The organism is Ruegeria atlantica (genome assembly GCF_013032505.1).
Classification (GTDB): Bacteria; Pseudomonadota; Alphaproteobacteria; order Rhodobacterales; family Rhodobacteraceae; genus Ruegeria; species Ruegeria atlantica_F.
This window is the reverse complement of sequence record NZ_WQCG01000001.1, coordinates 737254-852596: the sequence shown is the minus strand read 5'-3', so window position 1 is coordinate 852596 and position 115343 is coordinate 737254. Positions and strand designations below refer to the sequence as shown.

Annotated in this window: 100 protein-coding genes, 2 tRNA genes and 2 pseudogenes (2 of these 104 only partly in view); 62 read left to right on the top strand and 42 right to left on the bottom strand. The window is 55.1% G+C overall.

Going from position 1 to position 115343, the window contains the following annotated elements; translation table 11 throughout:
• The 9 genes in view from GOW92_RS04175 to GOW92_RS04135 are tightly spaced (at most 16 nt apart) and all read left to right on the top strand, a layout consistent with a single transcriptional unit that may run on beyond the window.
• Positions 1-250, top strand: partial view of a carbohydrate ABC transporter permease gene (locus GOW92_RS04175; RefSeq protein ID WP_170496900.1) — the end only. The gene continues 644 nt to the left of window position 1, outside the view; only the last 250 of its 894 coding nucleotides appear in the window; its start codon lies off the left edge, out of view; it ends in the stop codon at positions 248-250.
• Positions 250-1131 (top strand): carbohydrate ABC transporter permease, encoded by an 882-nt coding sequence (locus GOW92_RS04170; protein WP_170511645.1) that lies wholly within the window; start codon positions 250-252, stop codon positions 1129-1131. The genes GOW92_RS04175 and GOW92_RS04170 overlap by 1 nt, the downstream gene beginning before the upstream one ends.
• Before the next feature lie 6 nt (positions 1132-1137).
• Positions 1138-2250, top strand: a complete 1113-nt coding sequence (locus GOW92_RS04165) for an ABC transporter ATP-binding protein (RefSeq protein WP_170558265.1) — start codon at positions 1138-1140, stop codon at positions 2248-2250.
• Positions 2247-3737: a GMC oxidoreductase gene (locus GOW92_RS04160; RefSeq protein WP_170558263.1), complete on the top strand. Its 1491-nt coding sequence runs from the start codon at positions 2247-2249 to the stop codon at positions 3735-3737. Before GOW92_RS04165 ends, GOW92_RS04160 begins: the two co-directional genes overlap by 4 nt.
• Entirely contained in the window at positions 3734-4492 is a 759-nt protein-coding gene (locus GOW92_RS04155; protein WP_170558261.1) for a 3-ketoacyl-ACP reductase, read from the top strand. Before GOW92_RS04160 ends, GOW92_RS04155 begins: the two co-directional genes overlap by 4 nt.
• A gap of 16 nt (positions 4493-4508) precedes the next feature.
• Positions 4509-6095 (top strand): GMC family oxidoreductase, encoded by a 1587-nt coding sequence (locus GOW92_RS04150; protein WP_170558259.1) that lies wholly within the window; start codon positions 4509-4511, stop codon positions 6093-6095.
• A gap of 2 nt (positions 6096-6097) precedes the next feature.
• Positions 6098-6406 (top strand): Dabb family protein, encoded by a 309-nt coding sequence (locus GOW92_RS04145; protein WP_170558257.1) that lies wholly within the window; start codon positions 6098-6100, stop codon positions 6404-6406.
• A 4-nt stretch (positions 6407-6410) separates the two neighbouring features.
• On the top strand, positions 6411-7580 hold the full coding sequence (locus GOW92_RS04140; protein WP_170558255.1) for a dihydrodipicolinate synthase family protein: 1170 nt from the start codon (positions 6411-6413) through the stop codon (positions 7578-7580).
• Positions 7581-7585: 5 nt separating this feature from the next.
• Complete coding sequence (locus tag GOW92_RS04135) at positions 7586-8593, top strand: LacI family DNA-binding transcriptional regulator (RefSeq protein WP_170558253.1); 1008 nt, start codon at positions 7586-7588, stop codon at positions 8591-8593.
• 307 nt (positions 8594-8900) lie between these two features.
• Here the strand turns inward: GOW92_RS04135 and GOW92_RS04130 are convergent, their stop codons facing one another.
• Both GOW92_RS04130 and GOW92_RS04125 read right to left on the bottom strand, forming a co-directional pair.
• Complete coding sequence (locus GOW92_RS04130) at positions 8901-10016, bottom strand: hypothetical protein (protein WP_217356496.1); 1116 nt, start codon at positions 10014-10016, stop codon at positions 8901-8903.
• 236 nt (positions 10017-10252) lie between these two features.
• Positions 10253-10801: a hypothetical protein gene (locus GOW92_RS04125; RefSeq protein ID WP_170558250.1), complete on the bottom strand. Its 549-nt coding sequence runs from the start codon at positions 10799-10801 to the stop codon at positions 10253-10255.
• A 195-nt stretch (positions 10802-10996) separates the two neighbouring features.
• Between GOW92_RS04125 and GOW92_RS04120 the strand changes: the two genes are divergently transcribed.
• Positions 10997-12670 carry an acetolactate synthase large subunit gene (locus GOW92_RS04120; protein ID WP_170558249.1) on the top strand — a complete coding sequence of 558 codons (1674 nt, stop codon included), beginning with the start codon at positions 10997-10999 and terminating at the stop codon, positions 12668-12670.
• Between the two features lie 93 nt (positions 12671-12763).
• Here GOW92_RS04120 and GOW92_RS04115 read toward each other — a convergent pair whose 3' ends face one another.
• A complete protein-coding gene (locus GOW92_RS04115; protein ID WP_170558248.1) occupies positions 12764-13519 on the bottom strand; it encodes an N-acyl homoserine lactonase family protein in 756 nt (251 codons plus the stop codon).
• 219 nt (positions 13520-13738) lie between these two features.
• Here GOW92_RS04115 and GOW92_RS04110 point away from each other — a divergent pair, with 219 nt between their 5' ends.
• Positions 13739-14614, top strand: a complete 876-nt coding sequence (locus GOW92_RS04110; RefSeq protein ID WP_170558247.1) for a 1-acyl-sn-glycerol-3-phosphate acyltransferase — start codon at positions 13739-13741, stop codon at positions 14612-14614.
• 330 nt (positions 14615-14944) lie between these two features.
• Here GOW92_RS04110 and GOW92_RS04105 read toward each other — a convergent pair whose 3' ends face one another.
• The 9 genes from GOW92_RS04105 to GOW92_RS04065 all read right to left on the bottom strand — a co-directional run bounded on the left by GOW92_RS04105 (position 14945) and on the right by GOW92_RS04065 (position 24551).
• Complete coding sequence (locus GOW92_RS04105) at positions 14945-16060, bottom strand: Gfo/Idh/MocA family protein (protein WP_170558246.1); 1116 nt, start codon at positions 16058-16060, stop codon at positions 14945-14947.
• Positions 16057-17133: a Gfo/Idh/MocA family protein gene (locus tag GOW92_RS04100; protein WP_170558245.1), complete on the bottom strand. Its 1077-nt coding sequence runs from the start codon at positions 17131-17133 to the stop codon at positions 16057-16059. The genes GOW92_RS04105 and GOW92_RS04100 overlap by 4 nt, the downstream gene beginning before the upstream one ends.
• 11 nt (positions 17134-17144) lie before the next feature.
• The gene (locus GOW92_RS04095; RefSeq protein ID WP_170558244.1) at positions 17145-18152 is read right to left on the bottom strand and encodes an ABC transporter permease; all 1008 of its coding nucleotides are present in this window, start codon (positions 18150-18152) and stop codon (positions 17145-17147) included.
• Complete coding sequence (locus GOW92_RS04090) at positions 18149-19090, bottom strand: ABC transporter permease (protein ID WP_170558242.1); 942 nt, start codon at positions 19088-19090, stop codon at positions 18149-18151. The genes GOW92_RS04095 and GOW92_RS04090 overlap by 4 nt, the downstream gene beginning before the upstream one ends.
• Positions 19087-20571 carry a sugar ABC transporter ATP-binding protein gene (locus GOW92_RS04085; protein WP_170558240.1) on the bottom strand — a complete coding sequence of 495 codons (1485 nt, stop codon included), beginning with the start codon at positions 20569-20571 and terminating at the stop codon, positions 19087-19089. Before GOW92_RS04085 ends, GOW92_RS04090 begins: the two co-directional genes overlap by 4 nt.
• Positions 20572-20644: 73 nt before the next feature.
• Positions 20645-21682, bottom strand: coding sequence for an ABC transporter substrate-binding protein (locus GOW92_RS04080; RefSeq protein ID WP_170558238.1), 1038 nt, complete (start codon positions 21680-21682; stop codon positions 20645-20647).
• A gap of 45 nt (positions 21683-21727) precedes the next feature.
• Positions 21728-22642 (bottom strand): sugar phosphate isomerase/epimerase family protein, encoded by a 915-nt coding sequence (locus GOW92_RS04075; protein WP_170558235.1) that lies wholly within the window; start codon positions 22640-22642, stop codon positions 21728-21730.
• A gap of 10 nt (positions 22643-22652) precedes the next feature.
• Positions 22653-23807 (bottom strand): Gfo/Idh/MocA family protein, encoded by a 1155-nt coding sequence (locus GOW92_RS04070; RefSeq protein ID WP_170558233.1) that lies wholly within the window; start codon positions 23805-23807, stop codon positions 22653-22655.
• Positions 23808-23819: 12 nt separating this feature from the next.
• Entirely contained in the window at positions 23820-24551 is a 732-nt protein-coding gene (locus tag GOW92_RS04065; protein WP_254452888.1) for an SDR family NAD(P)-dependent oxidoreductase, read from the bottom strand.
• Between the two features lie 173 nt (positions 24552-24724).
• Between GOW92_RS04065 and GOW92_RS04060 the strand changes: the two genes are divergently transcribed.
• The 5 genes from GOW92_RS04060 (at position 24725) to GOW92_RS04040 (ending at position 29091) form a co-directional block, all read left to right on the top strand.
• On the top strand, positions 24725-25753 hold the full coding sequence (locus GOW92_RS04060) for a LacI family DNA-binding transcriptional regulator (RefSeq protein ID WP_170558231.1): 1029 nt from the start codon (positions 24725-24727) through the stop codon (positions 25751-25753).
• Between the two features lie 77 nt (positions 25754-25830).
• Entirely contained in the window at positions 25831-26991 is a 1161-nt protein-coding gene (locus GOW92_RS04055) for a fatty acid desaturase family protein (protein WP_170558229.1), read from the top strand.
• Positions 26991-27299 carry a MocE family 2Fe-2S type ferredoxin gene (locus GOW92_RS04050; protein ID WP_170558227.1) on the top strand — a complete coding sequence of 103 codons (309 nt, stop codon included), beginning with the start codon at positions 26991-26993 and terminating at the stop codon, positions 27297-27299. Before GOW92_RS04055 ends, GOW92_RS04050 begins: the two co-directional genes overlap by 1 nt.
• Positions 27300-27462: 163 nt before the next feature.
• On the top strand, positions 27463-28374 hold the full coding sequence (locus GOW92_RS04045) for a hypothetical protein (RefSeq protein ID WP_170558226.1): 912 nt from the start codon (positions 27463-27465) through the stop codon (positions 28372-28374).
• Positions 28375-28533: 159 nt separating this feature from the next.
• Positions 28534-29091 carry a GNAT family N-acetyltransferase gene (locus GOW92_RS04040; RefSeq protein ID WP_170558225.1) on the top strand — a complete coding sequence of 186 codons (558 nt, stop codon included), beginning with the start codon at positions 28534-28536 and terminating at the stop codon, positions 29089-29091.
• A 150-nt stretch (positions 29092-29241) separates the two neighbouring features.
• On the opposite strand, the gene GOW92_RS04035 is transcribed toward GOW92_RS04040, so the two are convergent.
• Together GOW92_RS04035 and GOW92_RS04030 are read right to left on the bottom strand one after the other, a co-directional pair.
• Positions 29242-30507 (bottom strand): flavin monoamine oxidase family protein, encoded by a 1266-nt coding sequence (locus tag GOW92_RS04035; protein ID WP_170558223.1) that lies wholly within the window; start codon positions 30505-30507, stop codon positions 29242-29244.
• Positions 30508-30897: 390 nt separating this feature from the next.
• A complete protein-coding gene (locus GOW92_RS04030) occupies positions 30898-32169 on the bottom strand; it encodes an aromatic ring-hydroxylating oxygenase subunit alpha (RefSeq protein ID WP_254452887.1) in 1272 nt (423 codons plus the stop codon).
• Positions 32170-32577: 408 nt separating this feature from the next.
• Between GOW92_RS04030 and GOW92_RS04025 the strand changes: the two genes are divergently transcribed.
• The 5 genes from GOW92_RS04025 to GOW92_RS04005 all read left to right on the top strand — a co-directional run bounded on the left by GOW92_RS04025 (position 32578) and on the right by GOW92_RS04005 (position 37353).
• Positions 32578-33687: an extracellular solute-binding protein gene (locus GOW92_RS04025; RefSeq protein WP_170558221.1), complete on the top strand. Its 1110-nt coding sequence runs from the start codon at positions 32578-32580 to the stop codon at positions 33685-33687.
• 87 nt (positions 33688-33774) lie between these two features.
• Positions 33775-34917, top strand: coding sequence for an ABC transporter ATP-binding protein (locus tag GOW92_RS04020; RefSeq protein WP_170558219.1), 1143 nt, complete (start codon positions 33775-33777; stop codon positions 34915-34917).
• A gap of 65 nt (positions 34918-34982) precedes the next feature.
• Positions 34983-35876: an ABC transporter permease subunit gene (locus GOW92_RS04015; RefSeq protein ID WP_217356507.1), complete on the top strand. Its 894-nt coding sequence runs from the start codon at positions 34983-34985 to the stop codon at positions 35874-35876.
• Positions 35877-36719 (top strand): ABC transporter permease subunit, encoded by an 843-nt coding sequence (locus tag GOW92_RS04010; protein WP_058280802.1) that lies wholly within the window; start codon positions 35877-35879, stop codon positions 36717-36719.
• Between the two features lies 1 nt (position 36720).
• Positions 36721-37353, top strand: a complete 633-nt coding sequence (locus tag GOW92_RS04005) for a TetR/AcrR family transcriptional regulator (protein WP_170558214.1) — start codon at positions 36721-36723, stop codon at positions 37351-37353.
• Between the two features lie 24 nt (positions 37354-37377).
• Here the strand turns inward: GOW92_RS04005 and GOW92_RS04000 are convergent, their stop codons facing one another.
• Positions 37378-39837, bottom strand: a complete 2460-nt coding sequence (locus GOW92_RS04000) for a GcvT family protein (RefSeq protein ID WP_170558212.1) — start codon at positions 39835-39837, stop codon at positions 37378-37380.
• A gap of 187 nt (positions 39838-40024) precedes the next feature.
• Between GOW92_RS04000 and GOW92_RS03995 the strand changes: the two genes are divergently transcribed.
• A complete protein-coding gene (locus GOW92_RS03995; protein ID WP_170558209.1) occupies positions 40025-40804 on the top strand; it encodes a class I SAM-dependent methyltransferase in 780 nt (259 codons plus the stop codon).
• Between the two features lie 33 nt (positions 40805-40837).
• Here the strand turns inward: GOW92_RS03995 and GOW92_RS03990 are convergent, their stop codons facing one another.
• From GOW92_RS03990 to GOW92_RS03975, 4 genes are read right to left on the bottom strand one after another with little or no spacing between them, the layout of a single operon-like run.
• Positions 40838-42217 (bottom strand): aminotransferase, encoded by a 1380-nt coding sequence (locus tag GOW92_RS03990; RefSeq protein ID WP_170558207.1) that lies wholly within the window; start codon positions 42215-42217, stop codon positions 40838-40840.
• Between the two features lie 13 nt (positions 42218-42230).
• The gene (locus GOW92_RS03985; protein ID WP_170558205.1) at positions 42231-43406 is read right to left on the bottom strand and encodes an aminomethyltransferase family protein; all 1176 of its coding nucleotides are present in this window, start codon (positions 43404-43406) and stop codon (positions 42231-42233) included.
• The gene (locus GOW92_RS03980) at positions 43403-44935 is read right to left on the bottom strand and encodes a phytoene desaturase family protein (RefSeq protein ID WP_170558203.1); all 1533 of its coding nucleotides are present in this window, start codon (positions 44933-44935) and stop codon (positions 43403-43405) included. The genes GOW92_RS03985 and GOW92_RS03980 overlap by 4 nt, the downstream gene beginning before the upstream one ends.
• On the bottom strand, positions 44932-46569 hold the full coding sequence (locus GOW92_RS03975; protein WP_170558201.1) for a phytoene desaturase family protein: 1638 nt from the start codon (positions 46567-46569) through the stop codon (positions 44932-44934). The genes GOW92_RS03980 and GOW92_RS03975 overlap by 4 nt, the downstream gene beginning before the upstream one ends.
• Before the next feature lie 139 nt (positions 46570-46708).
• On the opposite strand from GOW92_RS03975, the gene GOW92_RS03970 reads away from it, so the two are divergent.
• Entirely contained in the window at positions 46709-47347 is a 639-nt protein-coding gene (locus GOW92_RS03970; protein WP_170558199.1) for a TetR family transcriptional regulator C-terminal domain-containing protein, read from the top strand.
• A gap of 78 nt (positions 47348-47425) precedes the next feature.
• Positions 47426-48727: an MATE family efflux transporter gene (locus GOW92_RS03965; protein ID WP_254452886.1), complete on the top strand. Its 1302-nt coding sequence runs from the start codon at positions 47426-47428 to the stop codon at positions 48725-48727.
• Positions 48728-48748: 21 nt separating this feature from the next.
• Here GOW92_RS03965 and GOW92_RS03960 read toward each other — a convergent pair whose 3' ends face one another.
• On the bottom strand, positions 48749-50041 hold the full coding sequence (locus GOW92_RS03960; RefSeq protein ID WP_170558195.1) for an NAD(P)/FAD-dependent oxidoreductase: 1293 nt from the start codon (positions 50039-50041) through the stop codon (positions 48749-48751).
• A 78-nt stretch (positions 50042-50119) separates the two neighbouring features.
• On the opposite strand from GOW92_RS03960, the gene GOW92_RS03955 reads away from it, so the two are divergent.
• From GOW92_RS03955 to GOW92_RS03865, 20 genes and pseudogenes are all read left to right on the top strand, one after another.
• The gene (locus GOW92_RS03955) at positions 50120-50449 is read left to right on the top strand and encodes a DUF6614 family protein (RefSeq protein WP_217356495.1); all 330 of its coding nucleotides are present in this window, start codon (positions 50120-50122) and stop codon (positions 50447-50449) included.
• 157 nt (positions 50450-50606) lie between these two features.
• Positions 50607-51290, top strand: a complete 684-nt coding sequence (locus tag GOW92_RS03950; RefSeq protein WP_170558191.1) for a TetR/AcrR family transcriptional regulator — start codon at positions 50607-50609, stop codon at positions 51288-51290.
• 75 nt (positions 51291-51365) lie between these two features.
• The gene (locus tag GOW92_RS03945) at positions 51366-53420 is read left to right on the top strand and encodes an FAD-dependent oxidoreductase (protein ID WP_170558188.1); all 2055 of its coding nucleotides are present in this window, start codon (positions 51366-51368) and stop codon (positions 53418-53420) included.
• A gap of 67 nt (positions 53421-53487) precedes the next feature.
• Entirely contained in the window at positions 53488-53940 is a 453-nt protein-coding gene (locus tag GOW92_RS03940; RefSeq protein ID WP_170558186.1) for a GNAT family N-acetyltransferase, read from the top strand.
• A gap of 64 nt (positions 53941-54004) precedes the next feature.
• Positions 54005-54088 (top strand): annotated as a pseudogene (locus tag GOW92_RS25455) (IS6 family transposase); the annotation flags it as partial.
• Positions 54089-54728: 640 nt separating this feature from the next.
• Complete coding sequence (locus tag GOW92_RS03935) at positions 54729-56075, top strand: substrate-binding protein (RefSeq protein WP_170558184.1); 1347 nt, start codon at positions 54729-54731, stop codon at positions 56073-56075.
• A gap of 113 nt (positions 56076-56188) precedes the next feature.
• A complete protein-coding gene (locus GOW92_RS03930; RefSeq protein WP_170558182.1) occupies positions 56189-57220 on the top strand; it encodes a branched-chain amino acid ABC transporter permease in 1032 nt (343 codons plus the stop codon).
• Between the two features lie 3 nt (positions 57221-57223).
• A complete protein-coding gene (locus GOW92_RS03925; protein ID WP_170558180.1) occupies positions 57224-58429 on the top strand; it encodes a branched-chain amino acid ABC transporter permease in 1206 nt (401 codons plus the stop codon).
• 10 nt (positions 58430-58439) lie between these two features.
• The gene (locus tag GOW92_RS03920; protein WP_170409175.1) at positions 58440-59198 is read left to right on the top strand and encodes an ABC transporter ATP-binding protein; all 759 of its coding nucleotides are present in this window, start codon (positions 58440-58442) and stop codon (positions 59196-59198) included.
• A 9-nt stretch (positions 59199-59207) separates the two neighbouring features.
• Positions 59208-59963, top strand: a complete 756-nt coding sequence (locus GOW92_RS03915) for an ABC transporter ATP-binding protein (protein ID WP_170558178.1) — start codon at positions 59208-59210, stop codon at positions 59961-59963.
• Between the two features lie 109 nt (positions 59964-60072).
• The gene (locus GOW92_RS03910) at positions 60073-60381 is read left to right on the top strand and encodes a Dabb family protein (RefSeq protein ID WP_170558176.1); all 309 of its coding nucleotides are present in this window, start codon (positions 60073-60075) and stop codon (positions 60379-60381) included.
• A 338-nt stretch (positions 60382-60719) separates the two neighbouring features.
• Entirely contained in the window at positions 60720-62888 is a 2169-nt protein-coding gene (locus GOW92_RS03905; protein WP_170558175.1) for a hypothetical protein, read from the top strand.
• A 76-nt stretch (positions 62889-62964) separates the two neighbouring features.
• A complete protein-coding gene (locus GOW92_RS03900; RefSeq protein WP_170558173.1) occupies positions 62965-63285 on the top strand; it encodes a hypothetical protein in 321 nt (106 codons plus the stop codon).
• Positions 63286-63290: 5 nt separating this feature from the next.
• Positions 63291-64373, top strand: a complete 1083-nt coding sequence (locus tag GOW92_RS03895) for a glycosyltransferase (protein WP_170558171.1) — start codon at positions 63291-63293, stop codon at positions 64371-64373.
• Entirely contained in the window at positions 64370-66442 is a 2073-nt protein-coding gene (locus GOW92_RS03890; RefSeq protein WP_170558169.1) for a glycosyltransferase, read from the top strand. Before GOW92_RS03895 ends, GOW92_RS03890 begins: the two co-directional genes overlap by 4 nt.
• Positions 66432-66866: a hypothetical protein gene (locus tag GOW92_RS03885; RefSeq protein ID WP_170558167.1), complete on the top strand. Its 435-nt coding sequence runs from the start codon at positions 66432-66434 to the stop codon at positions 66864-66866. The genes GOW92_RS03890 and GOW92_RS03885 overlap by 11 nt, the downstream gene beginning before the upstream one ends.
• 31 nt (positions 66867-66897) lie before the next feature.
• Complete coding sequence (locus GOW92_RS03880) at positions 66898-67362, top strand: putative molybdenum carrier protein (RefSeq protein ID WP_170558165.1); 465 nt, start codon at positions 66898-66900, stop codon at positions 67360-67362.
• Between the two features lie 102 nt (positions 67363-67464).
• Positions 67465-68142, top strand: coding sequence for a response regulator (locus tag GOW92_RS03875; protein WP_170558163.1), 678 nt, complete (start codon positions 67465-67467; stop codon positions 68140-68142).
• A 50-nt stretch (positions 68143-68192) separates the two neighbouring features.
• A complete protein-coding gene (locus GOW92_RS03870; protein WP_170558161.1) occupies positions 68193-69362 on the top strand; it encodes an FIST N-terminal domain-containing protein in 1170 nt (389 codons plus the stop codon).
• A 3-nt stretch (positions 69363-69365) separates the two neighbouring features.
• Positions 69366-71570, top strand: coding sequence for a hybrid sensor histidine kinase/response regulator (locus tag GOW92_RS03865; RefSeq protein ID WP_170558159.1), 2205 nt, complete (start codon positions 69366-69368; stop codon positions 71568-71570).
• 4 nt (positions 71571-71574) lie between these two features.
• Here GOW92_RS03865 and GOW92_RS03860 read toward each other — a convergent pair whose 3' ends face one another.
• The 4 genes from GOW92_RS03860 to GOW92_RS03845 are packed head-to-tail and all read right to left on the bottom strand — an operon-like array spanning position 71575 to position 75540.
• Positions 71575-72354 (bottom strand): SDR family NAD(P)-dependent oxidoreductase, encoded by a 780-nt coding sequence (locus GOW92_RS03860; protein WP_170558157.1) that lies wholly within the window; start codon positions 72352-72354, stop codon positions 71575-71577.
• Positions 72351-73289 carry an SDR family oxidoreductase gene (locus GOW92_RS03855; RefSeq protein WP_170558155.1) on the bottom strand — a complete coding sequence of 313 codons (939 nt, stop codon included), beginning with the start codon at positions 73287-73289 and terminating at the stop codon, positions 72351-72353. The genes GOW92_RS03860 and GOW92_RS03855 overlap by 4 nt, the downstream gene beginning before the upstream one ends.
• Positions 73274-74188, bottom strand: a complete 915-nt coding sequence (locus GOW92_RS03850) for a bile acid:sodium symporter family protein (RefSeq protein WP_170558153.1) — start codon at positions 74186-74188, stop codon at positions 73274-73276. The genes GOW92_RS03855 and GOW92_RS03850 overlap by 16 nt, the downstream gene beginning before the upstream one ends.
• On the bottom strand, positions 74185-75540 hold the full coding sequence (locus GOW92_RS03845) for a flavin-containing monooxygenase (protein WP_170558151.1): 1356 nt from the start codon (positions 75538-75540) through the stop codon (positions 74185-74187). The genes GOW92_RS03850 and GOW92_RS03845 overlap by 4 nt, the downstream gene beginning before the upstream one ends.
• 68 nt (positions 75541-75608) lie before the next feature.
• Between GOW92_RS03845 and GOW92_RS03840 the strand changes: the two genes are divergently transcribed.
• From GOW92_RS03840 to GOW92_RS03830, 3 genes are all read left to right on the top strand, one after another.
• On the top strand, positions 75609-76277 hold the full coding sequence (locus tag GOW92_RS03840) for a TetR/AcrR family transcriptional regulator (RefSeq protein WP_170558149.1): 669 nt from the start codon (positions 75609-75611) through the stop codon (positions 76275-76277).
• Between the two features lie 132 nt (positions 76278-76409).
• A complete protein-coding gene (locus tag GOW92_RS03835) occupies positions 76410-77690 on the top strand; it encodes a hypothetical protein (protein WP_170558147.1) in 1281 nt (426 codons plus the stop codon).
• Positions 77690-78469, top strand: coding sequence for a hypothetical protein (locus GOW92_RS03830; protein WP_170558145.1), 780 nt, complete (start codon positions 77690-77692; stop codon positions 78467-78469). The genes GOW92_RS03835 and GOW92_RS03830 overlap by 1 nt, the downstream gene beginning before the upstream one ends.
• 29 nt (positions 78470-78498) lie before the next feature.
• On the opposite strand, the gene GOW92_RS03825 is transcribed toward GOW92_RS03830, so the two are convergent.
• A complete protein-coding gene (locus tag GOW92_RS03825; protein ID WP_217356494.1) occupies positions 78499-79836 on the bottom strand; it encodes a serine hydrolase domain-containing protein in 1338 nt (445 codons plus the stop codon).
• Between the two features lie 292 nt (positions 79837-80128).
• On the opposite strand from GOW92_RS03825, the gene GOW92_RS03820 reads away from it, so the two are divergent.
• Positions 80129-83233, top strand: coding sequence for an ATP-binding protein (locus GOW92_RS03820; protein WP_170558143.1), 3105 nt, complete (start codon positions 80129-80131; stop codon positions 83231-83233).
• A gap of 12 nt (positions 83234-83245) precedes the next feature.
• Here GOW92_RS03820 and GOW92_RS03815 read toward each other — a convergent pair whose 3' ends face one another.
• From GOW92_RS03815 to GOW92_RS03795, 5 genes are all read right to left on the bottom strand, one after another.
• Entirely contained in the window at positions 83246-84247 is a 1002-nt protein-coding gene (locus GOW92_RS03815) for a HupE/UreJ family protein (RefSeq protein WP_170558141.1), read from the bottom strand.
• Positions 84244-85074, bottom strand: a complete 831-nt coding sequence (locus tag GOW92_RS03810) for a peptidyl-prolyl cis-trans isomerase (RefSeq protein ID WP_170558139.1) — start codon at positions 85072-85074, stop codon at positions 84244-84246. Before GOW92_RS03810 ends, GOW92_RS03815 begins: the two co-directional genes overlap by 4 nt.
• 77 nt (positions 85075-85151) lie before the next feature.
• Entirely contained in the window at positions 85152-87074 is a 1923-nt protein-coding gene (locus tag GOW92_RS03805) for a DUF3604 domain-containing protein (RefSeq protein ID WP_170558137.1), read from the bottom strand.
• Between the two features lie 174 nt (positions 87075-87248).
• A complete protein-coding gene (locus tag GOW92_RS03800) occupies positions 87249-87680 on the bottom strand; it encodes a hypothetical protein (protein WP_170558135.1) in 432 nt (143 codons plus the stop codon).
• Entirely contained in the window at positions 87677-89089 is a 1413-nt protein-coding gene (locus GOW92_RS03795) for a GMC oxidoreductase (protein ID WP_170558133.1), read from the bottom strand. The genes GOW92_RS03800 and GOW92_RS03795 overlap by 4 nt, the downstream gene beginning before the upstream one ends.
• 265 nt (positions 89090-89354) lie before the next feature.
• On the opposite strand from GOW92_RS03795, the gene GOW92_RS03790 reads away from it, so the two are divergent.
• From GOW92_RS03790 to GOW92_RS03755, 8 genes are all read left to right on the top strand, one after another.
• Positions 89355-90758, top strand: a complete 1404-nt coding sequence (locus GOW92_RS03790; protein ID WP_170558131.1) for an MATE family efflux transporter — start codon at positions 89355-89357, stop codon at positions 90756-90758.
• A gap of 190 nt (positions 90759-90948) precedes the next feature.
• Positions 90949-92310, top strand: coding sequence for a V-type ATP synthase subunit B (locus GOW92_RS03785; RefSeq protein ID WP_170558129.1), 1362 nt, complete (start codon positions 90949-90951; stop codon positions 92308-92310).
• Positions 92288-92893, top strand: a complete 606-nt coding sequence (locus GOW92_RS03780; RefSeq protein ID WP_170558127.1) for a V-type ATP synthase subunit D — start codon at positions 92288-92290, stop codon at positions 92891-92893. Before GOW92_RS03785 ends, GOW92_RS03780 begins: the two co-directional genes overlap by 23 nt.
• Positions 92890-94686 carry a V-type ATP synthase subunit I gene (locus GOW92_RS03775; RefSeq protein WP_170558125.1) on the top strand — a complete coding sequence of 599 codons (1797 nt, stop codon included), beginning with the start codon at positions 92890-92892 and terminating at the stop codon, positions 94684-94686. Before GOW92_RS03780 ends, GOW92_RS03775 begins: the two co-directional genes overlap by 4 nt.
• Positions 94683-95126 carry an ATP synthase subunit C gene (locus tag GOW92_RS03770; protein WP_050602715.1) on the top strand — a complete coding sequence of 148 codons (444 nt, stop codon included), beginning with the start codon at positions 94683-94685 and terminating at the stop codon, positions 95124-95126. The genes GOW92_RS03775 and GOW92_RS03770 overlap by 4 nt, the downstream gene beginning before the upstream one ends.
• Positions 95126-95803, top strand: a complete 678-nt coding sequence (locus GOW92_RS03765; protein WP_170558123.1) for a hypothetical protein — start codon at positions 95126-95128, stop codon at positions 95801-95803. The genes GOW92_RS03770 and GOW92_RS03765 overlap by 1 nt, the downstream gene beginning before the upstream one ends.
• A gap of 1 nt (position 95804) precedes the next feature.
• Positions 95805-96497 carry a hypothetical protein gene (locus GOW92_RS03760; RefSeq protein WP_170558121.1) on the top strand — a complete coding sequence of 231 codons (693 nt, stop codon included), beginning with the start codon at positions 95805-95807 and terminating at the stop codon, positions 96495-96497.
• The gene (locus GOW92_RS03755; protein WP_170558119.1) at positions 96494-98335 is read left to right on the top strand and encodes a V-type ATP synthase subunit A; all 1842 of its coding nucleotides are present in this window, start codon (positions 96494-96496) and stop codon (positions 98333-98335) included. The genes GOW92_RS03760 and GOW92_RS03755 overlap by 4 nt, the downstream gene beginning before the upstream one ends.
• A 10-nt stretch (positions 98336-98345) precedes the next feature.
• Here the strand turns inward: GOW92_RS03755 and GOW92_RS03750 are convergent.
• The 6 genes from GOW92_RS03750 to GOW92_RS03725 all read right to left on the bottom strand — a co-directional run bounded on the left by GOW92_RS03750 (position 98346) and on the right by GOW92_RS03725 (position 103165).
• Positions 98346-98420 (bottom strand) — tRNA-Glu (locus tag GOW92_RS03750).
• Positions 98421-98444: 24 nt separating this feature from the next.
• Positions 98445-98519: transfer RNA gene (locus GOW92_RS03745), tRNA-Glu, on the bottom strand.
• Between the two features lie 97 nt (positions 98520-98616).
• Complete coding sequence (recJ, locus tag GOW92_RS03740) at positions 98617-100359, bottom strand: single-stranded-DNA-specific exonuclease RecJ (protein ID WP_170558117.1); 1743 nt, start codon at positions 100357-100359, stop codon at positions 98617-98619.
• 89 nt (positions 100360-100448) lie between these two features.
• Complete coding sequence (gene glpX / locus GOW92_RS03735; RefSeq protein ID WP_170558116.1) at positions 100449-101432, bottom strand: class II fructose-bisphosphatase; 984 nt, start codon at positions 101430-101432, stop codon at positions 100449-100451.
• A 70-nt stretch (positions 101433-101502) separates the two neighbouring features.
• The gene (locus GOW92_RS03730; RefSeq protein WP_170558114.1) at positions 101503-102789 is read right to left on the bottom strand and encodes a homoserine dehydrogenase; all 1287 of its coding nucleotides are present in this window, start codon (positions 102787-102789) and stop codon (positions 101503-101505) included.
• 127 nt (positions 102790-102916) lie between these two features.
• Positions 102917-103165, bottom strand: a complete 249-nt coding sequence (locus GOW92_RS03725) for a hypothetical protein (protein WP_170558112.1) — start codon at positions 103163-103165, stop codon at positions 102917-102919.
• Positions 103166-103264: 99 nt separating this feature from the next.
• Between GOW92_RS03725 and GOW92_RS03720 the strand changes: the two genes are divergently transcribed.
• Positions 103265-103852, top strand: coding sequence for a TetR/AcrR family transcriptional regulator (locus GOW92_RS03720; RefSeq protein ID WP_170558110.1), 588 nt, complete (start codon positions 103265-103267; stop codon positions 103850-103852).
• A 14-nt stretch (positions 103853-103866) separates the two neighbouring features.
• Here GOW92_RS03720 and GOW92_RS03715 read toward each other — a convergent pair whose 3' ends face one another.
• Complete coding sequence (locus tag GOW92_RS03715) at positions 103867-104778, bottom strand: pirin family protein (protein WP_170558108.1); 912 nt, start codon at positions 104776-104778, stop codon at positions 103867-103869.
• A gap of 158 nt (positions 104779-104936) precedes the next feature.
• Here GOW92_RS03715 and GOW92_RS03710 point away from each other — a divergent pair, with 158 nt between their 5' ends.
• Positions 104937-105431 (top strand): hypothetical protein, encoded by a 495-nt coding sequence (locus GOW92_RS03710; RefSeq protein ID WP_170558106.1) that lies wholly within the window; start codon positions 104937-104939, stop codon positions 105429-105431.
• Here the strand turns inward: GOW92_RS03710 and GOW92_RS03705 are convergent.
• The 4 genes and pseudogenes from GOW92_RS03705 to GOW92_RS25290 all read right to left on the bottom strand — a co-directional run.
• Positions 105400-105999, bottom strand: coding sequence for a TadE/TadG family type IV pilus assembly protein (locus GOW92_RS03705; protein ID WP_170558104.1), 600 nt, complete (start codon positions 105997-105999; stop codon positions 105400-105402). The genes GOW92_RS03710 and GOW92_RS03705 overlap by 32 nt on opposite strands.
• Position 106000: 1 nt before the next feature.
• Positions 106001-106534, bottom strand: a complete 534-nt coding sequence (locus GOW92_RS03700; protein ID WP_170558102.1) for a TadE/TadG family type IV pilus assembly protein — start codon at positions 106532-106534, stop codon at positions 106001-106003.
• On the bottom strand, positions 106531-107853 hold the full coding sequence (locus tag GOW92_RS03695; protein ID WP_254452883.1) for a hypothetical protein: 1323 nt from the start codon (positions 107851-107853) through the stop codon (positions 106531-106533). The genes GOW92_RS03700 and GOW92_RS03695 overlap by 4 nt, the downstream gene beginning before the upstream one ends.
• Before the next feature lie 252 nt (positions 107854-108105).
• Positions 108106-108315: pseudogene (locus tag GOW92_RS25290) on the bottom strand (TadE/TadG family type IV pilus assembly protein); the annotation flags it as partial.
• Positions 108316-108646: 331 nt separating this feature from the next.
• Between GOW92_RS25290 and GOW92_RS03690 the strand changes: the two are divergent.
• The 4 genes from GOW92_RS03690 (at position 108647) to rpoD (ending at position 114660) form a co-directional block, all read left to right on the top strand.
• A complete protein-coding gene (locus GOW92_RS03690) occupies positions 108647-110077 on the top strand; it encodes a Glu/Leu/Phe/Val family dehydrogenase (RefSeq protein ID WP_170558098.1) in 1431 nt (476 codons plus the stop codon).
• Between the two features lie 154 nt (positions 110078-110231).
• On the top strand, positions 110232-110528 hold the full coding sequence (locus tag GOW92_RS03685) for a hypothetical protein (RefSeq protein ID WP_170558096.1): 297 nt from the start codon (positions 110232-110234) through the stop codon (positions 110526-110528).
• A gap of 80 nt (positions 110529-110608) precedes the next feature.
• A complete protein-coding gene (gene dnaG / locus GOW92_RS03680; RefSeq protein WP_170558094.1) occupies positions 110609-112558 on the top strand; it encodes a DNA primase in 1950 nt (649 codons plus the stop codon).
• A 113-nt stretch (positions 112559-112671) separates the two neighbouring features.
• On the top strand, positions 112672-114660 hold the full coding sequence (rpoD, locus tag GOW92_RS03675; protein WP_170558092.1) for an RNA polymerase sigma factor RpoD: 1989 nt from the start codon (positions 112672-112674) through the stop codon (positions 114658-114660).
• Positions 114661-114853: 193 nt separating this feature from the next.
• Here rpoD and GOW92_RS03670 read toward each other — a convergent pair whose 3' ends face one another.
• Positions 114854-115343: the end of a helix-turn-helix domain-containing protein gene (locus tag GOW92_RS03670; protein ID WP_170558090.1), read on the bottom strand. It continues 518 nt past the right edge of the window; 490 of the gene's 1008 nt are visible here — the last part of the coding sequence; the start codon falls outside the window, past its right edge — the gene reads right to left on this strand; its stop codon occupies positions 114854-114856.

The window sequence follows — 115343 nt, the reverse complement described above, 5'->3', positions numbered from 1 at the left end:
ACTGCGCCCCGCATTCCTGTCGGCCTTCGTGATCCTCAGCCACCTTGCGATCAAGACCTTTGACCTTGTGATCGCCCTGACCGGGGGTGGGCCCGGGCGTGCTACCGAACTGCCCGCAACCTTCATGTATTCCTATACGTTTACACGGAACCAGATGGGCATCGGTGCGGCCTCGGCCACGATCATGCTAATGACCATCGCGGCGATCATGATCCCGTATCTTTATGCCGAATTGCGGGAGAAACGCTGATGTCCCAAGCAACTCAGGATACCGCAATCCGCACCGGCCGCGTCACGCGTACGCTGATTTATCTGGTGCTGTTACTCTTCGGTCTTTTCTACCTGCTGCCGCTCTACGTGATGCTGGTGAATTCGGTGAAACCGCTTGAGGAAATCACCGGCGGTGGCATGATGAACCTGCCGCAGATGTTCACGATTGAGCCCTGGCTAAAGGCGTGGTCGTCGGCGCAGATCGGCGTCGACCCTACAGGGTTGAAACCCTACTTCTGGAATTCGATCAAGATGGTGGTGCCGGCGGTTATCGTCTCGACCATCCTCGGCGCGCTGAACGGCTATGTGCTGACCAAATGGCGCTTCAAGTATGACACCATTCTATTCGGCTTGATGCTGTTCGCCTGCTTCATCCCGTTCCAGATCGTGCTGATCCCGATGGCGCGGATGCTGGGCATCATTGGGCTGGCGGGCACGACTTGGGGTCTTGCGCTGGTGCACGTGGTCTATGGGATCGGCTTCACGACGCTGTACTTTCGCAACTACTATGCCGTGTTCCCGACCGAGCTGATCCGTGCCGCCCAGATCGATGGGGCCGGGTTCTTCCAGATCTTCTGGCGTATCCTTCTACCCAGTTCCGGGCCCATCGCTGTGGTGTCGATCATCTGGCAGTTCACCAACATCTGGAATGACTTCCTGTTCGGCGCGTCCTTTGCTGACGCCAACAGCCAGCCGATGACAGTGGCGCTGAACAACCTCGTGCAGTCGTCAACAGGTGTGAAGGAATACAACGTTCATTTCGCAGGCGCCATTCTGGCTGCCATGCCAACTTTGCTCGTCTACATCGTGGCCGGACGTTACTTTGTCCGCGGCCTGATGGCGGGTTCCGTGAAAGGATAAGACCTTATGGGTTTTCTGGACATAGACAACGCGACCAAATCCTACGGGGCGGTCGAGGTTCTGCACAAGGTCGATATCTCGGTGCAAGAGGGCGAGTTCCTGGTGCTGGTTGGGCCGTCGGGCTGTGGCAAGTCGACCCTGCTGAACATGATCGCAGGGCTGGAAGAAATCACCAGCGGCGAAATCCGTATCAAAGATCAAGTTATGAACGGGGTGCACCCGTCGAACCGCAACATCGCCATGGTTTTCCAAAGCTATGCGCTTTACCCCAACATGACCGTGGGGCAGAACATCACATTCGGGCTTGAGATGCACGGGGTGCCCAAGCCTGAACGCGAAAAAGCGATGCAGGAAGTCGCCAAGCTGTTGCAGATCGAGCAATTGCTGGATCGTAAGCCCGGGCAGTTGTCGGGTGGTCAGCGTCAGCGGGTTGCGATGGGCCGCGCACTGGTACGAAATCCTGATGTCTTCCTGTTCGATGAACCGCTCTCGAACCTCGATGCCAAACTTCGGGTCGACATGCGAACCGAGATCAAAAAGCTGCATCAGAACCTCGGGACCACCATCGTCTACGTGACCCACGACCAGATAGAGGCGATGACGCTCTCCAGCCGCATCGCAGTGATGAACGGTGGATATGTGCAGCAACTGGGTACACCGCAGGAAATCTATGACACGCCTGCGAATATCTTCGTCGCAACGTTTATGGGCTCGCCCGCAATGAATGTGGTGCCGGCAACGATTAGTGTTTTGAATGGCCGCCCGCATGCAGAGGTCGCCGTTCATGATGGATCAATGGCGCAACTTCCATTCAGTCAGGACAACCTGGCCGCATGGGATGGGCGCGACATTCTGTTGGGCATCCGCCCTGAGACCATCACTGACATGGATGGTGCGGACCGAAAGTCTTCGAACATCGCGCAAATGACCAACCGTATCGTGGTGACGGAGCCTGCCGGATCGGACACCTTCGTCTCGATGCAATTGGGCGGACGAGATGTGATCGCGCGTATGCGCTCGGATGCCGAGGTCGTACCAGGTCAGGATTTCGCGTTTTCAGTGAACATGGAAAAGGCCGTGGCCTTTGATCCCGAAAGCGAGATGCGGATCCTTCCATGACACGGCCTGACGTCATTATCATTGGGTCGGGTATCGGGGGGGCAACGCTGGCTGCTGCGCTGGCCCCGTCCGGTCGCCGCATTCTGATCCTTGAAAGAGGAGAGCGGTTGCAGCCCTCACCGCAGGATCGAGACCCAAGGGCGATCTTTGCCAATGGGCACTTTCGCCCCGATGAAACATGGCTGGACGGTGCCGGAAATCCCTTCAATCCCGGAAACTACTACTGTGTAGGTGGCAATTCCAAGTTCTACGGAGCCGCTTTGATCCGCTATCGGAAAGAGGATTTTGAGCCGCGCCAACATATGGGTGGCCTCTCTCCTGGCTGGCCGATGCCCTACGAAGAGTTGGAGCCAGACTACACAACGGCTGAAGAGCTTTATGACGCGCGTGGGACCGCCGAAGAAGACCCCACCGAACCGTGGCACAGCAAGGGCTACCCGCACCCACCGGTGCCAGATGAGGTGGACATTGCCGACCTGAGAAATCGGCTAAGCCAAGCAGGTCTGACGCCGTCCTCGATGCCGTTGGGCGTGAATATCGATACCTGGCTGGAGGCTGGGCAAACGACTTGGGATGCGTTTCCCAATACATGCAAAGGAAAAATGGATGCCGAAACCTGTGCGCTCGCCAAGGCATTGGAGCATAGGAATGTCGAGCTGTTGACTGGTGCGCGTGTTCGAAAACTAACAGCTGGTGACAATGGTCGCGTTACGAGTGTCGAGGTTGACGGCCACGGTACCCTGTGCGCGCCGGTCATCGCGCTTGCCGCAGGCGCGGTTCAGTCGTCGGTCCTGTTGCTGCAGTCCGCGAACGACAATTGCCCCACTGGTCTTGCCAACCGATCCGATCAGGTTGGGCGGAACTTCATGAATCATAATTGCTCGGCGGTGTTGGCCCTTCACCCATTGCGTCTAAACAAGGCGGTCTATCAGAAGACGTTGATGTTCAACGACTACTACAACAGCGACGGGCAAAGTGGCTTGCCCTTGGGCAACATCCAGATGCTGGGAAAGATCACCGGACCGATCCTTGCGTCGCAATCCCATCTACCGGGGCCAATCGCAACGCTAATCGCCAATCGCAGCTTTGATTTCTATGCCATGTCTGAAGACCTGCCGAACCCAGACAGCCGGGTGACGGTCGAAGGTGACCAGATCACGCTGGACTGGAAACGCTCGAATTGGGAAGCGCACGAGGCCCTGGTCGCACGGCTAAAGGCGCATCTGAAACAGGCTGGGTTTCCTGTGGTACTGTCGCGACCATTTGATCGACGCACCCCGTCGCATCAATGCGGCACTGCCCGGATGGGCAACGATCCGGCCAGCAGCGTTGTCGACACGTATTGCCGCAGCCATGACCACAAGAACTTATTCATTGTCGATGCATCGGTCCTTCCGACGTCTGCTGCGGTTAACCCGGCCCTTACGATAGCCGCACTGGCGCTCAGGGCAGGTCGTCACATCATTGAAACGGAGTTTTCCGCATGACCGGAACAGCATTGGTGACCGGAGGACAGCAGGGTATTGGCTTTGGCGTGGCGCGCGCGCTGATCGCAGCGGGGTACAAGGTCGCACTAGCCTCTCGCTCGGCGCTCGACAAACCGGTCGTTAAGGCGGCTTTGGCCGAGCTTGGCCCAAACGCGATTTATGTGCAGCACGACGTGTCCGACATTGATCATGTGCCGGCACTGCTGGATCAGATCGAAGCTGATTTGGGCCCAATCACCGCTTTGATAAACAACGCTGGAGTGGGTGCGCCGGTGCGTGGCGACATGCTGGATTTGAAACCCGAGAATTGGGATTTCGTGCAGAACATCAACCTGCGTGGCCCGTTTTTTCTGGCGCAAGAGGTTGCAAGGCGCATGTTGAAGCAGCCGCAAGAAACCTATCGGTCAATCACCTTTGTAACCTCGGTCAGTGCGACCATGGTGTCGATCGAACGGGCTGAATACTGCGTGTCCAAGGCGGCCGCGGCGATGATGGCTCAATTGTTCGCTGTACGTATGGCCCCTCATGGGATCGGAGTTTTTGAGCTGCGACCGGGCATCATCGCGACTGAGATGACTGCGGGCGTACGCGACAAATACACCGACCGTATCGAAGGCGGCCTTGTTCCCGCCGCCCGATGGGGTGAGCCCGAGGACATCGGGTCCGTTGTCGTCCCGCTGGTGCAGGGACAGATGCATTTTGCGACCGGAGCCGCGATCCCTGTGGATGGCGGTCTGTCGATCTCACGTCTTTAACGCAGGGCACATCAGGATGTCTGAAGGATTTGATTTCATTGTCATCGGAGGCGGCTCGGCAGGCTCGGTGATTGCTGCGCGTCTTTCCGAAGAACCGTCGGCGAGTGTGCTGTTGTTGGAAGCCGGTTCAAGCGACCGCCACCCGTTCTTTCACTTGCCGGCCGGATTCGCAAAGATGACAAAGGGTATTGGCAGTTGGGGCTGGTCCACGGTTCCGCAAAAGCACATGCAGAACAAGGTCTTCAACTACACGCAGGCCAAGGTGATCGGCGGGGGGTCGGCGATCAACGCACAGATCTATACCCGTGGCGCGGCGCAGGATTACGACGACTGGCGGCAGATGGGTTGCGAGGGGTGGAGCTATGCCGATGTGCTGCCCTATTTCAAAAAGTCCGAGGACAACGATACTTATGAAGACGAATTCCACGGCAAGGGCGGGCCCATGGGGGTTTCCATGCCCGCAGCGCCTTTGCCAATCTGCGATGCCTATATCAAGGCTGCCGGGCAGGTGGGCATTCCCGAAACGCGCGATGTGAATGGCGCGAAACAGGACGGCGCGGGGTATTATCAACTGACCCAGCGCAACGCGCGGCGCTCATCTGCTGCGATGGCGTTTGTTGCGCCCAATCGCAGCCGCCCGAACCTGACGGTCCGCACAGGCGCACAGGTCCGCCGCATCATGGTGGACAAGGGTAGGGCGACCGGCATCGAGATGATGAATGGAGTCAAGATAACCGCCGCGAAAGAGGTCATTCTCTCCTCGGGAGCCATCGGCTCACCGCGCCTGTTACAACTGTCGGGCATCGGTCCGGCGGATCATTTGGGTGGGCTTGGAATCGATGCGGTCTATCACCAGCCGCAGGTCGGCGCGAACCTGCAAGACCATCTGGATCTGTACTCGATCTGCGAAGTGACCGGGCCGCACACCTATGACCGTTTCGCCAAGCTGCACCTCTCGGCCCTCGCCGCGCTGCAATACGCATTCACCCGCAAAGGGCCGGTTGCGTCCAGCCTGTTTGAAACAGGTGGGTTTTGGTACGCCGACCCGGAGGCGCGTTCGCCCGACATTCAGATGCATCTGGGGCTAGGAACCGGCATCGAGGCAGGGGTCGAGGCGATGCCCAACGGTGGTGTCACCCTGAACGCCTGTTTCCTCCGCCCAAGGTCACGTGGGACCGTCCGGTTACAAAACTCAGACCCTGCGGTCATGCCGCTGATCGATCCCAACTATCTGGCGGACCCTTATGATCGCGAGATGTCCATTCGCGGATTGAAACTGGTGCAGAACATCCTCTCACAAGATGCGCTGAAACCGTACATCCTCGCCGAACGGTTGCCGGGGCCGAACGTGCGGACCGAGCAGGAGTATTTCGACTTTATTTGCGTCCATTCCAAAACATCGCACCACTGCGCGGGCACCTGCCGGATGGGCAGCGACACGGAAGCTGTGCTGGACCCTCGCTTGCGGTTCAATGGCATCGACGGACTGCGCGTTGCTGACGCGTCGATCATGCCGACGGTTAACTCCTCGAACACCAATGCTCCTACAATCATGATCGGCGAAAAGGCTGCCGACATGATCAAACAAGATCAAGGCTTCTGAACATGATCCGCCATATCGTATTGACCAAGTTCCGCCCCGAAGTGACCGAAGAGAAAATCGGGGCCATCTATAAAGGCCTTGCAGATGTGTCTCATGCCCTGCCAGGGGCCAGTGGGTTCACCGGTGGCCGCAGTGAAAGCCCCGAGCGGATCGAACGCGGATACATGCATGGGTTCGTGATCGATTTCGACGATTGGGAGGCGCTGGAGACCTATCAGAATAACGAAACGCACAGGGCGCTGGGCGCGCAATTGGTCGAGAATGCTGTGGGCGGTATCGACGGTATTCTGGTTTTGGATTTGGAGGTTTGAGAAAATGAAACTGATTTTGCCAAATCCTGAAGGGCAGCTTGAACCCTATGCGCTGACCGGCACGCCGTTGGTGCCGCGAGCGCCGAAAGTGCCTCTGACGCGCACGGCGTTTGCAGCGGCGCATGTGGTTTCGGACCCGCTGGCGGAACGCGATCCCTGGGATGGGCGTCCGGCTGTGGATTGGGATGCAACGCTGCGTTTTCGACAGGGACTCTGGGATCAGGGTTTGGGTCTGGCTGAGGCGATGGACACTGCTCAGCGCGGGATGGGCGTCGATTGGGCGACTGCGTTGGAGCTGGTCCAGCGCACAATGACGGCCGCAAAGGCGCACCCAATGTCACCCCGTGTCGCCTGTGGGGCAGGGACAGACCACCTGCCGCTGAGCGCATTGAATACCGCTGGTGAAATTCTGTCGGCTTACGAATATCAAGCCGAAGCGATTGAGGCGGCAGGCGGCCAATTGATCCTGATGGCCTCGCGCGCGTTCCCGGCTATCAACGCGGGCCCGGACACCTATCACGATGTATATCGCGCGTTGATCGATGGCGCGGCGGAGCCGGTTATCCTGCATTGGCTGGGCGACATGTTTGACCCCGCTTTGACCGGTTATTGGGGCAGTGCGGATGTCGATACCGCCAGCGATTTTGTCCTGTCTTTGATCAATGAGAATCCGGCCAAAGTGGACGGGATCAAAATTTCTCTGTTGGATCAAGCGCACGAAGAATCCTTCCGCGCGCGCCTGCCTGAAGGCGTGCGCCTATACACGGGCGACGACTTTAACTATGCGGCCCTAATTGCCGGGGATGGCACGCATTTCTCGCATGCGTTGCTGGGTATTTTCGCCGCTATTGCCCCCGCCGCCAGTCAGGCCCTGGAAGCGCTGGCGATGGGAGACATGGATCGCTACAACGTGTTGTTCGCACCGACCGTTCCCCTCAGCCGAGAGATATTCAAGGCTCCGACCCGGTTCTACAAGGCCGGGATCGCCTATCTGGCGTGGCTGAACGGGTCGCAGTCCCATTTTATCATGCCGGGCGGGTTCCAATCCAGCCGCGATATCTGCCACTACGCGCAGGTCTTCAAACTTGCGGATCAGGCCGGTTTGCTCTCGGACCCGGAACTGGCTAAAGCACGGATGACCACGCTTCTCAGCCTGCATGGAGTTGAACAATAACCTGAATGCGCAGACCTACGATCATAGATGTCGCCAACTCGGCGGGTGTTTCAAAGTCAACGGTCAGCCTCGTTCTGCAAGGCAGCCCGCAGGTGAAGCAGGAGACGCGCAAGCTGGTTCATGCTGCGATGAAAGAGATTGGGTATGTCTACAATCGGTCGGCGGCAAATCTGCGATCCACAGGAACGGCGCTTATTGGTTTGGTAATCAACGACCTGAACAACCCATTTTTCACTGAGTTTGCGACGTCCTTGCAGATGGCACTGGGGTCCCGAGGCTATGCGGTCGTTGTGGCCAATACAAACGAAGACACCGAGCTTCAGGATCAGGTGGTGGGCGCGATGCTGGAACATGGGGTTTCCGCCTTGATCCTGTCGCCTGCTTATGGCGATGTCTCGAGCACCTTGTCCGCGGTCGAGCGAGCTGGCATCCCTTTGATGCAGGTCTTGCGGCAAGTTGAAAGCGAAACGGCGAGATTTCCCTTTATCGCCCCCGACTATGCCGAGGGTGGGCGCGCGGCAACGCAGTACCTGATCGACACAGGCGCGCGGAACATCGCCTTCATCGGAGGCCTGGATGGCGCTGAAGTCACACAGGAAAGACTGTCTGGCTACATTGGTGCAATGAAGCGCAACGGCTTGCAGCCTATTGTGAAGACAGGGAAATCCAGTCGGTCATTTGGGCATGAAGCAACGATCAGCCTTTTTACGGAGCATCCGGAGTGCGACGCCGCAGTTTGCTTTAATGACCTTGTTGCTTTTGGGATGATTAATGCCTGCCATGAAACTCAGGTGAAGATTGGCACGGAGTTTCAAATCGTCGGTTTCGACGATATCAAGGAAGCCTCGGAATGCTGGCCAGCACTGTCGACGGTACACTGCGGCGTCTCTGAGTTTGGCGAACAAGTGGCGGACACTGTTTTGCTATGGCTGCAGGATGGAGTTTCGCCGGCACAGCAAGCGCGCACTTCCACGCGCTTGGTTTTGAGGCAAACCACGAAAGACAAAGAATAGCCAAAGGCAATACAGGCCATTGTTAAGTGGCGCTTGTTTTAAATGTTGGAAGGGTCTGGTTTGTCAAAAATAGCTTCAATGCGTATGGATGATGCCGATAAAGTCATTTGAATTCCGCTCGGGTCCCAAAGGCAGTGCTGGGTTCTGAGGTGGCTGCAAACCGGTCAGATAAAAGCCCCCACAATCCCGTGGGGGGCTTTCACGCTTTGTATGATCAATTCGCTTATGGCCTTGTCGGTTAGTTAGCCGATAGCTGGGCTGACCCAAAGACGGTTTACTTGCGCATAATGCCATAATTTGCGTTGGGCTAGCATTGAACCTGGGGGATGTGCTCGACCCTGGATGAACCGACGGGGATCATTCGCACAACTTTGTCACAGGGATCAAACAGTACATACAGGTCTGCGTTGCCACCTAGATAAAGCGCTTCCAGCGGTCCGAAATTTTCGTTTATGTCAGTCACCATTACAGGCCGTGCGGAAAGGTCGAGGACTTTTGGAGCAAGAAATCCGTGCAGCCCGTCCTGGCGAAGGTCCGGTCCCAACAGAAAGACTTCAGCGCTCAACACGAGCAATAGGACCAAGAACAGCATTCCATCGATAACCAACGCCTTCCCGATGTGTTGCTTAGATGGGCGCAACAATTCGGGAAGATAGTCGTCCAATGAAAACAGGTTTGCGAGCATTACCAACGCGACGACTGCGCCCAAGATGATTGTAAGAATTCTGCCGCCAGAAAAGTCTAGTGGAACAGTGATTGCCAGAACGATCGCAGCAACGGCAACCCATTGGACTCTCTCATTGGCAATGATGTCTCCAAGCGTAGTTTTCCCAATTCTTACGGGTTTAATTTTTTTGCCTAGCATCCGAAGTCTGGGGCGACCGTTTGCCCAAGATTTCAACGCCCCGCGCCAGTTTTCTACAAAGTGAAGCGGCCCCAGAATTCCCAGAAGGACAAGAAAGGTCAGAACAAACTCTGTCACCCGTGTGCTCGCATCCACACCGATATCCACCACGCGAACGCCAATCTGCCCCCAGTATTCTCGCCACAGAAAACCGGTGACCGCAGCAATGAGGCCAGCTGCTGGAATTAACCCGAGCAGTGCCTGAAACATAAAGTTCAGTCTCTCCTTGGCTGAAGCAGCGAGTTCCGGCGCGGTAGCTTTGAGAACATCGATAGTGGTGTCGACCGGAAGGTAAGACTTCCCATGAAGAACTTCGGAAATCGCCTCTTGTACTTCCGCGGGTTCTGCATCTCTGCCCACATACCCCAAAGCGCCGGCTTGAATCGCGAGGATTACCCGGTCGTGGGGCGGATCACCTGGGCTAAGCGCTAGTATCTTGAGGTCCGGGAGAGTTGTTGACGCGTATGAAATAACGTCCACGCTGCGCAGGCCCTGAAGCATCACGTCGACCAGAAGCAATTCCGGTTGCGTGCGATCAAGGATTTGCTTTGCTGTTCTCAAATTATAGGCACGCCAGCAATCTCAATACCTTCTGGGTGGGTCGCCAGTTCTTGGACAGTCGCGCGAGCTTCGTCCGGCGCGACCAAAATCATATGAACTGAATCCATTGTTCCGAACTCCTGATTGTCGCTGTGAGGGGGGGTGTGCGGTTTCATGGTGACCGATCGCAAAGCGGTTGGGCCGCTGATTGGAATTCATATGGTGGGAGTAGTGGTTTTGAGCGCTTGTGTATGAGCGTGCGCCCAATTAGCAGGGACACATCCCAATGCCGATCCCAAGACGAGGGCATTGGCAAAGAAGACACCATCAAACCGGGATGCGGCGATGTTTCCGGGCTGCTGAACAGCCGTACCTGTAACGATTGTCGACCAGTCATGCAGATACAACGCGAACAGAACAGACAGGCCCACAGGCGTAACGATGAGGGCTGTTCCAAGGCAGATCAAACCGTGACCGAGTAAGGCTCGTGGCGTCTGTCCTCTGAGCACGAAGGCAGCTATGGCCGCAAAAATGCCGAGAGCGAAAACTAAGTCCATTGGAAAAGCCAGATCACCCGAGACAGAGCGTGCGACGGCCGAGATAAGAGGCAACAGGATGAAAGTGACGAGCCCTGCGGCAAGAAATCCGGTGAATGTTTCAGGTAAAGCGCGCGAAAACAGAAAGTTCCCGCGTTCTTTTTGATGGATCGGAATAAGCCCGGCCGGAGAAACCTGACCGAACTGCGCTGCAACACAGTTGGTCATGGCGCTTGTTGAACCTGTGTCGCGCGCGTGTTGTACTGGAATTTGGCCGAAGGGTATCGATGGATGCGCTGATTTCGAAACCCGATAGTTGCAAGCTACTGAAAACTGAGCAGTCCGTTCCTAAATCGGAAGGGTTAGATTTCCGCCTGCATGTCAGGTTAGACCGACGGATCCACCGTGATATCAGGAGAGCACATGTCTGCTTTTGACCAAACCGCTTCGTCCCTCACCAAAGCTTCGGATTTGCTGGTCGCAGCGCTCGAGGCGGAGGGCGTTGAGTATGTTTTCGCCGTCCCAGGTGAGGAAAACCTGGATGTGCTGGAGTCTTTGAGAACGTCCAAGATTGAACTTGTTCTGACCCGTCACGAACAGGGCGCAGCGTTCATGGCAGCGACATATGGGCGTTTGACAGGAAAAGCTGGCGTCTGCATGGCAACATTAGGTCCCGGCGCCACAAATTTTGCCACACCCGCCGCCTACGCGCATTTAGGTGGGATGCCGCTGGTTATGATCACGGGCCAGAAGCCGATCAAAAAATCGAAGCAGGGCCAGTTTCAGATCATTGATGTGGTGGGTCTGTTCGACCCGATTTGCAAGATGTCCAAGCAGATTGTGCACGGCAACACTATCCCCTCGTTAATTCGCGAAGCGTTTCGCGTCGCGCAAGAGGAGCGTCCCGGTGCCGTTCTGTTGGAACTTCCCGAGGATATAGCGGCCGAAGATACCACCGAGTTGGTCCTGCAACCCCATCCGCGCTACTACGCCGTGGCTGGTGACGCGGTTCTGAATGAGGCGGCCGAGATGATCCGCTTGGCTAAAATGCCTTTGCTTTTGTTGGGGGCGGGAGCCAACCGAAAGCATGCTCGCCGCGCACTCAGCCAGTTTGTGAATGACACGCAGATTCCGTTCTTTGACACGCAGATGGGCAAAGGCGTAGTAGACGAGCGGTCCGATCTGTTTTTAGGAACGGCGGCGTTGTCCGATGGGGACTACCTGCACTGCGCCATCGAAAGGGCCGATCTGATCATCAACGTGGGCCATGACGTGGTGGAGAAACCTCCTTTCTTCATGAAGGAAGGTGGAACCAAAGTGATCCATGTGAACTACAAGGCCGCGCAGGTTGATCAGGTCTATTTCCCGCAAGTCGAGGTTGTCGGCGATCTGGCGCAATCCATCGAACGGTTGGGCGATAAGCTTGGTGGCCCACTGGATTTTGACCGCAGCTATTTCGAGAGGGTCAAGCAGGAAACCGACGTGCACATCTCGGCAGGAGCAGATGATCCACGCTTCCCGGTGATCCCACAGCGGTTTGTGGCGGATACACGCAAAGTCATGCGTGACTGCGATATCATCGCGCTGGACAATGGCATCTATAAAATATGGTACGCGCGAAATTATCAGGCCTACCAGCCCAATACAGTCCTGCTGGATAACGCACTGGCCACGATGGGAGCCGGCCTTCCCTCAGCCATGATGGCGGCCAAACTTTATCCTGACCGTCGCGTCATGGCGATATGTGGCGACGGTGGTTTTATGATGAACAGTCAGGAAGTTGAAACGGCCGTTCGCTTGGGCCTCAATCTGGTTGTGACGGTGCTGAACGACAGCTCGTACGGGATGATCCGCTGGAAACAGTCTCACGCCGGGTTTGAAGATTGGGGGCTGGAGTTCAAAAATCCTGATTTTGTGCAATATGCCAGAAGCTATGGTGCGACCGGCCACCGGGTAGAGCGAACTGAGGATCTGGTCCCCACCTTTGAGCAAGCGTTTGCAGTGGGTGGCGTCCATCTCATCGATGTACCTGTTGATTATAGCGAAAACCAACGCGTGCTGATTGATGAACTGGCGGAAAAAGTCTGCCTAATCTGATCCGTTTTTTGAAGGTTGGTTAGAGCAACTTGGCTGGAGGTTGGCCGGGCGGTATGTGACCGCTCGTTTCTTTACATCGTCGATTAGTGAAGCTCAGCTATATGTCTCTGGAGCTTTTCGTAAGCTGGGCCATTGTTTCGGGCAATGACCGTAAATCACGAACGCGTCATTCTCTGCGGCCAGTTTCATCAACCGTTCTGCGCTGGCATTTGCCGCAGCCTCGTTCCAAGCCCCCAAGAACTTCTCGTCAATTTCTTCTGCTCTTGAAATTGCGTCGCTGGTCAACATCACCGCTTGTGATGGTAGTTCAACCAACAGTGCGATCTGGCCCGGCGAATGACCTGGCGCTTCCAACACCGTTAGCCCCGGTCCGACGCGAACATCGCCCTCAATCTGAAGATAATCACACGAAGGCCAATCTATCGGTTGCGCGTTACCCCAGTACAGCGGTTTGGCGAGTTTGCGTTCCTTGGCAGAGATCAGGATCGGTGCCTCTGGAAATGCATGCAACCCGCCCACGTGGTCGATGTGGGTATGCGTGCAAACATGAAGTGTGACATCTTCGGAGGTTAACCCCAGCTTTGCCAACTGTGCTGCAGGTAGGTTGTCTGGTGTGCACCCAAGCACCTCGCCAAACTCATCCAATCGATCTTCTTCGGAAGCAGATTGGGCATTCTTAGCGTATTTTTCCGGGAGGCCAGTGTCGACAAGGATCGTTTCATTTTCATCCGTTTGTATAGCAAAGCCCGAAATGCCGATTATGCGACCGTTGGAGTGAACTTGGAACAAACCGTAATCCAACACGGCAAGGCTCACCGGTCGACCTTTGATAAAACCTTCAGCTTGCACTCGGTCTCTCCTCCGTTGTCCGGCAAGAACTTGGCGCACGCTTCGAAAGTGATTGCGCATACGCAATTACGATACCAAATGGATGGCGGGGTGCCTCCCTGGGTAGTCAATCTAGCCGACCCACAGTTAGTACCACAGAAAGATTCAAAAGTGTTCGCTTGGCCGTGTGCCGTTGTTGGTTATGCGTGCTAGCTTTGCGGTAACGACGGGGCAACGGTATTGACCAACGACAAGAAACACGATCCGCTGGATGAACTACTACGCGCTCGACTTCGCATTCCGGTTGGCGCTGACCTGAGGCTAAGGGCGCTATGCCAGTTAATGAAGGGCGTCGACTGGATCAGTCGCACAGCGACCGGCCAAGCGTTTTTTGCATTGAACGAAACAGAACGAATTCTGTTGGAACTGGATGAACGTACTGGGCACGACTTGGTACGAGCGGTGCTTGCGATGAATGGGGGAACTGTTGTCAAAGCCCACGGTCTTGAAAACATTCCAGCCAGCGGCCCCGTCATCATTGGATCGACACATCCAATCGGCACTTTCGATTTTTTGGCACATGCGGGAGCTCTGCTTGACCACCGATCAGACTTGAAAGTCGTCGCCGGTCGCGAGGCCGAGCGGTTTCTTGGGCGCGATTTGATCGTACCGGTGGACTTGGACCGACAGGACAAGGTGCTGACAGCGCGCCAAACTCGGGCCGGCATGTTGGCGCATTTGGAACAGGAGGGTGCGTTGCTGGTATTCGGCTCGGGCCGTGTGCCAACGTTGAAAGACGGACTTCTGATCGAGCCGCAATGGCGAACCGGGGTTACTCGTGTTTCCGCAGAAAGCGGAGCGCCGATTGTACCGGCCTCGGCGAACATGCGTAATTCGCGGCACTACTACCGAACTCGACGATTGGCGGCACTACTCGGTGGGGGAAACGACGAGTTCGGACGCAGGGTGGCATCGTTGAGGTACGTGTCCGAGCTGATTGCTAAACTAGGTGGAACCTACGATGTGTATTACGGCCCAATTCAACCTGCGGGAACAGCACCGGACCTGCTGAAAGAGTTATCAGAAGGATTGGTGCCTGGTCTCTACAAATCCTAGGGCACTACAGCAGGGCGAAAGAAAAGATCGGTCAGCACCATGGGTTGTGGGTGTCACAGAGAGTTAGGTCGCGCGTTAGTTTTAGCCTAAGACTAAAGCTGATCTGGTAGGACAAGCCTACGTTCGGGTTTCGTAACCAATACAGAAATTCGCTTCCGTCCAGTCCTCCGTCTACAACAACTTCAGGCAGGAAAGATTTCTGGCTAGCAGAGCCTCATTCAAGCTGACACGCACCGCCGCTCCGGCCGAATGGCGCGAACTTGACGCAGCATATGGGGCTGCTTTACTGGCCTAGCTGAGATTGGTTCGAATTTGTCAGCCGGCACTCAATCAGGTTCTGGCTGTTCTAACGCTTCCTACTTCGATTTCTCTGTTGCGTTCGGATGATGCAATTGCCGCGAAAACGATGGCCAATGACCTCAGGTTGTTTCTTGCAGAAACTGTAGGCTCTCGATTGTTTTCGATTGCACAAAGAAGCTCTCCCATTGCGCCACGAAAACCGTCGTTGAACCATTGTCCGTTGAGCGCTGGGCGCGCGATGCCATGCGCCGTCTCAAGCGTTACAGATTGTGTCGAAAGATCCGGCCCGTCTGATGTCAGACTGCCGGTCGTGCCCGCCACGTATGTTGTGTCTCGAGGGCCATAAGGCACGCCCCCGTCAAAAACCAAGCTTGCTTGTCCTTGGTCCAAACGTACCAATGCCTGCGACATCAAAGGGACTTTGTTTGCCTGGCCGCGCGCAGTAGTAGCGGTTGCAAATACGCTTTCGGCCCTGTCTCCGACCAGGGACGTAAGAAAGTCGAACCAATGCACCCCAAAATCGTAGAGTATCAGGTGGTCAATCTCGTCAAACGGAGTAACTGCAGTCCAGCCGTGATCCCAGTGAATTGAGATGTGGGCAGACAGAACATCGCCGATCAATCCGGCTGAAACCGCCTCGCGCATCCAGGACAGGTGCGGAGCCCAGCGACCATTTTGGTTTACCGCGAGTTTCACACCCTGATCATCCGCCAGCTTCACAAGGTCATTGCCCTGATCAAGGTCGGTAACAAATGGCTTCTGGCTAAGCACGTGTTTGCCCGCTTGCAAGGCAGCTTTGATAATTGGCACACGATGTTCTGGGTGGAGGGTGATATCGATAACGTCAATCTCACGATCTGCAAGAAGTGCCTGCCAGTCATCTTCGATGCGGGCAGACGGACAGTACTCAGCGGCCTTTTCCTCGGCCTTCGCGCGCGTCCGGTTCCAGATTGCGGCGACGTCCCAGCCGGCCGTTCGGTAGGCATCAAGATGGCTTGCAGAAATTCCGCCCGTACCAATTACCCCGATCCGGGGCCTGTAGTGCTGAGGCATCGGCGGCGTATACGGTAAGTCCGGGGCAGGGACGTCGCGCTGCTTGGCCGATTTCAAAGCATACTGGTCCGTGCCAGCACTGTCGCCACTCATTGTATCAACCGAAGTGTTTGTTTTTCGAGTGCCGAACGACGCGCAGTATCGACGATCCGCTGCGCAGTCAGACAAAGGGCGGGATCCAACGGCCCAGCGACCGGGATTCCATTGGAAATGCAGCCAAGCACGTATTCGATCGCATTTCGTTCGCCAACTGGAAGCGGGGTCACTGGTAACTCGTGCCTTTCAGGTCGGGTACGGGTCTGAACTGTTAGATGGCTGGCATAATCAGGCGATGAAATGGTGCCATCTGTGCCCACAAAGACAAATCCACAGGTTGGCTGAGGCTGCGTGGTCCACGGGTCGGTGAAGGTGCCCCAGCGTGTTTCCATTTTGGATAGTCCGGTTTCATAACGGCAAACGGCAATGGCATGCTGGTCGACTTCGATACCGGGTGTTTCGTCAACCGTACATGTGACCTCGATCGGCGCTCTTCCATCCATGTACCAGGTTCCAAGCGTCGCTCCGTAGCCAAGATAATCTAACAATGATCCACCACCAGATGCACGCGTATACCACCAGGAGTTCGGTTTCTGACGCTCAACCTCCTCGGCGGTTACTTCAACTTTGTCGGCCAGATGGTACAACGGTCCCCGATTTCCGTCGTAGAAATGAACTTCACGCAAATCGCCGATCATCCCCTCATCAATCAACCGTTTGGCCGTCACGTGGCTTTCAACCCATCGCAAAGGCCAGTTGATAATCAGCTGTTTGCCTGTTTCGTTCATCGCTGCCATCATGCGGCGCGCATCATCCGCGGATGCAGCAAAGGGTTTTTCGACAAAAACATGCAGGTCATGTGGGGCCAACCTTTCAGTAAATTCCGCGTGCTGAGCTGTCGCTACACACAGAAGTGCCATGTCGTAAGGACCCGCTGCCATGCATGTGTCGAAGTCCGTAAACACCCGATCTTCGGGAATGTCGAAAGCCGTCACTGCCGCCTGCATTTTATCCCGATCCGGATCGAAGACTGCGGCGATTTCAGCGTCAGGATGATCGTGCACCATCCGCAGTAAATCACCCATGTGCATGTGATCGAAACTGATGCCGACGATCCGGAATTTTGCCATTGGAAACCCCCTTAGCGTGTGCCGGTGATCCTGACGTAGAGTGCGGTAACTGCGAGGATGATCAGTCCAAACAGAGCTGTACGTGCACCTTCCGGCATCTGCATCAAAGTTAACATAGTATCCAGCACACGCAGAATTAATGCTCCCACAATCGCACCTGCGAAACTACCACGGCCTCCGAAAATCGACGTGCCGCCTATCACTGCCGCAGCGACTGAAGGCAACAACAACGGATTGGCGAGGCTCAGCGAGGTTTGGCGGATCATGCCGAGATAGAGCAAACCAGCCAGCGCAGCGATTAAACTGGAAAGCACGTAGAGCGCCAGGTAGACCTGCCAAGCTCGAACCCCGGATAGTTTGGCAGCCTGTTCGTTGGAGCCAAGTGCGAACAGCAATCGGCCAAATCCGGTATAGCGCATGAGCCACAGGATAAAGAGTGCGAAGGGGATGAACACGAATAGACCATTCGGCATCCCCGCCGTTCGGCCTGTTCCGAGCCAGGCAAGAAAAGTGGGGATTTCTGTTCCTGCATTTATGACCAACCGTTGATAGACCTGCAGGCATCCCGTGGCGATTAATCCTGTTCCAAGGGTCATGATCAATGGATGGACCCGGACCAATCCCACTCCGATGCCATTTACTACGCCAACAACAAGGCCAGCGGACAGCGCGATCAATACTGCAGGCGTGACGCCCCAGATCGCACTCAGCGTTGCGCAAACGAAAGCTGATACGGTGGCAACCACCCCTACGGACAGGTCAATGCCGGCCGTTAGCATTGTTAGCACCTGGCAGGCGGCAAGCATGGCCAGCGGAATTGCGAACTTGATTAGATTGCCGACCCAAAAGGTTGATATCAGCCCATCCCGTCCGGCCCGGACCGGGGTGACGATACCGGGTCGCAAGACCTCGAGTACAGCGATCATCAAGAACAGGAAGACCAACAACGGGATGATCGGATTATCACGCAGATACCGACCAAAGCGGGCCATCGGCGGGTCTGTGGCGTCCATACTCATCGGCGGGCCCCTTTTAGTGAAGCCGCCGTGCCCAGCATAACAACGAGAACCATAATTGTGCCTTCAATAATGGTGGTCACATTTGGATCGACGGCCAGCAATGTCAGGATCGTTCGAATGATCCGCAGAATGAAAACGGCGATAATGGGTCCAAGCAGCCCGCCTTTACCACCACCTAGCACGACGCCGCCAAGAACCACCGCGGCGACAGAGGCCATGAGGTATGGGCCCGGTACCGGTTCGCCAATTCCGGTCAGGGCGGCCAGACTTAATCCACCCATGGCACAAAACAGACCGCAAAGCGCGTAGGCAGCAATCTTCGTTCTTCCGACCGCAACGCCCGAACGGAAGGCGGCCAACTCGTCTGACCCGGTTGCATAGATCGAAAGGCCAAGTTTGGAGCGCCGGATCGGCAACCAGACCGCCGCGATGCCCAAGACGATAACGACAAGCGCCTTTGGCAGCCCGTCGAACAGAAAAGGACCGCGGATTGCCTGCTCCAGCCAGTCTGCTGTCGCGCCGCCGGGTGTCTCGAGGATCAATAGCGCAACGCCTTCCCACACAAAAAGCATGGCGAGTGTCACGACGATGTCGGGCACCCGCGTTACCACGATCAGAAGGCCATTAATCAGCCCCATCAAAAGACCAACGCCCAGAACGATAAACAGGGCTGGTACACCGGCCATACGTTCCATCAATACGGCAGCAGTCACAGCGCATACGGCCATCATAGATGCGACGGACAAGTCGATGCCTCCGACGATTACGACGACAGCCATACCGGCAGTTGCGAAAGCAAAGGGCAGGGCGGCGCGGGCGATACTCTCCAGCCCAGACGCTCCGAATGTGGGTTGTATCAATTTTGTGATGGTCAGAAGGATCACAAGAAGGACCACCAGCCCTGTGACCCATGCGTGTTTTCGGATAGGCCCATTCACGCCGCGCCCTCCGTTTCGGTCAGACCATAAGCCGCCCGCATCAGTGTTTGTTCATCGGCGTCGGCCGCGTCTATCACGTCGACAACACGCCCGTTGAAGATCACTACTGCACGGTCACAGGCCAGCGGGATTTCCTCCAACTCAGATGTGTAGAATAGAACCGCCGCGCCCTGATCCGCCAACTCTCGCACCAAGGGGTATATTTGGCGTTTTGTGCGCACATCGATGCCGCGGGTTGGGTCGAACAACAGCAAGGTTTCAACACCTGTCGCCAGCCAGCGGCCAATGGTGACCTTCTGCTGATTGCCGCCGGAAAGTCGTTGCACTTCGCCTTGGGCGCGTGTGTCGATCTGCAGTTTCTCGACCGCATAGGCGACCCGGTTACGCTCGTGACGGAGTTTTATCGGCCCCCAGTTTTTGATGCGGGCTGAGAATGGCAAAGCGATATTTTCTTTCACTGACCGTTGCGCCAACAGGGCATCGGAACGATCGCCCGGTACAAAGGTCAGCCCGGCGGCAATGGCGTCGGCGGGATGGGAAAAACTAACCGGCTGCCCGTCCACTTTCATGGATCCTGACGTTGGCCGGTCAAAGCCTGCCAAAACCTCGAAAAGCTCGTCTTGCCCCTGACCTTCCAGTGCCACGACTCCCAATACTTCACCGGGGTACAAGTCGAACGAAACGTCCGAGAAACTGGGCTCAAACGCCAGCGACTGTACGTTTAGGCGGGGTGTCTTTGTTTGCGGTCCATTTGCTTTGAGAACCGCACGCTTTCCGATGTCTATCTTTTGTCCCAGCATCAACTCGACAACGCGTTCTTCTACGCCGGGTTCGATGTCGAGATCCCCAACGGACATGCCGTCTCGCAAAACCGTGGCCCGATCGCACAACTCGGATATCTCAGTGAAGCGGTGGGAAACATAGATCACACCCATGCCGTCATCTGCTTTGCGTCTTACGGTCTTCAAAACACGTTCAACCAGATCCGTAGGCAGTGCAGCCGTCATTTCGTCCAGCAAGAGAACGTCAGGTTCAAGCGCCAGTGCGCGTGCCAAATCAAGGATGCGAAGTGTAGCGAGAGGCAGGTCGCCAATCATCGCTGACAGCTTCAGGTCTTCGATGCCAAGCTCGGAAACCCAGTCTCGGAACCGATCGACCGGTGTGTCGGTCAGCCTGAGATTATCGGACACGTCGAGATCAGGAATGAGCGACGGTTCCTGATAAACCGGCACCAGGCCGGAGCGGCGCGCCTCGGCAGGGCTTCCGACAAGTGCTTGTTTACCTCGGATTAATACCTGGCCAGCATCAGGTCTTAGAGCGCCTGTAATTATTTTGACAAACGTGGATTTGCCGGCGCCATTGGCGCCCATCAGGGCGACGATCTCGCCTTCAGCGACCGTAAGATGGGCGTTGGTTAAGGCATGTACAGCGCCAAAACTTTTGGCGACGTCAGACGCGTCGAGAAGTGGTGTGCTGTTCATGTAAGCCCTTGAATACTAAGTGTATTGGATTTGCCTTCCGCCCAGCTAAGGGCGGAAGGCCAGTCATTTGGGATCAGCCTTCGCCGGGTCCCTTGCAGTCGATGATTTGTTCCATTGTGTAGTCGGTCCAGCCGGGAACGGTCACAGAAACCGGCCACTCAGGGTCCAGATTTGGATTCTGTGCTGCCTTGATCGTTTCTCGGCCCGCATCTGTCGCGTTTTCCCAAAGCACGGGGTCGACAAGCACTGTTTTACTCTCAGGGGCTTCGCCGTTCAGTATGTCCACCGCCAAAGCAATGCCTGCACCACCGACGGAACCGGGGTTTGTCACCGCTGCACCATTCAACCCTTCAACTTCGGTCAGGTACTGAACGAAGCCCGCATTGTCCGCACCGACGATCGGTACCAAAGGCGCGCCGGATTCAGTAAACGCGTCGACAATTACATTGTCGATGCCGCTGGTCCAGACACCGTCAAACGGGATGCCAGTGGCAAGGAAATCAAAGATCTGTTGCTTGCCCTGATCCTGCTGCCATCCAGTGAAGACTTCGTGCACTACGTTGACGTCGGGGTGTTCAGCAAGCGCGCGTTTAAATCCGTTGTCGCGGTCTGTATCGGCGGACACACCTGCGATGCCGCGCATATAAACAACATCACCTTTGCCACCGAGCTGTTCAAACAGCCACTTGGCACCAAGGTAGGCATATTCTTCTTGGTTGTTTGAAAGAATATACGCGCCATCAGCCGAAACGCCTGCATCTACGGCAACAACGACGATGTCCTGCGCCATCGCTTTTTCAAGTGCCGAATTCAAAGCGTCAGGATTTGATGGGTTCAACACAATTGCATCAACACCCGCTTCGATCAGATTGTTGATGTCTTCCAGTTGCCCGGCTGAATCCGTGTTTCGGTGCGCGACGATCAGGTTTGTGACATCGCCTTCAACCAAGGCCTGTGCACGCATCGCGCAGATCATCTGTTCACGCCAGCCGTTGCCCTGAACGGTGTTGGAGACGCCGATGGTGTATTGCTTGTGGCCGTCCGCAATCGCCACCGTTGAAAGAGATGCAGAAACTGCTATTGCAGCAACGCCGTAAAGTAGGTTTTTCATTTCAGTTTCCTCCCAGTTTTAGTCATTTCAAATTTGATAATTTCTTCATTTGATGAACGGTGACAGGACATCCCGGGCCAGTAGGAAGCCTCGCTTCACCTTCTCGTCTGTTCCTTCGAACAACCTGTCCTCATGCTCGATGATGATCGAACCGTCGTATCCGACGCGGTACAGGCCGGAAAAGAAATCGGACCAGTCCACATCACCCAGCCCGCAGAGCCGCGGGATCTGCCACCCCATTCCAGTCGACATCACCCCGTTTTCATAAAGTCCATCCTGATCGACCATCACGTCCTTGGCATGGACATGAGCCATGTGAGGGCCAAATTCCTTGATGAAACGTGTTTGATCGATGAATTGCCAAATCAAATGTGAGGGGTCGAAATTCATGCCGACCGCGTCACCCCATTCCTCGAAAATCCGTCGCCAGATTCTTGGTGAGTAAGCGATGTTGTGACCCCCGGGCCATTCGTCATAGCTGAAGATCATCGGGCAGTTCTCAAAACACAGACGTACTCCTGAATTTTGAGCATGCTTGACGATTGGGTCGAAAATCTCGGTGGCGCGCTCCCAGTTCGCATCGAGGTGCAGAGTGCGGTCTCCGCCAACGAAGGTGTTGACGACCTTGATGCCCATCACCCCGGCAGCGGTGATCACCTTTCTCAGATGCCCAATAACTTCGGCCCGATGCTCTGCATCGGCGTGAAGCGGATTGGGATAGTATCCGAGACCCGATATCTCGATCCCCTGATCGGCGAGCTGCCCGACAATTTCATTGCCCTGATCGGCGGAAAGGCTGTCCACATTGATGTGGCTGGTCCCAGCATAACGTCGTTGCTCGCCACCGGATGACGGCCAGCAGGCAACCTCCATGGCGGAAAACCCATTGGCACCGGCCCAGGCCGCCACCTCTGTCAGCTGAGAGTCTTCGAATGGTGCAGTCAGCAAGCCCAGTTTCATTTCATCACCCTCAAATCTCGCTCAAATCTACCCAGCGACTCTCGCTTGCCGATTTCACGACGGCATCGCAGAAACGCATCTCGTAATGGCCGTCTTCAAACGTGGCCCAAGTGCTGGTCGGCTGGCGTCCGCCTGCGAGTACGTCGGTATAAACCGCCCGGAAAAAGTTGAAGAAGGAATCCGCGAAACCCTCCACATGCCCGGGGGGCAATGTGGCGGCTGCGACCCCAGGGCCGTTCATCAAAGTAAAGTCGCGCATCAGCGTTTGGTTCGGCCCGTCGCGGTGCCCAATGAACAGATGGTCGGGGGTTTCGCTGTCCCACGCAGCGCTGCCTTTTGCCCCGGCGATATCCCATTGCAGCGAGTTCTTTCGGCCCATGTTCACCTGAGACGTGCTCATCACGCCGCGTGCTCCGTTCACATACCGAATAAGGATCATGGCGGCATCGTCGGTTTCGATGGGCACACTCTCAGTTTCACCGGTCCCGCTGGTGAAGGTTTCTACCGAGCCGAGAGGTTTCTGGCGTTTCGGGATAAAGGTCGCCAGCTCTGCCATGACCGATGCAGCTTTCAACCCGGTGACGAAGCTGGTCAGGTCAACCCAGTGAGTTCCAATGTCACCGACCGATCGCAGCGCACCCCCCATTTCGCTTTCCAGCCGCCAGTTCCAGTCACTAGGTTTGGCAAGCCAGTCCTGATGGTAATGCCCTGTAACGAAACGGATATCACCTAAGTCCCCCGCCTGGACCATTCCGTGAGCCTGCTGGTTCAGTGGATAAAACCGAATGTTGTAGCAAACAGCTGCAACCTTTCCTGACGCATTGGCAAGGTCGACCATCTCGGCGCTTTCGGCGGACGTCATGGCAAGTGGTTTCTCGCAGATGACGTGTTTGCCAGCGCCCAGGATCGACTTCACTTGCGGATAGTGCGCGTGGTTAGGGGTCGTTACGTGCACTACATCGATGCTTTCATCCGCCAAAAGATCTTCCAGAGAGTCATAGGCGCGTGCCACGCTCATTGCTTGCGCCCGTTCCTGTCCGCGCTTTGGCGATGAGCCGAGAACACCTCTTACGTCAACGCCAAGGCGCCGAAGAGCCTGAACATGGACCGTTCCTATGAAGCCGGTCCCGATCACTGCAGCGCGGATTTTCGCGATGTCACTCATGATGTGCTCCTGTCAAACAACCGAATACCCTCCGTCCACGATCAGGCATGTGCCGGTCACAAAAGCCGCAGCGTCGGATGCGAGAAACATTGCTGTTCCGGCGATATCTGCCGGGTGACCCCAGCGCGCCAAGGGTGTGCGTGCTTCGACAGCGGATGTGAAACCGGCATCTTCCCGGGCGCGTGCCGATTGCTCGGTCACGATGAATCCCGGTGCGATGGCATTTACCCGAATACCGTCTTTGGCCCAGGCAATCGCCAGTGATTTTGTCAGTTGTTCCACGCCGGCTTTTGATGCGCCATAGGCCGGGTTTTTTGGTGAGCCAAAGCGCGCATACATGGAGGCCACGTTTATGACGCGCCCTTTCGCGGCTGAAAGGGCAGGGTGCAACGCTTCGGCGCATCGAAACGATCCGGTCAGGTTTACGTTCAACACGTGGGAAAAGAACTCGGGCGCCATTTCCTCGCCGCGTCGAGTGATCGCTGCGCAATTGACCAGAACGTCAATATGGTCGCGCATGCCCGCGAATTCGTAGACTTCGTCGGTGTCGGTTACATCCAGTTGGTTGTAGGTAAAGCGGGCCGCGTCCACTTCGGCGCATTCCGGTTCCACGCCGGTAATTTCCACTGCGGCACCTGAGTCCTGAAATGCTCTGGCGATAGCAGCGCCAATGCCCGCCCGGCTGGCGCCTATCACCAGGACCTTCGCCCCGGCAAAGTCGAATGAGGCCTTCGAAGTCAACAAAGAGCCCGGCTTTTTTTGCGTTTGGGTTCGGATACCATTAGGTCCCCCATTTGGCGAAATTGCGTCTGCAATCGATTACATTTTGCGAAAAAGCAGCTTTCATATTTGTGTAATCGATTACATAATCGGCATCAGAACAGATTCGAGTCAAGCTGGAAATCGTCTGACAGGCCATGAGCAAGAAACCTAAACCCGCCACGATACAGGACGTCGCACGTGTGGCGCGGGTGTCCACAGCCACTGTCAGCCGTGTTTTGTCCAATCCCAACCTGGTGTCAAAATCAACGCGGGTCGCCGTCCTTGAAGCTATTCGGGAAACGGGTTACCGCGTCAATCAGGCCGCCCGAAACCTACGGATGCAACGGGCAGGGGCAGTGCTGATCCTTGTTCCCAACCTCGGGAAACCATTTTATTCGGGTATTCTCGCTGGTATCAGCGAGGGGTTCGCCGGGTCGGATTACGCAGTTCTTATCACCGATACCGAAAGTAACCCGTTGCAGGAGGAAACCCTCGCTGGGTATTTTCGCGACGGTCGAATTGATGGCGCCATCTCCTTGGATGGTGGAATATCTTCGGCCGCACTTCAGCAATGCGTCACATACGGAGCAGGCGACCGCATCGTATTTTTATGTGAATGGGTGGAAGGAGAGGCCTTTCCGGTAATCTCCAGCGACAATGCTGAAGGTGCGAGATTGGCGATCAGGCACCTGCATGATTTAGGCCACAAGAAAATCGCGCATGTCACCGGGCCCGACGGGAATGTTCTGACGACCGCTCGGCGTGAGGGTGTGGTAGAAGAGCGGACTCGCTTGGGTCTTCCAGCGCGGCCCGAGTGGATCATCAGAGGCGACTTCTCGCTGGAGTCCGGACATGAGGCCGCCAGACGAATACTTGCGATGGAGGAGCGTCCAACGGCGGTTTTCTGCGCTGCGGATATGGTTGCCTTTGGGTTGATTTCCGGGCTGGTGGCAGGTGGACTGAAGGTGCCCGGCGACATTTCGGTGGTGGGTTTCGACGATATCGAAATGTCGGGATCGTACGTTCCCGCGCTGACAACGATCCGACAAGACCGGCATCAACTGGGACGCCGTGCGGCAGAGATGTTGCTGGGCAAGTTGGCGAACACGGGCAAAGCTCTTCCAACGAAATCAGCGCTTCCTGTTGAGCTTGTAACACGAGCAAGTTCTGCGCCGCCCAATTAGCGAAGCCAAAATTCAGGCGCCTTTGCTATAGTCAATGAGGACGCGTGGGAAAGCAGTGAGCGATGGAGAAAGGGGAAATGAGTAATTCGACCGCACCCATTGGCTCCGAATTTGCCGTTCGGGACTATTCCCTGACCGGTGACAGCACGCGTCAAGCGATAGAAACCGGTCTGTCGGCGGCAGAGTGGTACCACAGCGAGGTTCCTCGAAAGAAGCTGAAATCGCTTATGAAGCGCCGGGATGCTCCGGCCATACGTGACACAGTGATCTGGATTTCCTTGCACATTATTTTTGCGGCTGGTGGCCTGTACTTCTGGGGCAGCTGGCTTTGCGTGCCTTTCTGGTTTGCATACGGTGTCGTGTATGGTTCGGCATGCGACAGCCGTTGGCACGAATGCGGACACGGAACGGCCTTTCGAACCCGATGGATGAACGACGTCGTGTACCACATCGCGTCCTTCCAGATCATGCGGAACCCGGTCAATTGGCGCTGGAGCCACGCACGACATCACACCGATACGCTCATTGTTGGCCGCGATCCGGAAATAGCGTGGATGCACCCGATCAGCCTCGTCCTGAAGGCGCTTGCGTTTGTGGGGATTGTCGAGACCTGGACTTCGCTTAAAGTTCTGATGCGAAATGCGATGGGGAACTTGTCGCAAGAAGAGCGGGATTACATTCCGGAAAGCCAGTGGCCCAAAGCGGTCTTTTGGGGGCGGGTTCACATTGCAATCTACGCCGCTGTTTTGGTGGTTTCACTTGTTTTGTTTGTCTCTGGGGCCGGATGGAATTCTCTGATCCCAATTCTCTTGATTGGGGGGGCTCGGGTCTATGGGTGCTGGCATTTTGTAATGACGGGGCTGCTTCAGCATGGAGGATTGGCAGAGAACGTTCTTGATCACCGGTTGAATTCCCGAACGCTGTATATGAACCCGATCAGCCGTTGGGTTTACTGGAATATGAACTACCACATTGAGCATCATATGTTCCCGATGGTTCCGTATTATGCGCTCCCAGAGCTTCATGAACTGATCAAGGATGACCTGCCGCCGCCGAACACTTCGATTTGGGACGGCTATAGGGAAATGATGGGTTCCGTCATGAAGCAGCGCGTTGACCCGAACCATGCCATTCGAAAGACGCTCCCGCCGACGGCCCGTCCTTATCGGGAGCATCTGCATAGGGCAGTTCCCGAGCGAAATACGGAAGTAGAAATCAGTGATCGGGGAGGAACATAATGCCTTGGGTTGACGCATGTGCCGTAGACGATGTTGATGAAGAAGACGTTATCCGTTGGGATCACGAGGATCGAACGTACGCAATTTATCGTAGTTTGAACAATGAGTTCTTTTGCACCGATGGTCTCTGTACGCACGAGCAAGTGCATTTATCGGGCGGTCTTGTGATGGGCTATGAGATAGAGTGCCCCAAGCATAATGGACTATTCGATTATCGCTCAGGAAAAGCTCTCAGAGCGCCGGTGTGTGAAGACCTCGGCACCTACGAAACCAAAGTAGAGAATGGTCGTGTAATGGTGTTAGTTTAATGATTTATCGGGTTAGGAGCGGTTTGTGATCGACCTGTCCGCAACGGGTATTCGGCTTTCCTTCGATTTGCAGTTGGGGTTGATTGAGAGCTTCAGTGTGAATGACGGTGACGCAGAGATTTCGCCACTGCATCGCGCACCCTGGGTCGGGACAAACGAAGTTATGCCCAAAGGCATAGCACCTCATCTGGAAAAGTTGGGCGGTGATTTTTTCTGCGCTCCATTCGGGTCTACCGAAGGAGCATCGCCTCTGCATGGGTGGCCGCCTAACTCATGTTGGGTGCTTAAAGAAAAGACAGGCAGTTATCTGCGTGCTGAGCTCGAAAAAACGGTCTTTGGGGCAAAGCTTCAGAAAGAGATTACTGTGCATCCGGGGCATCCATTCGTCTACCAGCGCCACACGTTCATTGGTGGCGAGGGGTTAGTGCCGGTTGCAAATCATGCCAATGTATCTTTGCCCTATGGCGGGATCATTCAAACCTCTCGAAAGCAATGTTGGAGGACACCCAAGGCTGCGCAGGAAGTTGATCCGGCATTGGGCTATTCAGCACTTCGATATCCGGCTGAAAGCCGAAGCTTGACATCATTTCCCGGTAAAGAGGGCGATGTGAACTTGTCCATTTACCCATGGTCTCCACAGAGTGAGGATTTTGTCGTTGGATTGGATTCACCTGACGAGAAATTAGGATGGACCGCAGTCATTCGTCCCGTGGAAGGCGACGTTTTCCTGTCACTTAAATCGGCTCAAGCATTGCCTATGACAATGCTGTGGCATTCGAACGGTGGTCGATATTATGCTCCTTGGTCGAGCCGACACTTCGCCTGCCTCGGGATCGAGGAGGGCGCCGCCTTGCCCATTCTGGGGACTGGCGAAGACAGTTTTCCAAAAATGCGTGGTGCCATTCACCTGGATCCTCATCGCCAAGTTGAGATCATCCACGTCATCGGTGCGCTCCGTTGGCGTAGGGGAGCCAGGGTAAAATCCGTCGAAACTCTGGAAAACCAACTTCTGATCCGAAGCACTGAGAATGAAGAGTATCTCGTGCCGTTCGATGTGGATGCCCTGAGTCTTTGAGCGGATTGGCCGCTTTGGTGGTTATTTTCCGAACTTCGGTGAACTTCTAAACTATACCCAAATCGGCAATAGAACTTGGTTCGGCGAAGTTCGCCTTTTTTGGTTCTGAGTTTCACAGAAGCCTTTCTTGCAAGGTCAACAATAGGCATGGTCCAGACTATGAAACTGGAGTTCCAAAGCAAGCGTCTTCATTTCCGCCCTCTCGTTGAGAGCGATATTGATATTGAGGTGGCACTTTGGACTGACCCCAAGGTCGTTCGTTTCATTACGGGCGAGGTCTCCACTGTCGAAGAAATCCGCGAACTAATGCCCGTCGTGACAATGCGCGCTGGTAGCGGTTGCATTGGCATTTGGTGTTTGATTGAGAAAACCACAAACGAAAAAATTGGCCACGCGGCACTTCTCCCGCTCCCGACCGACGCCGAGGACACAGAGTTTGAATTGCTCCAGAGTGATCAATGGCCAGATCGAGATATTGAGATTGGCTTCGTCCTAAAGCGGTCAAGGTGGGGTGCAGGATATGCGACAGAAGCTTGTGCTCGCCTCGTTGAATTCGCCTTTCTGGAGTCTTCAATAGAAACTATTTTCGCAACGACTGATCATCAGAATTTCGCTTCTCAAAACGTTTTAAAGAAGTGTGGGTTTCAGGATTTAGGCCTTATTTGCGCTTTCGCGGGCCACTATCCTGGATTCAAGATTGAGCGCCAAAATTGTTAAGCCCTTGGCGTTTGTCTGAAACAGGATTGCTTGATTTGAATTGCCGGTTAAGTACGCAAAAGTGAGGCATAGCTTTGCGACTTTTCTCAAAAGGTTTGTTAGATTTTCTAAGATTATTCCACGTTCTGGAACAAGTTGACCGCTAGTTGTTCAGCGTAACTGAGCCAATACATCTTCCGCGGCCCTTAATCCTTCTAGGTGGGCTCCACTGACCGAGCATTGTTGGTTAGGATGCGTCGCTTCCCCAGCGAAGTGCACCCGGTCAGCATGAGGCCGTCGTAGGACAGTGCGTCGGTTGTGGCCGCCTGGCTTGGCTCCAGCGTAAGAACCGCGCACATAAGGTTCATTCCGCCAGGCGGTCGCGTACCCTTTGATGAAGTCCTTTCTGATGGCTGTGCCAAAGAAGCCAACCAGTGTCTCGAGCCCGTGTTCTATGGCACTTTCTGGTCCTGCTTTCTGCAAGTCTTTGGAAAGGCTTCCAGAACTTTCAAAGCTGGTTAGGCCGGTGTTTGAGATGTTGCAAAGAAAACCGCCACCACGGGCCACGCCCGACGCGTCGGGTTCTAAGTGGTATGTCAGCCAAGTATCGGATTGCACAGGCAACGCATTGGGTTGGAAAAGTAGCCCCGCGTGATTGTAATCGCCCATTGTGATGAGTTCGAGCGCTGCCCGCCGGTCGGGTTCGAGCGGGGGATCAAAGCGAATGATGTCTTCGGCCAGAACCCCAACGGAAGCTGTTACGACCACGGTGCGAGCTTTAATGTTGCCCTTCGCCGTCGCTATGTGCACGCCATCCGCGAAAGATTTTATTTCTGTGACTGGGGTGTCCAGCCTGATTGGCAGACCCCGTGCAGTGCATGCAATGAGATGTCCAAACCCTTCACGGCAAAACCAGTCGTCACCGCCTTCCCAGGCACTGATGTCTCGCAACGATGTGTCCGGCAAGTCTCTGGCAAGTGACAACGCAAATGTCATCGCTGCTGTAAAGGACCAAGGCCCCTTGTTTTCCCAAATATCAGCCAGAGATCGATCTGTTGGAATTCCGGTGCTTGCCTCAATTTCTGCATCGATGCGCGCCGCCTCATCTATCGCGGCATGAATTTCATCGACTTCGTCCCAAAGAACAGCATCATCCTCCAAGCCATAAGTCATCGCGTTGTCCGGGGCCGCATAGAGATCAAGACCAAGTGCGAGACCGGGGGCTTTCAGAGCGTTTACATGTTCGGTGTGCATCCAGTGCGCACCCATGTCGAACGGGACACCAAAGATTTTCGTATCCGTGTGCGTACGCCCTCCAACGCGGTTAGATGCCTCAACGCAAACAACCGCTAGACCTGCCGATTTGAGGGCGCGAGTAGCCGCGATTCCCGCAGCTCCGGCACCAACGACAACGACGTCAAAGTCATGAGCACTCAATGATTTCGCTCCAACAAATAAAGTGACTTGAGAGACAATTTCCGGAGTGAGCTTCCGCTTCTTCTTCGGCTTCGTGAGACCTTACAGGGATCTGAATTGTCCAAGAGTTTTGTCATTTGCGCAGAAGTAGTCATGCGTCGGTGCTTGAGCTTAAGTCGCAAACAAATTTTGGAATTGAAACGCCCTCATATCTAGCCAGATCGAGCGGATCTTCCGTGTCAAACTTGCTGCATCTTCGGTATATTTCCAGCATCTCGAGAGAAAGCTTGCCGATCTTAAAAAAATACATCGCTGCAGCATACCTTGTGGCGCCAGAACCAGGCGTTCCGATAGTCGTTGTCAGGAACTGCCTTTGAGTTTCTGTTTCTGACGATTTGAAAAAACCTTTCGTCACGATTTCGTCTCAGCCAACAATTCATCATTCAACGAGGCAACTTCATCCTCTCCGGGCGTTACTTCAGAGTTGTAGATGGGTAGTATTTTCCTCAAATGGTCGTGATGGGAGCGCACGCCGTACTCAAGATCAGAAAGATAGAAGCCCTCAAAAGCCTCTGAGGCCATGGCTTCGTTTGACCATATCGTCAGTTGAATATCTTCTTCCACTGTTTCTCGATCAATCCGAGCGGCAAGGTACCGCGCCGCTTTTTGTTGGCGGTCTTCGTTTGGGTTTCGGTATGTTGCGCTTCGAAGGATGGACTTTTCTGTCGTGACCGGAAATTCCTGATAAAACAAGGTTGTTTCAGGCGTGACCGCTATTACCGCATTTGGAAAAATGCCGTAGTAGAGCCAAGTTTTATGCAAGTGCTCTGGTAGGTGAAGCTGTGGCTTTGTGAATTTCTTGTAGTTGCGAACGGCCCACCTTCGGCCCTTCGTCGGAGTGAATTTTCCATCCGAGCGTGAGATGCCGTCGACATATGGTTCATCTGCATAAGTCGAGCCATATAAGTCCTGAAGGGCAGGGTGCGCGAGAGGGACATGATACCCTTCGTTGTCGACATCTCTGATTGATTTCCAGTTTACTGGAGTTTCCTCCGTCCATATCCCGTCCGTCGGAACATGTTCGGCCATTTTGTAGGCAGAGATTTCCTGTTCAATCGGGGCAAGAAGTTCCGCTACCGATGGCTGGGGGCCGGGTTTGAATCGGACAAAGACAAAACCCTGCCAGATTTCCATTTCGATTTCTTTCAGGCCAAAGTCGTGCTTGTCTAGATCTGGGAAGGACTCAGGGCGGGCGGCGCCACGCAGCGTTCCATCAAGATTGTAAACCCAGCCGTGAAATGGGCAGACCAGAGCGTTCGCGCATTTTCCTTGTTCTTTGGACACGAGCCGAGAACCGCGATGACGACAAACGTTTAGAAACGCGCGGATGTCCGAATTGTTTGCTTTCAAGATCAGAGCGCGTTCTCCGCACATGTCAAAACAAAGGAAGCTACCGGGTTCCGGAATATCCGAAATATGGCAGGCGATTTGCCAGTGAGTTTTGAAGAGTTCGCTCTTCTCGAGCTCAAGAAGAGCAGCGCTGTGGTAGCACCACCCGGGCAGCCCGCGCCGGTCCCAATTGGCGGGAATTTCGGTATTTCTGGCTTCGTCGCGCATCTGTGCAATCCGCTTAATTTTGACTTGGTCAGTCAGTGTTTCAACTGGGTAGGCGAGTTCAAGCATACAGTCTTGAATGTTCAACTTGATCAGCCACCCTTCAAGTAACTGTAGGTTTCGCTCAGTTTGGGTTGTGCGTCAACATTTTCTGACTGAATGATCATTCAGAAATAGATTCGAAGTAAATCTCAAAGTCGGTTTGACATAGTCATTTTCACTGTATTTGCGTAAGTTTTGTACAATTATAACTGTTTGCGGGGATTTGATCAAAATCTTCCCGGCTGCGCTTGACAGCGAAGATTTCATCAGACTACCGTTCTGAATGACCAGTCAGATAAAGACATGACGGCTGGAGGAGGATGGGGTGCATAATGATCGCGCCCGCGACGCAGGGCGCGATCATTCGAAATAGTGTCTAGCAGACAAGGCAAGCGAAATTGCTGCAGCCACCACTCAGGGAGAGGAAGCGAAATCATGAGCTCAATCAGGAAAGTTGCCGGGATTACAGTTTTAGCAGTAACGGCTACTGCAATTTCGGGATCGGCATTCGCGCAAGAGCGTGTGTTGAAGGTTACGAATTGGGGAGAATACATCGCTGAAGACACAATTTCGAACTTTGAAAAAGAATACGGAATCAAGGTCATTTATGATCCGTATGACTCTGCCGAAGCAATTGATGCTAAGCTCCTGGCAGGAAACAGCGGATATGACGTAGTTAGTCATGCCGGCAGTGATACGGCTCGGCTGATTAAGGCGGGTATCGTCGCTCCGCTTGATATGTCGAAGCTCAATAACATTAAGCACATTGATCCGGCCATTTTGGAACAGCTGGCCAGCGAGTGGGATCCAGGCAACCAGCACTTCATTCCGTATATGTGGGGAACGCACGGAGTCACATACAACGAAGAATTGGTGAAAGAGACTTATCCTGACGCCCCCATCGGTTCGATGGATATGGTATTCGACCCTGTGCACATGAAAGAGCTGTCCAAGTGTGGCGTTTCGTTCTTGGATTCCCCGGGCGACATCATTCCAATGGCTTTGGCGCACATGGGTTTGGATGCGAACTCCACAAACAAGGAAGACTATGAGAAAGTTGGGGAGATGCTGGCGGAAATTAGGCCGTACATCAAAACCTTCGATAACTATGCCTATCAGCGGATGCCTCAGAAAGAGTTCTGTGTTTCAACCACTTGGGGCCCGGATGGTCTTCTTGCGATGTCCGGTGCAGCCGAAGCCGATACTGGTGTCGTGCTAGACTTCTTTTTGCCCGAAGGTGATCGCACGGCACAGCTGTGGATTGATGGCTGGCTGATCCCGCAGGACGCTGCCAACAAGGAAGACGCACATCTTTTCCTCAACTACATGATGCGGCCCGAGGTTGGCGCCAATGATAGTAACTTCACGTGGTATGCGACTGCCAACCTGACGGCCAAACCAATGGTTGATGAAGCCGTCACGTCCAGCCCGGCCGCTTTCCCGACATCGGATCAGGTTGCCAAGATGTATACGACTGCCGTTCTTCCTCCCAAGGTCGAGCGTTTGCAGACGCGCACCTGGACTGACTTCAAGGCCGGTAATTGATCCACTCACCCCAGCAAGTGCAGTAGCGGTTCCTATCGGATCGCTCCTGCACCCTCCAATCCACACTGGCAGACTGCGAGGCCCAAATTGACCGTTTCCACAACTGTCAGTGCAGCACCTTGGCTCGAGCAAAAAGAGCAGCAACCCCTAGTTCAAATCAAAGGTGTAACCAAGAAATACGGTGAAGTGACCGCCGTCGATAACGTCGATCTGGACATCTACAAAGGAGAGTTATTCTGCCTTCTGGGTGGATCGGGATGCGGAAAGTCGACACTGCTTAGAATGCTTGCAGGGTTTGAGGATTTGAATGCGGGCACAATTACGATCGACGGTGTTGATATGGCCGATGTGCCAGCCTACGAACGCCCTACTAATATGATGTTCCAAAGCTATGCGTTGTTCCCGCATATGACCGTCGAAAAAAATGTGGCATTCGGGTTGGAGCAGGACCATGTCCCCAAGTTCGACTTAGCTGATAGGGTTCACGACATCCTCAAGCTCGTTGAGCTGGAAGATTTCAAAAAGAGAAAACCCAAGCAATTGTCTGGCGGACAACGTCAGCGGGTCGCGTTGGCGCGGGCCTTAGTCAAACGCCCCAAACTGCTGCTCTTGGATGAACCTTTGGCTGCACTTGACAAAAAACTGCGTAAGCAAACGCAGTTTGAGCTCGCAAACATTCAGGACAAGGTCGGTGTCACGTTTATCGTTGTGACCCACGATCAGGAAGAAGCAATGACCTTGTCCTCGAGAATGGCTGTCATGGACGCGGGTCGGTTCAAACAGATTGGAACGCCAACAGAGATATATGAGTTCCCTGAATCCCGCTTTGTCGCTGACTTCATAGGGTCAGCAAATATTTTTGAGGGCAGGGTGACCGAGGACGGGGCGGACCATGTTCGGGTTGAGACCGAGTTCTGCGAAGTTTTTGTTGATCACGGTCATTCGGTGAAGGTTGGCAGCAAGATTTGGGTTGCGCTGAGGCCGGAGAAAATTCGGCTGGAGAAATCGGATGAGGTTGCTGAAGGCCCTAACCAGACATCGGCAATCATCGACGACGTTGGGTATTTGGGGGAAACATCGATCTACAAGGTAAGGCTTCCCAATGACGAAATCTTCGACGTCACTATGCCCAACCAATCTCGTCCGACGCACACCACACAGAGAATAACTTGGGAAGACAAGGTGAAAATCAGCTGGGATCCGTCTAGCGCCATGTTGCTCCACTCATGACAGATTTCACGGAGGATATGCCTGAACCGCTTCCGGTTAAACAACTGCCGATATCACGCCAATTCATGCGGCGTATACAAAACAGTTGGCGACAGATCGTTACCGTTGTGCCGTTCCTCTGGCTGCTCGTTTTCTTCCTAGCGCCGTTCTTTATTGTCGCCAAAATAAGCTTGGCCGAACTGGCGATTGCAAGCCCTCCATTCACCAGTTTGATTGAGTGGACGGGCGACGGGATCATGACGATCCGTCTGGTGTTCGACAATTTTGTCTACATCTGGGAAGACAGCCTATACTTTGACACTTACGTCAATTCTCTCAAGATTTCAGTGACCTCCACGTTCTTGTGCCTCTTGTTTGGTTACCCCATCGCCTACGCAATTGTACGATCGGGGCCAGTTGCAAAACCGCTATTGTTGTTTGCAATAATTCTTCCGTTTTGGACGTCGTTCCTGTTGCGGGTCTATTCGTGGATGGGGTTGCTTGCGGATCAAGGCACGATCAACAATCTCCTGATAGCGCTGGGTATAATCGACGAGCCAATCCGCATGCTGTACACGGAATTCGCCGTCTATATCGGGATCGTCTACACCTATATGCCGTTCATGATCCTGCCGCTCTACGCGAATATGGAGAAGTTGGACAACAGTCTGAACGAAGCGGCTGCCGATCTTGGGTCCAGGCCAACGAACACGTTTTTCAAAATTACTTTGCCGCTGACGATGCCCGGTATTGTCGCTGGTTCGTTGTTGGTCTTCATCCCTGCGACCGGAGAGTACGTTATCCCCGACCTGTTGGGGGGCGGGAATGTGCAGATGATTGGTCGGGTACTCTACAACGAGTTCTCTAGAAACAGTGATTGGCCGGTCGCTGCGGCAGTGGCGATTGTTCTGCTTATCATTCTGGTGCTGCCCATCATGGTGTTCCAGCACTACCAGGGCAAAGCATCGGAGGAGCAATAAATGTACGCCAAACGCTCCCGCTTTTTGACCATCATGCTGACCTTGGGATTGGCATTCTTTTACATCCCGATGATCCTGTTGGTCATTTACTCATTCAACTACTCCAAACTCGTGCCTGTTTGGGGAGGATGGTCCCTGCGTTGGTACAAAGAGCTCTTCCAATCTGCCGAAGTCTGGAGTGCTGTTTCGCTCAGTCTTCAGATTGCTGTTGTGAACGCGACTTTTGCGACAGCGCTCGGCACCTTAGCGGGACTGGCTATGGTGCGCTTTGGGCGGTTCAAGGGGCGGACGTTGTTTGGTGGTATGTTGGTCGCTCCTTTGGTGATGCCCGAGGTGATAACCGGATTGTCCTTGTTGGTTTTCTTTATCTCCCTGAACCAACTGATCGGATGGCCAGCAGAACGTGGTTTTGCGACGATTACGATCGCGCATATTACCTTTTCAATGGCTTACGTGGCGGTGACAATTCAGGCGCGTTTGACCGGCGTTGGGCAAACTTTGGAAGAAGCTGCCGCCGATCTTGGAGCAAAACCGTTCAAAGTTCTGACTGCCATCACGATCCCACAGCTGACGCCAGCCCTTATCTCCGGCTGGCTATTGGCGTTTACTCTGTCTCTCGATGACCTGGTCATAGCAAGTTTTGTTACTGGCCCAGGTGCAAATACCTTGCCAATTTTGATCTTTTCGCGCATTCGACTAGGCCTCAGGCCGGATATTAATGCGCTGGCGACCATCATGATCCTTGTGATCGCCATTTGTGTCGCTATCGCAGCTATCGTTATGTTCCGGCAACAAAGGGCGGATTTGCTGGACAGGCAGATGGCCGAACGAGAGGAGAGTTAAATTGGAGACGCATGAGCTTCAGAAAAAACGACGCACCGAACCTCCTGAAGTTCGTCGCTTGCAGTTGATAATGGCTGCCATCGACTCGATCTCGAAGCGCGGGTTTTCTGACACGACGCTTAAACATGTGACCGAAACTGCCAATCTGTCCCATGGCGTTGTGAACTACCACTTCGACAGCAAGGAAGCACTGTATGACGCTGCGCTGGGTTTCCTTGCGCAAGAACACTATGAGAATTGGCTAAGGTCTTACGACGCTGCGGAACCCACTGCCGCGCATAGGCTGGCTGCCATCATTCGAGCAGATTTTGACAAAAGCATCTGCACCCATAAGCGCTTGGCTGTCTGGTTTGCTTTCTGGGGTCAAGCTAAGTATCGCCCTAATTATTTGAAAATACATAATAAATATGACAACGAAAGATACGACCGAATTTTGCAACTGTGTGGTGAATTGATCGAAGATGGTGGTTATGACGATCTCGATCCGGAAAAAACAGCACGGGCTGTTGAGGCGATGTCTGATGGGGCCTGGCTCAGCTTGATGTTGTATCCCAAAGTGGCTGATCGTCGGGAATTCAGGGATGTTTGCATGCTTTCGCTGGCTCGGTTTTTCCCAAAACATTTTCCGATTTGAAATACAGCACCGAACAATAATGCATCAGCACTTTATCTTGCGCATGTCGGGGTCATAAAGCGGCTTTAACGAGGCGGTCGCATCGTATTTCTCGTCGGCAATTTCGATCTGCCATTGCCCTGTTGCGACTACGTCGGCAGTCAACGGTTCGCCAATTTCTGCAAAACCAATACCGACCGCAGCGCCGAGAGTGTGCCCATATCCACCAACTTGGATATATCCGACTTCTTTGCCGTTTAGGTAAATCATCTCGTTGCCGTACATGAGAGGCTCTGGGTCTTTGAGCAGGAACTGCAACATTCGGTTCTTGGGCGTGCCTTTTGCTTTGATCGCGGCTAGTGCTTCCCTGCCGATGAAGCCACCGGGTTTGTCCAATTTAACGGCAAAGCCAAGACCGGCCTCAATCGGGTTGTCTGTGTTGTCCACATCAATTCCGAAATCACGATAGGCTTTCTCGAGCCGCAGGGAGTTAAGGGTCTGCATTCCGGCATTGCGAACGCCCAAATCACGACCTGCTTCCATTATCAGATCGTAGGTCTGTACTGCTTGAGTGGCAGGCACGTGAAGCTCCCAGCCCAGTTCGCCGATAAAGGTGACGCGATAGGCTGTAACTACGGCGTACCCGATGTCGATTTCTCGAGCAGTCATGAAGGGAAAACCTTCGTCGGACAAATCAGCACCAGATATTCGGCTCAAAAGTTCGCGTGACTTTGGACCGTGAACGTTGATCTGGCAGCGTCCTGCGGTGATGTCTGTGATAACAACGTTCTCATCGTCCAGAATGTGCCGTCGCATGCGCATCTCGGTATGACCCGCCGAGTTTTCTCCCACGATGACCCAGTATTTCTGATCGGATAACCGGGTAACTGTAAGGTCAGCCTCAAATCCACCTCGTTCATTTACCCAGGCTGTGTAGACGACACGACCGGGTTCAACATCAACGTCATTGCAAGACAGGCGAGAGAGGAGTGCGCATGCGTCCGGGCCTTCTACGCTGAAACACGCCATTGATGTCATGTCCATTACGATAACATCCTCTCGTGCTGCCTTATGTTCTTCAGCGTGCCAATCAAACCAATTTTGGCGGTACCAACTGTATTTCTCGACCTTGGCTTGTTCGGGCGTCGGGGCAAACCAATCAGGTTGTTCCCATCCATTTCCTTCGCCGAAAAAGGCTCCGGCCTGCTTGAGGCGGTCATATAGCACTGAACGCTTAACGTTCCTTGCCGTTTTGTAGTTTTCGTTGTGGTAGTGCTGGCCAAATAGCTTTCCGAGCAACTCAGGTGTCCTGTCGCGTCGAAAAGCCGGTGTCGCCATTTCACGGGAGAAACGATTGACGTTGATACCGGTGACATCAATTGGCGGCAATCCGTCCACCATCCAATGGGCCAGCACCATTCCTGTGCCTGCACCGTTCAGGATGCCAAGTGAGTTCATCCCACATGCAACCCAAAGATTGCGCAGTTCAGGCGTTGGGCCAACAAGCGGCGCAAGATCAGGCGTAAAGCTCTCAGGACCGCAGAATAGTTTTTTGACACCGTAGTTCATGGTGTCAGGCACACGCGAATAGGCTTTCTCCAGGTCGGGCCCAACACGTTCCCAGTCTGGCTCGATCTCTCCAAATTGCCATTCATCTGGGATACCATCGAGCTTCCAAGCCGCAGCGCCGGGCTCAAAAAGGCCTAACATCATCCCACCGACTTCTTCACGGTAATATGCGTACGTGGAAGGGTCTTCGAGAACGGGCAGATCGCGGGGTAGGCCCGGGATGCTTTCCGTTATCAGGTAGTAGTGTTCAGCCGCCTGGAGGGGTAGATTTAAACCGTGTTTGGCACCCAGCTGGCGAGACCACATGCCACCACAAATCACAACGTTTTCCGCTGCTATGGTGTGACCACTTGCGGTGCGGACCCCTGTCGCGGTGCCGTTACTGGCCAAAATCTCTTCAACCCGCACGCCTTCGTAGAAACGTGCGCCTCTGTTTTTGGCTCCCTTGGCCAGAGACATTGTCACGTCCACTGGGTTAGCCCGCCCGTCCTCCGGAATTAGGAATGCTCCAACGACGTCTGAAAGGTCCCCAATAGGGAACATATCCTGCGCTTCTTTTACCGAGACTTCATGATTGTTTATCCCAAAACGCCGCATGAAGGCTGCGACACGGCGCATCTCATGCAGGCGTTCCTCGTTGGTTGCAATTTGCAGATATCCAACGTCGCGGAAACCTGTGGATATACCGGTTTCCTCCTCTAGGTTGGCATAAAGGTCCCGCCCATGCGTGTAGATGGCGCACTCAGCTTCCGATTTGAGAAGGCCGGCTACAATCAGGCCTGCTGCGTGCCAAGTGGTTCCTGATGTCAGTTGACCCTGTTCCAGAACCACAACATCGGTATGGCCGAGCTTGGTAAGGTGGTAGGCCGTATTCGCACCGATAGATCCCCCGCCAATGATCACGGTTTGGACATGCGTCGGAAGGGTGTCGTCCATGGCAAGAAATTCCTACTTTAGCGTTCATTTCTCCGAATATCATTCAATACGAATAATGTCTATTGACTGAATGATCATTCAATTAAAATCACATCGCCGACCTTCGAATTCGCAATAAAGCTTGTCTGAACAGGGAGAAAAGGCTTCACTACAGTGATTGACTGACAATCAGATGCGGGGAAATCCTATGTCAGACGAAATCCTATATGACCGACAGGTGATCAGCTTTCTGGAGGAGCTTTGGGGGGAGGGGTTTCTTTCACCGGGAGGCCCTGAAGAAGTTGCTCGAGTTGTTGAAGGGATTGATCTGAAGGATAAGCGTATCCTCGATATCGGCTGTGGTTCTGGGGCTATCGCGGTGTTGATGGCAAGGGAGTTCGGCGTCGCTAGAGTGACGGGGATTGATGTAGAAGCCCCAGTCTGCGCGGCTGCAAAGGAGCGAGTTAGACAGGCGGATCTGGAAGGAAAGGTCGAAGTTATAGAGGTCACTCCAGGTCCAATGCCATTCGAAGACAGTACTTTTGATGTCGTGTTTTCGAAGGACTCGATCATCCATATCCCCGACAAAGTAACGATGGCCGCGGAAGCGTATCGCGTGCTTAAACCGGGTGGTCATTTCGCGGCTTCTGACTGGTTGACCAATCACGACGGGGAAATGTCACCCGAGATGGCGCACTACGTAAAGATGGAAGCCTTGGAGTTTCAGATGGCGTCGCCCTCTAAGTACCGCGCTGCCATGGAGTTGGCGGGTTTTGAAGACGTAGAGTTGGTCAATCGCAACCCTTGGTATGCTCAGGTATCCGCTGCGGAACTTGAGGAATTGACCGGACCAAACCGCGCCGACTGGGAAGCCCGGCACGGTGCGGAGTTTATCGAGCACCAGATCGAAATCTGGGACGCTATGCAGCCCGTGCTAAAAACCGGAGAGCATTGCCCACATCACATCCGTGGTCGGAAACCAGCCTGATCTAACTGCCTCCTTGTCTTAGCGCGTTGACTGTTATGCGTCGTAGTCCTTGCTGACCTGCGCCATACCAGCCTCCATGATGCCGAACATTTCGTCTATCTGCGAGGGAGATATGATCAGAGGGGGCGAGAACACCGCCATGTTTCCAAACGGACGCAATAGCAACCCCATCTCCTCGCACGCATCGTCCAGTTTTTGCCCAAACTTCACATGCGCTTCGTAGCTCTCGACGTTTAGTCCGGGACGACATTCTATGCACCCAAGGAGCCCGTCACCGCGCACATCCCCAACTATCGGAAACTTTTCTTTAATTTGATGTAGGCGGTCCTGGAAATGCGGTGTGACGCGTTGAACGTGTCCCAGAATGTCTTCGCGCTCCATGATTTCGATATTTTTGATTGCAGCGGCGCAACTCACCGGGTGCCCGGAGTATGTATAGCCGTTGTAGAAAACATCGTCGCCCGGTGCGTCTGAAATGCGTTTCATTACTGCGTCCGAGATTATGCAGGCGCCCAGCGGCAGATAGCCCGAGGTTAAACCTTTTGCGCAGGTAATAATATCAGGGACGATACCAAAGACGTCTTCTGAGGCGAACCAATGGCCCAACCTGCCAAAGCCGGTTACGACTTCATCCGAAATGTACAGAATGTCGTTTGCACGGCAGATTTCGAGCGTACGCTTATGATAGCCCAGAGGTGGAACGATCACGCCACCGGAACACAGGATCGGTTCGGCGATAAAGGCGGCAATACGGTCGGCGCCTACGTCAGCAATCAGGTTTTCAAGGTCGGCGACTTTAGCGTCGCACCAGGCATCAACACTCATGCCTTCCGGCCGGTGGTAGGGATTCACGTCGGGAAGGAAACGCACCAGATCCTGAGCTTTTTCAAAGCTTGTTTCGAAGCGCTCTTTCCCAGTGACAGTCGCGGCGAGAAAAGTGGATCCGTGGTAGCCTTTTTCCCGGCCGATCACGATCCTCTTCTCCGGCCGGCCAAGCCGTTTGTTCATGAAAAGCGCGGTCCGCAGCGCGGTGTCAACGGCCGTAGACCCACCGGTAGTGAAGTGCACGGTGTTCAGATCGCCCGGTGTGCGTTCTGCGATCATGCGCGCCAAAATAGCTGCGGGTTCAGTCGTAAACGACCAGGGCGACGCGTAAGGCATCTTCATAACCTGTTGGGAAATGGTATCAGCCATCTCTTGACGCCCGTATCCGATCTGTGTGCACCACATACCGCCTGGGCCATCAATATATCGCTTCCCGGCAGCATCCCAAAGGTAGATACCATCCGCTGTATTTACTCGCATGTATTCGTCGGACCCAAAGCCCTCGGTTCCGGCCCAAGGATGCAGGTGATGGTCGCGATCCCAAGCGACCAGATCGCCGTCGGCTGGTGTATTCCCTAGAGTATTCACGTCTGCTTCTCCTTTAGGTGTGGGCCGGTGGCGTGGCACGTGCGCGGGGCGGTGCGAAAAAGGCTTTGGTGACAGGTGTAAGGCGCGCCATCCTGGTGTCCCATTTGCCTTCTTGCAGAGTGTAAATTTCCGCCTTTAAGCCGGATGACCGGCCTGCATCCGGCATACGGACATGTGCCAACGCGATGTTGCGTTTGGCGGTGGGCGACCATATTCCGGACGTTATGTGCCCAACTTCTTTTTTGCGTCGGTTGTAGATCAATGACCCTTCTGAGGGTTTGAATCCTTCAACGTCGAAACGCATGAGCAGGCTTCTTGGAGTTTCTCGCTTGGACAGCAGCTCTCGCCGACCATTGAAATGACCTTTGTTGAAGTCGACTAGCCGGCCAAGACCAAGTTCGAAGGGGGTTTGTCCCCGATGCAATCGCTCGGTTGCATGAACTGGTTGAAAGTCCACGCCTGCGGTCAGAAACCCCGCTTCGATGCGGGCCAAATTTAAGGCTTCGTAGCCAATCGCGCGCAATCCCTGATGTGCGCCACCTGTCCAAATACGGTCCCAAAGCGCTTCTGCTTCGTCCCAGTCGCACCAGAGTTCATAGCCCAGATCACCGGTAAAACCCGTCCGCGAAATCATGAGATCATGGTCAACGTGAGCAAGATCGAATGGCTTCAGCTGGCTGACATCTAACCCGGCGGCCTCCAAAACTGCGTAGGAGGTCGGGCCCTGCAGCGAAAGTCCAGCGATACTGTGAGTTTCGTCGACGACTGAAACGTCAAAACCCCAAGCTGCGTCGAGTAGCCATGTCAGCATTTGTTCCTGACAGCAAAGGCGCCAATCGTTGTCGCCAAGGTGGAACAGGGTCCCGTCATCGATGACCATACCCTCTTCATCACACCAGATTGCGTACCCCACGCGACTAACGCCGATTTTTCGGATGTCCCGTGTCACTAGGCGATTGAGCATCGTAGTCGTATCCGGCCCGGTCAATCGGTACTTGTGCATTGGTGAGATGTCGAACAAGGATGCCTGATTGCGCAGCGCGAAGTACTCGAACTCGACACTGTCCAGCACGCCCGGGGCGGCATAACCCGCCCAATCGTACCAATTTTGCGCGCGATTTTGCTCTTCGAGTCTTTTGTGAAACGGCCCGGGGATCAAACCTAGTTTCGGATCGGTGAAGATGCTCATGCCTGTGCCTCCAGCGCTGCCAGCGCCGCATTGCGACCAGCGAGCCCCATGACATCACCGCCGGGGTGCGTTGCCGCACCACATTGGAACAGCCCCTTCGGCCCCATGGAATATCTGGCCATCCCGTTCGCGGGCCGAAGTGTCAGCAGTTGGTCCAATGACATTTCCGCATGGTGCCAGTGCCCCCCTGGTGCGCCGGTCGCGCTTTCGATTTGATCCGGAGTTATGACCTGTATGCCAGAGATTTGATCGCCCAAGCCGGGCAGGGCACGGCTAAGAGTTTCAACTGTGATTTGCGCAAGCTGTTCCTTGGCAGTCTCAGTCCAACTGCCTTCAATGTCAGATGGCGCATATTGCACTATGGTTGACAGCCAGTTTGCCCCATCGGCTGTCTGCCTTTTAAAGGCTTCAATCACCGGTGCTTTAGACATTTGACGATACTTAACTGGATTGAACGCAGCTTCGACGTACTCCACAGAAGGGGCATAGATCAGTCGTTCGTGGGCTAGTTCGCTAGGCAGGCCGGGCAGGGTGGCGTCGTCTTTTAACCGTAGGTTGACCTTAGCCGCTGTTCCACGAGCTCGAATAATTCGAACTCGCCGCATTGCTTCGATGTCAAAAGCAGAGGGTCCGGTCATTCGGCTTGTTGGTCTTGGAGCAAGGTTGCTGAGCACAATGGGTGCGGTCAAAGTTCGTCCATTGTTAGTTGCCACTCCGGAGACTGTGTCGTCGTGCAACACAATGCGAGACACCTCAGTTTCCGGCATCAGCACGCACCCCGCCTTTTGTGCTGCTTCAACCATCAAATCGGTCAGCGCGGACATCCCACCTGCTGGTTGTGTGATGTTACCTCCGTGGCCAAGCCGATAAATCAGATTGAACACCGTGCCCGGGGATCTTGGACCGGTGGCTGACCCCCAGATTGCATCAGCAGCAAGCATTCCAGCCACCGGTCCTTCCGGCAAGTCATCAATTACAATGTCGTGGACATTGGACAAAATGACCTGCAAGAAACGCCGCATCTCGGATTTTCCAAGCTTTTTCAATCCTATGCCCAGTTTTGCCAGGCGCAAAAGCTCATTCAGCCCACCCCGCGAAAGGATGGCTTTTTGACCGCCGGGTGGTGGGGCCTCGGCGAGTTGGCGCAAAAGGCCCCCATACGTAATCAACTGCTGTGTCAGATCGGTCCAGGCGTCGGATTCCGGGTGTTTTGCCCCCTCGCTCCAAAAGATGCCTTCGTTCTTGAAGACGATATGCCGCCCATCCTCAGACAAAGAAACCGTGGAGACAGGTTTGCCGGACAGGACAGGGTGTTGAGGATCTATGCCGATGTCACTCAAGACCCGTGGGCTCAGGTTATATAGCGAATGGGCCAGAGTCGGACCGCCATCCACGGAATAAGACGCCATGCCGCCGAACCTGCTGGATTTCTCAATGATACAGACATTCTTGCCGCGTCGACTAAGGAGTGTTCCGGCAACCAGACCGTTAACACCGCCGCCAATGACAATCGCATCAAATTGGCTCATGCGGCATACCCCTTCATTCGGCCATGCCGTGTTTCGTGCCTCAGGATTGCGCGGGCAGCGTTTGCACCAGGTGCTCCCATAACCCCTCCGCCCGGATGGGCGGATGAGCCGCACAAATAAAGCCCCTCGATGGGTAAATTGTACTGCGACCAACCCGGGACTGGCCGATTGAAGAAAAGCTGATCAAAAGTCAGTTCACCTTGGAAAATGTTGCCTTCTGTCAGACCGACCTCGCGTTCGATTTCCAATGGTGAACGCACTTCCATATGAACAATGCGCTCGCGAATGTCAGGGCACGCCGCAGACATCTGGTCGAGTACAGTTTCTGCCATCGCACTGCGCTGCTTTTCGCCCCAATTCTGGGCCGATCTAACGCCGTCGACTTCTAGAGCATAAGGCGCATATTGAACGAAAACCGTCATCATATGGGCACCTGTTGGCGCCATAGTCGGATCAATCTGGCTGGGGATGAGCATGTCGATATAAGGCTTTTCCGACCAGCGCCCGACTTTCCAATCATCATAGGCCTTTTCAAGTTCAAAGAGGCTTTGCGACACATGCAAATCACCCCTGAGGAAGCTGGTGTGCTCGGGTGCTGCAGGGAAATTTGGAAAGCGGTCAAGCGCGATGTTGAGTTTCGCCGAAGACCCGCGAATTTTGAAGTTTCGCACCGCCTTGGTGAAATCATCCGGCAACTCGGCCGCGTCAATATGGTGCAGAATTGTGCGCTTGATATCCATATTGGAGGCAACAACAGGGGCATAAAAAACCTTGCCGTCCTCGAGAGCAACGCCTTCAACGCGTCCATCTTTGCTGAGGATTTTCTCAATCCCCGAACCTGTGTGGATAGTACCGCCGTGATCCTTGAAAGAGGCTGCAATGGCATTCGAAATTGCACCCATCCCCCCACGTGCGAAACCCCATGCTCCGATGCCGCCGTCAATGTCACCCATGTAGTGGTGCAGCAGCACATATGCCGTGCCGGGTGAGTACACCCCAAGTCCGGTACCGATAATGCCGGAGCCAGCCAAATGGGCCTTGATCAGGTCGTTTTCGAAATGCTCATCCAGAACGTCACCAATGGACATTGTCCAGAATTTCAGTGTTTCGCCGAGCTCCCGACTGCCCAGCCCGTGTGCTTTTTTTACGAGATAAGCCAGTTCGCCGAGATCTCGTGGGTGAAGAGACGCAGGGTCCGGTGCATCTCGAAGCAGAAATGGACGGATAAAACGGCATTGCCGCATGATGGCTTGCGAGTAACAGCGATAGGCGTCGGCATCTTTTGCAGAATGTCGCGCCATCTCGCGTTTAAGGGCGTTGTGATCGGAATAATAGGCGAAGTAATCCCCATCGCGCGTAAAGCTCGCGCCACCTTCATACGGAATAACCTGAAGTCCGTATTTCGGTAACTCAAGGTCCCGGGCAATCTCGCGTCGCAGAAGAGAGCAAACGTACGAGCAATTCGAGTACGTCCAACCATCGTGCAGCGAGCGGCTGACTGCAGCGCCTCCAATCCAGTCGTTCTTTTCGACCACCAAAACACGCATGCCGGCACGTGCCAAATAGGCGGCGGCAGTCAATCCGTTGTGACCAGCACCGGCCACAATAACATCGTATCTGTTCTCAACCGTCAAATTTTTCCATCCCTTTCTCTCTCGTTTACAGATCAGGTTCGGGTTCGTAAAGTTTATTTGAGCGCTCAAATAAATTTCAAGCTATTGACGCATCTTTTTTGCGCGCTGTAGATGGCTGTATTCGTAGAAGGAGCGGCAATTGGTCGAAGCAGATCGTAAACGTCCCCGAAAAGAGCGGAAGGAGAACGCAGATCGTCGTCGCCGACAGCTGCTGGACGCGGCTTGCCGCTCTATATTGGCTCATGGATTGGCAAAAACGACGCTCGCAACGGTCGCGTCTGAAGCTGAGCTTTCTCAGGGTGTTGCGGCGTTTTACTTCAAGTCAAAGCTTGGTCTTCTGACCGAAGCTTTGCGCGACCTTTACCAGCGCTACGAAGATCACTGGACAGCTTCTTTAGAGCGAGCAGGGGATAAGCCCGCCGAAAAAATAAGGGCTCTGATAAAAGCTGATTTCCATCCTGATGCATGTGGTTCGGATGTCTTACCCCTTTGGTATGCGTTTTGGGGCGAGCTTCGCTTTCAACTGCAGTACGATGAAGTTGCCGAGCATTTCGAAACACGTCGGAGAGAGACCTTGCGTGTAATCTGGAACGAATTGCTGCCCGACGATGAGGTTACTTCACCAGATCAAATGGCTGAATGGATGGAGACATTGACGGATGGCTATTGGCAGCGATTGCATCTTGCTCCTCAAGGCCTGAGCCGAAAGCAGGCGGAACAGGCTGCCTGGGGTTGCCTTGTTCGCCTGGTCCCGGAATTACTTGGGGATACGGCTTAGTCAATTACGACTGAAAGGCCCAACAATATGACGCATGTGCGGTTATCGCAGCAGCCTCGGCCATCTTGGAGCGCGATCTTGAAAGAGGCGCGTTACCTTGCGCGGCTTGCTCTTCCGATAGTTATCTCTCTTGCTGCAGCTGCTTTGATTGGCGTCGTGGACACCGTGATGGTGGCTCCATTGGGAACACTTCCTCTGGCGGCGGTCTCAATCACTGCCTCGGTGCTGATCATCTTTTATTCAGCGCTCTACGGCTTTGTTTCCGCAATTGGTGTGCGGATGGCTGAAGCCTTTGGAAAATCGAGTGAACGAGGGCTTGCATCGGCCACTAGCGCTGGGCTTAGCGTTTCGCTTGTCGTTGGTGTCGTTGGGGCTGCTGTAATGATCTGCCTCAAACCTGCCCTTTCCTGGATTGGGCAGCCGCCCGAAGTGGTCGGTCTGATTGGCGGCTACTGGATCGCGATGAGCCTCCTTTTGGTACCCTTCACGATTTTCTATGCTTTGAAAGCCCTGTTTGACGCCATGAATCGCCCGTGGATTGGGGTTGGCCTCGCGTTCCTTGCGGTCGGTTTCAATATCCCTTCGAACTATGTTTTGATCCACGGGGTTGCTGGTTGGCCGGGTCTGGGTCTTGTCGGTGCCGGGATCGCTAGCCTGTTGTCCCAGATGGTACCGTTAATTGTGGCATTCTTGATTTTGCGCGCGTGGAGAAAGAAGCAGGGTTTCCTAAAGGCCGCAGGTTTTGATTGGTCCGAGGTTAAGGCGCAGATCAAAGAAGGGTTCATTATTTCCGTTGGTTACCTGGGGGAGGGGGCCGCATACGCTGTCGCCGGCCTTATGCTGGGATGGTTCAGCGCCGCCGCGCTTGCCGCGCATCAAATCGTTTCCGCGGTCAGCGACGTCATTTACATGGTGCCCTTGGGTGTTTCGATTGCGATTTCGATACGTGTAGCTCAGGCAATTGGTGCGGATGAAACAGAACGGCTCAAGCCGATTGTGTTGGCGTCGCTATTGGTTGTTGTTGGTTGGATGGCCGTTGTCGTTACTGGTATTTTGATAGGCCGCGCTCCTTTGGCCAATGGCCTTTCAGATGATCCAAGAGTTGTTTCTCTCGCGATATCGATGTTCCTTGTTATTGCTGCAATGCAGATTGCAGATGGCGTGCAGGGGACAATGCTGGGCGCTTTTCGGGGCATGATGGACAATCACGTTCCTGTTGCCATTACCCTGATTGCGTATTGGGTCTTTGCTTTGCCGCTTGGATATGCGCTGGGCTTTTGGCTTGGGTTCGGTCCCAACGGCGTTTGGATCGGATACGGCTCAGGTCTCTCTTTGGCGGCTATCGCGTTGACCTATCGCTTCTTCTCCAAAAAACGCTAGTCGGGGTTGCTTGCGCGCTCACTAAAGACCCAGCTTGTCCAAGAGTTTAAGGCGTAGGATTTCTGCTTCGACAAGAGTTTCTTTCGCGAACGAGAAGGGCAGTGGTTTGAGGGGGGTAACCGGAAATTCCAGCTCGTCCGCTTTGGTTCCTGTCGCCCATTTGGCGAGGACGCGCCCCATTGCCGTTGCGATGGCAACGCCGCGCCCATTGTATCCCAAACCTGTCATGATCCCCGGAGTGAGCTCGTGTAGGTGTGGATAGTGATCTCTCGTCAATGCAACAAAGCCGCCCCATTCGAATTCCCACTGAACTCCGGACAATTGTGGATAAAGTTCGACAGAGATGCGCTTCAAACGTTCGATTTGTTTGAGAGTGGAGTTGTCGTTGTAGGTACCGCGACCGCCCATTAGAAAGCGACCCTCCGCGTCTTGCCTGAAGTACAGAAGCAGGCGTCGTGCATCTGACAAAGCGTTGCTTTCTGGCAGAATTGACTGGCGGACATTGTTGGACAGGGGCGAAGTAGCAACCTGAACTGAGCGAACGGGCAAAACTGACTGAGACAACCGCGGATGCAGATCTCCGGAATAGGCGTTCGTGCAAATCAACACCTTCTCTGAGATGACAGCTCCTTTGGGAGTTTCAATCCGAAAACGCCCGGCCCCTGAAGTAATCTGGTTGGCGGGCGTATCGCCGAAGATTTCTACACCGTTGCGGCGACCTGCTTCGGCCAGCCCAAGCGCATAATTCAATGGGTGCAAAACACCGCCGCGACGATCCAGAACGCCGCCGAGGTAAGCTTCGGTCCCTGTCAGACGCTGCATTTCGCTTTGATCAAGCTGTTTCATGCCCCCGCCGTGGTTGTCCCAATCCTCGGCGAGCTTGTGTAATTCACTGAGTGTTTTGTGAGTATGCGCTGCGCGCAGCCAGCCTGGACGTTTTGCGTCGCACTCAATGCCGTGCCGAGCGACTAAGTCGAACACAAGATCGGCAGCTTCACCTGCCATTCGGATCATTCTGTTTCCCCAGAGATCACCAAATTTGGCTTTGATGCCCGTCGGTCCGTCCTTGAGACCCACATTGATCTGACCGCCATTGCGTCCGGAAGCTCCCCAACCAGGGTGCTGGGCATCGATAACAACAACTTTGACGCCTTGCTCGACCAGATGAAGTGCCGCCGAAAGTCCGGTGAAACCGGCGCCAATCACGGCTACGTCGGATTGCCGTTCGCCAACGAGCTGCGGGTATTCTGCTGAATAGCTAGCGGTTGCGGACCACAGGCTATTTGCGATGACTGGGTTTTCGTTGCGGATCATCTAACGGCCTCGCGCTTGCCTTGCGTGGGGAATTGCATAGGTTTGGCTCGTGATACTTTGCCGGGCAGTATGTGAAGAATGCCAAGACTTTTGAACCAATTCGAATTGAAACCAACTGTTGAGCTCGACGCGTTCAAGCAGGCGTGGAACGCGTTTGTCGACCACTTGGTCAAGACAGATCTGGCCACGAAAGGAGCGCCATTGTGTAAACGCATCCCCGCAAGTGGTTATGATACCGACGAGCAGCGAGATCATACGCTTATGGCTGTTATCGAATTCAAGGATCAATTGCAGGCCGACGCGGCTTGGGCGGCGATTGAAGATCGCATTGAGCCTCTGGGAGCTTTGCATCGCAAGGTTATATCTTTGGTGCATGAGCCAGTTTTCACTTTTTGGTCGGAACTCTAGAATGACGATCGCGAACGCCCGGTTTGTTTTCACATCTTTTTTCTTCACCATTGAATGAGCATTCAATCAATGACATATATCCCTTAGATGTCAAATGCGCTCTCGTTGGGGAAGTTTGGCCGTGGAGGTCGGCAAAACCGATGGAGCGCTCTAACAGATGGGATGCATTCGGGTGAGACAATCGCCAAGCGAAAAAACAAACCCTGAGGGGCGTCCGCGTACCGAGTCCAAGGAAGTGAGGCGTCAACAACTCATCGATGCGACAATCGACTCGATTGCTCAGAATGGAATTGGTGGAACGACCATGTCCACCGTGACCGAGATTGCCGGTTTGTCGCTGGGCATCGTCAACTTCCACTTTAAAAGCAAACAGAACTTGCTGGAAGAAACGTTGCTGTTTCTTGCAAAGGAGCATCATGAACAGTGGTTGGAAGCTTTTGAAAATGCAGGGCTGTCAGCGCCAGAGAAACTTTTGGCTATTGTCGACGCGCACTTCCACCCGCAGATTTGTACTCCAAAGAAGCTAGCCGTTTGGTTTGCGTTTTTTGGAGAGGCAGGGCGGCGTAAAGTCTACCGCAGCCTGATCAATGATATCGATCAGGAGCGGTACAACATTGCGCTACGACTATGTTCAGAGATTGCCGAGGACGGTGGATACACGGACATGCCGCCAAGGCAAGTCGCCAATATCCTCGAAGCACTTTACGACGGAATCTGGTTGGAGCTTTTGACCTATCCAGAAAACTTTCGACGTATCGAAGCGCGGGATCACATCACCGGCTTCCTTTCCAAAGTCTATCCGGGTCACTTTCGAATGCCTGGATTTAACAACGGTGATTGAAACAGAGCAGCTTTCAGACCGGACATTCCAGACAAAATCAGCCAGCGCATGGCGCAGCTAGCTAAGGGAATAAATATGGGCAGGGACTCTCGCTACGACATCCTTTTCGAACCAGTCCAAATCGGGCCAGTTACTGCGCCAAACCGGTTCTATCAGGTGCCGCACTGTACAGGAATGGGGTGGCAATACCCGCGTACTCTTGCTGCTATGCGTAAAGTAAAGGCGCAAGGGGGGTGGGGCGTCATATGCACGGAATACAACTCGATCCACCCATCATCTGACGACCTTCCGCATCCTTATGCTTCGCTTTGGGATGACAGTGATGTTCGGGCGCACACACTTATGACCGATGCAGTACACGAATACGGTAGCCTAGCGGGTGCTGAGCTTTGGTACGGAGGCGCCAACTCGAACAACTTGTTTTCCCGGCTTCCGAGCATGGACGTCGACAGCCGTCCCAATACGAAAGGGCACCCTTTTCAGACCCGCGCAATGGACAAGCAGGACATCCGGGATCTACGCCGCTGGCATCGAAAGGCCGCTTTGAGGGCACGAGATGCGGGATTTGACGTTGTCTATGTTTATGCAACGCACGGGTACCTGATCTCGAATTTTCTGCATCCGCGCGTGAACACGCGCAGTGATGAATATGGTGGCAGTTTAGAAAACAGGGTGCGCCTGACCCGTGAGTTGATTCAAGAAACCAAAGACGCCGTTGGGGATCGGTGCGCCGTGGCGGTCCGTTTCTCGGCAGACGAAGAGATCGGCGAGGATGGCCAGCCAATCTATGGTGAGCGAAGAGATATGTTTGAGATGCTCTCTGATTTACCAGATTTGTGGGATATCAACATCGCAGACTACTCGGTTGAGATGGGTGTCTCCCGTTTTACAAAAGAAGCTGCTCTTGAACCCTATATGCATTGGGTCAAGTCCGTGACGGATAAGCCTGTGGTAACCGTTGGTCGATTTACGTCACCGGATACAATGGTCTCACAAGTCAGGCGGGGGGTAACTGATTTCATAGGTGCAGCGCGCCCGTCGATTGCTGATCCTTACCTTCCAAAAAAGATCGAGGAAGGACGCTTGTCTACGATCCGCGAGTGTATCGGATGCAATGTCTGTTACGCCAGCGACTCGATCGGTGTACCTATTCGATGCACTCAGAACCCAACAATGGGGGAGGAGTGGCGCAAAGGTTGGCACCCTGAAATCATCCGAACGAAATCTTCAGACGCGCGCGTTCTGATCGTCGGAGCCGGGGCCGCCGGACTGGAAGCTGCACGGGCGCTTGGTTTGCGTGGGTATGACGTCCTATTGGCGGAAGCTTCTCGTGAGTTGGGTGGCAGGGTCTCGCGCGAAGCAGCTTTGCCTGGCATGAGCGAGTACATTCGCGTCAAAGACTATCGCGAACAGCAATTGATTGAGATGCCCAACGTTGAAATCTACCGTGAAAGTCCGCTGACAGTTGACGATATCTTGGCCGTTGAGGCTGATCACGTAGCGATTGCGACCGGCGCGACTTGGCGAAAGGAGTATTTTGACGAAGAACGTTTCGTCCCGATCGCAGAAGGAGCCGTCCTAAGTCGCGTTTTTACCCCCGATGACATCATGGATGGAAAGCTTCCCGATGGACCGACGCTCGTTTTCGATGGGGATGGCTATTACATGGCCAGCGTCATTGCTGAGAAGATACGAGCGCAGGGACATGGTGTAACGCTGGTCACACCGTCTGACAGTGTTTCTGATTGGGCGGGAAAAACCTCCGAACGTTGGCGAATCCGAACGCATTTGCTTCGCTTAGGGGTCGAGACCCTGCCGTCAAAGTCGATTAAACAGTTTGATGGCGAAATCGCGGAGTTAGAGTGTACCTATGGCGGGCCAAGTGTGACCGTACCCGTTGCCAACATTGTTATGGTTACTGCTCGTAAACCAAATGATTGCCTTTACAGAAGGTTGCTCGGCCGGGTCAGTTCTGAGGATTTGCAGTTCAGCCTTCGTCGCATAGGAGATTGTGATGCTCCGGCGATTATAGCAGCAGCGGTTTATGCAGGTCATCGATACGCCCAGGAATTGGGCGAAGCCGTGGATGAGGACATACCACTTAATCATGATCGAGTAGACGTCGGGTAGCAGCCCATTTGACCGAACTGCGCGATCTCAGTTGTAAGCAATCAAAGAAACGCTGGAGGAATCTTTCATGCCGGAAGGCTTAGTTATCCGCCCCCTCGAATTGAAAGATCACGAAGAGTGGCGCCGCTTATGGACGGCATATTTGGACTTCTACGAGACCTCTGTCTCAGAAGAAGTCTATGAGGTTTCGTTCAACAGGTTGTTGTCAACGGATGCAGGTGAATACAATTGTCTCATAGCTGAGTTAGAAGGGAAACCGGTCGGATTGGCGCACTACCTCTACCATAGGTTCATGTGGTCGGTTGAGGATACGTGTTATCTTATGGATCTTTTCGCTGATCCGCAGGTTAGAGGAAAAGGTGTTGGACGAGCTCTGATCGAATCTGTTTTTCAGATCGCCAAGCAGGACGGTGTTCCAACCACCTACTGGACAACTCAAGAATTTAACTACCCAGGGCGAGTTCTGTACGACAAAGTGGCTAAAAGAACGCCCTTTATTGTTTATGAAAAAGATGAATGATCGGCTGCGTCTTTTCAGAAATATTCATCGTGAGGCGGGCAGGGGGCATTCGTAGCCTCGGTCTTTAACTAAATCATCGTCCTTCAGGTGCTTTAACACCAGTCCCGAGATCATTCGTCTGGCCGTGATGCATTTTGTTTGGTTCCCACACAGGATAGCTATTCTCGCCTAGCTAAGACGTGTCATAATCTGTCAGTCAGCACCGCCACTCACGCCTGTCTCATTTGATATCCTGCTTTAGAATTATTTGGTAATTCTCTTGGCTTTAAACGCTGGTTCCATACAGATTCCTGCCGGTAACTTCGTCGTTGGTTCGGTCTTTAGACCGTATTTTGGTGGGGTTGCTTTAGACAGCAATCACCTGATCTTCGGCGCTAAAATGAACTTGGAAAATGGGCTGAGGCGGTGATTTCGTTCACAGGTGCTTCATACGATATTTTTGGTTGCCGGGGTCAGTTGGAGTCAGTGCGTCAAGTCGGAGGTCTCATTGTGAGTTGCGGCTATAGTTGAGCGTCAAAAGACACGTGGGGCAGGTGGGACTGAGGTCTATGTTCGCTGCTGAGAAGGTTCACACCTAACTACATGAAACTATTCATGGTACGTAGGGGATTTCTTGGATATTTACAAAAACTCCTATTTTCCGTGAATAAATTTACAAAATCTTGTTTCAAAACTGGTAATTTATTGAGAAATTTTCAGTCCGATTTCCATTATTGGAGTGCACAAAAGTGCGTTTTCGTCTGCTGGAAGAGGAGCCATAGGACGAAAAATGGAAACGGGAGGAATACATGACTAACAAAAATGTCACGCGCCGCGGCGTGCTAAAGTCTGGTGCCGTTGCAGGTTCCGGGCTGGCCCTGCCTACGATCTTTACGGCCTCATCCGCCGCTGCCTTTACCAATGAGCCGACCGGGTCATCCGTGACCCTGGGCTTCAATGTTCCGCAAACCGGACCTTATGCGGAAGAAGGCAATGACGAACTGCTGGCGCAGCAGCTGGCGGTCGAACATTTGAACGGCGAAGGCGACGGAGGTTGCCTGAACACATTTTCGTCGAAAGCGCTGAAAGGGAACGGTATCCTCGGCAAGAAGGTCGAGTTCGTAACAGGCGATACACAGACCAAATCTGACGCGGCACGCGCATCGGCCAAGTCGATGATCGAAAAAGACGGTGCGGTCATGATCAACGGCGGTTCGTCTTCGGGCGTGGCCGTCGCGGTTCAGGGCCTGTGCCAAGAGGCGGGCGTTATCTTCATGGCCGGTCTGACCCATGCCAACGACACTACGGGTAAGGACAAGAAGGCCAACGGGTTCCGCCACTTCTTTAACGCCTACATGTCTGGTGCTGCATTGGCGCCGGTTCTGGCGGCCGAGATGGGCAAGGAACGTCGCGCCTATCACCTGACGGCCGACTACAACTGGGGCTGGACCCAGGAAGAGTCGATCGTAGCCTCGACTGAAGCCTTGGGATGGGAAACGGTCAACACCGTTAAGACACCGCTCGCGTCGACGGACTTCTCGTCTTACATCGCGCCGGTTCTGAACTCGGGTGCGGACGTTCTGGTTCTGAACCACTATGGCGGCAACATGGTGAACTCGCTAACCAACGCGATCCAGTTCGGGCTGCTCGACAAGGTTGCCAACGGCAAGGACTTCAAGATCGTTGTGCCGCTGTATTCCGAGCTGATGGCCGCCGGTGCTGGCGAGAACATCAAAGGTGTGCTGGGTTCGATGAACTGGAACTGGCAGCTGCAGGATGAGGGCACCAAAGCCTTCGTTAAGTCCTTTGGCGAAAAGTACGGCAAGCCACCGTCCAACTCAGCTCAGACATGCTATGCGCAAGTTCTGCTTTACGCTGATGCGGTCGAGCGTGCAGGCACCTTTAACCCCTGTGGAGTCGTCGAAGCTCTGGAAGACTTTGAGTTTGATGGCTTGGGCAACGGTCCAACATGGTATCGTGGTGCCGATCACCAGTGCTTTAAGGACGTGCTGGTTGTGCGGGGCAACGAGAACCCGACCAACGCCTATGACACGCTTGAAATCGTCGAGATCACGCCGCGTGCGCAGGTCGAGTACGATCCGGAGCACCCGATGTTCGCCGGTGGCGAACTGGGTAAGTGCAACCCGGGCGCGTAAGCCATTTGGCTAATGTCTGACCGCCATTCTCGGCGGTCGGACACCTTTTGGCCGCGCCTGTTGGCCCGGTCCTGACCACTCAATCCACACTGACCAACCCTGAGGTGGGCCCAATGGACGCCATCCTACTGCAAATACTAAACGGTCTGGACAAAGGCTCGGCTTATGCGCTGATCGCGCTGGGGCTGACGCTGATTTTCGGAACGCTCGGCGTCGTGAACTTTGCCCACGGGGCCCTGTTCATGATCGGCGCGTTCTGCGCCGTTACTTTGCAAAAACTGCTTAATCTGAGTTTCGAGACGCTGGATGAAACCCAAAAGGACTTTCTGGGCAATCCGCTGAAGGTCGAAACCCCATATGTCGAATATTGGTTCGGCCCGGAAGTCGGCGCAACGATTATCGACTGGTCCGTCCCGCTGGCCATCTTGTTTGCGATCCCAGTGATGCTGGTGGTCGGTTACGTGATGGAGCGCGGGTTGATCAAACATTTCTATAAGCGTCCGCATGCAGACCAGATCCTTGTGACCTTTGGTCTTGCGATCGTTCTGCAGGAAATCGTCAAGTATTTCTTCGGTGCCAACCCGATCCAGACCCCGCCGCCCGATGCGCTCAGCGGGTCTGTCGATCTGGGCACAATGGTTGGTTTTGATCCCAATGCAATCATCTATCCGATCTGGCGCCTGGTCTATTTTGGGTTCGCCGTTGGCATTATCGGGGCCGTGTTCTCGTTCCTGCAGTTCACCACTTTCGGGATGGTTGTCCGCGCTGGGATGGCGGACCGGGAAACCGTAGGCCTTCTGGGTATTAACATCGACCGCCGATTTACCATCATGTTCGGCATAGCCGCCGCTGTCGCTGGTCTTGCCGGGGTGATGTACGGGCCGTTGAACCCGCCCAACTATCACATGGGCATGGACTTTCTGGTCCTGAGCTTCGTTGTGGTTGTTGTAGGCGGCATGGGGTCGTTGCCAGGGGCCGTTTTAGCCGGGTTCCTTCTAGGGATACTCGAAAGCTTTGCGTCGACCACCTGGGCCACGACCACGATACCGGGCATCAACCAAATCATCATCTACCTTGTCGCCATCATCGTGCTGCTGACGCGTCCGCGCGGGCTGATGGGGCGCAAAGGCGTGATGGAGGAATAATCAATGTTGGGACTGAATAAAAAAGACACCAGCCTGCTGATCGTTGTCGCGCTTTTGACCCTGTTTGCGCCCTTCATCCTGAACCCGTTCCCTGAAGGCAGCGCCATGGCGCAGTTCAACGCGGGCTATCCGGACCTGATGCAGCGGTTCGTGATTTTTGGCATCTTCGCCATTGGGTTCAACATTCTGTTTGGCCTCACCGGGTACTTGTCCTTCGGTCACGCGGCCTTTCTTGGAGTGGGGTCATACTCGGCTGTTTGGATGTTCAAACTGCTCAGCTACAATGTCATTCCAGCCATCGCGTTAAGTGTTGTCGTCGCTGGATTGTTTTCGCTCCTAATCGGATTTGTCAGCCTGCGACGCTCGGGGATCTATTTCTCGATCCTGACGCTGGCATTCGCGCAGATGAGCTTTGCGCTGGCCTATTCGGTGCTCTCGAACCCCAAGTTCAACCTGACCAATGGCGAAACCGGTCTGCAGGTTTATGCGGACGACCCGCAAATCCTGCAGGGGGCGAACTCACCAGATTTGCCGCATCTGTTTGGTTTGCCCATGCGGGCTACATACACGATGGATGTGGGCGCATGGAGTTTCGACTTTAATGCAGGTTACTACCTGTGTGCGGTTATCATGATGGTGGTGTTCTACCTTGCCATCCGCATCTTCCGTTCGCCGTTTGGCATGATGCTGCGCGCGGTGAAGTCGAACCAACAACGGATGAACTACACGGGCCTGAACTCAAAGCCGTATACGTTGGCTGCCTTTGTTATCTCTGGCATGTATGCCGGTTTGGCCGGTGGTTTGATGGCCGCGATGGACCCGCTGGCAGGTGCCGAACGGATGCAATGGACCGCTTCGGGTGAGGTCGTCTTGATGACCATCCTCGGTGGCACGGGCACGCTGATCGGACCCGTTCTGGGCGCAGGTTTCATCAAGTATTTCGAGAACATCTTCTCGAAGATCAACGACAACGTCCTGCACAGCTGGTTCGCTTTCCTGCCCGACGGGATGGAAGACGCCGTGGTGTTCCTGATCCACCCATTTATCGGCAAAGGCTGGCACCTGACGTTGGGCATCCTGTTCATGCTCGTCGTCATCTATCTGCCGGGCGGTCTGGTCGAGGGGGGGCAACGTTTGCTCAAGCGCCTCAAGCGCAAGAAAACAGATGCCGACGATGCGCCGTCAGGCAAAACAGAACCGGCTGAGTGAGGGGCGAGCAATGGCAATTCTAAGAGTCAAAGACGTCAGCAAACGCTTCGGTGGCCTGAAGGCGCTGACAGATGTGAACCTTAACGTTGAAGAGAACTCGGTTCACGCCATTATCGGTCCCAATGGTGCGGGGAAGTCGACGCTGTTGAACTGTTTGGTGGGCAAGCTGATGCCGGATACAGGGTCAGTTTTGTTCAACAATAACTCGGTTCTGGGGCTGGAGCCGTTCCAGATCAACCAGATGGGCATCAGCCGCGTGTTCCAGACGCCCGAGATTTTTGGTGAGCTGACGGTGATGGAGAACATGCTGATCCCGATCTTCGCGATGCGGGATGGCGCGTTTCGGATGCACGCCTATGAGACCATCGCCAATGAACGTGAGGTGGTAGAACAAGCAGAAGCCATGTTGGAAGAGATGAACATGGCTGACAAGCGCGAGATGAATGCGGCCTCACTGTCCCGCGGTGACAAGCGGCGACTTGAGATCGGCATGTGCCTCAGCCAGAACCCGCGCTTGTTGTTGCTGGATGAACCGACGGCAGGCATGGCGCGGGCTGATACCAACAACACGATCGACTTGCTCAAACAGATCAAAGATGAGCGCGACATTACCATCGCCATTATCGAGCATGATATGCACGTCGTCTTCAGCCTGGCCGAACGGATCACCGTATTGGCGCAGGGGACACCATTGGTCGAAGACACTCCGGAAAATATCCGCGGTAATCCCAAGGTCCGCGAGGCCTATTTGGGCGAGACTGCTGCGTAAGGAAAAGCTATGAACGAAAAACCTGACTTTTCGAAAAACGCCAATATGGCCAGCACCGCGCCTGCGTTCCTTTCTGTATGGGACATGCACTCGTATTACGGCGAAAGCTACATCGTGCAGGGCGTCAGCTTTAACGTGCATGAAGGCGAGATTCTGGCCCTGCTTGGACGGAATGGCGCTGGCAAAACCTCGACACTTCGTTCTATTGCCAGAGTCGGCGATCCCGAAGTAAGGCATGGTGAAATCTGGCTGGATCACAAGCCGCTGCACAATATGACAAGTTACGAAGCGGCATCTGTCGGACTTGGCCTGGTACCGGAAGACAGACGCATAATCCCAGGCTTGACCGTCGAGGAAAACCTACAGCTTGCCCAGATTGCCCCGCCTGTCGGATGGTCTCTGGAGCGGCTGTATGAGTTGTTCCCGCGCCTAGGCGAACGCAGAAAGCAAGAGGGGATTACCTTGTCGGGTGGCGAACAACAGATGCTGTCAATCGCCAGAGCGCTTGCCCGTGACATCAAAGTATTGCTTTTGGATGAGCCATACGAAGGTCTTGCCCCGGTAATTGTCGACGAGATTGAAAAGACACTGGTTCACGTCAAGCAACAGGGCATGACCACGATTATCGTTGAACAAAACGCTGTCCGCGCTTTGGAGTTGGCCGATCGTGCGATCATTTTGGACACCGGCACTATCGTGTTTGATGGGACAGCAAACGAGGTGCTTCAAGACACCGGCCTTCGCGAGGAGTATTTGGCGATCTAAACCGGGCTTCGAGATTTAGGTGAAGTTTGATTGCAATCGCATCAGAATTGCCGATGGTCGGGGTTTTCAAACTCATGCGCTCATTCAATTGTGATTACGGTGCCAGAGCATGATCCGCCATATCGTGCTGACCAAATTTCGTTCCGACGTAACCGAAGAGAACATCGCCAAGATTCACAATGGTCTTTCTGACCTGACCGACGCTCTGCCGGGTGCAAGCGGGTTTACAGGTGGTCGCAGCGAAAGCCCTGAGCAGATCGAATGCGGTTACATGCATGGGTTTGTGGGTGATTTCGATGATTGGGCCGCGCTGCACACCTATCAAAACGACAAGACACACAAAGCGCTGGGCGCGCAGTTGGTCAAACATGCTGTAGGTGGCATAGACGGAATTCTAGTTCTGGACTTCGAGGTTTGAGATCGCTGAAGCGGATTCAGCCAAACCGCAAATCTGAAGTCTGCGAAAACGGCCGTGATCAGAGTGGTCACAAACGGCATGACGAGCCCTTTTTTACCGAATCTGCGACGTCGTGGCAGATCGCGTTGGGGCAGGTTACGGGAGCTACAACCACGCATTCTTAGCCTGCGAAAGACGCCGAAATTGCACTTCGAACACCGGATTACTTGTCTTCCAGTGGTCAATTTTTTATACTGACTCATAGATTTTTTTGAATTTTTTAGTGTTCACGAGTGTATTTGGTTTGCCCGTGTTGCAACAGCATAGAGCATGTTCCGGCGGCCAGTTCGGGGGTATTGATGACAAAGGCCAGCGATCCAAAAGCTCGCCCTAAAGTTGCCAACAAAGACGCTAACAAAGTGTCGGGTATTTATGACTTTGTGCAATCTCCTGAATGGCAGGAGGTGCTTGAAAACGCTCGGAAACAGCAAGAAAGCAACCCACCGACAGGCAAGACAAACGGCGGTGCCGCGCGGCCGTCTGCCCCGGGTCGTAGTAACGCAGTGCAATCAACCTCTGGCGCGCAACCGGAAAATGTCCCGAATACGGCGGCGCAGCAACCTGGAACGGCCGCTAATCCGAGCCAAGCATCCAAGCCTCTCCAGCCTGGTGAGTCGGCCAAAAGTGCCGCCGTAGGCGGTGTTGCACGCCAATCTATCAACAATGACACCACCCAGACCGGAAACGTCACAGGTGATGAACAAGGTGAAGCAAACGCTGCTTCGCCAAATACCGAGCCCGTGCCGGGCCTGCAGTCCGGCAATGTCCCAGAAGATCTGATCACCTCGGAACCTAGCCTAAAGCTGTCCGAAGGTGAGGTGGCAGATCGTTTGCGCAAGAACCTTCTTGAAAGGATGGAAGACCAGAAACGTTCTCGTCGCAAGATGCGTTTGGGTTTGGTCGCGGCGGGATGCGGCATCGGTGTGGCTGCATCGTCTTCGGTGTTTCTCATCCTTTCTGGATTGAACGCATCTGGACCAACCGAAACTGCGGGGCTGGTAGACCAGGAAGCATTGGCGACAAGCGCGATCACGCAACCGGAAACGGAACTGTCTGATCGTTCAGCGGCGTCCTCTGATGTAGCAAACGGCGCGACGGATGCGGCTGCAAACTCGACGACTGTGTTCGATACGTCATCTGAAGCAAATTCGCCCGACGGTGACACAACCTTGCCAGAGGATGTTGCATCGCTGTCGCTGCCCTTCTCGGAACCGCCCGACCCGTCGGGCGGCGTCGGGTCAGAACTGTCTGGTTTGGCTCCAAGTGTTCGGTCGTTTGTACCCACACTTATCCAGCCGCCATTGCCGATATCGCTGCTGAGCTATCGACCGCGGGAAGAGGTGAATCTGGGTTTCGTACGGTTTCAATCCACGCCCGAGATTTTCAGTACGTCTGTCGCATTGCTTGAAACGACTGTGACTGCGGCAGAACCCGAAGAATTTCTGGAAGGTGCAACGGTTGCGGCAATAGCATCCCCGACAACAATGCGTCCGCCGGTGGTTCCGATCCAGCCTGCGGCATTGGAGTATTCGGCGTCGCAAGTGCAATTGGACGTCGTTCGGACAGTGCCGCATTCCGTGCGGGCGTATCTGCCGGAACAGGGGCAGCAGATAGGTCAAGCAACTGGTTCGGACCTTTCTCTGCCTGAAGTTGTGGTCTCGCTTGAAATCGAAGAGCCGTCGGAAGCACGTGTGTTGGTTGAGCCCAGTGCGCCAGAGGCGAACACGGTTGCATTAGACCTTGTCCCCCAGCCATCGCCGTCCGAACCGCAACCGGAGCCTGTGGAATTGGTGGCGCTGCCAGTTGCGCCGAAACTGCCTGACGTGCCGGAATCATTAGTAACGCCGACCCCGTCCGGGTTATCGTCCGCATTGCAGGTGCCGACGCTTTTCGGAACACTAGACTCGCTGGAAACACCGGCTGCGCCACAAGCACCGGCGCCGTTGGAGATCGAAGTGTCATTGGTGCCCCTGCTGCAAGAGACATCTGAGCCGTCGCAGCCTATCCAGCGAACAGCTTTGCTGGATGACGCTGTTACGACCCCGCAACCAGAGCCCGCCCCGGAAAATACGGTGGTGGCGTTTCGGATCTATTCACCAACCAATGTGCCCCAAAGCGTTGTTGATTCTGTTGTAAGCAACCTGACGTCGACAGGGCATGAGCTTAGTGGGCAGGCGCGTGTAGGCTTTGGGATCACCAAGTCGAACGTGCGCTTCTATCACAAGCAGGACGAGGAAAGAGCGGCCGCCCTTGCCAGAGACTCCGGTGCACAGCTTCGGGATTTCACCGGGGCTGACGTCAAAACCCCGAGTGGGATCATAGAGTTATGGCTGGCCGGAGAAGGCTCGGGTGTTGCAGCGGCCAAGCCGACCACCACACGTAAAACGGTCAGGGCTCAGACTCCGAACCGTGTCAATCGCCTGAAAAGTCAGGTGCTGAGCAAACTTAAGAAAGCGACGACCCAATAACTGTATTTTTGAGCTATACTAAGAAGGACTGATTCAATTTTGTGTACTGTTAATTATTTCCGACGGGGTATCCAAAATGACGGATAGACGACTTATCGGCATCGTAACTGCTCTGCTATTTTTATCGACATCCCAAAACGTGCGTGCCGAGATCACACTTGAGCATCTGCTGGTCATCGACCAAATGCTGTCTACCAATGACATTCAGGCACTGTACGCCTACCTCGACAAAAACCCCGAGCTTTTGAGCGGCGAAGATGAACTGTCGCTGGAGCTGCGGAGCTTTCACGAGGTCGCTTCTGTTGGTGATGTGGACTTCAGCTATGCCGCCAGCGCACCGGCCAGCGGCGAGAACCGTTCGGCCGACAGCGCATTCGCCGCCTCGTTGCAACACTGAGCGGGATGTCGGAAGTGCGCGCCTTCGGGCGATCAGACACACCTACGATCGCCTATGTCATCGAGCCGCGATTTTCTGGCGGGACATCTGCAGCGGTGGCTGCCGAGTTGCCGGTAGCGGCAGAATTCGGGCAAGTGGTTGTGCATGCGATCACGTCCAGAACTTTTGGTGCCAATCAGCACGTCTCGCCAGTATTACGGCGGGTGTTGGACGAGTTGAACATTCCGATCATTTGGGACGCCCCCCGGATCAGCGCGGATTTCGTATTTTTGCACAATCCGTCTTTTTTGAAGTTTCAGGACACGCTCGGCACAAGGATCGTTGCACGAGAGCTTTACGTGATTACGCATGAGAATTTTCTGCGTCCCGGCGGCGCAGAGGGGTTTGACGTTGCAAATTGCCTGAACCAGATCGAGGTCTCGACAATTGCGCTTAAGAAAACGCTTGCGCCGATTTCACCGTATAACCGCAAAGGCGTTGTCGACTGGTTGACCACGTCCCGCATAGCACGGCAGTGGGACGTTTTGGGATCGGATTGGTTCAACATTTGCCAGACCGAGATGAGTGCTCCGTGTGAAATACCACAGGACCGGCGCGGGCGGCATTCACGGCCCGGGTTCGAGAAGTTCCCGGCTATCGCTGATCTGGATAGCTGTTTTCCAAGCCATTCTCAGAGCAACGTAATCCTTGGTGCAGATGCTCTGTTGAATGCTCGTGTTCTTCGCGCGCATTGGACCTTGCTTCCCTTTGATGCCATAACTGTGCAAGAGTTCTTTGGAATGATTGACTTTTTTGTATATTTTACAGCGCCGACCTGGCAGGAGAGCTTTGGTCGCGTTGTGGCCGAGGCGGTGGCAGCGGGTAAGGTTGTTCTGACCAACCCCGATACAGGTGCCACGTTTGGAAATGCTGTACTGACCTGCCAGCCATCTCAGGTGGACACGATCATTGCCGATCTGATCGCCCAGCCGCAGAAGTATCATGACCAGGTGGTAAGATCGCAATCGGCGCTGGAAAACTACTCTGCAGGTAAATTCAAAGCGATGCTGTCAGGCATAATTTCCGCCGACAGCGGGGTGAATGCATGATCTATATAGAAGTGGGCACACGCTCGTTGCGGTCGTTTGACACGCAGTTGATCCTTGCCGAGCAACTTGCAGCACGTGGCTTTAGTGTGTGCATTGATGCCGACTATCTGCCGGAAGATGCTGGGCGTGGAAGGATCTACGAGGCAGCCAAATTTCTCGTTGATCCAGGCGAGCACAAGGCGCAGTCCGTATTCGTACTGGGTGCCGAAGAGATCGACGATTTTCTTCTAGCCTCTCTGCGGAACAAGCAGCTCGACCCGAGTGTCCCGGTTGTTGCAACTGGTCGTTTTGCGACCCAGCAAAGTTATATCGCAGCCAAAGCCCGGCTGGCCTATGCGCTTGGGCGCGAGGCGCAAGTGATTGACCTTACGGATTTTCAGCCGCGGCCGGTGCTGCCATCGACCTCCAGCCCTTTGGTGGCAGATATTCGGCCCGCATCTCGGCGACCAAATCGAGTTTTGCCGAACGTGACGGTTGTTCTGGGTTCGATGGAGTTGGACAACCCCGAAACGCTGTCCTGCTTCTCCCGGATGAGCAGCCAGGGTGGCTATAACCTGAAACTCATCGTTAGCGGCGCTCAGAATGAGGCGATAAAGGCGTCGCCGTTTCACGATTTGCCGACGTATCTTTATACCGGCCTGTCGCCGCTGACCTTGGCGAATTCGACAGATATTCTGGCGATGTTCGGGCACGGAATTGCTGGCGTTCGAATGGCGGCTTTTGCGGTCGAACTGATTGCAGCCGGCGGTGTCGCCATCGACTGTACCGACGATGAGGTTCTGATGTCATCGGGCGCACCTGCATTGCTTGGTCCAAAGACACCGTTCGCCTTGGATGGTTATCTGATCGGTAATGTGATCGGAAACGTGCCGCAAATTGTCGAACAAGCTTCGAAATCGCAGTGGTTGCACACTGTCGATATTTCTCGTTTGGAAAAGGCTGCCGGACTGAATCCGAGGCAGCGTCAGGCTGAACAGGATAAAGCCAAAACCCTGTTTTTCCCGACAAACGGAGTGGGGCTTGGGCATGCGCAGCGGTGCAGCATCATCGCCCGGGAAATGCCGGACACGATGTCAAAAATGTTCGCGGCCTTTCCCAGTTGCGTTCCGCTTGTTCGTCGCGAAGGCATCAACTGTATTCCGCTGGTTCAGCGCGCTGATACAAAAACAAATTCTGATGGCAATGATGTAGTGACGTATCGGCGTCTTGGCGCGGTGCTGAACGAAAACGACACGCTGGTCTTTGACGGCGGTTACGTATTCGATTCCGTTTATCGGGTGATCCGGGAACGCAACCTGCTGGCTGCATGGATCCGGCGCGGGTTGTGGCCTGAAGGGCGGTCAAGGCAAACCATGCTGCGCCGCGAAGGAGTCTTTGACCGGGTCATTGTGCCCTCTGAGGCTTTTGACGAGTTAAACGACGCTTACAGCTATGGTGACCATGTCCATTATGTCGGGCCAATCGTTCGTTTGGTGGAACAGTCCGCTGCAGAAAAAGAAAAGCTCAGAGCTCGGTTGGCTAAACGTTTCGGACGCGATTTCCGGCAACTGGTCGTCAGCATGTTGGGCGGCGGAGTCGCCTCTGACAGGTCCGCGCAATTGCAGGCGATCTCGGGTATGCTCGAGGCCCGTCCTGACTGTTTACATCTGGTTGTGACGTGGCCCGGCAGTACGGTTCAGCCCGCAACATTTGGTTGGAAAAACACCCGCGTGGTTCAGACATTAGAGGCGACTAAGCTTTGCCTTGCCGCTGACGTGGTCATTTCTGCGGCGGGATACAACTCGGTCCTAGAGATGCTGTACCATCGCATTCCGGCGATATTCATTCCCCAATCCGCCCCCTATCTGGATGATCAGGAACGGCGCGCCACTGCCATGGCCGAGCGTGATCTGTGCGCCGTCATTACCGAAAAGGAATTCATGAAGCTCGAGCGGACGGTCTCAGACTGTCTGGATCATGACGGCACTGAATTTTACCGATCCGCACTGAATAGTTTCGAATTGCCTGAACCAGGGGCGGTCAAGGCTGCTGAATTGTTAACAGAATTGGGGGCTATGTATGACCAGTGATCAATGGTTCGAGATCCTCAGCCGAGCTTCGCCAAACCGACCCGAGCCCCTAGACGATCTGATCAATGAGAAACGGGACGCCAAGCCGCTTGGCAAAGTTGTCTTCCCGAGAATGCGACTGACGCCCTCGCTTATGCTATGGGACCGCGAACCGGGTGGACCGGTGCATATTGGCGTTCGGGTGCACGAGCCGCCAGAAACGCCTTACCGTATCGCAAGGCTTTTGGCCGCCGCAGCGATGGAGCGGGACGTGTATCCGGTCATTCTCAGCCGCGTCGACTATTGCGGCCTTGAACGTTTCGGCTTTCGGGTTGAACGCATTCCGGAAGAATCCGCGGCGGCGCAGGACGCCGAGGAAGAACTCAGAAAATACTGGGATCTGGCGATTATCATTGACGGGCATGAAATCGGTCTTTTGGGCTAGCAAGACGCCAACAATAGACAAGGAACACCTTGTGAAAATCGTTACTGGCGGACAAACGGGTGTTGATCTGGCGGCTTTTCAGTTCGCTTTGGAAAACGACATTCCCTATGGCGGTTGGGTTCCGAAAGGCCGCCTGAACGAGGCGGGTCGCATTCCCGACCGCTACACCGGCCTTACCGAAACGCATTCCGAAGATGTTGCAGAGCGCACAAAGCGGAACGTTTTGGCAAGCGATGCATTGCTTGTGTTCGCCGACGGATCACCCAGCCCTGGAACGCAGTTGACCATTGATTTTGCGAAAGAAATCGGAAAACCTTGCCTGATCGTTGACGTGCGGCAGGGGTGTGAAGCTTGCGCGCGACAAGTGAGGCGTTGGCTCATGGCGCGGCCCAATGCGGTTTTGAACATAGCCGGCCCCCGACAAAGCGAAGCCCCCGAAATCGGAACCAAGGTGACAGCGGTCTTACGTCAATCGATAATGCCTGAAGGCTCTTAGTCGTAGCGAAGCGTGGGTTTCGGACATACGACGTTTCGCCAGTAGGCGCGACACGCATCGGTTGTTAGGGTTGGGGTATCTTGATTGCGAAGGCCAAGTCTCATGTTTGCAAAAACCGCCGGACAGATTGATTTTGACACGGTTCTGATCGTCGACGACCACCCGTTGTTCTGCGATGCGCTGTCGATGACACTGCAAACCGTAGCCCGTATCGGGGAAATCCACACCGCGGACAGGCTGGAAAATGCGATTGCTTTAATCTCTGACGGCTTGAGACCCGATGCAGTGGTGCTGGATCTAAATCTCCCGGATGTGGACGGGCTTGAAGGCTTGATGCGCGTCAAAGCAGCGATCGATGCGCCGATCATAGTTGTGTCGTCCATCGCTGAGAACCGCGTGATTAGTCAGGTGATCCATGCGGGTGCCTCAGGCTATGTGCCAAAGCACAGCCAGCGTGACGTGTTTCGGACAGCGTTTGAAACTGTTCATTCCGGGGATGTTTTCGTACCAGATGGTTTCACGTTTATTGAGGACGAAGCCGACAGCGAACATAGTGAGGCCGCCAATCGTCTTGCCACTTTGACCAATCAGCAATCGCGTATTCTGCAGCTTATCTGCGAGGGTAAGTTGAACAAGCAAATTGCATTTGATCTGTCCATAGCCGAAACAACGGTCAAGGCACATGTGACTGCGATCATGCGCAAACTTGGCGTCCAAAGTCGTACGCAGGCTGTCCTGCTTGCCAAGAATGCTTCTCTTGCCAGCGTCTTGCAAGAGTAAGCCCACGCGTCATATCTTAGGGGATGTCGCGCTTTAGGGAGGAGGGCACGATGAACCAAGCAGTCGGGTGGGCGTCAGCTGCTGCCCGTGCGCCAGGTATCGTCAAAACGGGCTTTGTACATCGCGACACAGATCGGGCGATCGAAAAACTCGCCAGCTCTCTGGGCGATGAACTTCTGTCTTTGATCGTTCTGTTCGTAAGCCCCGGCGCAGATGCGGCGGCGGTTATCTCTGAGGCGGCAGGTGCTTTTGCGCCGACGCCTGTTATCGGATGCACCACGGCCGGTGAGTTGGCAGATTGCGGCTATGGCGAAGATCAGATCGTTGCCATCGGATTTCCGTCTTCGCATTTCGAGGTGCGGACCCTTTTGGTGCCCGACCTGGGTGATTTTTCGGCGCAGGACATTATCGACCGGATGATCCGGAACCGAAACGATATGGCCGCGCATGCACCGGACTGGAAACACGAGTTTTCTTTCCTGTTGATCGACGGATTGTCGACCAAAGAAGATGTGCTGACATCGGAGCTTGCCATTGGGCTGGGGCCGGTACCCTTGTTCGGCGGGTCTGCGGGGGACGGAACCCGGTTCGAGGCGACCTACGTGTTGAAGGACGGTCAGGCCATGCAGAACGCAGCGGTTCTGACGCAGGTTCGTACACGTTGTCCAATCAAAGTATTCAAGACAGATCATTTAGTGCCGACGGCGCGGCGCATGGTTGTCACCAAGGCCGATCCGGCCAGTCGTATCGTTCAGGAAATCAACGCCGAACCTGCCGCACGCGAATATGCCCGTCTGCTTGGTAAAGACCCAGAACAATTGACCACTTTTACCTTTGCAGCCCATCCATTGGTTGTGCAGATTGGCGGCCAGCATCACGTGCGGGCCATTCAGCGGGTCGCGGGCAACGGCGACCTTGTGTTCTTTTCGGCGATTGATGAAGGGCTGGTTTTGACATTGGCGGAACCTCGGGACATGGCCGTGCATCTTGCCGAAGAAATCGCAACGCTGACGCAGACCGACCGGCCGGACACGATCCTTGCCTGCGATTGCATCCTGCGCCGTCTGGAGGCGCAGGAAAAGCAAAAGACGGGCGAGATTTCGCGTCTGCTTTCCGAGAACCACGTCGTAGGGTTTTCGACTTATGGCGAGCAGTTCAACTCGATCCACGTGAACCAGACGCTGACTGGCGTTGCGATTTATCCTCCGGAAGACGGGTAGGCGATGATTGAATCTCTGACCGACCCCAATGATCCGCTTGATCGGCAGAACGAAAAGCTGCTGAAGATTGTCGCGGCGTTGATGCGGCGGGTAGAGGAATCCACCGATGCCTCAGGAGCGGCTTATGCTCAGTTTCAGCGGGCGGCCATGTTGGAACAGGAAGTGCGGGCCCGGACAGATGACCTTGAGCGCGCGTTGGATCTTCTCAACGATTCGAACGCCCGTTTGGCGCAGGCCAATCAAGAAACCGAGGCTGCCCGTGCAAACCTCGCCAATGCGATCGAGGCAGTTCAGGAAGGGTTTGCACTGTTCAACCGAGATGAGGAAATGGTGCTGTGCAACAGCCGTTTTGGTCTGCACATGCCCGACATTCAGGCCAAACTGGCACCTGGGTTGCGGTTCACCGATTATGTCGAATTGGTCAGCCAGTCCAAGTTCTTGTCTCTGCCCGGAGTGCTTTCTCGGAAAGATTGGGTGCGGCGGCGCATTGCCCGCCATGCCGAAGATCACGTGGTCTTTAACATCCGCCTGAGCGGCAACCGATGGATGCAGGTGTCCGAGCACCGCACGCCGGATGATGGCACCGTTATCTTGCAAACGGATGTGACCGACATTATGCGGGTCGAACGTCAGGAAAGGGATCGTATACTCGATGACAAAGCCCGCCTGATCCGCGCGACACTGGAACATATCGATCAGGGTGTTTGTATTTTTGACAGTCAGCTGCGTCTGGTTGGATGGAACAATCGCGCCAGCGAACTGCTGGCCATTCCCAACGCACAATTCCAGATGGGGGCACAGTTCCAGTCGTTGTTTCACCGTTTAAGCACAACCATCAACTTTGAAGGCGGAGTGAGCGACGCCGATCTGCTGGCCTGGGTAAACCGCTCGACCGAGCGCCCGCCATTGCAATTTCAAATGCATAGTGGTCGCGTCAAGATTTTGTCGGTCTTCGCGCAGGAGATGCCTGATCGGGGATTCGTGATTTCTTTTACTGATGTGACGGAAGACAGAAAATCCGCGCAAGCCCTTGTCGAAGCAAAGGAACTGCTGGAACAGCGCGTCGCATCTCGGACAATGGAGCTTGCGGATGCGCTGAACGAAGCAGAGCGCGCGAACGCATCCAAATCCCGCTTTGTCGCGGCGGCCAGTCACGATCTATTGCAACCACTGTCGGCTGCAAAACTCTACGTCTCGACGTTGGGCGGTGAATTGGATGCTGCGGATGCACGCGCGGTTGCGGCAAAAGCCGAGAGCGCGCTCAATAGTGTCGAACACATCCTTGAAGCGCTGCTGGACATATCAAAACTGGATTCCGGGCGTGCATCAGTTCACTTATCATCGGTCTCAGTGGGTGAGCTTTTTTCCCAGATGGAAGACGCATTTGGGCCGGTCGCACAGGCTAAGGGGCTTGGTTTGCGATTTGTCGACACCAGCGCGGTGGTCAGAAGTGATGCCAGTTACCTGCGGCGCATTTTACAGAACCTGTTGTCCAATGCGATTCGGTATACGGAAACAGGCAAAGTTCTGGTCGGTGTCAGGCGAAAGGGCGCGAGCGTCTCAATCCAGGTTTGGGATACCGGCATAGGTATCGACTCTGACCAAAAAGACGTTGTTTTCCAGGAATTCAAACGACTTCATTCAGACGCCAGCGCCGCCGAAGGGATGGGTTTGGGTCTTGCCATTGTGGAACGTGCTTGTGGGTTGTTGAGGCATCCGATTGGTCTTCAGTCCGAGCCTGGGCGCGGAACTGTATTCTCAATCACGGTTCCATCAGTGGGGCAGGCGCGTGGTGCGATGAATGGTGGCGCGCCGTCAGCGCCACCGCGTTCGGACGTTCTGCACAGGACGGTTGCCTTGCTGATTGAAAATGATGACAACCTGCGCGGCGCGCTGTGCATGACGATGGAGGCATGGGGCGTTCAGGTGCTGGAAGCGGCCAGCCAGGATGAGGCCGCAAACCTGCTGCACGAGATTGGAATTCTGCCCGATGTCATTGTTGCCGATTATCAACTGTACGGAGGTAAGACCGGGACCGACGCTATTGCCGATCTGACGTGCGAATTCGGGCCGTTGCCCGGCTGCATCATTTCGGCCGATCGTTCGACCGAACTGGCGAGCGCTTGCAAGAAGGCGGGCTATCCTTTGCTGCACAAGCCAATTGATGCGCAGAGGCTCAAATCGGTGCTGGAGGCGTCGGTCAGTTGACTGCTCAGTGCGTTCGCCCTTGGCCTACTGTCCGCATCATCTGACGGAAATAGAACTTTGGTGCCAGACGGTTCAGCAGACTGGCGATCCGTGCGATCCGCCCGACCGGAATATAGTCCTTTTGCCGTTGATAACCTTGCAAGATCACTTGTGCCGCGGCTTCCGGTTCCATGTAGTCGATGCCATCCGAGGCTGAACCGGGGCGAACGAATTCATCGCACGCAGCTTCGGGTCGCCCGATATTGGTCGCCACAAAGGACGGCGCGGCGATAGCAACGCGCACCCCGTGTGCGGTTTCTTCGGCACGGAGGGACTTAAAGAACCCCTCCATCGCGTGTTTGCTGGCTGCATAGGCGGTTCGATGGATGAGCGGTGCAAAACCCGCGACGGAAGAGATCGCAAGGTGCGTACCCTTGGCTTTCCTGACCGCGTCCAGAAAATGCTGCGCACAACCAACTGCAGCGAAGTAGTTGATTTCGAACAAGTTTCGATGCGAGCGCATATCGCTGTCCGAAAACGCGGAAATCTGCGAGACACCTGCATTGTAGATCACAAGATCAACCGAGGCTCTGGCCGCAATGATCCGGGCGCAAGTGTCTTTGCACTGGTCCGGGTTGGTCAGATCACAGGCATAGGTGCTGACGTCATCCAGATTGGCAAGTGCGTCAAGCTCTTGCCCGGGTAAATCAATCAATGCGGTATGCCAACCGTCGGCTCTTAGCGCAGCAGACAATGCACGGCCCAGTCCTCCGGCTCCTCCTGTAATGACAGCAGTTGGTTTCATTGGGCAGCCTCCCACCAGCGATTGAACGCCTCGGCACTTGTGAATTTGGGGTGATAGCCGAATTCGCCTTTCAGCGCGGCATTGTTCAGTACAGGGCGATACAGAAGAAAACGCACTTGTTCCGGGCCATAACGCGACAGGCGCAGCGGGCGGGCAATGGCCAGAGCGGCCCTGACCACCGCCGGAGACAGCCAACGCACCGGTTTGCCCATCTTTGATGCGATCTGTGAGATGGTCAGCGCGCCGTCGCCGGCAACATTAAAAATTCCGGCAGGCCCGTCAGTCGCCGCACTAACCAAGATATCGGCTAAATCTTCGTCCCAGATAAACACAAACGGGCTGTCGGATCCTTTCAGCCCCAGCAGACGGGGTTTGTGAAACAGGGCCGTTATCTGATTTTCAACCTTTGACCCCAGCACAGTTCCCACACGCAGAACAACCTGTTCGAGGTCGGGCTCGACCTGTCTGGTATCGGCCAGCATTTCTTCGACCAGCCGCTTGTGCCACGAATAGGCGAATTCCTGATTGCCACGTATCGAATCCGTTTCACACAGGGGAACCGGGTTATCGGCATGATATCCGTAGGCTGCACCTGATGAAGTAACGACCAGACGCTTGACCCCTGCGGCGATCGCGGCATTCAGGACATTACGGGTTCCTTCGACGTCGACCTGATATTCATGCTCTCTGGTCGATGATGGGTCGGGGGTCACGATGGAAGCCAGATGCACGATGGTGTCAGGTTCTTCAGCCAGAATGACGTTGAGTGGCGCGTTGCCCGTGACGTCCATCCTGACGAATCTTGCATTTTTCGGCAGGTCGGCGGGTTCTTGAATATCTGTTGCAGTGATTGTGACGTCGTCGCGGTTGCCCAGTCGTTGCAGCAGGGCAGTGCCGACCGCGCCCGCAGCCCCGGTGATCAGGATGTGGCGCATTCGGGCACCTCTCGTCTTGCGAAAAAGGCGGCCAGTGCCAGCCCCGAGAGCGCGTGCCAGATGCCCCAAAGCGCCGCGGCAACTGCCATTCCGCCAAGCCCGCCAAAAAAGGCGAATATTAGGATGAGGCCAAGGCCCGAGTTCTGAATTCCTGTTTCGATTGTGACAGATCTACGGTCGCGCTCCGACAGGTTGGCGGCAGTTGCAGTCAGGTATCCACCCAAAAATGCCAGCGCATTATGCAGGATCACGATCCCGATAATCGCCGTAGCAAAACGTTGGAAATTCACCCAGTTCGCGGCGAGCGCTACGACGATAAATGCGATGAAGATCGCCATCGAAAGCCATTGCATTGGGCGGCGAATTTTATCTGCGATGGCTGTGAAATGCGCATTGACCAGCATGCCAAGGATAAGGGGCAGGATCAGCATGAAGCCTACCGTAATGGCCACTGCAACCGGGTCGATCTCGGTCCTTTGCAGGATTTCCCGTGTTGGGGCGTAGAGGTTCCCCCACAGTGCAATATTTGCAGGCGTGATGATGATCGCGCCCACGGTTGCAAATGCGGTCATCGACACCGAAAGCGCCACGTTTCCGCCCGCACGATGTGTCATGAAGTTCGAGATGTTCCCACCAGGGCAGGCCGCAACAAGGATCAGCCCCATCGCGACCGAAGGTAACGGATTGACCACCAGCAGCATCAGAAAGGTTAGGGCAGGCAGCACCAGAAACTGAGACGCCAGCCCGACAAGCAGCGGTTTCGGCCCGCGCAGGATACGGCGGAAGTCATCCACCCGAAGATCCAGCGCGATCGAGAACATCACGACGGCCAATATTGCGTTCAGCAGCCTCAGATTGCCTGCGTCAAAGTTCAGCGCAACGTCGTCTATCCCGTTCATGATTGGGCCGCCTTCAACGCCGCGATCTGGCCGGTCACTTCGCCGCGATAGGTCGCCTTGTCGACGTAGTAGGCCATCCGGGGCAGATCGATATAGTTCATGCCACCGGTCGCCCGCTCGAATTTTTCGGACTTGGCTGCGCGGATTGCCTTTGCGGCGGAGTTTCCGGTCTTGAGCCCTGCGATATATCGCGCGACCATCTCGGCCTGCTCGTGCCGTCCTTGCCATCCCAGGCCGGACGCTTCGATCATTCCCAGGACGAACAGGTCATCGCGGGTCGGATGCATGCAGTTAAGGTACAGATGCGGGGCGTCACCCTGCCAGTTCAAATGCGTCCTGTCGATGAACGGGTAGTGGAGCTTGTACCCTGTTGCTGCAAGGACCATGTCATATTCAGCACTGGTGCTATCTCGGAAATGTACTGTCTTGCCGTCAAATCGTTCGATATCTGCCCGAACTTTCAGATCGCCGTGCCCGGCATGAAACAAGATCAGCGAATTGACAACGGGATGAGATTCGTAAAGGGCGTAGTCCGGTTTGGGAAACCCATATTTCTGCGGGTCGCCCACAAACCACTTCAGGATCGCCCCGTCCACTTTGCGTTTTAGCCACATGGGCAACTTGATTTTGCCCCCCATCGTGTCAGCAGGGACGCCGAACACGTATTTGGGCACAAAGTAATAACCTCTGCGCATCGAGATATCGCAGGATTCCCCATGGTGAATGGCGTCAACGGCAATGTCACAGCCCGAGTTCCCGGCCCCGACAACCAGAACCCTTTTGCCGGTAAACTGGGTCGGATAGCGGTAGTCCGAGGCGTGGATGAACTCGCCTGTGAATTCGCCCTCAAACTGGGGCAGGTTGGGCTCGGACAAGGTGCCGTTGGCGATCAGGACGCCGGCAAAATTCTGACTATGTTCGGTGCCTGCCTTGTCACGCCACTTCACCTGCCACCCGCCTTCGTCCAGCGGTGTGGTGCTTAGAACTTCGGCGCCAAACTGAAAATGCCGGTATAAGTCAAACGCGGTCGCGAAATCGTGGAAATATGTCTTTAGCTCGCGATGTGATGGGTATTCCGCCGTTTCCTCAGCCATGGGAAAGTCGGCGAATTCGGTCATCTTCTTGGAAGAGATGAGGTGGGCGGTCTCATACATCGTAGACCGAGGGGCATCGATGTTCCACAGACCACCCACGTCATCGGCCAGTTCAAATCCTTGAAATGGCACTCCCTGCTCGACAAGTGTCTTTGCCATCGCCAGACCCATGGGCCCGGCTCCGATCAGAGCAAAACGCTCCTCCGGACGGGCCTTTGCCGTAACCGGCTGGCCCGCTCTCACTTGCACCTGTTGCATGCGTCTCTCCTCCTGCGACACTATTTATCTTGAACGATCGTTCGAAATAAGGCAAACTGGTTTTTGAAATGGCACAACACGCTGTAAAAGAACGAAAAAGAGCACCCTCGCAACGATCTGTAGCCGCGCGGGAGCGTATTCTTGACGCTGCGGAACTGGTCTTTGCGGAGCAGGGATTCGAAGGGGCATCGATTCGCGATATCGCGGCGCGGGCGCAGGTTCAAAAGGCGAACGTGAACTTCCACGGTGGCCCTAAGGACGAGCTGTTTGAACGGATCGTCGCGCGTCGCGCCAGCGAATTGTCACAAGAGCGTCGCGAGGCCATCGAACGGTTGGAGGAACGCGGCGATTGGGATGCGGCGGACCTGATGTCAGCCTTCATGCGGCCGCTGTTGACCCGCGCATTCGGCAATGATCCACAATGGCTTGCATATGCGCGTATCGTGGCGATCGTGTCAGCGGATGCGCGCTGGCATGCATTGGCCAAAACCCACTTTGATCCAGTCGCCTCGCTGGTTGTTCAAAAACTGTGTAACCGATACCCCAACTCCGATCCGGCGCACGTTGCAGGGGCCTTGGTTTTTTCTGTGTCGGCTATGTTGGCATTGTGCACTTCGGAGTGGCGGATAACTGCACTTTCCCAACCCGGTGAAGAACGAGACGCCGACAGCGCAATCCAGAATCTGCTGCAGTTCTGTCATGGTGGGCTTACCGGTGTTTTGAAGGCACACGAGTAAGCCCCAAGGCGATGCAAAAAAGGCCCCGTACCATCTGCTCAGCTTGATGTTACGCACCGCACCATATCAAATTGCCCCATGCGTTATTATCTAGTGATTAACCAAGATTAACGATTTGGAGCGTGGGGTGACATGACAGAAAAACGAGACCGCCTGACAGCTGAGGAGGCGAGGGGGCTTCGAACGGCCAAAGAGCTTGAGGCTCATCTGGTATGGTTAGACACATTCACGCCTGCCGCGCTGGGTGTTTTGGCAATTGCTTCGGGAATCTATACTTATCTTGGCGTTTCATCGCTGCTGGAAGACAATGGCGCAGTAACGTTCTTTGCAGCCGTCGCTTATTCGATCGCTGTATCCGTCGGCATTTTTGTATTTTGGAGCTATATGCTGCGCTTACTGCCGTCGATGCGAACGGCCAGTGGGTTCATTGGCCTCACGATCTCAACAATTGTTGGATCCGTTGCGATCATCGCCATGTCCAGTTGGCTCAACGCTGCGGCGCTGGCCGGTGCTGCAGCTGTTGAACAGCATCTGGAAAACACTGTGCGTGACTACCAGGCTGCGCTTGAGCAGGCGCACGACATTGCGCTCAGCGGTCAGGCGCTGGGACGCGAAGTCGAGCGTGCTCGCCAAAGCTTTGAAGAACTAGCCGAGCTGGAGCAATCAGGTGATCTGTCCGGCACTGCGGGACGTGGTGCCGTGTTTAGGGTCTTGACCCAAAAGGCCGAAGAACTGCGCAATTTGGAAGAGCAGATCGCCAATCAACAACCGCTGATCGAAGACGCGTTCCAGCAAGGTAACGAAGTCCTGGCCAGGATGCGTGAGCTCACGGTCGCTCCGGGGCCGGTGGATCGCCGGTCCGTGCAGTTCTCTGAGGAAAGCGTAAAGTTGGCCGGAGTTATTTCGCGTCTGAACCAGTATAACGTCGCACCGTTAGTTGCGCGCGCGGCCGGTGATCTGCCCTCTTCGGTCGTGCTGCCCGAACTGGACGGGCGCAGTTCCGAGGTACGCGACGCCCAGTCATCGACAATCAACTCAGTCCTGAACGCCCTTGACCAGCGCGGCAAGACCCTTCGGACCGCGGCGGAAGAGGTTCTTGAGATCGAACCGCCAATTGAAACCGCCTATAACCCAATTTCCAGCGCGGATGCGGTGATTAAGTATGCCCACAACTTTGTGCCATCCTGGGCCGGAGCCATTGCCATCGACCTGCTGCCTGCTGTTCTTGTGTTCGTACTGGCAATCACCCAAGCCGCCATCCGGAGCGGTAAAGACGGCATGAGCATTGAGGATACGTTAACGCTGTCTGACCTGCGCGCAGCCATGAATGCGATGAAGGATGTGGAGGCGACGATGGGCGTGGCTGATGCCGCAATTCTGGACCGTGCTACGCCAAAAAAAGACGATAAGTGATGGGCTTCCTGTCCCGAATTGATGTGCGTAGAGGCTTGCGGTATGTGCTGGTTTTCCAGTTGGTGATCGCATGTGTCTTGATCCTGTCAGATGTGGCTGAGGTCGTGTCAAACCCGTTCACGCCCAGGGTTGAATTACCAACGGGTCCTATATCGCCAGGCGACCAGCGGCGCCAATATCGTACTGATCGCACCGATCCGACGTTGTTGCCACAGGACCTGCCTCTGGATGTGCCGGTGCCTCAGAACTTTCCAACACGGTTGGAATTCACCGAAAAGAACGTCGATGATTTGGGGCGGGTACTGCTGGTTAGCGGTCAGATCGAAATCGGCGATGCTGAACGGTTCGAAACCTTTCTGACCGATATGTCGGAACAGCCGGACCTGATCGCGCTGCACAGCCCGGGAGGTAAAGTGTCTGAGGCTTTGATGATCGGTGACCGGATACGCGAGGCCGGGTTGTCATCAGCGGTTCTGTCAGGCGCGGTCTGTATGTCCGCCTGCCCGTATATTCTGGCCGGTGGAGTCGAGCGTATCGTGTCGCTGCAGGGCATCGTCGGGCTACATCAACACTATTACGACCAACCGCGCCTGATCCCCGTGGTATTTGCGGTGGAAAGCATCCAGAAGGGGCAAGGCGAGACAATGCAGTACTTGATCGACATGGGTATCGACCCTTCTTTGATGTTGTATTCACTGAATACGCCGCCGGATCAGATCTATGCGCTAGTAGAGGAAGAGCTTACAAGCACTCGCATCGCAACGCAAATTCTGGAATGATCAGAAGGTCCGAATGGGGGGGCTTCTGGTCAATTCTGCAAAGCGGCGATCAGTTCTTTGGCCAGTGGCAGCGAAGAGTAGCCATGTCGGGACGGTGTCAAACCCAACCGTACAACGACCATGTCCTGAGATGGAAACACGCCGATAAACTGCCCGTCATGCCCTTGTAGCCAGACGGCATCCTCATAGGGCGGCAACCCACCCGGAGAATCCAGCCAGAGGTGACCTTTGGCATACATCCCGTCAGACGCGGCAACCGGTTCAAACATCCAGTCCGTAAAACCCTCTGGCAGGATTTGTTGTTCGTTCCATTTGCCTTTCTGCAACAGCAGTTGGCCAAAACGCGCCCAGTCGCGGGCAGTAGCATACATATAGCTGGACCCGACAAATGTGTCCGCTGCGTCGGTCTCAAGTACGACAGATGTCATACCCAATGGTTCGAACAGCGCCTCTTGTGGGTAGGTCAGACCACCATCGGTCAGCTTATCCTGCCATACGCGCGACAGCGCTGTTGTCGTCCCCGAAGAGTAATTGAAATCCGCCCCAATCTCACTTTCCGCTGGGCGGCCCGAGACAAAATTTGCCATATCATCATTGAGATACAGCATCTTTGTAACGTCCGAGACGTCGCCATATTCCTCATTCCATTGCAGACCGCTGGACATGGCCAGCATGTCCTTGACGGTGATGTCTTTGCGCCCGTCCTGTGCCCAGCCCGGATAACTTTCGGTCAGTGTATCCGCCAGCGACATCTGGCCGGCATTGATCAGAGTGCCGATCAGGCCCGCGGTGACCGTTTTGGTCATCGACCACCCAAGCAAGGGTGTGTTTTCATTGAAGCCGTCGGCGAAGGTTTCGCCAATGATACGTCCGTTCCGCACGACAACCACGGCGCGGAATCCTTCCCCAAGCAAAGTATCATCCGCCAGGATGCGCGCGATTTCCGGATTTTGCGACAACTGAACTTCGTTGCCGACAGGCCAGAGACCAGTAGGCAAGGGCTCGATTGTGGTCAAGGTCGCGGTGCTGAGGGTCGCGTCATGGATATTGGTGCAGCCAAGCCCCTCGCGATATTGCGAGGTCGCGGGGGCAAAGAACCGGAAAATCCGTGCCGTCACGGTTTGAGCTTCGGTGTCTACATCGATTGAAATTTGCTTGAGCAACGGATGCCCCGGTGCCTGCACGTCGACGGTAAGAACCTCATCCGGGTCACGCCCGGCAATGAAGACGTTGGAGCAGACAATCTTGGCCGAATAGTTTGTCCCAACCTTCAAAAGGTCCGGCGGGGCGAACAACAGATAGCCCACGATTGCAATGGCACCCAGAGCAAGAGCGCCTGCGACGATTTTCAATGCTTTGATGATCACTCGATTATCTGAACCGGTTATACCGGCCCCCTCCCGTTTCTCCCCGGATTTCCTCCGAGTTAAGTGCGTATCGCCTTTGGTTGCCACCCTTCCGTCGCGTAGGTTCCGGCCGATTGCGCCTTTCAACCCGCTCTTGTCCTTTCACTTGACCAGAGTTTTAGGGTCGTCATTGATACGGATTTGCCCCGTTGATGAAGCTGCATTTATTCACCACTTCCGGTACACTGGGCCAGATCAGGGAAGGTTCGCCTGAAAGACCCCTGTCTTGGAATAGAGCAAATGAAGCGAATGCATGTCTGAAATCCAGATCTGGCTGGAAAAACACGGCCTGTCAAAATACGCCGACGCCTTCGCCCGCCATGAAATAGTGGTGGGGGATTTGCCTGAGCTGACCGAAGACGATCTTGTTGAAATTGGCCTGCCTCTTGGGCCACGACGACGGTTCGCAAAGGCCGTTCGCGAACAAAGCGGCGCCAGCGTACCTTCATTGCATGCAACACTAAGCCCGACAATCGTCGCCGAGCGGCGGCAGTTGACCGTCATGTTCATTGATCTTGTCGGGTCGACCGAGATCGCTCAGCGCCTGGATCCCGAGGATCTGGCCGAGGTTCTGCGCCTTTTCAAGGAAACCTGCGCGACGGCCGTGGCCGCGTTCGATGGCCATATCGCAAGTTACTACGGCGACGGCATTATGGTTTTTTTCGGTTTTCCGCATGCGCATGAGGACGACCCCGAACGCGCGATACGTGCGGGTCTTAGGATTGTTCAGGAAATGCCGAAAATCCAGACCCACGCACAGCTTGAAGTGCGGATCGGGATTGCGACGGGGTTGGTGGTTGTCGGTGACTTGCGCGGCGAGAACATGTTCGAGGACGGCACCGCAATGGGCGAAACACCTAACCTGGCGGCGCGCCTTCAGGCCATGGCCGATCCTGGCACTCTGATTATCGCGCCGACCACGCACCAATTGGCAGGCGATACATTTAATTATGTTCTGCGCGGCGCGTTCAAGCTTAAGGGCTTCGCGAAAGAGGTTGAGGCCTGGCAGGTCACCGGAACGCGCAAGACGATCAGCCGGTTCATGACTGCTGACAGCACCGCGTTGAGCCCTTTGATTGGTCGCGATGTAGAATTCGATACCCTTCGCGGCAAATGGGCTTTGGCCCGTGCTGGTCAGGGGCAGATTGCTTTGGTTTCCGGCGAAGCGGGTATCGGCAAATCCCGTTTGATCGAAGAACTTCGATTGAGTGTGTCCAAGGCGGAGGCTGTGCAAATGCGGTTACAGTGTTCTCCGTATCACGAAACAAGCGCGTTTTACCCAGTGATCCGCCAGTTGGAAAACGCAGCGGATCTGCGTGGCGATGATTCAGACAGCGACCGGCTAAAAAAGATCGCCAAACATCTGATGGATCCGCCCGACCACAGCCTGAAGCTGGCAGCAGGGCTTTTGTCCATTCCATTCGAAAACCAGTTGGGTCCCCTTGATCTGACATCTCAGCAAGTCATGGATCAGACTCTGGACATGTTGATCGATCAGCTTATTGCCCAGGCAGGGCGAAAGCCGGTCTTGTGCCTCATCGAAGATGCGCATTGGATTGACCCGACGACGAAAACTCTGCTCGACCGGATTGTGGACAGGCTTCAGGATGCCCCTGTTCTGATCGTCATGACGTACCGGACAGGCTTTGATCCGAATTGGACTGCCCAGCCGAATGTCACCCATGTCCCTCTCAAGCAGTTGGATTTCGTGCAGGTACGCGAAATTGTTCATGAGGTGGCCGGAGGAAAACCGATTCCGCCCGAGATGTTCGGGGTAATCGCGGGCCGGACGAATGGCGTTCCGCTTTACATCGAAGAAGTCACAAAAGACCTGCTGGAGTCTGGTCAATTGGCCGATGGATCGAATGCGTTTGGCTTGGACGACGCCCCTGGTCCTGCGCCTTTGGTACCCAGTACGTTGCAGGATGCGTTGATGGCGCGTTTGGACCGTTTGAGTTCGGCCAAGGAGATCGCACAAATCGGTTCTGTGATCGGCCCACATTTCACCTATCAACTGATCTCCGGTGTGTCAGGATTTGGAGAAAAGCCGCTGCGCGCGGGTCTGGATCTGCTTGTGGACGCGGGCATTGTCACCGTGACGCGAGATAAGGCGGAAGAGACATTTATCTACCGTCACGCCCTTATTCGCGACACGGCCTATAACAGCCTTCTGAAAAGCGAACGCCGTGGGTTGCATGCCCGTGTGGCAGAGGCGTTGCACCATGGAAAGCGTAGTCAAGCCGACGCTGGCCCGGAAGTCCTGGCGCACCACTACACAATGGCGACAATGCCCCGTGAGGCCATCGAACAATGGCATCTTGCAGGTAAACGCGCGGCCGAGCGATCCGCGAACGTCGAAGCGGTGACCCAGCTGGGATATGCGATTCAGCAGTTGCACACGTTGGAAAGCACCGATGAACGCGACCGCAAAGAGGTCGAGATTCAGGTGCTTCGCGCAGGGGTGACCCGCTCAACAGCCGGGATTGCCGCCAATGAAACGGGCGCTGTTTACGCCCGGATTCGAAAACTATGCAATCGGCTGGATGAAACCGAGAACCTTTTTCCTGTTCTGAACGGCCTTTACTCATTCCATCTGGTGCGCGCCGAGTACGATTTGGCAAAGGACGCCGCCCGGCAAATCCTCGACCTGGCAGATCAGTCTGACGAGGCGCATCATGTCATGATCGCCCATCGTGCGATGGGGGCCGTCTTGCTGCATATCGGTGATCTTGAGGCTGCGCATAAACACCTGGAGAGGGCTCTGGACCTCTACCGTCCAGATGTGCACGCACAGCTTGCTTATGTCTACGGATCTGACCACGCGGCTATAACATCTTGTTTCTTAAGTATGGCTCTGTGGTTGAAAGGCGAACCTGATCGAGCCGTTGATATTCAGCGAAAGGCCGTCGATGCAGCCAAAGGGCTTAAGCACGCCCACAGTATCGCCCAAGCACTGACCTATTTGTGTATGCTGCACGTTTTGCGTCGTGAACCGGATCATGTTTTGAAGTCGGTGCTGCAGCTTGAAGAGGTGTCCGAGAAACACTCGTTTGCCTTCATGACGATCACCGCCAAATTGTGGCGCAGTTGGGCGATTGCGTATGACGCGCCGACACTTGGCAACATCAGCGCAATGCGTCAGGCGGCGGAAGCCTGGTGGAACAGCGGCGCAGGGAACTACAAACCATTCCTTTTGACTCTTATCGCTGAGCTGACATTGAAAGCCGGTGATCCTAAAGGCGCGCAGCAGGTGTTGGGCGAGGCGCGCCAACACCAGAGTTTGTTAAACGAAGGCTGGGCACAGGTCGAAACGGATCGGGTTGAAACGCGTTTACAGCAGCAAGAGGCCGCGAAATAACGATCATGCCAATCAAAACCCGCTGACACGCTCAACCAACCAGTACATCGACACGCAACCGATGGCGTATCCGGTGACCGGGGTGGCGACTGCTCCGGCTTTCTGGAACAAGGCTGGCAGCACAAGGCGGGAGGCAAAGATCAGGGCCGACAGGGCGGCAATGAACAGAAGTTGACCAGCCTCGACACCGACGTTGAAGGCAAGTAGCGCTGCGACGATATCGTCGGTTGGAACACCAATATCGGCCAGCGCGCCGGCAAAACCCAGCCCGTGCAGCAGCCCAAAGCAAAAACAGACGATCCAAGGGTATTGTTCGGACAAGCGCAGCTTTCCGTCTTTTCGATTGAGGATTTCCAGCGCAAGGAACACGATCGACAAAGCGATCACGGCTTCGACCGGAGGGCCGGGCACATTCAGAACACCCAACGTTGCAAGCGCCAGCGTGATCGAATGTGCAACGGTAAAGGCCGTGACTGCCCCAACTAACCGCCACGGGTCGCGCACCAGCACGAACAAAGCAAAGACAAACAGAAGGTGATCCCAGCCCTCCAGAATGTGTTCGAAACCAAGACGGAAATAGCTGGTCAGAACCGACCAGGTCGATGGCCGCTCAGGAATGGTCAGAACAGGGGTGTCGGGTGTAAAACGAAAAGTCGATGGTTCGGACGAGATGGGCTGGATGCGCAGCAGAACGTCATTGCGCTGCTGCTCCAATCCATCAATGACTATGGTTTGCCCGGCAATACCGCCCTCGCAATCCACGACCCAGGTCGCAATCCATGCCGCGCCGTCAGACTGTGGATCTAGTCCCCGGCGTTGGGTACATTGGGCGGGCAAAACAGCATCGATATCCATGGGGCTGCCGTTCACATCGGGTTTGCGCCAAAGGACTTGCCATGTGTTGGTCGTCAATTGCCGCAGGTCCAGATAACCGGGGTCAAGAGCGTGCGCATATCCTGTTTGTGCCGCGAGCATCAGCCAGCCGGAGAGCAAAAGGAAAGAGAGCTGCTTCATTCGGCTGCCGTGTCCATGCCGGGAGTTTCGACCTGATAATTCGAAGCCAGACTTTCATATTGCGCCTGTGCCAGTTCCGAGCCTGCCTCACGCCGCCATTCCAGTACAACGGCGTCCCGGATCTCTTCGAGATTTGGCAAAACCGGTTCTTGAGTTTCCGTCACACGAACGATGTGGATACCATATGCGGATTGCACCGGGCCGGACCAATTGCCCGGTTCCAAATCATCCAGAGCGGACGAAAATCCTGCGCCAAAGTTTGCATCCACCACGCGCAGCGTCGTCAGTGGCATCGACTTTGGTAGCAAGGTTGTCCATCCGATTTCGCTCCAGTCCTGACTGGTATTTGCAGCCTCGATTGCACTTTCGATGGCCTCGGATCCTGGGTTCTCGCCGAGATAGACTTGATCAAAAGCGATCTTTGGCGGGGTGGTGAACCGTTCGGGGTTTTCCTCCAGAAAGGACTGCAAAACCTGGGGCTCGGGTTCGACCGAAGCCGCGATTGCCTCGGTCAGAAAATCCATTTTTTGCGCCAGGCGTGCACGGATGACCTGATCCCCCTGATCCAGACCCAGCTTGCGTGCTTCGCGCACCAGCACTTCCTCTCGAACGGTTGCATCGACAAGGGCCTTTAGTTCGTCTTCCGTCGGCGGGCGGTTCCAGCTGTTTTGGAAGCGGTTTTCCAATAGGGCCACATCATCACTGTCAATTGTGATCGTATCGGTAATTTCGACAATTTCCTCTTGGGGTGAAACCCACGCAAACCAGCCGAAAATAGCCACCCCGATCAGAATAAAGTGAAACAAAGGCTCTCTTAGAATTCGCATGCGCGCACCCGACATTGTGTAGAAAAGTTCACCGGGCGGGGTGGGCCGCCCGGTGAAATCTTAAAAGCAAAATGCGGTTACTCGCTAGGGGTGTACCAGATTGGTGAGGAATATGCGCGTTCCTGATGCACCAACTGCGCCTCTTCCGGCAGGTCCAGGCCAAACCGTAGTTTGTCGTACAAAACCCAGCGCGGTGTCGGGATTTCCAACACCCGAACGTAGTAGAAAGCCCGCTGCCCGGGGTCGAACTCCGGGTCGGTCCAGATGGTCAGCAGTTCGGATGCACCGATCGTGTTGCTCCAGCTTGCGGTTTCCAGATCAACGGTGTTGCCGACTTCGGGCAGGTTGCCAGCTGCGTCCAACGCGCGGTCATCAGACCAGGCAACATTAAACAATTTTTCCTGCAACTCGCCCTCTGCATCCAGCCAGCCCTTCACCACCTGAACACGGTCCAGGTTGGCACCGACCGGGTCACGTAGCGCGCCGATCAGAAACGAAGGCGCGCCGTCCCCCTCGCGCGGGCGCAGGTCGCCGCCCATGGGGACGCCTTTGGTATAGCCCACATCCGCCACAAACCGTGTCAAAAGATCGTCGTCCTGAAAGTCCCAGCCGCCAAAGAAACGCAACCCGATCCGCGGACCAGTGGTGGCATAGGTTTCACGCCGCTTGAATGCATCAAAAATGGCCGACCGGGTGTTTTCCGTAGCCCAAACCGCAGTGTACCCAGAGGCGACAAGTGTGTGTCCTTCGAATGCGCCCAGGTCACTTTCAACAAACGGATGCAGCACGCGTGTGGGAGAGGGCTCGGCGCTGACGGATTTGCCGAAATAGTTATCCTCTTCCGCTGTGGCCAGCGAGGTATGGCTGTCCGTCGCACCGCCCATGCCGAACTTATAGGGGTTAACACCGAATTTTTCCTCTAGCGCCAGCCCGCGTTTCAGTGCCTCGCGGGCGTATTCACCAGCCAGCATGTCATCGGTTTTGAGCTCGGTGATATCGAGGTTTCCCACATCCCAGTTCTCATAATCGGCGAACGGGTCATCGGGACTGAGGAACGGGTGCGCTTCGCCGTCGCCCTTGATCTGTGTGACTTCGTAGTGGGGCTCCCACTTTGCGCGTTTCTGAACGTATTCTTCGTCGACCTTGCCACCGTGGTAGGTATCTTCGGTCGGGAACATCCAGCCGTTTGACAGGTTTCCGTTATGGGCGAACGCTACGGCGCGACCACCGGTTTTGGCTTCGTACTCCTCAAGCCAAGTGTACAGCGCCTTGGGGTCGGTGTCGCCATAAGGGGGCTGGGTAACGGGCGGCACAACTTGCAGCGCCCGAATTGGGCCGTCGCGCAGCATGACGTTGCGATGCAGGTTGAACCCTTTGGGAACCGAGGTCCATTCGAATCCAATGAATGCGGTAAAGTTGCCGGGGTCATTGTGACGTTCGGCGGCCAGTACGATCTGTTCCCATGTAAACGCAAAAGCATCCGCGCCGGGGCTGTAGGATTCCAGCAAAATCTCGGGCAGGGTCATCTGGGAAAAGTTGGTGATGATATCAAATGCCGCTTTGGCCGCGTCTTCACCACCAGCTTTGTATCCCTCGTACCATTCCAGACCTTTTGGGTCCGCCAGCACACCGGGCTTGCCTGCCTGCAGATCGGGTGCAAAACCCATGAGGTCCGTGTGATCGGTCAATACCATCCAATCCAAGGGACGCGCCAGTCTGACAGGCTGGCCAGTTGACGAAATAACCTGCTCTCCCTTTGCAAAACGCCATGCGTCGTCGGGCAACAGAGTGTTGCCGAATGCGCCCGCATCCAGCGACAAACCGGTGTGCAGGTGAGTATCCCCCCAAAGGGGTCGTTCGGGAAAGGATCGGTTGGCGTAGGGCGAGTAGGGGCTGTCAGGGAAGGTGCCTTCGGCAGCCTCTTTGCTGGGGACAGCGTCCGCCCAAACGAGCGCGGGCAGTGTTAGCAAAGTGATCAAACAAGTGGAAAATCGAAGCATTGAAACCTCCCCAGGTCTTCGAGCCAGCCGTACATAGTGAATTTAGTATATTCACTTCTTATAATGTATTGAGTGATATTTTGTAGTGTTTTTCAAACGTTCGGTTAAATCCATTGCGACGGAATGCCTGTTTCGGGTTAGGAATGCGTGAATAGCCAATTGATGGTGGCGCGATCACGCCACTGAATAACCCTGCGCACCCAATTGGTTCTGGCAAGTGTTTTGAAAAGGGTCAAACAGGGCAACGAATTCCAGTGGTTTGCCCAGTTCGGTAGCAAGGATCACATTTGTTGATGTCGCAAACTTGTCGATGATGCTGTCGTCAATCCGGCTGAGTTTCTTGCTGACAAAAGGAGCGTCCTGAAGGCCGGACCAATACACCAGATCAAGCACCTGACCCTGCGTGCCCTTTTCAAGAACGAAATCCTCGTAGGCCTGCGCAAACTCATGGGCCGCCGGATCATTTGCGATCTCGGGGCCATAGACGTCGCGGATCACCTCCAGCGCATGTCCTGCGATACCGTGCCCCTTGATCGCCCGATATGCCAGGCCGGCGCCGACAATGCCGGCACCCAATGCCATAACTTTGCGACGAGAAAGTTTCATGCAACCGCCTCCGATGCGCGAAGCGCCAGCGCCGAGATGGTCAGTGACGGATTGGCGGGTGAGCAGGTTGGGAAAGCACCCGATCCAAGAACAAAGACATTGGGTGCAGAATGCAGGCGTAGCCTGTCGTCAACAACTGAATCCTCTGCGGAAATGCCCATCCGATGTGTGCCCTGGATATGAGCGTCAGATGGCAAAATGTCAGAAAACGACAGATATTCGATTGTGTCCGGGATTATCTCGGGCAGACCGGTCTTTACTCGCTCAATACCGCGTTTGGCATAGTCGGAATACCCGGTCCATTCGATGACTGGTTCATCATCTTCCAAAATGACGCGGTTCTCGGCGCTGGGAAGATCTTCAACTGCCAGGCGCAGGTTAATACGGTTTGCCCATTTGCCGGGTTCTTTTCGGATCGATACAGGTGCGTTTATTGTTTCGATGAGAACCGCTGCGGACGTTCTGCGATCTACGTCATGGTAAAAATGATAGCCAAGTCCGGTTTCCGATGTGCCACCAAAAAAAGCCTTTATGTTGGCTGTGTCCACTAGGACTTTCACTGCCGCTTGTTCGTGAAGGTACCGTCCTAGCGCGTCATTGCGAACGTCCGAGCGTTTCAAAATGGCTGCGTTGAATATTGCATTGGTACCCAGCGCAACTGTGTCGGCTCGAAGGCGCACTTCGTTGCCATCGTTACTTTTGACGCGAATACCGCGTGCGCGTCCGCCTTCGATATCCACCGCCCTCACTTCGGTACCAAGTAGGTAGTGCGAACCAGGATGGGTGAGTTTGTCGAAACTGTTCAATACGGTAAATTTGGAGTCGATAGGACACGTCCGACATACCCCGTTTGCACAGCACGTTGGTCGTGAACCGCCGTTTGACGTCGCGTTGGATGCAGGTACCCATAGAGGCGAAGATTCCTGTAAAGCAGCATCAGCACGCGAAGGAGTATGTGCGGGGTAGGGAAATGGCTTTCTGCGTGGAAGAATATCCTGTGACTGACCGCCGGCAACTTCGATGATATCTTCGACACGTTCCCAATAAGGTTCGAGATCATCGTAACTAATAGGCCAGTCAATACCGACACCAAACTTGCTGTTCAGGGCAAAGTCGTTTGGATGGAACCTTGGTACATTGCCCCACCAGTAATTCGAGTTTCCACCAAGTAGAGTGTAGGCGAGCCAATTTTTTTTCAGCCCGGACGTGTTTCGTTGTGTAAAAGCTTCTTGAACCGCGGGGCCGTTTTCGATCTGGTCCGAATGTGTGTATTCACCGCCCTTTTCGACGAACAACACATTCAGGTCCGGCGGAAGCCCATGACCGAAGAACATCGCTGAGAAACTGGATCCTGCGATTATCACGTCCCATTCACGAGAGCTGGCTTCGTCTAAAGATACGCGTTGCATGACAACAGGTTGACCTTTTTACTCATCAAACAAACAAGGGGCTGAAAATCAGCGTAGAATAACAATCCTGCATAGTATGGCATGAAAATGGCCGCACGCAAGTCAACTGGCCGATAGGGCTATGATCATTGATGGGAAAAGGCGGCCTAATTCGCAAATTGAATAAACATTGGGCGACTCCGGCGCGCGCAGATGCAGTTTGAGGTTGCTGCCCGGGTCCGATCACGGGCAGGTTGTTTAGGAGGACCAAGAGACGGATCAGCCAATGACACAACAATCAACGGGCATGGCTGTCTTTTTGACGGGCAGCTTAATGCGGCATGTGACGCGTATGTCGTTGACCACCAGCATCGGTCTGATGGCGATCTTTGCAGTAGATTTTGTGGACATGGTGTTCATCTCGATGCTGGGCAACGACGCGCTAGCCGCTGCCGTCGGCTATGCTGGCACGCTTTTGTTTTTTACCAACTCGATCAATGTGGGGCTTTCGATCGCAGCCGGTGCCCTTGTCGCGCGCGAATTGGGAGCCGGGCGTCCTGAAAAAGCCCGCCAATTCGGAACGAGTGTTGGGGTTATTGGTATACTGATGGGATTGATAGTGTCTGCTATCGTCATGATTAATATCAAGTTTCTGCTGTCGCTGTTGGGCGCGCAGGGAGAGGTTCTGAATCTCGCGGCACGATATGTCAGCATCATTCTGCCAACCATGTGGGTGATGGCTGCGGCCATGACAGGTATGGCCGTACTACGCGCTCATGGTGATGCGCGCCGGTCAATGCAGGCCACCATTTACGGTGGGCTTGCGAATGCAGTGCTGGATCCGATCCTGATTTTCGCTGTTGGACTTGGTTTGGATGGCGCGGCGATTGCCTCGGTTATTGCGCGTATTTGCATGTTAGTTGCAGCGGTTCGGCCTGCCGTACGGGTGCATCGTGGGTTTTCGCGGCCCTCGCTGAGGCAGGTGAAAGAAGACCTCCAACCGGTGCGCGCGATTGCAATACCGGCGGTTCTGACCAATGTCGCGACGCCTGTCGGCAACGCCATAGTCATCCGGGAGGTTGCGCAGTTCGGAACGGATGCCGTGGCTGGCATGGCCGTGATTGGGCGCCTGATGCCTGTCGCTTTTTCGGTCGTGTTTGCGCTGTCCGGGGCAATAGGACCGATTGTTGGGCAGAATTTTGGGGCAGGGCAATACGATCGGGTGAAGGGCGCGTTTTTGGCCGGAGTGAAGTTCACTGCCGTCTATGTGGTTTTGATGGCAACTGTACTGTTTGTACTGCGCGCACCCATTGCTGATTTGTTTCAGGCCCAGGGCGAGACGCGGGCGCTGATCTATCTGTTCTGCGGGCCGCTGGCCCTTGCGTCCTTTTTCAACGGGGTGATCTTTGTCGCCAATGCCAGCTTCAACAACCTTGGCTATCCCATTTATTCGACATGGGTAAACTGGGGTCGCCATACGCTGGGCACCTGGCCTTTTGCAGTAGCTGGGGCCTATCTTGCTGGGGCTCCGGGAGTGTTGTTGGGGCAGGCGCTGGGTGGCGTGATTTTTGCGGTTATCTGCTGGGTATTGGTTCGCCGGGTTGTTTCAGGTTTGACGAAGCCCACGAAGGTCGATCCTTTTGCCGGGCAAAGCCGGCTGCAATCGCTGTTCGGGCGCAGGGGGTGGTGAGCCAATCCGGAACGCTTTGAAACCTGGGGGTTTGGTCGCCACAGGCGGCTTTCATCTCCTTTGTTGCAGCTAAGATATCATCATTTGCCAATGCATGAATTCGTTGTAAGCTAAGCTTATGATTGCAGAAAACGCCTAAGGTTTTCGGGGCGTTGATTTAAAAAACATCTTTAACGACCGAGGATGAGCAATGTCCGGAAGTCTTTTGAAGTACACGCGTGTTCTTGAGATTGTCGGAGACACGATCAAAGTCAGGGTGCCTCTGGACGGATCGACCGACGCAGCGGTGCGTTTCAACGATCTGGCCGTGATCGAAACCGTGGACGGCCACAAGACACTGGCGCAGGCGATTTTCATTGACCGAGACGTTGTCACCCTGCAGGTGTTTTCCGGCACCAAGGGCATCTCGACCGAGGCGACGGCGACGTTCCTTGGCCATCCGATGCAGACGCCATATTCACAGAATATATTGGGCCGCGTTTTTGACGGCGCGGGTGTATCTATTGATGGTGGGCCTGACCTGTCGTCTGAGCCGCGCGTGGATATCGGTGGGCCGACCGTGAACCCTGCGGAACGCGCCGTTCCCAACAAGATGATCCGAACGGATGTGCCGATGATCGACGTGTTCAACACGTTGGTCGAAAGTCAGAAAATCCCGATTTTTTCCGTCTCGGGTGAGCCATTCAACGCGTTCCTCAGCAGAATTGGTATTCAGGCGGACGCGGATATCGTGGTGTTTGGCGGGCTGGGGTTGATCTTTGACGACTACTTTACTTTCAGGACGTCCTTCGAGGATGCAGGCGTATTTTCCCGCACGGTGATGTTCGTCAACCAGGCGATGGATCCGCTGGTCGAACGGCTGCTGGTACCCGATATGGCGCTGGCCGTGGCCGAAAAATTCGCGGTGGAAGAAGGCAAGCGCGTTCTGGTCCTGCTGACCGATATGACCGCCTATGCCGATGCGATGAAAGAGGTTGGGATCAGCCAGGAACGCGTGCCGTCGCAGCGTGGTTATATGGGTGACCTCTATTCCCAATTGGCCCGCCGGTACGAAAAAGCCTGTGATTATGCCAAGGGCGGATCGGTCACTGTGCTGACCGTGACGACGATGCCCGGTAACGACGTGACCCATCCTGTGCCGGATAACACGGGCTATATCACCGAGGGGCAGATCTATCTGCATTCGGGCGTGATTGACCCGTTCGGCAGCCTGTCGCGACTCAAGCAGAACGTGATCGGCAAAACCACGCGTGAGGACCACAGTCAGATCATGAACACCATGATCCGGTTCTATTCCGAAAGCCGAGACGCCGCGCAGAAACAGGCGATGGCGTTCGACCTTTCGGACTATGACCACCAGTTGCTGAAGTTCGGTGCTTTGTTCAAAGCGCGCTTCATGGACATCAACGTTTCGATCCCGCTCGAAGATGCGCTGGATCTGGGCTGGAAAACTCTGGCGGAGTGCTTCGCGCCCGAGCAATTGCTGATGAAGCAAACCCTGATCGACAAATATTTCCCAAAGGATGCCGATGGCGCGGTTGCAGCTGAATAAATCTTCGCTCGCACGCGAGCAGACGCAGCTGAAAAGCTATGAGCGGTTCCTGCCATCGCTGGATCTTAAGCGTCAGCAATTGATGGCCGAGCGCGCGAAAGCGCGCGAAGATGTGCAGCGCCTTCAGGATGAGGTGCAGGAACTGGCGCAAAAGGTTGGAGAAAAACTGCCGATGCTGGCGCAGCAAGGCATCGATCTGGACGGGTTGGTCGAGCTGAAAGACTACAAAGTCAAAGAGGTCAACGTCGTGGGCGTAAAGATGCCTGCGTTGGACCGGATCGAGGTCACGGTGCGCCCGTACTCTTATCTGGCCAAGCCCCACTGGGTCGATGCTGCAGCCCGACTGCTGCACGATATGATCGAGGCGCGTCTTCGGGTTAATGTGGCCGAAGAGAGGGTGAAGATTTTCGACAAGGCCGTCGCCACGATCACCCAGCGTGTCAACCTGTTTGAAAAGGTCCTGATCCCGCGCGCCAGGGCCAACATCAAGAAAATCCGCATCTATCTGAGCGATGAGCAGATGCAGGCCGTAGTCCGTTCGAAAATTTCGAAACGCAAGCATGCGCAGGAGGCTGTGTCGTGAGTGTCGCGAGGCTCAAGAAACTGTCACTGGTCGGGCGAGCAGATCAAAAGACCGAAACGCTTGAGGCGCTGCAGGAATTGGGATGCATGCACGTCCTGCCGCTGGCCCCGCCGCCCTCTGAACCGGAAAAGATCAGCGAGCGCGGTGCGCGGGACGCCTATAAGGCGTTGCGATTCCTGCATGACGTGCCCGAACCGCGCCGCCAGATACAGCGCGACCCCGGTTTTGACATGGAGCAGTTCGTCAAGGATGTGCTGGACCTGATGCAACGGACCCGTGACATGACGGACCAAAGGGATTTTCTGGCCAACCGGATCGCGCAGGTTCGCCCCTGGGGTGACCTGGATTTTCCACCCGACGATGTGTTGGCGGGGAACCGGTTATGGTTTTATCAACTGCCCCTGAAGTATCGCGATGCGTTGGAAGCCCTGGATATGCCCAGGGCTATACTCGAGCAGGACCATAGGTTCATCTATGCCGTACTGATCGACCCGAATGAGCCGGATGACGATATCCTGCCAGTCCCGCGCACGCACACAGGATCGCTGCCCATTCACGAGCTTGAGGCGCAACTGGAAGAGGCTGAGATCGCCATCGAAGCGCTTGAGGCTGAGCGCGTCGCGCAGACCCGATACCTGACACTGATGCGCCGGAACCTGTCGGTTGCCGAAAGTGCGGCTGAGCTGGCCCATGCTACGCAAAAGGTGCGCGACGAAGAGGCGATGTTTGCCCTTCAGGGCTGGGTGCCCGAGGATCGTATAGACGCGGTTCTGGACATGGCAAACGCCAAGGATGCCGCTTTGCTGATCGAAGAACCTGGCCCTGAAGACAGCCCACCTACCTTGTTAGAACAACCAGAAAAGCGCAGTGCTGCTGTAGACTTGGCGCTGTTTTATCAAGTGCCGGGTTACAAGGATTGGGACCCCAGTGTCATCGTCGCCGTATCGTTCGCGATCTTCTTTGCAATGATCGTTGCCGATGCCGGGTACGGGGCAATTATCTTGGCGGGGCTTTTGTTGTTTTGGAAACGCCTTGATCGCACGCCACATGAGCGTTCCTGGCGACGCTTTGGCGTGATCATCTCGGGGGCGACGATCCTTTATGGCGTATTGGTTGGCAGCTATTTCGGCGTGTCGCCGGCAGACGGATCAATCTGGGCCAAGCTCCAAGTGCTCGACCTCAACAATTTCGGCGCGATGATGATGGTTTCGATTGTCGTTGGTGTGTTGCATCTGGTGCTGGCCAATGCGCTTGCCGCCCACGCGGCTTGGGGCCGCCGAAAGGCTATTGCCAACCTTGGCTGGATCGCCGCGTTGATCGGGGGATTTGTCCTGTGGCTCAGTTACATGAAGGGCAATTCTCCGGTGCCCGGAGCGCTGCTGATGGGGGTCGGGGTTCTGGCCATCGTCTGGTTCTCAAGCGAGCGGGCCATCAAGAAACCTACCGACTGGCTATGGCGTCTGATCGAAGGGCTGCAAAGCCTTGCCGGGGCGATGGGTGCATTTGGCGATGTGCTTAGCTACATGCGGCTGTTTGCACTTGGGCTGGCCTCGGCCTCGTTGGCGATCACTTTTAACGATCTGGCAGGGTCAGTGATGCAATCCCTCAAGGGGCTGGGCGTTCTGTTTGCCCTGCTGATCCTGATTATCGGCCATATTCTCAACTTCGCCCTCGCCATGATGAGCGGTGTCGTCCACGGATTACGTCTCAATTACATCGAATTCTTTAAATGGGGTCTGCCGGACGAAGGCGTTGTCTTTCGCCCGTTCGCCCGCAAGGAGGTTCAGGAATGAATGAGCTTGTTTTGACATTGGGTTGGTTAGGCATTTACGCGCCTATGGCGTTGGGCGCGGCCTCCAGCGCGATCGGATGCTCCATCGCTGGCATGGCCAGTATTGGCGCTATGACCGAAACTGAAGGCGGCTATGGGCGCTTTGTTGGCGTATCGGCCTTTCCGTCGACCATGGTGATTTACGGCATCGTCATCATGTTTACCTTGAACCGAGATGTGACACCCGAAAACGCGGGCGGCTTGTTCGGGATAGGTATCCTGTCGGGCATCGCATTGATGTATTGCGGGATCTGGCAGGGTCGGGCCTGTGCTGCGGCGATCAACGCCACCAAGGAAAAGCCCGAGATCTTTGGCCTTGCGCTGGCTCCGGCGGCGATCATCGAAGGGTTCGGCGTCTTTGCCTTTGTCTTTGCTCTGGTGATCAGCGCGGGGATCAGCTGATGGCGCAGGATGGCATGATTTCACACGGCGTGGATGCCCTGATCGATAAGCTCCGAAATGATGGCGTGGCGGCTGGTCAGGCTGACGCAGAAAAACTGCGGGCAGAAGCCAAGGCCGAAGCCGCCAAAATCTTGGCTGACGCGAAACGCGAAGCGGACGACTATCAGAAAAAGGCGCGCAGCGATTCCGACAAATATCGCGCGGCGGGGGAAGAGGCGCTGAATACCGCCATGCGTGATGCAGTTCTGACCATGAAAGGTGGATTGACCGACCGGTTTCGCGAAGATGTTGAACGTCTGGTGACCAAGGAAATGGCTGACCCGAAATTGCTGAAACAGATGATTTTGGAGGTTGTCGGTCGAGAGGCTGATGGCGTCAATCTGGATGGCAAGGTCCAGGTCATTCTGCCTGCCAAAGTCGCGACGCAGGAAGACATCAAGCAGAACGCGGATGACATTCAGTCTGGCAAGCTGACCAAATATGTTCTTGGGCTGACAGCTGACATGTTGCGCGAACAGGTAGAGCTGCATGCATCGGACGACAACCAAGATGGTATCCGCGTTCGGGCCGAAGATCAGGGCGTTGTGCTGGACCTGACGGACAAGGCGGTCGCCTCACTGCTGATGGAGCATCTTCAGCCGCGGTTCCGTGCCGTGCTGGAAGGTGTGATCCGCTGAGATGTCAGACCCTGACGCCTATATCGCGCTGATCAGCAGCCTGCCGGGATCTGAACGGCTGTTTGTGGCCAAGCAGCCACCCTTGTCACGGCTGCGGCTGGATCGCCGCCTGACCGCGCTTACGACTGAGGATGCGCGTGTTCTGAAAGTGTTGGAGCAGGCGCTGAACTGGAGCGCATATGACATGGATGTCACGGATACGCAGGCGGTAGAGCGATGCAATCAGGCGTTGGGCAAAATTCCGCAACCAACCTTGCGTAGACTGTTCCTTGAGCGGATGGACTTGCGCACTGTAGTTGCTGCACTGCGCCTGCGCGCGCGTGGAGGCAATCCGCCCTCGGGAGCGTACGGCATTGGACGTTGGAGCCGCCATATTCCAGCCAACTGGGGGGACCCGGATTTCCGACTTTCGGTGCCGATGCCGTGGATCAAGGACGCGCGTCAACTGTTAGAAGCCGAGGATCCTTTGGGTCTGGAACGGCTGTTGCTGTCGGTCAGCCACAAGCAACTGAAACGATACGCCGCCCGCCACCTGTTCGATTTTGAGGCCGTGGCGATATACGTCCTGATCTGGAACATTTTTGATCGATGGGCGCAAAGCAACGCTCAGGACGCAGCCACAAGATTTGAGAAGCTGGCCCAGCAGGCCATGGCCAATGTCGCAGAATTCGATTTTGAGAGAGTAAGCGCATGACTGCCCAAACACCCCCGGTTCAAACCGCAACCGCCCGTGTCGTCTCGGTCCAGGAAGGGCTGGTGCAGATTCAGGCCAACCACGATGCAGCCGGAGTTCCCGGGCAACTGGTCAAGAACGAGGTGGTGTTCATCCTGCCGACCCGTGCTGGACCAGGCGGGCGTCAGGAACGGCTCAAAGCCGAGGTGCTGCGCGTGCGCGGAGACACAGCTGATGTACAAGTGTATGAAAGCACAGACGGCGTGGCCGTTGGCGATCCGGTGGAACAATCGGGTCAGTTGCTATCCGTAGAGCTTGGGCCGGGGCTACTGGGTCAGGTATTTGACGGCCTACAATCGCCTTTGCCCAAAGTTGCTTCCGAATTTGGAACCTTCTTGCCGCGGGGGGCCGATGTTGCACCGTTGGACGATCAGGCGAAATGGTCCTTCACACCCTCGGTTAAGGTCGGAGATACAGTCACGGCAGGCGACAGCATCGGAACTGTTCCGGAAGGCCGGTTCACCCATAAAATTATGCTGCCCTTCAATTGGGTTGGCGAATACAAGGTCGTTTGGGTTCAGAAAGGCGCCGCGTCGATCCATGAGATTGTTGCCCGACTTGAAGACGAGCAGGGGGGTGAACACACACTGACGCTTTGTCAGAAGTGGCCAGTTCGGCGGCCCTTGCCTGAAACGGTTCTGAAACGTGCCTCGTCCGAACGCTTGTACCCGACTGAACCTGTGCTGACCTCGCAACGCCTGATTGATACATTCTTTCCCATCGCGCGTGGTGGTACGGCCTGTATTCCCGGCCCGTTCGGTGCGGGTAAGACCGTGCTTCAAAACCTTATCGCGCGGAACTCCAAAGTGGATATCGTGATCGTCGTTGCCTGTGGTGAACGCGCGGGCGAGGTTGTTGAAACGATACACGAATTCCCCAAGATGACCGATCCGATGTCGGGCGGCAGTCTGATGGATCGGACGATCATCATTTGCAACACCTCTTCCATGCCCGTTGCGGCCCGCGAGGCGTCGATTTTCACCGGCATCACGCTGGGCGAATACTACCGTCAGATGGGGTATGATGTTTTGCTGATCGCGGACAGTACTAGCCGCTGGGCGCAGGCCATGCGCGAGACTTCAGGCAAGCTGGAGGAAATTCCGGGTGAAGAGGGTTTTCCTGCCTATCTGGAGAGCTCGATCAAGGGCCTGTACGAGCGTGCTGGGGCGCTGAAAACAAACGATGGCGATCTGGGTAGCCTGACGTTGATTGGCACAGTGTCACCAGCGGGTGGCAATTTTGACGAACCGGTGACTCAGTCGACGCTGTCAACGGTGAAGTGCTTTCTTGGGTTGTCCTCGGAACGAGCTTACAAACGGTTCTATCCCGCCGTCGATCCACTGCTCAGCTGGTCGCGCTACACCGATCAGCTGTCGGATTGGTATGACAAGAACGCCGAGGCTGGTTGGACAGGCAAGGTGCGCGATCTGCTGGCGCTGATCGAAAAAGGCGAGCAGGTCGACCAGATGATGCAGGTCACTGGTGAGGAGGGCGTCACGATCGAGGATTTCGTGACCCAGCAAAAGGGCCTGTTTGTGGACATGGTTTATCTGCAGCAGGACGCATTCGACAAGGTGGATGCCACCGTTCCGCTGGAGCGTCAGAAGATGACGTTCAAACTCGTCTACGATGTCACGCAATCGACCGCGGAATTTGCGGACAAGGGTGAAGTGCGTCAAGTCTTTACACAGCTTACCGGTTTGATGAAGAATTTCCACTATGCTGCGGAAAATACACCGGAATTCAAATCGCTGTGGGGGCAGATTCAGGATCTTTGCCGCGAAAAATTTGGGGTGTAAGTTAGGGAGGTGGTAGCCCGTAGGGGAATCGAACCCCTCTTTCCAGGTTGAAAACCTGGCGTCCTAACCGATAGACGAACGGGCCATCTGCCAATGGCACAAGCACAAGTGGTAGCCCGTAGGGGAATCGAACCCCTCTTTCCAGGTTGAAAACCTGGCGTCCTAACCGATAGACGAACGGGCCACGCTGGCTTGTGGAGGGCCTTTTACGGTTTACCTCTGACCCCCGCAAGCCGAAAAACGCAGGGATGTGAAACTTTTTTGAGGGGGTTGAAACGGGCTCAGTTTGCTTCTGCCGCGTCCTCCAACCTCAACTGGACGCTTTGCCGTCCGCCCCACGTGTTTACTTCAAGCCGTCCGGCGAAATGGAACCGTGCGCCTCCATGGTTAGACAGCCGTTCGCCCATCGCTCCGTCGAAGGCGCCGAATGCGATCGCGTCTAACCCCCCGCCCATCCCGTCGGACAGAGATAGCTTTAGATGTGACTCCCCAACGCGCTTGGCAAAGCGCACCTGCATGTCCGGCATCGCATAACGCGGAGCAGGGGCGCTGGCCCCAAATGGTCCGGCTTTTTCGATCTGTTCGATCAAATCGACCGAGGCTGCGCCCGGCATCAGGGCACCGTCGAGCTTCAGGTCTGCTGGTCCGCCTTGACCCGCACCTTGTTTGGCGAGCAATTCGCTCAACCGTTCCATGGCTGGTTCCAACTGATCGCGCATGACTGTCAAACCGGCCGCCATCTTGTGACCGCCTCCTTTGACCAAGAGGCCCTCAGCAGCCAACCGTTGGATCGACGCCCCCAAATCCACGCCCGAAACCGACCGGCCCGAGCCTTTGCCTTCATCCCCATCAAAGCCGACTACAATGGCCGGTCGGTTAGCGTTTTCCTTAAGGCGGGACGCAACGATCCCGACAACGCCGGGGTGCCACCCTTCGCCTGCCGCCCAGACCAAAGGCGCGTCCAGTCCACGCTCCTCAGCCTGCTCCAGAGCTGCCGCACGCACCGCGTTTTCGATATCGCGACGTTCCGTGTTCAGTTCGTTCAACCTTTGAGACAGCGCTTCGGCTTCGGTCATCGAATCCGTGCTGAGCAGGCGCGCGCCCAGATCTGCTTGACCGATCCGTCCGCCCGCATTCACGCGCGGTCCCAGCAAAAACCCGAGGTGATAGCTGGTTGGGGCCGAATCCATGCGCGCTACATCCGACAATGCGACCAGCCCCGGTCGTTGCCGTTGCGCCATGACCTTCAGGCCCTGCCGGACCAGTGCCCGGTTCGCGTCGATCAGCGGGGCGACATCCGCAACGGTTGCCAAAGCCACAAGGTCCAGAAATCCGATCAGGTCCGGGCCTTTAGCGCCTGCTTCTCGCAATTGCCGGCCGGCTTCGACCAGCATCAAAAACACTACGGCAGCGGCGCAGAAATAACCCAGGTCGCCGCTTTCATCCTGTCGGTTCGGGTTCACCACCGCGACACAGTCGGGCAGCGTTTCACCACCAAGGTGGTGATCCAGCACAATGACATCTGCGGCTTTTGCAGCCGCAATCGGTTCATGGCTAAGCGTTCCGCAGTCCACACAGATGATCAGGTCATGTGAGACCGCCAGTTCCTGCATTGCGGGTACGTTCGGTCCATATCCTTCATCAATCCGGTCCGGCACATACAGCGTCGCTTGTAGTCCCATCTGGCGCAGCCAGACCAACAGCAAAGCCGCCGAGCTGCCACCGTCGACGTCATAGTCGGCAAATACCGCAATCCGCTGCTTGTTTCGCACGGCTTCCAAAAAGCGTGTTGCCGCCTTTTCCATATCTTTCATGGATCGTGGGTCAGGCAGCGATTCCTTCAGCTTTGGGTCCAGAAAGCTCTGCGCCTCCATTGGCGGCACGCCGCGTCTCGCCAAAACCTGGCACACGGCGCGGGGCAGGCCCGTCTGTTGCACCAGCATTTCGGTCGCCCGTTCGACCTCGGCGCCCGGTCCGATCCAACGCCGCCCGGTCAGTGATTGCTCAACCCCTAAAAAGCTCATGCCTGCCCTCATATGCTAAGGCCGGACCCTCTCGGACCCGGCCTCATTCTATCTATCGATACCTCTGCCATGGGCAAAGGTTCAAGCCATCAGGCGTTGTCATGCGGCCAGGTCGGTGTGCGGTAGGACATACGGCGCACCGAACCAGTCTTCGACCGCATCAGCAAGGTTGTGGTTTCGACCCAGCCTGGTTGGCGTTTGATGCGCGGCAACAGCGAGCCACCAGTCACGCCTGTCGCGGCAAAGATCACGTCGGCAGTCACCATCTCATCGCGCGCGTAAACGCGGTCTAGATCGGTGATGCCCGCCTTGGCAGCGCGGCCGCGTTCGTCATCGTTGCGGAACAGCAGTCGGCCAAAGATCTGACCACCCATGCATTTCAGTGCAGCGGCGGCCAGAACGCCCTCGGGCGCTCCACCTTGACCCATGTACATATCGATGCCGGTCTCTTCGCTTTCGGCACAGTGCATGACGCCGGCCACGTCACCGTCCGTGATCAGGCGGATCGAGGCACCGGTTTCGCGCACTTCGGCGATCATTGCATCGTGGCGGGGGCGTTCCAGAATGCAGACGGTGATGTCGGCCGGTTCACAGCCTTTGGCTTTGGCCAGCGCCTCAACGCGTTCGCGTGGGCTCATGTCCAGGTTCACTACGCCCTCGGGAAAGCCCGGACCGATGGCCAGCTTGTCCATGTAGACGTCTGGCGCGTGCAGCATCGAGCCGCGCGGGCCCATCGCGATCACGGTCAACGCGTTCGGCATGTCCTTGGCGGTCAGTGTGGTGCCCTCAAGCGGGTCCAGCGCGATGTCCACGCCGGGGCCGTTTCCGGTGCCCACTTCTTCGCCGATGTACAACATCGGTGCCTCGTCGCGTTCACCTTCGCCGATTACAACGACTCCTGCGATGTCCAGAAGGTTCAGTTGTTCTCGCATCGCGTTCACAGCCGCCTGATCCGCAGCCTTTTCGTCACCGCGTCCGACCAGCGAGGCCGAGGCCAGAGCGGCCTGTTCTGCGACCCGCGCAAGGCCCAGAGACAACAGGCGGTCGTTGAAATCGATTTTGGCAGCGCTCATTTTTTCGTATCCTCAGGTCAATAAAGGCGTTTCATCGGGCATAGCCTGCGTTTTGTGCAGGCCGCAAGGGTCAAACCTCTTCAATCCGCAGTGCAACGGGCTCACCCGACACGACATCGGTCGTCCGGAGGCCTTCCAAAGCGACATCCAGCGTGGCACGTGTGGCCTTGTGCGTAACAATCAGAACCGGCGCGGTGGCTTCGGTGTGCCCGTACTGGCGCATTCGATCGATTGAGACACCTGCATCACCCAGGATAGCCGCCACTTTCGCCAGAGCACCCGGTTTGTCGAACAGTGCAAGGCGCAGGTAGTATGGGGCGGGCAGGCCGGTTATGGCAGGTTTTGCCTCTTCCAGTGTCGTGGCGGGACGGCCAAAGGTTGGGATTTGCAGCCCCCGCGCCAGATCGCAGACGTCGCCCATCACTGCGCTGGCCGTCGGACCTTCACCTGCGCCAGGGCCGCGCAGAACAACCTGTTCGACGGCGTCGCCTTCGATAACCACCATATTGGTGCCACCTTCTAGCTGACCCAGAGGCGAGCCGCTGGGGACAAGGCAGGGCTGCATCCGCTGTTCCAGACCGCGCGCCGAGCGCTGAGCGACGCCCAGCAGCTTGATACGATAGCCCATGTCGGCTGCCTGATGAATATCGTCCAGACTGATATGCTGGATACCTTCGATCTGGATGCCATCAAAATTCGGTTTGGTGCCAAAGGCGATCGAAGACAATAGCGCCAACTTGTGTGCCGCGTCGATACCGCCAACGTCCAGGTTCGGATCGGCTTCGAGATAGCCCAGTTCCGCGCATTCTTCGAATAGTGCGTTATAGCCCAACTCCTGCGATTGCATCCGCGTCAGGATATAGTTGCAGGTGCCGTTCATCACGCCCATGACGCGGGTGATCTCGTTCCCAGCCAGACCTTCAGTCAGAGATTTGATCACGGGGATACCGCCCGCAACGGCCGCTTCGAAACGGATGACACGGCCTGCGGCCTCGGCTTGCTCAGCCAGTTCCTGACCGTGAATGGCGAGCAGTGCCTTGTTCGCAGTCACCACATCCTTGCCAGCGGCCAGCGCGGCCTCGACCGACGCTTTGGCAGCGCCGTTTTCGCCGCCCATCAGTTCAACAAAGACATCCACATCGTCACGTTGCGCCAGTGCGACCGGATCCGTCTCCCAAGCATATTCTGAAAGGTTCACGCCACGGTCTTTGTTGGCATCCCGTGCGGAAACAGCGGTGATTTCGATGGCGCGACCTGTACGCGCCTGCAGCAGGTCCGCATGGCGGCGCACGATCCGCACGACACCCACGCCAACCGTTCCCAAGCCCGCAATTCCCAGCCGCAGCGCCTGTGTCATCCCGTGGGTTCCTTTCCGCTCGAATGTCCTTGGTTTCGGGCTGTTTGCCCGTTCATTGGTGCCTTAACGGGTTCAGCGTCGGGGCGCAATCCGAGACAGCGGTAACAAGCGTTTGAAATGTGAAAGGTCAGTTGATCTGTGCGTTCTGTAGTGCTTCGGCCTTTTTGGCCAGTGCCTCGCTGCGCGCGGTCAGATCTTCTTCAACCTCGGCGGCCTCGCTGACGGGATCTATTGGTGGGCCCAGAATGTCCTGAATCGGGATCAGTTTAGGATATTTCGCTGAGCGCACATTTGGCTGCTCGCGTCCTTCCAATTCCGGAAAGTCCGTGCAGGCTGCGCAAGTCAGAAGCAGGACCAACAATGGCAGAGGCTTCATAACGAACCCTTTCAATAACGACTTAGACTGTGATGCACCTTTTACTGCCGTCGTTCAAGCGGGGTTCTATATGAACATACGTTCATATACGGTGAGCACATGGCACGTACCCAAGGTTCCCATTCAGATATCACCGGCCCGCGCATTCGTGAGGCTGCGCTGGGACTATTCGCCCGGCATGGCTATGCCGCCGTGTCCATGCGCCAGATCGCGAAGGAGGTGGGCGTGCAAGCGGGTGCTCTGTATAACTATACGCCAGACAAACAAAGCCTGCTTTATCGCCTGATGCATGACCATATGCAGGATCTGTTGGCCGCATACGATGAGCTTGAAAAGCAGGCCGATGCAGAGGCTGCGCTGCGCCGCTTTGTGGGATTTCACATACGGTTTCATATGGAGAGACCGGACGAGGTCTTCATCGCATATATGGAACTGCGAAACCTGTCGCCAGAAAACTTCTCTGAGATCGAGGGTCTGCGCAGGGCCTATGAGGATTCGCTTGAAGCTATCTTGCGGGACGGTCAGCAGGCTGGGCTGTTCTCGGTTGCCGATACCAAGATCGCGACCCTGGCCGTGATCGCCATGCTGAACGGTGTTATGACATGGTATCGCGCTGGCGGTCGATTGTCGCTGGATGAGGTCGAGCAGGTCTATTGGGATATGGTCAGGCGCGCCGTAACTGCCTGACCAGCATTTCTTTTTCAGTGCGCTGCGCGAATGAATGTGCCGTTGCGCAATTCTTTAAACGCTTGTTCCAGTTCGGCCTGCGTGTTCATTACAATTGGTCCGTGCCAAGCAACAGGCTCATCTATCGGCGCGCCCGAGATTAACAGAAACCGAACACCTTCTGGACCGGCCTGGACTGTGACCTCATCACCGGTTCCGAACCGAACCAGAGTGCGATCACCGGACAGGTCGCGGATGTTGACCTCTTGTCCTGCAACCTCTTTTTCCAGAAGTATGCCGGTAGGTTGCGAAGCGTCTGCAAAGGCTGCCTGCCCCTGGAAGATATAGGCAAACGCCCGGCGGTAGGTGTCGATGCGAAAGGTCTTTTCCACACCAGCCGGAATCTGCACGTCCAGATATTGCGGATCGGCAGCAATGCCGTCCACAGGACCTGTCTTACCCCAGAACTCTCCGACTATGACGCGTACGGTGGTGCCGTCATCATCAGTGATCTCGGGTATCTCCTTGCTTTGGACATCCTGATAGCGGGGCGCGGTCATCTTTTGATCCGAGGGCAGGTTACCCCACAGTTGAAAACCGTGCATTTGGCCTGCACCATTTCCCTTAGGCATTTCCTGATGGAGTATCCCGGACCCTGCGGTCATCCACTGAACATCGCCTGCGCCCAAAGTGCCGGTGTTGCCCAGCGAATCCGCATGCTCGACCGATCCGGATAGGACATAGGTGATGGTCTCGATACCGCGATGCGGATGCCAGGGGAAGCCTGGCTGGTAATCCTCGGGGCGCTCATTGCGGAAATCGTCGAACAACAAGAACGGGTCAAGCTCGGACGGGTCCTGAAAGCCAAACGCCCGGTGCAATTTGACGCCTGCGCCTTCCATGGTTGGCATGGCTTTGCGGGTTTCCAATGTTGGTCTAAGGGACATGATGGCCTCCTGAAGTTGAGACGATCATGTATGTTGTCGGTGATATGCGTCAATTTGCGTGCAAACACGGATGCTGTGCGTAATTTAGCATTCCGCTGCCCTCTGTTTTTCGTCGGGCAAAGCGGCTAAACCCGATCGAAGCAGAGCAGGGGACATCAATGCAACAGGAAATTCTGGCCACGGTCCGGCCATCATCATCCAGACGTTGGATCGGAGTGGGGATGCTGTCGACCGTTGGGGTGCTGGTCATCTATGTTGCTTTGACAACTCCACCGGAACCGGTCTGGCTGATTTTTTTGCTGGTTGTTGGTGTGTCGGCGTTCTGGCTGGCCTATCGCATGTGGCTTGCAACCAGCGATTGGATCGAATTGACGGAAACTGAAATCCGGACCGGGTCAGGGCAGGTGATTGCACGTGTTGAGGATATTGAAGGTGTCGATCAGGGGGTTTTTGCGTTCAAGCCGTCAAATGGATGTTTGTTGAAAACAAAAGAAAGCGCAGAAAAGAGCTGGGCGCCGGGATTGTGGTGGCGCTTGGGTCGCCGGATTGGCATAGGCGGCCTGACCACAGCCGCCGAAACCAAATTCATGCTCCAGATGCTACACCCACTGCTGCATCCTGCTAACAAAACTGAGCAGAAACGTCCCCTTTGACGATTGGAACAAAACGCGGGCGCGTGAAAATGAAATTTTCGAAAGTATGATCTCTGTCCAGCCAATCGGTGTCCAAAATTGGCACATAGGGTTTTGTCGTTTCCACAATGATCATGGAGTCAGCATTGGCCATTGCCGGAAGCTTTTCAATTAGCGGATCAAGGTTGTCATTGGTCCAGGTGCCATCAAACCCACAAGCTGTCGACCACTCCACATTATAGCGCTCTTCCGTGCCAGCATCTACATCCTCGGCAAAGTACTGAATAACGCTCAAACGCATTTTTAGGGTCGAATTGTCTCTTACCATACGATTGTAAATCGAATACATGGACTCCGCGTAAGTATCGGTAATTTCATTCTCACTCTCACGTGAAATCAAGTCGCTGACGGTGTACGCAGCTTTCAGGTTTGCCGTGCTTTCGACAAAACCATCAAAATACGTATACGTAAGTGTGACGCTCCATACGAGCATTGGGATTATCAGAGCGGACTCCAAGGACAGGTTGCCATTTTCCTCGCCAGAAAAATTGCCAATCAAGTGACGGATGCGTGAAATGGGGCGCGTCATATTAAGGCTCCTGAACAAAAGTGGTCGTCGCCGTAAGTGTGACCAGACCATCATCACCAGACACAGCCCGACCCATTGCGGTCGTGGGGATAATTGGGTCAAATTTTATACAGGCGCGCATGATCATCAGCGCGTTTGATCCTCCGTTAGAGAACTCGCGGACTGGCTTGGCCTCTTCGGCTCGGTCGACGCAGTCCGGAGCAGCGGGCAGACTTACACCGCTATACGGATCCTGAACGATCATCTCCAATTGCAGGTTGTTAGAGCATGCTGGCATTACCACCATATGTTCGCAGATAGCATCTTTGATCGTATCATGCTCGGTGTCTGGCAAATTGATCCCAAGGCGAATGTCGCGCACGACCAGATCCATCGATCGATCCAGCATCGCTTTCTGAATCGAGACCATCGAATAATCGATGACGCCCAGAATGAAAAACATGTAGAGAGGGAACCACAAGGCGAATTCAACCGTTACGGAACCGCGCTCTGATCGTTTGAACCCGGCCGCTTTTTTCAGAAGACTGAGGGTCATTGCGTCAACCTCAGACGTTTGATTGCGGTAGCAATGGATTCAAACACTTGCGTAATTGTTTGTTCGCTTTCTCCGAGGCCGCCACTCTTTTTGACTTCGTAAAAGAACCCTGCGCCGCTTGAACAATTATCGATTGCGGTAACGCCCACAGCGGGTGCTTCAAACGCAATGCCATAAACATCAATGTCCTTACCCTTGACCTCGCTGCAGATATCAGAAAGACGGGTGTCTTTTTCGGATCGATAAACTGTGGTGAATGCGTTGTCATACCAAGTTTGATTGTGGTTGGACTGCCAAGCGTAGTTATATTCTGCATTCCAGTCCAAAGTGACGCGGTTCCACAGTTGCGGGTAGGTCAGGCGCACTGATTGATCATCCGCTTCGCCGCCAAAGGGCTCGGACTGACCTGCCAGTTCTTGTCTGGTCCAGTAATACTCTGGTGGCGTGACGTCAGGGGCCGTGGTGCGGACGCTGTATTCGCCGGTGTACCTGTTGGTCTCACAGCGGCGTTGACCCCACCTGTTATACCAGCAATTTGTGACTTCTTGCTCATAATTGGGGTTGTACCAAACATCCGAAGCTCCATCGCGGTATGCCTCGTTCAGAATCCAGTTTTCGGTGTTTTCGCCATCGGTCATGACGATCATGATCTTTTTAACGTTCGCCTCGTATTTCATCGGACGGTTGTCAAACACCGCCGGAACAATTTTCTGGGGTGACAGGCCCGTGGAGATGTCCAGACCCGTATCCGGATCCACGGAATCAGGATCGACGTTCTGCTTTGAAAGTTTGTTTATGACTGGCTGGAATTGAGGATCCAGCAGCGCAGCAGCCCATTTCACGCCAATATCAATCGACGTGTTTCCGCCCGGCGACATTGCTGCGATCTGATCGTGCAAGTCGGAAACAATATTCGTCATTGCCGTAATTTCGCTGCCCGCTCTGGTGGTGCAGACCGAACGCGAGACGTAGTGTCTTTCATCTTCATAGTCGTCATTATAGTTTCTGCGATCGAAGTGCGCCGTTCGATTGAGAACTTGGTTCGGATTAATCGCGTTTTCCTTGAAATCACTATCAACAAAGTCAACGCAGTGTGAATAATCATGTTCGGTCGTTACGCCCGGCATGTTGCTCAGGATATTTTCACCGGCATTCACTTGGTTGTTGTACGGAATGATCGAGATCGAAATCTTGTCCGGGTTCTCTTTCTCGTACATCGTTGTCACGAACTGGGTGGCGGCGTCCTGAAGGGCTTCCATTTTTGTTTTGTCTTCCGTCGCGGAATCCCAGCTCATTGAGCCGGAAATATCCAGAACCATCGCGATTTCGATCGCTCCAATGGCCTCTTCCGCGACGCTTGTGACCGAAGCGGTTAGCGACGGATACCCAAAAAACCACATGAAGTGCGTTTTGACGTCGACCGCCGCATTCGCGGTAACTTTTCTCGCCCCGGCGCGAGGATCGTCTTCTACTTCGGGTTCGCCGATAAGCTTGCCGTGGACGTCGGACTTCTCAATGTAAGACTTAACTACGTCCGAAGGAGGTAGTTTTTGTTTCACGTTGGCTGCGGCAAGAACGGCGCGGTCCAGCGTACCCTGTAGGCTCGCTCTGTCGCGTTCAAAGTTCATAATATCAACGCCAATACCTGCCGTCGCAAATATGAGCAAAAAACCAACCACAACGAAGATAATGAATGCGCCACCTTCCTCGTCGCGTGAAAATCGACGAGCAACCGCGGCTGCATTCTTATAATTCTTGGTGTTGCACTTAAATACGCGCATTTTCATCTAGCCGACCTCGCTGAGCAGACATCCGGCGCTGCTAAGGAAAAGTTAACGTTTGAAAACTAACGGCGAATCGTGGCGTGAATTGGGCGGAAGTGCCCGAGATATGGCAACTTTGGGCGTGAAGCGTAGATAATTGAACAGCTTTTCGATCTCTGTTTTCCGTCAGGCGACAATATTTCGGCACTTAAGCCCGGAGCGCGACTCAACCCGGCCCGAGAGTCTTTGTGATGAATTCGGGTTTTATTGTTGCTTAAATATTGATCGTTTAGGCAATGGGTGCGACAAAACGTCAGAACGCTCGTCGTTCGTCGGCACGGAGGATTACATGACGGCCATTAATGAACCAAGCTTTCGCGAAAGTGTAGATTTGATGTTTAACAGGGCGGCGTCCCTTATGGACCTGCCGCCGGGGCTTGAGGAAAAGATCCGGGTCTGCAACGCCACCTACACCGTTCGGTTTGGTGTCCGCCTGCGCGGCGATATTCATACTTTCACTGGTTACCGCTCGGTTCATTCCGAACATATGGAACCTGTTAAGGGCGGTATTCGTTACGCCCTTGCTGTGAACCAGGACGAGGTCGAGGCGCTTGCCGCCCTGATGACTTATAAATGTGCTCTGGTCGAAACGCCCTTTGGTGGATCAAAAGGGGGATTGTGCATCGATCCCCGAAAATACGAAGAGCACGAGTTGGAGCAGATCACCCGCCGCTTTGCCTATGAGCTGGCCAAGCGCGATCTGATCAACCCCTCGCAAAACGTGCCAGCCCCCGACATGGGAACAGGTGAGCGTGAGATGGCCTGGATGGCGGATCAATACGCTCGGATGAACACGACGGACATCAACTCGCGCGCCTGTGTGACCGGTAAACCACTGAATGCGGGCGGCATTGCTGGCCGGGTCGAGGCGACAGGCCGCGGCATCCAATACGCGTTGCGTGAGTTCTTCCGCCACCCGGAAGACATGCAAAAGGCAGGGTTGACCGGCAAACTGGATGGCAAACGTATCATTGTTCAGGGCCTGGGCAATGTGGGTTATCACGCTGCGAAGTTCCTGAGCGAAGAGGATGGTTCCAGAATTGTCGGCATCATCGAGTGGGATGGTGCGCTTTATAATCCCGACGGGATCGACGTGGAATCTGTACGCCAGTGGATCGTCAAGCATGGCGGCGTTAGTGATTATCCCGATGCGACACACTCGGCCGAGGGTGGGGCGGTTCTTGAAGAAGACTGCGACATCCTAATTCCTGCTGCGCTGGAGGCCGTCATCAACCTGTCTAATGCAGACCGGATCAAGGCACCTTTGATCATTGAGGCCGCGAATGGCCCAGTGACTGCCGGTGCGGATGAGATTCTGCGCAAAAAGGGTACGGTGATCATTCCGGACATGTACGCAAACGCGGGTGGTGTGACGGTTTCCTATTTCGAATGGGTCAAGAACCTCAGCCATATTCGCTTTGGCCGTATGCAGCGCCGTCAAGAAGAGGCGCGGCACGAGCTGATCGTCAGCGAGCTGGAGCGGCTGGATCGTTACTTGGGCGATGCCTGGTCGATGTCGCCGGACTTTAAGGCCAAGTATCTGCGCGGTGCTGATGAGCTGGAGCTGGTGCGTTCCGGTCTCGATGACACTATGCGGATTGCGTATCAGTCGATGCGTGAGGTCTGGCACAGCCGTGATGATGTCGAGGACCTGAGGACTGCGGCCTATATTGTGGCCATCGACCGTGTCTCCAAAAGCTATCGCGCCAAAGGGCTGTGATGGTCTGAGAGCTCGGGGCAATCTGGCTTTGTCAGGTTGCCCCAGCCGCGAAGATGGGGTCCCTTGGTCCCTTCAGATACGCCGAAAACGGTAATGGCAGGCAACGTCCGCTACAGGTAAGCTGCAGCGACAGAATCGATTACCGGAGTACCCCATGTTGCGTATCGTCCTAGCCGCCGCTTTGCTGGCCACCCCCTTAGCTGCGGAAGAGACCAAAGAGCAAAGCTGCAAATATCAGGCTGATGTTGTTGCGGCGATTCAGAAGGCTCGGCTGGACCGTGTGAAAGAGCGCGACGTGCCGCAGGCGGTCGCCGATACAGGCCCGACCTGGCCCGAGAACTACAATGCGGCCATCCCGTTGATCGCGCCATGGGTTTATGAGCAAAAGATGCGCGACGTGCGCAAAAAGGATTTGGGTGCCGCCTGGCTTGAACTGTGTTTGCAGCAATAATCCACAGCCCCATCATTTCCCTGTGGACAAACGCGCGTCATGCCCTTGGCGCGCGTTCCTGTTTCTGTCAGGTTTGACCCATGTCTTTGCCCCCCGGATTTCTGGATGAACTGCGCACCCGCCTTAGCTTGTCTCAGGTCGTCGGGCGTAAAGTCACGTGGGATGCACGCAAGTCCAACCAGGGCAAAGGTGACATGTGGGCGCCATGCCCGTTTCACCACGAAAAGACCGCGTCCTTCCATGTCGATGACCAGAAGGGGTTTTATTACTGCTTTGGTTGCCACGCCAAAGGGGATGCGATCAGCTTTGTGAAAGAGACCGAGAATGTCTCGTTCATCGAAGCGGTGGAGATTCTGGCGCGGGAGGCGGGCATGCCGATGCCCGCGCGTGATCCAAAAGCTCAGGAAAAACAGGATCGCCGGTCGCAACTGGCCGACGTGATGGAACAGGCGGTGCAGTTTTTTCGCCTGCAGCTCAAGACCGGGGCAGGGGGTGCTGCGCGAGACTATTTGACGCGTCGAGGTTTGGATGCTCAGGCTCTGGACCGGTGGGAGATCGGTTTTGCACCTGACGGTTGGCAAGGGCTGTGGGATCACCTGCGCGGCAAAAATGTTGCCGAGGACCTGATCCTTGGCGCCGGGCTGGCCAAGCCCTCGAACAAGGGCAAAAAGCCCTATGATACGTTCCGCAATCGGATCATGTACCCCATCCGCGATCCGCGCGGTCGGTGCATCGCATTCGGCGGGCGGGCAATGGACCCCAACGACAACGCGAAATACCTGAACTCGCCCGAGACCGAATTGTTCGATAAGGGTCGCAGTCTTTATAACCACGGCCCGGCACGACAAGCCGCCGGCAAGGGGCAGCCCTTGATTGTAGCCGAAGGGTATATGGACGTGATCGCCCTGGCCGAAGCCGGGTTCGGAGCGTCGGTCGCGCCGCTGGGCACGGCTATTACCGAACACCAGTTGCAGCTCCTGTGGCGCGTCTCAGACGAGCCGATCATAGCGCTGGACGGCGATCAGGCGGGTTTGCGCGCCGCGATGCGTGCGGTTGATCTGGCCTTGCCGCTGCTGGAGGCGGGTAAATCCCTGCGTTTTGCATTAATGCCCGAGGGCAAAGACCCTGACGACCTGCTGCGCGCCGAAGGATCGGGGGCCGTTCATGCGGTATTGGAAGGCGCGATTCCAATGGTCAAATTGCTGTGGCAGCGTGAGATTGAAGGCAAAGTTTTCGACAGTCCCGAACGCAAGGCGGCACTAGACAAGTCATTGAGAGAAAAGATTAAATTGATCCGCGACCCTTCGATCCGGTCGCATTATGGGCAAGAGATCAAAGATCTTCGCTGGCAGTTGTTCCGCCCGCAACGCCAGCCGCAAAACCGCCAGTGGCAGCCACGCGGCAAGTGGCAACCTCCAAAACAGCCGGCAACTCCGGGTGCGCGCTCGTCTTTTCTGGCGTCGTCTGAAAACGCAGACATCCAGATGCGCGAGGCCGCTATTCTGGCGATTGCCGTCCTGAACCCCTCTGTCGTTATCCAATTCGAGCATCAGCTTGAAGAAATGGAATGCCATGATCCCGATCACGCGGCTCTGCGCGGCGCCATTTTGCGACACGCGATCGACGACCCCGATCACCTTAAAGACCACATTATCGAAACTTTAGGCGGCGAGATCCTTGAAAACCTGCTGGCCCTTCGCCATGTCGCAGTTATCCCCTGTGTGTTCAAACCGGGCGACGTTGAAAAGGCCGAGATAACGCTGGCCGAGGAACTCGCGAAAATCAAAGCGCTCCGGGGGTTAGATGCCGAGATTGCTGAAGCTGCAGAGGAATTGTCCGATCTGGCTGATGAGGCGCTGACCTATCGGCTGGCCCAGGCCGCCGAAGAGCGTAACCGCACAAGCCGCAGTCAGAACGAAGACAGAGCGATATTCGACGTCGCCGACAACGGCGCACGAATCAACCGCGACGAGAAAGACGCGTTTCAGGCGATCATGTCTGGCATCAATTTTGAACGGAAACGGCGATAAGTGGTGTTTTCGTAAGGCACTGGAAAAGAAAAACGGGTAAACGGGTGGCCGAATCACTTCAACGCGCTAATGATTCGGTACAAACGAATCACCCATCCCTGCAGGAGCATTGAATGGCCGCCAAGGATACGAACGAAGACCGCAAATCCGAAGAGCAGGAACAGGAAATCTCGCTGGACATGAGCCAGGCTCAGGTCAAGAAAATGATCGCCGAGGCTCGCGAGAAAGGTTACATCACCTACGACCAGCTCAATCAGGTTCTGCCGCCTGATCAGGTGAGCTCGGAACAGATCGAAGACGTTATGTCGATGCTGTCCGAGATGGGCATCAACATCATCGAAGATGAAGAGGCCGAAGAGGAAGAGAATAAAGGCTCGACCGAACTGACGACCACCGACAGTAACCGCGAAGTTGCGCTGTCTGGTGCCGCGACCGAAAAGCTGGACCGGACCGACGACCCCGTGCGCATGTACTTGCGCGAGATGGGCAGCGTCGAACTGCTGAGCCGCGAAGGCGAGATTGCCATCGCCAAGCGGATCGAAGCAGGTCGGAACACCATGATCGCCGGTCTGTGTGAAAGCCCTCTGACTTTCCAGGCGATCACCATCTGGCACGACGAATTGTTGTCGGAAGACATTCTGTTGCGCGATGTCATCGATCTGGAGGCCACGTTCGGCAACCAGATGGATGAAGACGGCGACGTTGAAGAAACTGTTGTCGATACATCAGCCGTTCAGGCCGCCAAGCCTGCCAAGGATACAGGGCCTGAGTTGGATGCCGATGGCAATCCGCTCAACAACGATGACGATGATGACGACGACGATCAGGCCAACATGTCGCTGGCCGCGATGGAAGCCGCGCTGAAAGATCAGGTGCTGACTACGCTCGAGCGGATCTCGACAGACTTCTCGATGCTGTCGGAAATGCAGGACAGCCGGATCTCGGCGACTCTGAACGAAGACGACACGTTCTCGGAAAAAGAAGAGGCGACCTATCAACAGCTGCGGTCTGAGATCGTCGAACTGGTGAATGGTCTGCACCTGCATAACAACCGTATCGAAGCGCTGATCGACCAGCTTTACGGCATCAACCGCCGTATCATGTCGCTGGATAGTTCGATGGTGAAACTGGCGGATCAGGCACGTATCAACCGCCGTGAATTCATTGATGCTTATCGCGGGCGCGAACTGGACCCGAACTGGCTGGCCGAGATGGCAGAAAAGCCGGGCCGGGGTTGGCAGATGTTCATCGAACGCTCGACCGCCAAGGTCGAGGAACTGCGCAACGATATGGCTCAGGTCGGTCAGTATGTCGGACTGGATATCCCTGAATTCCGCCGCATCGTTCAGCAAGTTCAGAAGGGTGAAAAAGAGGCACGTCAGGCCAAGAAGGAAATGGTTGAAGCCAACCTGCGCCTCGTGATCTCGATTGCCAAAAAGTACACAAACCGCGGCCTGCAATTCCTTGATCTTATTCAGGAAGGTAACATCGGCCTGATGAAGGCGGTGGATAAGTTCGAATACCGCCGTGGCTACAAGTTCTCGACCTATGCGACCTGGTGGATCCGTCAGGCGATCACGCGTTCGATCGCGGATCAGGCCCGCACGATCCGTATCCCGGTCCACATGATCGAAACGATCAACAAGCTGGTCCGGACCGGTCGTCAAATGCTGCACGAGATCGGTCGCGAGCCGACGCCGGAAGAACTGGCCGAGAAGCTGCAGATGCCGCTGGAAAAGGTCCGCAAGGTGATGAAGATCGCCAAAGAGCCGATCTCACTCGAAACGCCAATTGGCGACGAGGAAGACAGCCAGCTGGGCGATTTCATTGAGGACAAGAATGCCGTGTTGCCTTTGGACAGCGCCATTCAGGAAAACCTCAAGGAAACGACCACTCGGGTTCTGGCCTCGCTTACGCCGCGTGAGGAACGGGTTCTGCGGATGCGCTTTGGCATCGGTATGAACACCGACCACACTTTGGAAGAGGTCGGCCAGCAGTTCAGCGTGACCCGCGAACGTATTCGTCAGATCGAGGCGAAAGCGCTGCGCAAACTCAAACATCCCAGCCGATCGCGCAAACTGCGGTCATTCTTGGATCAGTAATCGAAAAGGCGCCTCAACCGAGGCGCCTTTTTCTTATCTGTTCACGCGTTGATCACGGTGACCGGTTCAGACCTCAAATTGGCGAGAACTCACAAGTCATGCAGCGATGTGGCCCCTATTTCTGCCTTGTCCACTCATGGGACAGGCCGGGGTGAGGCTGTGCCGCTGACGACCCCCGGCCACCCTTTCCGTGTTACGGTTCCAACCGAGTGCGGAACGTGCTGGGTGCCTGACCGGTCCAGCGTTTGAAAGCGGTGGAAAACGCAGGTTGATCCGCATAACCCAGCGAATAGGCGATTTCCGATAAAGGCATCCCGTTGGTGATAAAAGTCTGCGCCAGATCACATCTCAGGTCTTCGACAATCTCACGATAGCTTGTGCCTTCGTCATTCAACCGTCTGGCAAAGGTGCGCGGGCTCATCCCAAGGTTCGAGGCTGCGTCGTCCGCCTGAATAATCGCGCCGGGCATCGACCGGGTGATCAGCCCCTCGACTTGCGCCCTGAGTTTTTGCGCGGGCTGGTCACTTTCGGCCTGAACCCTGTCGCCATATGACAGAAGATGCTCGCGCAGAGAGGGGTCATATGTCGGCACCGGAAGATCCAATGAAGACAGCGTCAGTATAATTTCCAACCGTTCTGAACCAAAGGACACAGGAAAGCCCGCTAGTTTCTGAAACTCTTTT

Bases quoted from the DNA above. Each gene is read 5' to 3' on its own strand.
- GOW92_RS04170 (WP_170511645.1), top strand. From the start codon at position 250: ATGTCCCAAGCAACTCAGGATACCGCAATCCGCACCGGCCGCGTCACG.
- GOW92_RS04165 (WP_170558265.1), top strand. From the start codon at position 1,138: ATGGGTTTTCTGGACATAGACAACGCGACCAAATCCTACGGGGCGGTC.
- GOW92_RS04160 (WP_170558263.1), top strand. From the start codon at position 2,247: ATGACACGGCCTGACGTCATTATCATTGGGTCGGGTATCGGGGGGGCA.
- GOW92_RS04155 (WP_170558261.1), top strand. From the start codon at position 3,734: ATGACCGGAACAGCATTGGTGACCGGAGGACAGCAGGGTATTGGCTTT.
- GOW92_RS04150 (WP_170558259.1), top strand. From the start codon at position 4,509: ATGTCTGAAGGATTTGATTTCATTGTCATCGGAGGCGGCTCGGCAGGC.
- GOW92_RS04145 (WP_170558257.1), top strand. From the start codon at position 6,098: ATGATCCGCCATATCGTATTGACCAAGTTCCGCCCCGAAGTGACCGAA.
- GOW92_RS04140 (WP_170558255.1), top strand. From the start codon at position 6,411: ATGAAACTGATTTTGCCAAATCCTGAAGGGCAGCTTGAACCCTATGCG.
- GOW92_RS04135 (WP_170558253.1), top strand. From the start codon at position 7,586: ATGCGCAGACCTACGATCATAGATGTCGCCAACTCGGCGGGTGTTTCA.
- GOW92_RS04125 (WP_170558250.1), bottom strand. From the start codon at position 10,801: ATGACCAACTGTGTTGCAGCGCAGTTCGGTCAGGTTTCTCCGGCCGGG.
- GOW92_RS04120 (WP_170558249.1), top strand. From the start codon at position 10,997: ATGTCTGCTTTTGACCAAACCGCTTCGTCCCTCACCAAAGCTTCGGAT.
- GOW92_RS04105 (WP_170558246.1), bottom strand. From the start codon at position 16,060: ATGAGTGGCGACAGTGCTGGCACGGACCAGTATGCTTTGAAATCGGCC.
- GOW92_RS04100 (WP_170558245.1), bottom strand. From the start codon at position 17,133: ATGGCAAAATTCCGGATCGTCGGCATCAGTTTCGATCACATGCACATG.
- GOW92_RS04095 (WP_170558244.1), bottom strand. From the start codon at position 18,152: ATGAGTATGGACGCCACAGACCCGCCGATGGCCCGCTTTGGTCGGTAT.
- GOW92_RS04085 (WP_170558240.1), bottom strand. From the start codon at position 20,571: ATGAACAGCACACCACTTCTCGACGCGTCTGACGTCGCCAAAAGTTTT.
- GOW92_RS04080 (WP_170558238.1), bottom strand. From the start codon at position 21,682: ATGAAAAACCTACTTTACGGCGTTGCTGCAATAGCAGTTTCTGCATCT.
- GOW92_RS04075 (WP_170558235.1), bottom strand. From the start codon at position 22,642: ATGAAACTGGGCTTGCTGACTGCACCATTCGAAGACTCTCAGCTGACA.
- GOW92_RS04070 (WP_170558233.1), bottom strand. From the start codon at position 23,807: ATGAGTGACATCGCGAAAATCCGCGCTGCAGTGATCGGGACCGGCTTC.
- GOW92_RS04060 (WP_170558231.1), top strand. From the start codon at position 24,725: ATGAGCAAGAAACCTAAACCCGCCACGATACAGGACGTCGCACGTGTG.
- GOW92_RS04055 (WP_170558229.1), top strand. From the start codon at position 25,831: ATGAGTAATTCGACCGCACCCATTGGCTCCGAATTTGCCGTTCGGGAC.
- GOW92_RS04050 (WP_170558227.1), top strand. From the start codon at position 26,991: ATGCCTTGGGTTGACGCATGTGCCGTAGACGATGTTGATGAAGAAGAC.
- GOW92_RS04045 (WP_170558226.1), top strand. From the start codon at position 27,463: ATGCCCAAAGGCATAGCACCTCATCTGGAAAAGTTGGGCGGTGATTTT.
- GOW92_RS04040 (WP_170558225.1), top strand. From the start codon at position 28,534: ATGAAACTGGAGTTCCAAAGCAAGCGTCTTCATTTCCGCCCTCTCGTT.
- GOW92_RS04030 (WP_254452887.1), bottom strand. From the start codon at position 32,169: ATGCTTGAACTCGCCTACCCAGTTGAAACACTGACTGACCAAGTCAAA.
- GOW92_RS04025 (WP_170558221.1), top strand. From the start codon at position 32,578: ATGAGCTCAATCAGGAAAGTTGCCGGGATTACAGTTTTAGCAGTAACG.
- GOW92_RS04015 (WP_217356507.1), top strand. From the start codon at position 34,983: ATGCGGCGTATACAAAACAGTTGGCGACAGATCGTTACCGTTGTGCCG.
- GOW92_RS04010 (WP_058280802.1), top strand. From the start codon at position 35,877: ATGTACGCCAAACGCTCCCGCTTTTTGACCATCATGCTGACCTTGGGA.
- GOW92_RS04000 (WP_170558212.1), bottom strand. From the start codon at position 39,837: ATGGACGACACCCTTCCGACGCATGTCCAAACCGTGATCATTGGCGGG.
- GOW92_RS03995 (WP_170558209.1), top strand. From the start codon at position 40,025: ATGTCAGACGAAATCCTATATGACCGACAGGTGATCAGCTTTCTGGAG.
- GOW92_RS03985 (WP_170558205.1), bottom strand. From the start codon at position 43,406: ATGAGCATCTTCACCGATCCGAAACTAGGTTTGATCCCCGGGCCGTTT.
- GOW92_RS03980 (WP_170558203.1), bottom strand. From the start codon at position 44,935: ATGAGCCAATTTGATGCGATTGTCATTGGCGGCGGTGTTAACGGTCTG.
- GOW92_RS03960 (WP_170558195.1), bottom strand. From the start codon at position 50,041: ATGATCCGCAACGAAAACCCAGTCATCGCAAATAGCCTGTGGTCCGCA.
- GOW92_RS03955 (WP_217356495.1), top strand. From the start codon at position 50,120: ATGCCAAGACTTTTGAACCAATTCGAATTGAAACCAACTGTTGAGCTC.
- GOW92_RS03950 (WP_170558191.1), top strand. From the start codon at position 50,607: ATGGGATGCATTCGGGTGAGACAATCGCCAAGCGAAAAAACAAACCCT.
- GOW92_RS03945 (WP_170558188.1), top strand. From the start codon at position 51,366: ATGGGCAGGGACTCTCGCTACGACATCCTTTTCGAACCAGTCCAAATC.
- GOW92_RS03940 (WP_170558186.1), top strand. From the start codon at position 53,488: ATGCCGGAAGGCTTAGTTATCCGCCCCCTCGAATTGAAAGATCACGAA.
- GOW92_RS03935 (WP_170558184.1), top strand. From the start codon at position 54,729: ATGACTAACAAAAATGTCACGCGCCGCGGCGTGCTAAAGTCTGGTGCC.
- GOW92_RS03930 (WP_170558182.1), top strand. From the start codon at position 56,189: ATGGACGCCATCCTACTGCAAATACTAAACGGTCTGGACAAAGGCTCG.
- GOW92_RS03925 (WP_170558180.1), top strand. From the start codon at position 57,224: ATGTTGGGACTGAATAAAAAAGACACCAGCCTGCTGATCGTTGTCGCG.
- GOW92_RS03920 (WP_170409175.1), top strand. From the start codon at position 58,440: ATGGCAATTCTAAGAGTCAAAGACGTCAGCAAACGCTTCGGTGGCCTG.
- GOW92_RS03915 (WP_170558178.1), top strand. From the start codon at position 59,208: ATGAACGAAAAACCTGACTTTTCGAAAAACGCCAATATGGCCAGCACC.
- GOW92_RS03910 (WP_170558176.1), top strand. From the start codon at position 60,073: ATGATCCGCCATATCGTGCTGACCAAATTTCGTTCCGACGTAACCGAA.
- GOW92_RS03905 (WP_170558175.1), top strand. From the start codon at position 60,720: ATGACAAAGGCCAGCGATCCAAAAGCTCGCCCTAAAGTTGCCAACAAA.
- GOW92_RS03900 (WP_170558173.1), top strand. From the start codon at position 62,965: ATGACGGATAGACGACTTATCGGCATCGTAACTGCTCTGCTATTTTTA.
- GOW92_RS03895 (WP_170558171.1), top strand. From the start codon at position 63,291: ATGTCGGAAGTGCGCGCCTTCGGGCGATCAGACACACCTACGATCGCC.
- GOW92_RS03890 (WP_170558169.1), top strand. From the start codon at position 64,370: ATGATCTATATAGAAGTGGGCACACGCTCGTTGCGGTCGTTTGACACG.
- GOW92_RS03885 (WP_170558167.1), top strand. From the start codon at position 66,432: ATGACCAGTGATCAATGGTTCGAGATCCTCAGCCGAGCTTCGCCAAAC.
- GOW92_RS03875 (WP_170558163.1), top strand. From the start codon at position 67,465: ATGTTTGCAAAAACCGCCGGACAGATTGATTTTGACACGGTTCTGATC.
- GOW92_RS03870 (WP_170558161.1), top strand. From the start codon at position 68,193: ATGAACCAAGCAGTCGGGTGGGCGTCAGCTGCTGCCCGTGCGCCAGGT.
- GOW92_RS03865 (WP_170558159.1), top strand. From the start codon at position 69,366: ATGATTGAATCTCTGACCGACCCCAATGATCCGCTTGATCGGCAGAAC.
- GOW92_RS03860 (WP_170558157.1), bottom strand. From the start codon at position 72,354: ATGAAACCAACTGCTGTCATTACAGGAGGAGCCGGAGGACTGGGCCGT.
- GOW92_RS03855 (WP_170558155.1), bottom strand. From the start codon at position 73,289: ATGCGCCACATCCTGATCACCGGGGCTGCGGGCGCGGTCGGCACTGCC.
- GOW92_RS03850 (WP_170558153.1), bottom strand. From the start codon at position 74,188: ATGAACGGGATAGACGACGTTGCGCTGAACTTTGACGCAGGCAATCTG.
- GOW92_RS03845 (WP_170558151.1), bottom strand. From the start codon at position 75,540: ATGCAACAGGTGCAAGTGAGAGCGGGCCAGCCGGTTACGGCAAAGGCC.
- GOW92_RS03840 (WP_170558149.1), top strand. From the start codon at position 75,609: ATGGCACAACACGCTGTAAAAGAACGAAAAAGAGCACCCTCGCAACGA.
- GOW92_RS03835 (WP_170558147.1), top strand. From the start codon at position 76,410: ATGACAGAAAAACGAGACCGCCTGACAGCTGAGGAGGCGAGGGGGCTT.
- GOW92_RS03830 (WP_170558145.1), top strand. From the start codon at position 77,690: ATGGGCTTCCTGTCCCGAATTGATGTGCGTAGAGGCTTGCGGTATGTG.
- GOW92_RS03820 (WP_170558143.1), top strand. From the start codon at position 80,129: ATGTCTGAAATCCAGATCTGGCTGGAAAAACACGGCCTGTCAAAATAC.
- GOW92_RS03815 (WP_170558141.1), bottom strand. From the start codon at position 84,247: ATGAAGCAGCTCTCTTTCCTTTTGCTCTCCGGCTGGCTGATGCTCGCG.
- GOW92_RS03810 (WP_170558139.1), bottom strand. From the start codon at position 85,074: ATGCGAATTCTAAGAGAGCCTTTGTTTCACTTTATTCTGATCGGGGTG.
- GOW92_RS03805 (WP_170558137.1), bottom strand. From the start codon at position 87,074: ATGCTTCGATTTTCCACTTGTTTGATCACTTTGCTAACACTGCCCGCG.
- GOW92_RS03800 (WP_170558135.1), bottom strand. From the start codon at position 87,680: ATGAAACTTTCTCGTCGCAAAGTTATGGCATTGGGTGCCGGCATTGTC.
- GOW92_RS03795 (WP_170558133.1), bottom strand. From the start codon at position 89,089: ATGCAACGCGTATCTTTAGACGAAGCCAGCTCTCGTGAATGGGACGTG.
- GOW92_RS03790 (WP_170558131.1), top strand. From the start codon at position 89,355: ATGACACAACAATCAACGGGCATGGCTGTCTTTTTGACGGGCAGCTTA.
- GOW92_RS03785 (WP_170558129.1), top strand. From the start codon at position 90,949: ATGTCCGGAAGTCTTTTGAAGTACACGCGTGTTCTTGAGATTGTCGGA.
- GOW92_RS03780 (WP_170558127.1), top strand. From the start codon at position 92,288: ATGGCGCGGTTGCAGCTGAATAAATCTTCGCTCGCACGCGAGCAGACG.
- GOW92_RS03770 (WP_050602715.1), top strand. From the start codon at position 94,683: ATGAATGAGCTTGTTTTGACATTGGGTTGGTTAGGCATTTACGCGCCT.
- GOW92_RS03765 (WP_170558123.1), top strand. From the start codon at position 95,126: ATGGCGCAGGATGGCATGATTTCACACGGCGTGGATGCCCTGATCGAT.
- GOW92_RS03760 (WP_170558121.1), top strand. From the start codon at position 95,805: ATGTCAGACCCTGACGCCTATATCGCGCTGATCAGCAGCCTGCCGGGA.
- GOW92_RS03755 (WP_170558119.1), top strand. From the start codon at position 96,494: ATGACTGCCCAAACACCCCCGGTTCAAACCGCAACCGCCCGTGTCGTC.
- recJ (WP_170558117.1), bottom strand. From the start codon at position 100,359: ATGAGCTTTTTAGGGGTTGAGCAATCACTGACCGGGCGGCGTTGGATC.
- glpX (WP_170558116.1), bottom strand. From the start codon at position 101,432: ATGAGCGCTGCCAAAATCGATTTCAACGACCGCCTGTTGTCTCTGGGC.
- GOW92_RS03730 (WP_170558114.1), bottom strand. From the start codon at position 102,789: ATGACACAGGCGCTGCGGCTGGGAATTGCGGGCTTGGGAACGGTTGGC.
- GOW92_RS03725 (WP_170558112.1), bottom strand. From the start codon at position 103,165: ATGAAGCCTCTGCCATTGTTGGTCCTGCTTCTGACTTGCGCAGCCTGC.
- GOW92_RS03720 (WP_170558110.1), top strand. From the start codon at position 103,265: ATGGCACGTACCCAAGGTTCCCATTCAGATATCACCGGCCCGCGCATT.
- GOW92_RS03715 (WP_170558108.1), bottom strand. From the start codon at position 104,778: ATGTCCCTTAGACCAACATTGGAAACCCGCAAAGCCATGCCAACCATG.
- GOW92_RS03710 (WP_170558106.1), top strand. From the start codon at position 104,937: ATGCAACAGGAAATTCTGGCCACGGTCCGGCCATCATCATCCAGACGT.
- GOW92_RS03705 (WP_170558104.1), bottom strand. From the start codon at position 105,999: ATGACGCGCCCCATTTCACGCATCCGTCACTTGATTGGCAATTTTTCT.
- GOW92_RS03700 (WP_170558102.1), bottom strand. From the start codon at position 106,534: ATGACCCTCAGTCTTCTGAAAAAAGCGGCCGGGTTCAAACGATCAGAG.
- GOW92_RS03695 (WP_254452883.1), bottom strand. From the start codon at position 107,853: ATGGTTCTGGATATTTCCGGCTCAATGAGCTGGGATTCCGCGACGGAA.
- GOW92_RS03690 (WP_170558098.1), top strand. From the start codon at position 108,647: ATGACGGCCATTAATGAACCAAGCTTTCGCGAAAGTGTAGATTTGATG.
- GOW92_RS03685 (WP_170558096.1), top strand. From the start codon at position 110,232: ATGTTGCGTATCGTCCTAGCCGCCGCTTTGCTGGCCACCCCCTTAGCT.
- dnaG (WP_170558094.1), top strand. From the start codon at position 110,609: ATGTCTTTGCCCCCCGGATTTCTGGATGAACTGCGCACCCGCCTTAGC.
- rpoD (WP_170558092.1), top strand. From the start codon at position 112,672: ATGGCCGCCAAGGATACGAACGAAGACCGCAAATCCGAAGAGCAGGAA.